Consider the following 112259-nt stretch of genomic DNA (forward strand, 5'->3'; position numbering starts at 1 on the left):
AGTACACCCTGCGGCATTTGATAATGGCATGGTTGACGCTGTTGTGCAGCCGTTGAGTTTGGGTTTTCTGGTTTGACATAAAAAATCCCTCCGCCTTATAATCCCAAAGTGGATTATAAGGCGGAGGGACGCTTTGTCAGGAGTTAAGTTTACGCACCTGTTTTCTCGTAAATGCAGTGGGTGCCCTGGTGCTGCTGCAGACCGCCCAGGCACTTTTTATTGCAGCGCACACAGCGGTGGATAGCCTGCACCTGCCCGGCAGCAGCCTTGCTGGGCCAAGCAGGGTCGGCCAGCAGTTGGCGGCTCATGGCGGCGCAGGTGATGCGGCCGCTGGCCAGCTGGGCTTCCACAAAATCAGGGTTGGTCAGGCCGCCCACGCCGGTGATAGGTTTGTCGGTATATTGGCGCACCTCATCGCAGAACTTCAGGAAGCAACCCTCCCCCTTAAAATAGGGATGATTGGCGGGCGGGATAGTATCCTCCAAGCTGGAATGGTTGGCCAGGGTAACGTGGAAGCTGGTCACACCGGCCTCCACCAGCAGCGGTACAAAGATACCCAGTTCGCTTTCCAGTACACCGGCATTGCCGTAGTGGGGGTCCTCCTGCCGGACAGCCAGTTTGTAGTCGATGGGCAGCTCCGGCAAACGGCTGCGCACGGCGCGCACAGCTTCAACGGCAAAGCGGGCGCGGTTTTCGGCGCTGCCGCCGTAGGCATCGGTGCGGTGGTTGAACACGCTGGAGCTGAAACTGCCGCACATGCGGTCGCCGTGGATCTGCACCATGTCGAACCCGGCTTTTACCGCCAGCTCGGCGGCCTCGCCGAAGCCGTGGATGATCTTATCGATCTTGCGCTGCGGCAGATTGGTGATATAAGGGGCCACTTCCTCGTTGAGCAGGGTGCGCAGCTGCTGCATCGTGATTTTCTTCGTCAGAACGCCCGGCACATATTTGAGCATGGCTGCCATGTTGGAGTCTGACTGGTGCAGCTGGGCGCAGAGCTTGCAGCCGCAGCTATGGACGATCTCCGCCAGGCTCTGGTACCAGGCAAAGCCCTTTTTGTCAAACAGAGACTTTTCAAACCGGCTTTTGCCCACCGGCACATCCCCCACAATGATCATGGCGCAGCCGCCTGCTGCAATGGCGCGGATCTTGGCAAAGTATTCTTCGTCCGACAGGCCGAAGGTGGTGGGGGCAAAGATAATGCGGTTTTTCAGTTCCAGGCCACCGTAGTTCACGGGGCTAAAAATAGTTTCATACATGTTCGGGCATCCCTTCTGCTGCTTTTTGTAAAAGGGCCAGCAGCTGGTCTTTTTCGGTATCGTTCAGGTTGGCCAGGCGGGTATCATTCCAGGTGAAAAATACTTGGTGGCTGATAACGAAAGCCTGCTGTCCCCTATCGGTCAGGGTCAGGGCATAGCTGCGGCCATGTTTTTCCCTGGAGAGAAAGCCATCCTCGGCCAGTTTGTTCAGGCTGCGCTGGCTGTAGCCCCAGTCCAGGTGCAGGGCCTTAGTAAGCTCTGACGGTGAACAGCCCGGGTGCTTGCCTACGTAAATAACGAAGAACAGCAGCCCAAAGTTGAGCCCTACGGCTTGCAGCTGCTCGCCGGTAAACGCGGCAAAACTGCGGTAAAAAATGGTGGAGTAATAGGATAAAGTTTTGTGATACATGGGAACAACCTCCGCGCTTGACTTTATCAAGTATATACCGGTAACTTGATAAAGTCAAGTGGATGGCGCAAATTTTAACAATTCTTGCCAAACTGTGCCGTACCTTTGTATAATAGAAACAATAGAAAAACCACAACAAAGGAGCAACGTAAATGAAAATTGCAGTCATTGGTCCCGGCGCGATGGGGCTGCTGTTCGGCAGCTACCTGTCCCAACACCATGATGTTACTCTGGTGGGCACCAACCCAGCCAAAATGCAGTCCATTACCGAAAATGGCGTTACAATCCGCGAGATGGACGGCAGCGAGCGCATCTACCGCCCCCATGCTACCGCCGACACCACCGGCCTCTCCCCTGTCGACCTGGTCATCGTGCAGGTCAAGGCCAGCGCCTCTGAGGCCGCGCTGACCAAAAACAAGACCCTCATCGGTCCCGACACCATCCTGATGACCCTGCAAAACGGTATGGGCCACGAAACCTTGCTGAGCCGTTTCGCTGCCTGTGAGCAGATTGTCATCGGCACCACCCAGCAGGGCAGTTATAAGTTGGGCGAGACCACCGTCTGTCACAGCGGCCTGGGCAAAACGTTTTTGGGCACCGTCACCGGCGACAGCAGCCGCTTTGCCCCGCTGGCCGAGATGTTCGCGGGCTGCGGCTTCCCCTGCGAAGTCTGCAGCCAGGTGCAGGGCATGATCTGGGATAAGCTGATGATCAACGCATCCTCCAGCGTGCTGTCCGGCATTTTGCAGGTGGCCCAGGGCTACGTCGAGCAGGACTCCCACGCCTGGACGCTGGCCGAGAAGCTCATCCGTGAGCTGTGCGCCGCCGCCACCGCCGACGGTTACCCTTTCGACGCCGAGGAGCAGATCGCCCGCATCCGGCTGCACCTGCAAAAGGCGCCTGACGGCTTCACCAGCATCTACGCCGACCTGAAGGCGGGCCGCCGCACCGAGGTGGACGTCATCAACGGCGCGGTCGTGGAGGCCGGGCACCGCCACAATATCCCCGTGCCCACCCATGAGTTTGTGGTGGAACTGGTCCACGCCATGGAAGGCAGAGCATAAAATCGAGAGCAAATAAACAGAGCAACGCAAATAAGCAGGAGTCAAACCTTATGAAACCCCGCAGATTGGGCAAGACAAAGAGAAGGACTATGCTTCGGTGCTGGCCAACGCCCCGGCTCACGCCTACCGCGGCCAGTGTACCTATTGCGGCCACTGCAAGCCCTGCGTGGCCAACCTGGACATTGCGATGATCAACAAGTTCTACGACTTGGCCACCATGCAGCCCGAAGTGCCCGCTACTGTGCAGAGCCACTACGAACTGCTGGAAAAGACCGCCTCGGCCTGCATCGACTGTCATGCCTGCGAGAGCCGCTGCCCCTTTGGCGTAAAAATTGCCGAGAGGATGAAGAAGACGGCGGAGCTGTTTGGGTGCTAAGCGCGCTGCAAACCCTGTAGGGGCCGATGCTTGCATCGGCCCGCCAAAAGAGAGGTACTTACTATGAAACTGCAAAACGGCCGCCCGGCGGATACGACCGGACGTTTGGAGAAAGAATTGCGCTGTTACGACCTGCTGGACCGCCTGGGTGTGCCCTATGAGCGGGTCGACCACGCCCCTGCCATGACGATGGAAGTCTGCCAGGAGATCGACCGTGTGCTGAACGCGGTGATCTGCAAGAACCTGTTTCTCTGCAACCGGCAGGAGACCGCGTTTTACCTGCTGATGATCCCCGACACCAAGGTGTTCCACACCAAGGATCTGTCGGCGCAGATCGGCTCGGCGCGGCTGTCCTTTGCTAAGGCTGAGTATATGCAGCAGCTCCTGGACATCACGCCGGGGTCTGTCAGCGTGTTGGGGCTGATGAACGATACGGCCCACAAGGTGCAGCTGCTCATCGATGAGGATGTGCTGGCCAGCGAGTATGTGGGCTGCCACCCCTGCATCAACACCAGCAGCCTGCGCCTGCGCACCCGTGACCTGGTGGAGAAGATCTTGCCTGCGATAGAACATGAGTTTATTAAGGTGAAGTTGTAAGGTCCCCTGCCCCGGTGGGCGTGGTCACAAATTCTTCAAAAACTATTTTAAAATCGTTCAAAGCTCTTTTATATCCTGCACATAAGTTACCTGTATACTATGTATCGTAGTCGAAAGACAAACGCGGAAAGCATCCCGCAATCATACACACTGTGCCTTGGGCCATGCCAGAGCAATCGCTCGGTCCAGGCCAGACAACCAATAAGGCTACGATGCCATTACATATATACATGATTCTTCTCCTATCCTCTGAAATACCCCTTGGAGCGCCCCGCCTTACCCCTGCGGGGCGCTCCTTCTTTTTAAAAATTGCACGATGCAGCGTGCAAAGAAAACTTTTTTGAAAAAAACGCAAAAAAATTGAAAAAAAGGCTTGCATTTCCGGTTCTGCTTTGCTATAATAATCAAGCACTGAGCGACACGGAGTGCCGCGACGGAACAAAAAAGAATATGGGAGCTTTCCCGAGTGGCCAATGGGGACAGACTGTAAATCTGCTGCTTAATGCTTCGGTGGTTCGAATCCACCAGCTCCCACCAAGAAATATGACGCTAGAACGTAAGTTTTAGCGTCTTTTTCTTTTGCCTGACCGCACTTTTGACCGCACTTGTAATTCAAGCGTTCAGCACCTTGTCAAAGGCTGCTGTCATTGCTGTGGCGGTTTCGTGGGCCTGTCCCTCGATGCGGTGCGCGTATGTTCCCCGCGTGTCCATGTTCTTGCTGTGGCCTACAAGCGCCTTTAGCTTGCCGTCTGGCAAGTCCTGCGCGATAGATACAAACGTGTGGCGCAGCTCGTACAGAGAAATATGCGGTATTCCGTTTGTTTCCTGGTAATGCCTCCAATGGTTATAGAGGGATTGCTGATTCACCAACGGGAAAAGCGGCGTGTCGGGCGTTCTAGGTACACGCCACGCTTGCAAGAGGTAAAGCTGCCCCATGTAGGCCTCGTAGGCTTTGTCGTTCATCTCGATATATCGCACGGCGTTCTCGTTCTTCCCTTTTGTGGTTTCGTTGTAGCGGTTGATGGAGCGGGAAATATCCACCCGTCGGCCCGTAAAGTCGCCCAGGCGCAGGCCCACAGCTTCACCGGGGCGCAGGCCGCTGGCAACAATGAAGCGGTAGCAATAAATGTTATCATCAAAGATGGGCTTGCCGCGAAACAGACAAGTTTCAGTGGAGAACAAAACGCGCAGGGATTCGGGCTGGAGGATGTGCTTTTCTTTGGTGCGGGCACCTTTGGGCACTTCCAGGTCAAGCATTTTCTCGTGCAGCGTGGTGTAGCCCTGCTTGCGGGCCCATTTGATGAAGCCTGTTTCTGTGGAGCGGATGCCTTGCATGGTCTTTTTACTCAACGGTTCGGTGCTGCGCCGTTCGCCGTCTGGGTTGAGGTTGCCGTTTTTATAGGACAGGTTCAGCACGTCTTGCAGCTTGCCCTCGGTCAGCTTGCACATTTTCAAGTGCCCTACCACGGGGAGGATATAGTTCTTGCCATTCTTGTAGGTGCGGTCGTAGTTGCTTGTGCCTGTAGTGGCGCGGACGTCTTTCAGGTAGAGCTCCCACACAGCATCCACCCGCATAGAGGTAGGCGCGACGCCTGTTTCTAGCCACTTGTCGGCCTTGGCGTTGGCCTCGCGCTGGCCGGTGCGGCCAGGCTTGGAGCTGTAGAAGCTCTTGCGGGTGCCGTCCTTTTGCACGTCGATGCGCCAGCGGGTGCCCGTCCACTTGGCGCTGTTCGTTCTGGTCGTCATTGTGGTATACCTCCCTTGCGGCGGGCGCGGTCTTTGCGCTTCCCGCTGATCTCTCCCGCCAGAAATGCGGCGGTCATCATCTCCACCAATGCAAAACGGCTGGCAGGGTCAAACGGCTGTGCGTGGTAGGTGGCCGTCAGCTGGTCGATGAAGTCGTAAGTCTTGGGATCCAGGGGCACGGTGTTTAGGGCTTGCAAGGCCTCCGGCAGCGTTGCCCATGGTGCGTGATAGTTCATTGTTGTATAACCTCCGTTCTGTGTCCTGCCATCGTCAGCACCGGGGAGGACGCCCCCGGTGTACCCTCCACAGGCGGGGAGGGTTTCGGCTGGTTGGTATCGTTCCACAAGATGCCTGTAGTTTGGGCGTTGCCGCGCCCTGGGTGTTGCAGCACCCGTTGGCCTGCCATCATCAGCGCCAGGCGGCCAGCCCTGGCGGACGCCCTCGCGGGCGTTTCGACTCATTGCATCAGCTTGTGGTAAATTTCGCGGCTTTCGTCGTAGGTTTCGCGCTGTAGCTTTGCAATTGCCGGGGTGGTTTCTATCTGCATGTCGGTTTCCAGTCGTTGCGCCTCACCTAGCAGCAAGGACAAGAGGTGTATGCGCTCATTTATGGTTAGCTCCATGGTTTTGCACCTCCTATGTGGGTTGGTTGTTTCGATGGTTTTATTATACGCCTGTATGCGCAATCATGCAATGCACAGGATCTACAACTTTGTATGCGCATACATGCCGCCGATTTGTACAGTTTGCATAATTGCGCATACACGCGAATTGCGGTATTATAGTCTTGTATAGCTATGCCATGCAAGGAGGTGAACTTATGGGAGGGAAAACCAGCGCGGCCAGTCATAACAAATACATTGCAAAAGCCTATGACCGTGTGAATCTGATTCTGCGCAAAGACGGCCCACAGAATAAAGCGGCGGTGCAGTCTGCGGCAGATTCCGCCGGGGAAAGTCTGAACGCCTATATTGTGGGCGCAGTGGCCCAGCGCATGGAGCGGGACGCCAACAGCGCCCCAAAAAGCCCCGCCGGGGTCTTGCCGCCAGAGGTTGAGGACAGGCTGGAGTAAGGCAGCAGACACGCCACAAAGGCGCAGGGAGGCGTACAGTGTGATTGAATTTTGGTATTGTCCTATCTTTGATAAAGAGATAGACGAGGGGCTTTGTTGGGATATTTCCAACATTGGCAACGATTCTCTATGTTTGTCTGCCGATGAACGCCCGCCTTGTGGTTGGGAAGAAGCCTATAAAATCTGTAAGGCCTGCCAACACTATGCAGAATGTGCAAATTTGATATGACAAACGCCCCACAGTAGCCCGCCGGGCTGTGTGGGGCGTTACTGTGTCTATGCGGGTGTTTGCAGCTCACGGCATACGGTGCGCAGCTAGTCGCCGCCGAGCCGTTGCAGCGCAGCTATGCGGGCCCTATGCCCTGTGGTTCAGCTCTTTGTCCAGCAGCGCATCAAGATCATCTGCCACGATGTGGAAGTATCGGCAGCCCTGGCGGGCACAGTCCTCCACGGTGGTGGTGATGAGCTCCCCCGACGGGGTGCGGCAGCACACTTGCAGAGGTGCCCGGCGGGCTTTCTCGACCTGGGTCAGCAGTTTGTCCAGCTCCATCTTGCAGCCCTCACAGCGTGGCCCAGGGGGCTACCTCGCGCGCGATCATGTTCCAGTAGGCAGCCCCCCGGGCGGGGCTGGTAGGTTCTGCTTCCAGCACGCCAGAGCACTGCCGGATGAACTTGTTAAACAGCGCCGTGCGATCACTGGCAGAGCGGTAATATTTCTTTGCATAGGGAGCCATGCCGCCGTGCTTGTCGCCGTACTCCATGGCCTTGCGCAGCAATGTAGGGTTGTTCTTGTTGCGCTCGCATAGGGCGCTGAACTCTTCCACACTCATGGGGAAGTTTTCGGCCAGCAGCCGATAGTCGCCGCCCTGGAGCGCGTTGCCGTCCGGGGTGTCCGCTGCTGTGGCAGAGCTGGCAAAGCGTCTTGCCAGTGCGTCAAGCTGGCCCTGTGCGTTCTGGCGCAGTTTGATGGCCTCGCTATTGGCGGATAGGGTCAGCTCGCGGGCATAGCCCTCTGTGATGTGGCCCTGGCGCAGCTCCTGTGCAGTCTCGCGGCGCAGCTGTTCGGACGGGGCCAGTGCTGCAAAATAGCCGGTGACGATGCGGCGGGCTTCCTGGATGTAGTCGTTCATGGGGTTAACCTCCTGTTATGCTCTAGTGGATTGTCTTGCCCCGCTATGTGGCCGCTTTAGGCCTTTGCGGGGTTGTGGTTTGACTTTGGCGGGTGCAGGCCTCTTGACCTGTCCCGGCGGGCCTGGGCGGCTCATGGCTCACCGTACTGCTTTACGTGCGGGTTGATGTTCCAGCGGCGGCGGATATACTCACGGGCTTCCTGTTCCGTCTTGAATTTCAGCGGAAACGACATGCCCGGCCCCTCTACATACCAGCCCACAATAGTGCCCCCTGGGCGGGCCTGGTAGGTCAGCCGGATGGTGTCATTTCTAAGGCTTTCGGCCACAGTGACCTGGTAGCCGTTGGCTGTGTGGCGGTGCAGCTGCTCCAGCATGTATTTACTGCTCATTTTTTCTTGCGTCCTTTCTTTGGCGGTTGTGGTAGGTCGTCAATTAGCAGGATACCTTGACCGTGCACGCGCATATAGCTATACACATCGTGCAGTGTCAGCAGGTCACCCCCCTGTGGCAGACGGTAGCGCGGCCCGGCGTCGGTCGGCGCCTCGGTCACGATTAGCAGCCTATCCGCCGGGGCTCCCCGCTCCAAAGCTTCCAGCCGGGCCAGCGCGTTTTTCACAGCATCCCCTCCAGTCGGTCAAGCCGTTTGTTGATGTCGGTCAGCTCTGCAAATTTCAGGCCATAGTCCAGCAGGGCGCGGGCAGCGGCCACGCGGGCGGGGTCGGCTGCCGCATCGTCCCGCACGATGGCCTGCAAGGCGTCCACAGTGTCAGCGTACCCGGCGGATATCCTGTGGGCAGCATCGGCCAGGGCTTCCCGTCGGCCGCGCTCTAGGGCGTCCGCGAACTCGGGCAGCTTTTCATACCCCTGTAGGGTCTTGGTGGATAGCCCACAGACGCGGGCGGCGTCGGTGCGGCTCTTGCATGTCAGCAGGGCCGCTAGTGCTTTGGTTTGGTTCGGGGTCAATCTGGTTCTTCACCTCCTAAAATTTCCATATTTTGCCACATTCTGGCCCGTTTCCGTGCAGCTACCAGGGCGGCAGGCTGGCGCGTCGCCGCCAGGGCGCAGGCATCCTCCAGGTGTTTGGTGATGAAGCTGCCGCGCCAGCGCTTGCAGAGATACGCCAGGGCGTCCGCGCGTTCGTCGAAGTAGTGACCGCTGCCCGCGAACTGTACGCAAAAGCTGCCCCGCCGGGCAGGCTCCACGGTGCCAGCGTCGAGCATTCGGCGCAGGTCGTTCAAGTCGGCGGGCAGCTGCGCGGGGTTGATCTCACGTTGCAGCTCGACGTCCCCGCGCGGTGTGTGCCACACGGCCACGGGTATAAAAATTCGATTATTTGATGGTGGCATACTTGCACAGTCCTCCTTTGTGACGTTTCAGTGACGTTTGCCCACACTCAAACGTCACCCACAAAATGCCCCAAAATAGGGGTATAAAGAGGGGTAACGTCACACACGTCATAATGTCACTATCCTTATAGGTATAGGCTTTGTGGGGTGTAGGTACTTGTCACTGACACGTCACTCAAACGTCACTGAATGGGTGTTTTTTGTGGTTTGCTGGTTATCGAGTGACGTTGTGACGTGTATGACGTTATACCCTTAAAAATCAGCTTTTTCGTTTGAGCGTGTGGGTTCTCTTCTTGGCTCCTCTAGCGATTCCGTGCTCGATACCCTGATATTTCAGACTAGGCCACAACTCATTGAAATATGAGCCTAGCCCCTGTGGGGTTACAGGCAGTTTTGCGTCCGGGTATCGCGTCAGTACTTCGTCCGCCAGTTCCGTGACGGTGCCCTGCCAGGGCCCTTGCGCGGTCAGCTCTTTGATGGTCTTGACCGCCGGGCATGCCTGGAAGTTCTGGCGCTCTTGGTCGTCGACCGTGCCCAGCATGACCCAGCGGCAGGCGGTCGAGTTGAAGTGCAGCAAGTAGCGCTCCATCTCTACGTCGCGGCCAGTGATGGACAGCACAGCGTCGGCGTCAAAGCGGTTTTCTTTGCTAAGTAACAGCGTGGCGTCAGCGGTGCCCGTCAGCCCCTGCGAGCCGTTCACGCCCTCGAAAATGTCGCCGGGATTGACACCCTTTTTAGTGTGGTGAACTAGCAGCACACAGATATTGTGCTGGATGGCCCAGGCCTGCAAAGGGCTACAGATGCGGTAGTCCGCGCCGTAGGCATTTTCGTTTTTCCCTTGTGGCGGTTTGACTTTCTGGAATGTATCAATACAAACCAGCTTTGCGTCTGGGTGTTCGGTCAGCCAGCCGTCCAGAAATTCCAGCAGGCCAGCGTTCAGCATGGGGGCGTTGATGGCCAACGTACACCCGGCGGGTGGCGGGGTGAAGCCGTCGCCAATGGTTTTCAAACGCTTTTGCAGGCGGTTCAAGCCATCCTCCAGGGCCAGATACAGCGTTGCGCCCTGGTTAGTCTCATAGCCTAGCCAATCATCACCAGCGGCCACAGACAGGCAGAGATCAAAGGCCAACCAGCTCTTGCCCATCTTTGGCGCAGCTACGAGAAACACCAGCCCGGCGGGCAGCAGCCCAGGCACAGCCCATTGAACGGGCGGCAGCTCCATGCGGTCAAGCTCGGCCGCGGTCACGAAACGCGGCTTTTCGGGGGCCAGGCTCTTGAAGCCATCCAGGGCGGCGGCTTCATCCTGCTTTGCTTTCTTGTAGGCTCTTAACGCGGTGTTTTTGCGGTAGTCGCCTGTGCTTCTGTGGCCTGTCCCGTGCCACTTGTCATAGTGCCACTTGGGGGCGTTGTTGTCTTTGGTTTCAGCCCATGGGGAAGCGTCCAGCCCGTGCATCAAGTCGCCCTCGGATAGCTGGAAGCATGTGGCCCTCCATGCCGCCGTGCAAATAGCTAGGTCATCTTTGCTTTCGTCGCCCAGTTTGCCGGGGTGCTCGGTGCAGCTCCAGAGCTGCGCAAAATCGCCGTCACGCTGCAAGGCGTCGGCAATAATAGCTTGTATCTCTTCCTCGGGGCGGTCTGGTTGGTCTGGCAGTGCGTCCGCCGGGCCGTCGTCCGCGAGCATCCCCATCTGCTGGAGAATAACGTCGATGCCAGCCTGGGCGCTCGGTGCGTCCTCTAGGGGCGTCTGTTCTCCCCACAGGTTGCCCGTCAGGGCCACATAGCGGTTACAGTCGTACAGCTCGACGGCCATCTCGCCGCCGTTGATGTGCTTTTTATGCTTGCAGCCGTCTGGCAGTGTCCCCCGGACGATGAAGTGCAAGCCGGTTCCGCTTCGGCTCCGTTCGCAATAGCCTGGCAGCATGGTCAGCCACTTGTCAAACGGTGACAACGGCCTGCCGTCGGCGCCAAGGCAGTGATCGCCGTCGATGAATACTAGGCCGTCGTCCTTTGCGAATACGTACCCCATGCCGTCGGCGTCGTCCAGCATCACAGCCGCCGACGCGGTAGCAAAATCTGCCCAGGTGGCGGGGTTGGTAGAATCCGCGCCCCATTGTGGGTGCTTGGCCTGGCGCGGGTGCTTTGGGTCTGCTGCCCCTGGGACGTCACACAGCACCCAGTGCTTGCGGGATTGCAGCAGCGTGGGCAGCTTTTTATAGTTGGTAATCACGCTTGGCCCTCAAAAAACGACATACTATCGGCGAGAAAATATAAATAGTAGTCATCTGGCCGTAAGCCTAGGGCCTGCCCGATCTTGAGCATTTCCCCGGCGGTAAACTCGGCTCTACCGTGTAGACGCGCCGACATACTGCTATCGCCGATGCCTGCCACGCTGGCGAGTTCGCGTTGATTCATGCCGTGCGCCAGCAGCGCTTGACGCAGTAGGATAAACTTCTTCATTGTTCAAACCTCCGTTTGATTTTCTCGGTGTAACTCAATCATAACATGGGTAACGACGAAAAATGTGACAGGATTTTTTGATTTTTGCCCTTTCCTGTATTTATTCTAACGCAGATTTTTGGGAAAAACGGGACAGGTTTTCCAGGAATGCCATTTTTCTGCAATTTGTGCTTGACAACTAGAATTGTAACGCTAAAGTGCGAAAAAATCACGCACACCTTTTTCATTTATTTTGCAGCTAAAATGCAGGCGCGGCTTGACTTTGCTGCCCGTTCGAGGCAGACTAAAATCACGCTTTGGTGGGGTGCGGTCAAGCTGCAAAATAGCTCCTGCCGGGGGTGCGGTTTGACCACACTTTTGACCGCACTTCTGATTTACGCCCCGCAAATTAAAATCCCCCATCCAGTAAAAAATGCGTGGATAGGGGATTTTTTAAACCGTATTAGTCAGGATTTTGGCAGATAGAAGCCGTGCGAAGTCGTTCGAATCCACCAGCTCCCACCAACAAAGCGATACCTGATAATGGGTATCGCTTTTGTTTTTGTCTTTATTTTCCGGGGATACGCTGGCGGATTCGAACAGCCCGGGCCCGGAGCTTTGCGTCCCCCGCCGGGCAAAAACAGCCCTGCAGGCTGTCTTTAGGGCGCGGATCGCGAATCTACCAACTCCCACCAAGAAATGCTCTGCATCGCGTGATGCAGAGCAAAAGATGACTTATTCGGCGTAGTGGATGCGCGCAGGGTCGAAGCGGTCCTGCTGGGGTTTGCTCTCGGCGGGGTAGCCCAATGCGAAGATAGCAAAGGCGTGATGCCCGGCGGGCATTTGCAGTACGGATTCGACCTCGTGCATGCGCTCCTCGATGGGGGCAATGCCCAGCCAGACGCCGCCAAGGCCTAGTGCATCGGTTCCCAGCCAAAGATTTTCGTTGGCGATGCTCAGGTCGATCTGCGCGTACATCGGGAAGATAACATCCTCGCGGTAGGCAGAGACGATCAGCACGGGAGCATTTTTGGCGCAGCCTGTATAGGGGCTGGTGGCGGCCAGCTTTTGGATCAGGTCACGGTTCATCACCACATAAAATTCCCACGGCTGCTGATTTCCGGCAGAAGGAGCCGCCATAGCGGCGCGAAGCAATTTCTCGATTTTCTCCGGTTCCACGGGCTTGTCCTGAAATTTACGGATACTTACGCGGTGAAAAATGCTGTCCATCGTAAAAACTCCCTTCTAAAATAAAAATGTGCAGGCCCAAAGGCTTGCACAATTACTTTCGTAAACGGTCGCGTCCATGTAGGTATCATAACGGAAAATGCAAAATTTTGCAAGAGGAAGCTGCAGCATAAATAAAAACATGAAATCTCGCTGCACCCGGTGATGCAGCGAGATTTTTTAATAGATGGCGTACAAGAATCCGCCGCCGCCGAGAAAGTAGCCCATGAACAGAAAGAGGAAGAGCGCCCCCTCGTAGACGGCCCAGCGCAGGATGCGGGGAGCGGTGGCAAGGCGGTCACGGAAGTGGATGCCCCGCTCGTGGGCGAGGTCGACGGCAATGACCAGCGCCAACCCGAAGAAAAGCAGCAGCTGCTCCTGGCGGCTGGTCAAGCCCAGCTCCCAATAGTTGCTGAACGCCTTGTGGCCGCCGTTGTGCATGATGCCGCCAAAATAGGCCGCGGCATTGGCCAGGCTGCTGGCGCGGAACACCGTAAAGGTGGCCAGAAGCAGTGTGAATGTGCCCGCCACACCAACAAGCCGCGCCCAGCCCCGGGTGATGGCCTTGCGCCAGGGCAGGTGATTTTCTAACGCCTGCAAAGCGCCGTGGGCAAAGCCCCACACGAGATAGGTCAGCCCGGCGCCGTGCCACAGGCCGCTGACGAGGAACGTGGCAATAATATTGCCGTCGCGCCGCGCGGCGCTGCATCGGCTGCCGCCCAGCGGGATGTAAACGTAATCTTTCAGCCAGCGGGACAGGCTGATGTGCCAGCGGTCCCACAGTTCGCGGATGGTGGCAGCCAAAAACGGCTGGCGGAAGTTTTCCGGCAGGGGCAGGCCCAGCATCTCCCCCGTCCCCAGCACGATGTCGGTGTAGCCGGAGAAATCGGCGTAAAGCTGGAACACATACAGCACTGCGCACAGAAACAGCTGGCTGCGGTCGTAGGCGGAAGGGTCAGCAAAGGCGGCGTTGACGGCCAGCGCGGCGCGGTCGGCCACGGCCAGTTTTTTAAAGTAGCCCCAAAAGCACCGCTGTGCCCCCCGCTGCCATTGGCCGGGCTGTGGGGCGGCAGCGTCCAGTTGGGGCATCAGCTCGCCATAGCGGTTGAACGGTCCCTGGGTGATGGACAGAAAAAACGACGCAAAGCAGAGCAGCCGGGCGTACTGCGATTCCGGCTCCTGCTTGCCCCGGCGGACGTCCACCAGGTAGCTGGTCAATTGCAGGCTGAAATACCCGATGCCCAGCACTTGCGGCACGCTTACGTCCCAGATGCGCAGCGAGAACGCCTGCCCCAGCAGCAGGGCGGCGGGGCGCAGTTTGAGCAGCGTCAGCGGGGCCAATGCCCCGGCCAGGCCTACATAGAACCAACGGGGGCTGCCGCGCAGGTGCAGCGCGGCCTGCCAGACCAGCAGAGTCATAAGGCAGAGCAGCAGGCAGCCCTGCCAATCCAGCGAGAGGTAGAACACGAGGCTGGCCGCCAGCATCAGTTGCCAGCGGCGTGGCTGCGGGGTGACGCGCCAAAGGCCCGCCAATAATGCTGCGAACAGGATGAAACCGAAGGAACCAACGGTGAGCATGGCGGAGCCTCCTTTGCTTTGATTTTTGTGGGTGGGTGGCTGGCGAGCGCTGCCACCCTGCGGCGGCGCTCTTTTATATTATAACAGTATGCCGCTTTTAGGATCTTCCTTTTTGTGACCAAAAAGGAAGCGAAAAAGTTCCGCTGTTGCGAGGCAGCGCGCTTGGCGGCCAAAACGATGGCCGCCATCCAGCAGAGCTGGCCCGCTCGTGCGGATCAAAGCCCCACTGGGGCTTTGATCGCTGCGCGACCCCGCAACCCCGCCTTAGGGGCTGCTCGCTCCTAAGGACCCCAAAGAGATGGTCGAGAAGCAAAAAAGCTAAAAAACGCAGGAGTGCTGCGTTTTTCTTAAGGCAACACCGCACAATTCCCGCCTTACGGCTTAAGCACCGCTCCGGCGGCTGCGGCACGGCACCTGCGTTGCCAAAATGCTCGATAATACACAAAGTATTATCTGCGCTTTTGGCTTAGCAGCTGCCGCACCTCGCTCGCCGTATCGGCACTTAGAATTATGCGGTATTGCCTTAACGCTTTTTCGCTTCTCTCCATATTGACCCCTTCGGGGGTAAAATTACAGGTGCGCCATCGCAATCGACTGATCCGGGGTCAGCTCAAGCTTCTCCTCGACCGTATCATAAAACAACGTCGAAACATCTTCCCCGGCATTTTCCCGGGCAATCGTATCGCACAAAACGGCAGTAAACTTTTCGGCGCCCTGGCCGTTGAGATGGTGGGCGTCGGAGAAATCCCCTACCAGCAGGTTCAGGGTGTCCACATCTTTGTACAGCGAAAAATCCCAGTACACTGTGTTATTCTCGGCGGCAAAATTCTGCAGGGCGTCCACGTAGGCCTGGTAGTCGGCCGTATTGTACAGGTAGGCGCTGGGCAGCGGCGCGGTGAAAAGCACCAGGTTAATGCCGTTCTCCTGGCAAAATGCAGCGGTCTTGCGAAGATATTCCCATCCAAAGTCTGACAGCGGCGCTTCTGGGTCCACATCCAGCAGCGTGTGGAACGCATTTTCCGGCGCACCGCTGGTGTAGACGAACCCACGCCCGCGGTAGCTTTCGCCCTCGTCGGCGTAGGTCAGGTAGCTGTAGTTGCTCAGGACGTAGCCGTCGGTCAGCTTGGCGCGCCAGAGCGCGGGCATTTCCTGTGGCTCGGCCACACCGTGACGGGCCGGCAGCAGCAGGTCGGCAAAGGCGGCCATGCCGCCCATTTCGGCCTGGTAGGCGTAGCGGTTGGGCGAATTCCACCGCATGTGGTCGGTCAGCAGGTAGCAGGCCAGCGGCACGTTCTTGGAGGCGCTCTGGTTATAGCCGGTGTAGAACATCTCTAAATAGACGGTCTTTAGTTGATTTTGCGCGGCGGCTTCCCGCAGCATGTAGTAGCTGCCGTCGGGCAGCTGTTGGGACGATCCTGCGTTAAAGCTGTAAGTCCCCAGCGCGGCGTCCACGGCATCGGGGTCGACACTGCGGTAACAGTGGGACGACCCCAAAAACAGCGTGTCGATCTTGCCCGCGTCGGCGTACAACTCCTGTAGCATCGCGCGGGAGTAGGAGTGCACATCGTCCACCAGCAAAAAGTTGGCAGCAGCCAGCACAGCCAGCGTCAGTGCGGCAAACAGCAGTACGGCACTCAGTTTACGTAGCATTTTCATGGCGCGTTATCGCTCAATTTTCATGTGGGGGTGTTTCGGCTGGTAGGCGGCTACGTCCAGCTGCCAGGTGGTGGAGCCGTCCGCGGTCTCCTCCACTTTCTCAAAGCCAAAACTTGCATAAAAATCGCGCACCATCGCGTTTTTGGCGGTGGGATAATAGTACCCGCGGATGGTCTTTACCCCGCGCGCGGCGGCGTTGGCCACCATGATGTCCATCATGGCATCCTCCATGCCGCGCTTGAGTACACGGCAGCTCATCAGCCACAGGCGCAGGTGCAGGGTCTCCCCTTCCTGTTCGCCTGCGGTAACGGTGACGATGCCGTTATCGCCGAACTTGTCCACCAGCTTGCCGCAGCGGCAGAGCCAGGCCGGGTTCTCGGCCATGGCGCGGATGTCATCCTCGCTGCAGCGCAGAGTGGTCAGGTTGAACTGGTTGGATTTGTTGGTCAGCTGAGCGATGCGCTGGATGTACAGCGGCTCAAAATCTTTGATGGTAGCCGTCATCTCCAGGCTGTCCAGGTACTCGCCGTAATCGCTGAAAGACGCCTGTGCCTTGGCGCGCTGGGCGTTTTGGTGGTACAGTTCGGTCTTTTTCAGGTCCTCTTTCGAGAGGGCAGTGACCTCAAAGTAGCCGCCGTGATCCAGCATCTTGATGTAGTTCTCGGCACCGTCCAGCGCAGGCACGGCCACGCCGGGCACCTGGGCGGCCACGATGGCACGTTCGGCGGGGTTGTCATCGGCAAAGACAAAGCTGTCCGCGCCCAGGTTCAGTTCGGCGGCGATGTCGGTCAGGTTGCGGTCCTTCGGCTCCCAGTTGGCCTTGATAGAGACAAAATCGTCAGGCCGCAGCACGCCGTCCGGGTGGTTCAGGCCCGCCAGCGCGTTGGCTTCGTCATTTTTGGAGTCCACGGCCAAGATCACGCCGATGGATTTCAACGCCTTGCAGTAGCTCTGGAACTCGGCGTAGACCTGGCCCTCCGGCACCTCGGGACCGATGGCCAGCCCGTCGACGCCGTCGTCGCCCACGATGCCGCCCCAGAGCGTATTGTCCAGGTCCAGCACAAGGGCTTTTTTGTTACGGCCGTACAAAGACTTGATGATATTGGCCACACTGTTGGCCAGCGACGGGATGGCATCCAGACACATGGCATATTTGTACATGTGCCAGAAGAAGGCGTCGCCCCAGGCGGTCAGGCCGTAATCGGCGGAGAGGTAGTCAATATCGTTGATGTAAAAATGCTCGTGCGCGGCGGCGTAGGCATAGAACTTCTGGTTCATCCGGCTGATGAAGTTGGAGCGGCCGTGGGGGTCCCAGATGTCGCGGTTGCCCATCAGGCGGAAGTTGGGGCGGTCAAAGTTGTTCTGGATGACCGGGCAGCCGAACTTGGCCTCCAATGCCTGCCACATCGTCTCAAAATGAGTGTACTGGTCGGCCAGCATCGCGTCGATATCGGCTTCGCTGTCGGCGGTGGTGGGCAGGGCGGTCAGGTTGCGCCAGCTGGTGTGGATGTAGATGATGTCGGGGTGGAACTCGTCCAGCTCCGGCGTGCCGAACATGGCGTCCTGCCAATACTGGGCGTACTCGCTTTGGTAGAACTCGGCCTCGATGCCGTACTGCAGCAGAAACAGCCCCAGCTGGTCGGCCACTTCGTTCGTGGTGGACCCGCCGAGGATGGCGATTTTTTTGCACAGGGGGTGCGGGTTTTGGGCCAGCAGCTCCCGCCGCAGCCGCCGCTTTTTGCGCAGCAGCGTTTCAGTATCCAGCGGATAGTGGAAACAATCCATGGGTGGCTCCTTTTTAACCTAACTCTGCCAAGGCGCCTTTCAGGGCCTGGCTGATCTGGTCGGGGCAGCTGGTGGCCTTGCGGCCGCAGCGGATGCCCTCCATGCGGGTGATGGCGTCCTCGGCCTTCATGCCGGGCAGCAGGCTGGCAATGCCTTTCAGGTTGCCATCGCAGCCGCCCAGGACCTTGACGCTTTTAATGGTGTGGTCGGGGTTCAGTTCAACTTCGGTCTGCACCGAGCAGGTGCCTTTGTTTTTGTAGATGTATGCCATGGTGATGTTGCTCCTTTTATAATGGTAGTCCGTTTGGTATTTGTCGCGCATTTGTAAGGGTCGATGCGAGCATCCGCCCTACAGAATCAGGTGGTTCTCTTAAACGTGGATTTTCTTGCCTTGGCCAAATCGTTCAACCTGGCGATCTGCTCATCGTGGGTAGCGAACGCGCCGACCGGGCGCGGGGTGACGGTGTGGATGCCGTGGTAGTCTGTGCCGCCGGTGATGAGCAGTCCATTCTCCTTGGCCAGACGCAACAGCTCGGTTTTGTCCTCGGGGGTGTTGCGGGGGTGGTCGATCTCCACGCCGTCCAGCCGCCCGGCGGCGATCAGCTCCCGGGCCAGTTCCATGCTGTGATACACGCTGGGGTGCGCCAGCACCACCACGCCGCGGCAGGCTTTAATAAGGTCCAGCACGGTGTCCACCGGCTCATACCGGGGCGTGTGCAGGATGCGCCCGCGCACAGGTTTTAGCCCGAACAGCGAGCGGTAGACCTCGTTGTACAGCCCGTCGGCCAGGCCGTACTGCCACAGCACCCGCATGATGTGGGCCTTGTACAAGGTGCCGCTGTCCTTGGCAAATTCCAGCGCCTCCTGGGTGGAGTACTGCGGACAGATCTCCTCCAGCTCCTTGCTGCTTTGCATCATGGCGGTGTAGCGGCGCTCGGCCATCATGCGGGAAAAATCCTCCAGCGCGGGGCAATCATCGGGCCAGTAGCACAAAAGGTGCACGCGGTGGGCGCGCTCGTAGTCGTAGGCGGTCAACTCCGTGGCGGGGATCAGATGCACGCCGTCCTGCACCGGGTGGGCGTAGGCGTAGCGAACGCTCTGGATCGAATCATGATCCGAGATAGCCAGATGCGTCATCCCGGCGCACCGCGCCAGAAACGGCAGCTTGGCAACCGGTGTGGAACCATCGGAATAAGTCGTATGCGTATGCAGATCGCCCGGCATGGTGGGTAGACCTCCTTTACCTTTTCCGGAATATATTATTATACAATGTTTTTTGTGGTTTGGGAAGACCCTTGATTTTTGGTTGCTTTGAGTTGCTTTGAGTTGCGGCTTGCGCCCCGGCCCTGCCTACCCTGCGGCAGGGCCTAGTATAACGGGTTGTATCCGTTAGGCCTTCCTTTTTTGTGACCAAAAAAGGAAGCGAAAAAAGTCCCGCTGTTGCGAGGCAGCGCGCTTGGTGGCGCAAAACGAAAGCCGCCCGAAAAAATCATTTTAAAGTCGTAGCATATTCCTGTGCAGAAGCTACAAACTGCTTCGCCGCAGGCGATAGCCCCCCACGGGATAGACACGCCAACCCAATGCTGCGCTTGGCGGCAGGTTCCAGCCGCAGCACCTGGCACCCGCTGTGGTCGGTGCCGCGGCGGAACATCAGCTCTGGCATGATAGCCAGCCCCTGCCCGCAGGACACCATCGCGATCATGCTCTGGTCGTCCACGATGTAGCATCGGCTGTTCACGTGCAGATCATTCTTTTTAAAATAGCTTTGGATGTCGGCGTCCACGTCGGATTGCTGGCTGACGAACGCCCTGCCCTGCAATTCCTCGGCCCGCACGCAGCCGGGGCGGTGGGGCTGGTAGTCGGCAGGGGCGATGCAGACCAGCGGATCATCGTAGAGCGGTTCAAAATCCAGGTCACGCGCGCTGGAATTGGAGAGGAATCCAAGCTCCACTGTGCCGCCCTTGAGCCAATCCACGATGTCGGCGTAGGACCCCTGGTACAGCTGCACGTCGATCCCGGGAAATTGCTTTTGAAACGGCGGCACCAATTGTGGCACCCAGGTGACGCAGGCCGAGTTGAACACCCCCAGCCGCAGCACGCCCTTGTGCATGCCGTTGACCTGGGCGATGGATTGGCTGAGCAGCTCACTGCTGTTGAGCATCTGGCGGATGGACGGCAGCAGGCTTTCGGCGGCAGCGGTCATGGTTACGCCGCTTTTGGTGCGGGTGAACAGCAGAAACCCGCACTCCGACTCCATGCCGGAGACCGCGTGGCTGATGGCCGAGGGCGTTAAGTGCATCTGCTCCGCCGCCGCGGCAAAGGTGCCCAGCTGGGACACCGTCATAAAAATCTGGCAATCTGTCAGGGTCATAAACGACTTCTCCTAACGTGAACGAATTTCACTTTATATATGAAAAAGTTAAGCTTTACTTCATGTCTATACTGTACTATTATATTAGCAGAAAGTCAATGCCCGTAACGCACATTGCGGGCTGTACAAGACTCCTCTCCCTCCTAAGCCTTGCCGTCCGCACACCGGCAGGGCCTTTTTTATTGCCTTTTTTCGGCAGAGCGTGTATGATAGAGAAAGTATATATAAATGTAAGAGGTTTCAACCATGTCCAAAACAAGAGGTGTACGTGGGGCGGCCGGGTGGTGCGCCATCGCAGCGATCCTGTATTTATTGGCCCGCAGCCTGCTGTATGCGGGCATCAGCGCGCTGGTGGGGGTGGTGCACCCCGGCGCCAGCCTGGCCAAACCCATCGGCGTAAGCGAGGTCGGTCTCGGCCTGCTGCAGATCGTCATTGCCGTTGGCGCTGCCCTGGTACCGCTGCTGTGGATGCTGCGAGGCACCCGCCTGCAAACCGACGACCTGCGCATCACCGTGCCCGCGCCATGGAGCCCGGCATTCTGCCTGCCGGTGTTTTTGGGCGTGGCCAGCACGGCTAACCTGTGCGGCGGGCTGCTGGTGCGCCTGGCCGGGGCCGAGGACGCTGCCACCCTGCTGCCCAGCGGCGGCGCAGAGCTGTTCGTGCAGTTTTTGGCGCTTTGCGCCGTGCCCGCTGTGGTGGAGGAACTGCTTTTCCGCGGCGCACTGCAAGGGCTGATGCGCCCCAGCGGCAGTGCGGCGGCGATTTTCGGCCCGGCGCTGCTGTTCGGGCTGCTGCATCTCGACCTGGCCCAGGGGCTGACGGCCTTCGCTTGCGGCGTTTTTCTGGGCTGGCTTGCCGAGCGGTCAGGCAGCATTTTGCCCGGGATGCTACTGCATTTTTGCAATAACACGCTGGCTTTTTTAAATCTGTACCTGCGTTTTTACGCACCGCAGCCGGTATCTTTTGGCGTTGAACTGTTTATTTTGTTCTTCTTTCCGGTGTTTGGCGTGTGGCTCATCTGGCACGCCCGGCAGCAGGGGTTCCGCTTCTCGGCGGGTCTGCGTCCCGGTGTGGACGTGACCAAAATTTTCACCAGCCCCGTCTATGACCTGGCCGTTGTGTTCCTGGTTTGCTACACGATTTTTGTTTGAGGTGCCCTTATGACCGACGAAGAACTGATGCGCGCCGCCTTGGACGAGGCCCGCGAGGCCGCTGCCCTGGGTGAGGTACCCGTGGGTGCCGTGGTGGCCAAGGACGGGGAAATCATTGCCCGGGCGCATAATTTGCGCGAGAGCGGCAAAAATGCTACCTACCACGCCGAGCTGATGGCCATCGATGCGGCCTGCAAGGCGCTGGGCGGCTGGCGGCTGTGGCAGTGCGAGCTGTTCGTGACGCTGGAACCCTGCCCGATGTGCAGCGGGGCCATTATCAACAGCCGCTTAAAGCGGGTGGTGTACGGCGCGCGGGACCCCAAGGCAGGTTGCTGCGGCAGCCTGACCGACCTGTTTGCGTTGCCGTTCAACCATCATCCGGTGATTGAATCTGGGTTGCTGGAAGAAGAAGCACAAGCGCTTTTGCAAGATTTCTTTGCGATGCTGCGCGAAAAGAGGAAGAAAAAATGATGCGTAACGTGTTTTTGACCGGCGGCAGCCGGGGCATTGGCGCGGCGGCTGTGCTGGCGCTGGCCCGCGCGGGCTACAACGTGGCCTTTACCTATCATGCACACCCCGAAGCCGCCGAGGCCGTAGCCGCCCAGGCCCGCGCCCTCTCCCCTGCCGGGACGTTTCTGCCCATCTGCGCTGACGCGGGCGACTCCGCCCAGGTGTGCGCCGCTGTGGCCCAGGCCGAAGAAGCCCTGGGCAGTTTGGAGGTGCTTGTCTGCAATGCGGGCATCGCCCAGCAAAAGCTGTTTACCGACACTACCGACGAGGATTGGCACCGCATGATGGCCGTGGATCTGGACGGTGCATTTTATGCCTGCCGCGCCGTGCTGCCCGGCATGATCCGGCAGAAATACGGGCGCATCGTGCTCATCAGCAGTATGTGGGGCCAGACCGGCGGCAGCTGCGAGGTAGCCTACAGCGCTGCCAAAGCAGGGCTGATCGGCCTGGGCCGCGCCCTTGCCAAAGAGGAAGGCCCCAGCGGCGTGACGGTGAATATCATCGCGCCCGGCGTCATTGACACCGACATGATGGCCAGCTTTACCGACGAGGACCGCGCGGCTTTGGCAGAGGAAACGCCTGTAGAGCGTTTGGGCACGGCTGAGGATGTTGCACGGGCTATCGTGTTTTTGTGCGACGAAAATGCCGGGTATATCACCGGGCAGGTGCTGGGCGTGAATGGCGGACTGGTGATTTGAATTTTCGCCGCGGCTCCGCGGCCGTAAGGCGGCAGCGAACGGGCGGTGCGGGCCATACTACCGAGCCCCTGCGCCAGCGCGTCCGTGCCGAATACCAGGCCATCGAGACCGCCAACCCGGCCTTTGCCAGCCGGTAAACACGCACGCCTCCCCTTTTGCATACTATGCTGCAAAGGGGGATTTTTTATGGCTCTTTTTCAAAACGGCATTGATGTGTCCCGCTATCAGGGCAGCATCAACTGGACCCAGGTGGCCGCCGCGGGTAAGCAGTTCGCCATCGTGCGGGTGGGGTCCAGCAACAGCGGCGGCTTGTACGTAGATCCGTACTTTTTGCAGAATGTCACCGGCGCCCACAGTGCCGGGCTGCGGGTGGGCGCCTACTACTACACCTATGCCCGCACCCGCGCTGCCGTTGCCAGCGAATTGACTGCCTTTTTAAATATGCTGGAGGGCATCAAGCTGGAGTACCCGGTGTTCGTGGATGTGGAGGACGCAAGCCTTACCAGCTTGGGCCGCGCTGAGCTGACCAGCCTGGTGCAGTACGCTATGGATATTTTGTATCAGCGCAAATGGTATGCCGGGTGGTACAGTTACACAAACTACATCAACAGCTATTTGAACGCGGGCGCCCTGGTTGATTACCCGCTGTGGGTGGCGGACTACCGCGCCACGCTGGGTTACACCGGTGCCTACACGATGTGGCAGTACAGCGGCAGCGGCACGGTGAGCGGCATCAGCGGCGCGTGCGATCTAAATCGCAGCTACAAGGATTTTTTGCCTGAAATACAGGCTGGCGGCTACAACAACTACGGGGCCGCCAGCCCTTCGGTGCAAAAAGTGGATGGGTATAAGCTGGTGGTTTTCAACGTCCGGTGCGAATATTTTTACACATCCAACTTAAATGACGTGGTGGGCTACCTGCCCCTGGGCAACTACTGCGTCACCGGCCAGACCACCGCCAAATATGAGGGTTACGATTGGGTGACCTTTAAATATCAAGGCGAAGAATACTGGACCGCCCTGCTGGGCGATCGCAACCGCCTGGAAAAATGCGAATGTAATTGCAACTGACCCTTGAAAACTAGAATTTGTTGTGGTAAGATACAACTACAAGGTGTATTTCCATCTGTAAGATGTAGAAACGGTCATGAATCCAATTTGACAACCCACCACCATTTATGGTTTAATAAATTTATATGCCAAAATTCAGGCAACACCGCACAATTCAGGGGGAACCGCCGCATGGCAAAAAAACAACAGGAATACGGCAACGACAGCATCCGCCAGCTGAAAGGCGCGGACCGTGTGCGTAAGCGCCCGGCCGTTATTTTTGGCTCGGACGGTGTGGAAGGCTGTGCCCATTCCATCTTTGAGATCATCTCCAACTCCATCGATGAAGCCCGTGACGGCCATGGCAACCGCATCAACGTCACCCTCTACCCCGACCACGTCGTTGAGGTTGAGGACTTCGGCCGCGGCATCCCGGTGGACTACAACAAGGCTGAGGACCGCTGGAACTGGGACCTTGTCTTCTGCGAGCTGTACGCTGGCGGCAAATACGCCGAGGGCAGCGGCAACTACGATTTCAGCCTGGGCCTCAACGGCCTGGGCCTGTGTGCCACCCAGTACGCCAGCGAGTGGATGACCGCCGACATCTACCGCGATGGCTTCCACTACCACCTCGACTTTAAAAAAGGAGAGAACGTGGGCGGCCTGCAAAAGGAGCCGTTCAAGGGCAAGCGCACCGGCTCGGTCATCCGCTGGAAGCCGGACACCGAGGTCTTTACCGACATCGCCGTCCCGGCCGACAGCTTTAAAGATATGCTGCGCCGCCAGGCTGTGGTAAACGACGGTGTGACGCTTGTTTTCGAGGATAAATCCGGCGGTGACACGGAGAAGTACGAGTACCTCTACGAGCACGGTATCACCGATTACGTCAACGAACTGGTTGGCGATAAGGGCCTGACCCCGGTGCACTTCTGCTCCGGTTCCGCCACTGGCCGCGACCGCGCCGACCAGCCCGACTATCAGGTCAAAATGAACGTGGCCTTCGCCTTCTCCAACACCGTGCAGGCGTTGGAATACTACCACAACTCCAGCTGGCTGGAGCACGGCGGCAGCCCCGACCGTGCCGTCCGCTTGGCCTTCGTCAACCAGGTCAACGCCTGGCTGAAATCCAAGGGCCTGTACAAAAAGAACGAAAGTGCGATCACTTTTGCCGATGTGCAGGATTGCTTGGTGTTGGTTTCGTCCAGCTTCTCCACCCGTACCAGCTACGAGAACCAGACCAAAAAGGCCATTACCAACAAATTTGTGGCCCAGGCCATGACCGAGTTCCTCAAGCATCAGCTGGAGGTCTACTTCATCGAGCACCCCGACGAGGCGGAGAAAGCCTGCAAGCAGGTGCTGATCAACAAGCAGAGCCGTGAACACGCAGAAAAAGCGCGTATCACCATTAAAAAGACGATGACCCAGCAGATGGACCTGGCCAACCGCGTGCAGAAGTTTGTGGACTGCCGCACCAAGGACCCAACCCGCCGTGAGCTGTATATCGTGGAGGGCGATTCCGCTATGGGCGCCGTCAAGCAGAGCCGCGACTCGGAGTTCCAGGCCATTATGCCCATCCGCGGCAAGATTTTGAACTGCCTGAAAGCCGACTACGCCCGCATTTTTAAGTCGGAAATCATCACCGACCTCATCCGCGTTATGGGCTGCGGTGTCGAGCTGGGCGGCAGCCACAACAAGGATTTAGCCAGCTTCAATCTGGATAACCTGCGGTTCAATAAAGTTGTCATCTGCACGGATGCCGACGTGGACGGCTACCAGATCCGCACCCTGGTGCTGACGATGCTCTACCGCCTGACGCCGACCCTCATCAACAAGGGCTACGTCTACATCGCCGAGTCGCCGCTGTATGAGATCAACACCAAAAACAAAACCTACTTTGCCTACACCGAGCCGGAAAAGGCTGACATCCTGCGCCGCATCGATGGTGAAAAATATACGATTCAACGTTCGAAAGGATTGGGCGAGAACGACCCGGAAATGATGTGGCTGACGACTATGAGTCCCGAAAGCCGGAGACTTATTAAGGTACTGCCCACCGATGCCGAGCGCACGGCAGAAGTTTTTGACCTGCTGCTGGGCGACAATCTGCAAGGCCGAAAAGACCATATCGCCGAACACGGCGCGGAGTATCTGGATGATTTGGATGTAAGCTGAGTAAGGGAAAACAACGATGGCAAAACGAAAAGAAAAGAAAATCATTGCTGCCCGGCCCCAGCTGGGCGATAACGTCGAGATCCTCTCGGCGGGCGAGGTGCTGGAATCTCCCATCACCGATACGCTGGAAACCAACTATATGCCCTACGCCATGAGCGTCATCGTCTCCCGTGCCCTGCCGGAGATCGACGGCTTCAAACCGGCGCACCGCAAGCTGCTGTATACCATGTACGGCATGGGCCTGCTCAAGGGCAACCGCACCAAAAGTGCCAACATCGTGGGTAGCACCATGCACCTGAACCCCCACGGCGATGCCGCCATCTACGATACGATGGTGCGTATGGGCCGCTCCAACGAGAGCCTGCTGGTGCCGTTTGTCGACTCCAAAGGTAACTTCGGCAAGGCGTACAGCCGCGATATGGCCTACGCCGCCGCCCGTTATACTGAGGCCAAGTTGGAACCCGTCTGTGACGAGCTGTTCCGCGACATCGACAAGGACACCGTCGACTTTGTGCCAAACTATGACGGTACAACGACAGAACCTACCCTGCTGCCTGTCACCTTCCCCGCCATTCTGGCTAACAATACGCTGGGCATCGCGGTCGGTATGGCCTCCAACATCTGCTCCTTCAACCTGGAGGAACTGTGCAACGCCACCATCGCCCTGATGAAAGACCCCCAGGCTGACCTGCGGGAGATCATCCCCGCCCCCGATTTTGTGGGCGGCGGCACCATCCTGTACGACACGGCCGAGATGCAGAATGTGCTGGAAAAAGGCCGCGGCAGTGTGCGTGTCCGCGCCCAGTGGAGCTACGATAAAGAAAACAATTGCATCGATGTAACGCGAATTCCGCCCACGACTACCGTCGAAGCAATCATGGATAAGATCACTGAACTGGTCAAACTGGGCAAGATCCGTGAGATCAGCGACATGCGCGATGAGACCGACCTGAATGGTCTGAAACTGACCATCGACCTCAAGCGCGGCCAGGACCCGGATAAGCTCATGGCCCGCCTGTTCAAGGCCACACCGCTGGAGGACAGCTTCGCCTGCAACTTTAACGTGTTGATCGGTGGCCAGCCCAAGGTGCTGGGTGTGCGGGACATTCTGCTGGAGTGGATCGCCTTCCGCGCCGAGTGCGTGCGCCGCCGCACCTACTACGATTTGAAAGGCAAGGAAAAGCGCCTGCACTTGCTGCAGGGCCTGAAAGCTATCCTGCTGGACATCGACAAGGCCATCGAAATTGTGCGTAACACTGCTGAGGAATCTGAGGTCGTCCCCAACCTGATGATTGGCTTCGGCATCGATGAGGTTCAGGCTGAGTACGTGGCCGAGATCAAGCTGCGTCACCTGAACCGCGAGTATATTTTGAAGCGCACCGAGGAGATCGAGGAGTTGGAGGATGCCATCGCCGACCTGCAGGACATCCTCAAACGCCCGGCTCGCATCAATCGCATCATCATGCAGGAATTGGGCGATGTGGCGAAGAAATACGGCAAGCCCCGCCGTTGCGAGATCTTGTACGAGATCCCCGCCGACACCGCCGACGAGCCGGACGAGCAGGTGCCGGACTACCCCGTACATCTGTTCTTTACACGGGATGGCTACTTTAAAAAGATCACCCCGCAAAGCCTGCGCATGAGCGGCGAGCAGAAGCTGAAAGACGGCGACGAAGTGCTGTTCACCTGCGAAAGCACCAACAGCGCAGAGTTGCTATTCTTTACAAATCACCACCAGGTGTACAAATCCCACGCCTACGACTTCGGCGACAGCAAAGCCAGCGTGCTGGGTGATTATGTCGCATCGTCCCTTGGCATGGAGGAGGGCGAAGTGCCCCTCTACATGGTGGTCACGCCGGACTACAAGGGTTGGATGCTCTTCTTCTTCCAAAACGGCAAGTGCGCCAAGGTGCCGCTGTCCAGCTACGAGACCAAGCAGAACCGCCGCAAGCTGCTGAAAGCCTACAGCGATAAGGAAGAGTTGGCCTGCATGCGCTACCTGCCCGCTGAGACCGAGCTGGCCATCTTCACCACCAACGGCCGCCTACTGCTGGCGGGCAGCGCCCTCATTCCCGAAAAGGCTACTCGCGACAGTGCTGGTGTGAACGTTGTAACGTTGAAAAAGAACGCCAAGATCGCCCGCGTCACTCTGGCCGACGGCCTGGAGCTGGGCGAGGCCCACCGTTACCGCGTGCGCACGCTGCCCGCCGCAGGTGCCATCCTGCGCGCCGACGACAGCGCCGAACAACTGACGCTGTAAGGCCGCACGCCGTAAACCGGCTGGCGCTCCCCTGCCCGTTGGGTGTCCCGCGCCGCCGCACCGCCGCAAAACCAGCATTGACAACGCCGCCCAAGTTTGGTATAATAACAGTCACTGATGCGGGATTAGCTCATCCGGTAGAGTGACTGCTTCCCAAGCAGTAGGTGGCGAGTTCGAGACTCGTATCCCGCTCCAAATTAAGAAAGAGGCTTACCCGGAAGGGAGCCTCTTTTCTTTTTTACAAAGAAGGAAATATTATGTTAGACGCTTTTCCAATTTATCACTGGTTTCACAATGGCAACCCCTACTCGGGGGCGGAGCAAGGGATGCGGTATGTCATTACGCCGGGCAAAAAGGCCGACCCGGCGGACGAGAGCGGCAAGCGAAAGATCGAGTTTTTGACCGTTACGGTCTGGCCCGGGCCGTGGAGCGTTGAGCACACCGCCGAGGAAAAGATACGATCCGCTGAGTTTGAGGGCAGCCAGGCGGGGCTGGATGCTGCCGTGGCCTGGCTGCATGAGTGCTACAAGGGTGATATGCCCCGCTGGACGAACATTCCGTCCATTTTGGACTGCGAGCCGGATCGCTGACGGTCCGGTGCAATAGAAAGAGGAAAAGCTTATGGTACAGGTCGACTTAATAACCGGCTTTTTAGGCGCAGGAAAAACAACGTTTCTGCGCAAATATGTGCACTGGCTCAACGCCCGCAGTCAGCGCGTTTGCATTTTGGAAAATGACTTCGGCGCGGTGAACGTTGACGTAATGCTGCTGCAGGATCTGCTGGGCGACAATTGCGACATCGAGACCATCAGCGGCGGCTGCGATTGCGACACCCACCAGCGCCGGATGCGCACCAAGCTGATCTCGCTGGCGATGCAGGGCTTTGACCGCGTACTGGTGGAACCCAGCGGCATTTTCGACGTGGACGAGTTCTATGACGTGCTGCGGGACGAGCCACTGGACCGCTGGTACACGCTTGGCAATGTTATTGCCATTGTGGACGCGCTGCTGGAAACGCAGCTCAGCCACCAAGGCGAGTATCTGCTGGCCAGCGAAGCCGCCAGCGCGGGCATGGTGCTGATGAGCCGCTGCCAGCTGGCCGCCCCCGGCCAAGCTGAGGCAACACTGGCGCATTTGAACCGTGCGCTGGAAGCCTGCCACTGCGCCCGCCGCTTTGCTGCGGACACCGATGCGTTGTGCAAGCCCTGGGACGCCCTGACCGACGCCGATATGCAGCGGCTGGACAGCTGCGGCCACTGTCAAGCCAGCTACGTCAAGCTGCATTTTGACGAGCACAAGGCGTTCACGTCGCTGTATTTCATGGAGCTGCACCTTACGCTGCCCCAGCTGCAGGATGCCGCTCGGGCACTGTTTGCTGATCCGGCCTGCGGGCATATTTTGCGCATCAAGGGCTTTTTGCAGACCGTTGACGGCTGGTGCGAACTGAATGCCACCCGCGACACGATGCACGTAGAGGCTATTCCCGATGGGCAGGAAGTGCTTATCATTATTGGTGAGGAACTGGACCGCTCGGCCATCGAAGCGCATATTGGACAGAGAACTGCCGACCAGGAGTGATTTTTGTTTGCACCTTATCGGCCCTGCCTACCTTACGGCAGGGCCTTTTATAATGGCAGGCCGCCGTTAGGCCTTCCTTTTGGGGCTCCAAAAGGAACACATAAAAAGCAAAATGCTGTTTGAACGAGAAACCGGCCGCCAGGTGGCCGGTGAGGGAAGCCTCAAGCTGCAAGCGTAGGAAAATCACTTATCAAACGCATTCGTCCCATAATACCATCGGTCCACAAAAATTTCCACGACCAACGGTAATATAACAGCCATCAACAACACCCATAGGGCCACCAGGGCGCTGGCAAGGTCGTCGGTAATCACGGTCAGGGCGCGGTGCAAAATTTTACCGGCAAACACCGGCATTGGGGTGCCAAACACCTGCAGCAGGTACCCCCAGAATTCCCCCAAACTAAACGCCCCCAAATAATCGCAGGGCAGCGTGGGGTTGCGGGTGTATACGCGGCGGCGCTGGTCGGCGTTGCGCCATAGCAGCTCCTTCTGCTTGATGTACCCCAAAACACCCATAATCAGCACGGCCATCCAGTAGGTGCCGCTGGCTTCGGTCCAGGTCATAGGCCGGCCCCCTTTCTGTTTAGCCCCATTCTACCCTGCATGTCGAAATTTGTCAATCTGGCGGCCGGGCTGTTGCAATTTTGCTACAATATGGTATACTGATAAAATATGCAAATTTAACTGCCAACTATGAAAAAAGGAGTTTTTATGCTGATCCCTGTACTGCTGTTTATTGTCGGGCTGCTGTTTCTCATTAAAGGCGGCGACTGGTTCGTGGACGGCGCATCGGCGCTGGCGCGGCGGTTCCATCTGCCCGAACTGCTGATTGGAGCCACAGTGGTGTCCATCGGCACTACCCTGCCCGAGGTCATGGTCTCCACGATGTCGGCGCTGTCCGGCCACGGCGAGATCGCTTACGGCAACGCCATCGGTTCGGTTATCTGCAATGCGGCGCTGATCGCGGCTATCACCATTGCGGTGCGCCCGGGCAAAGTGGACCCCAAAACGCTGAAAATGCCGGTGCTGTTCTTCTTTGCGGCGGCGGCCATCTACTGCGTGGCGGCTTACGGCTTCGGCAAGTTCACCCGTCCCATGGGCTTTATCATGCTGGCGATGTTCGTGGCCTACATGGCGGCCAACATCCACCAGATGAAGAACGCCCCCGCAGAGGAGCATGAAGAGGAAGAAGAGACCATGCCCCTGCCCCGTATGCTGATGCTGCTGGTGCTGGGCGCGGTGCTGATCGCCATGGGCGCCAACCTGCTGGTGGACAACGGCACCCTGATCGCCCAGGCTTTGGGCGTGCCCGAGAGTGTTATCGCGCTGACCTTTGTGGCGCTGGGCACGTCCCTGCCGGAGCTGGTCACGGCCATTACCTCGCTCATCAAAGGCCACAGCGACCTGTCGCTGGGCAATGTTGTCGGCGCCAACGTGTTCAACCTGGTGCTGGTCAGCGGTGTGTCGGTCGCGCTGGCACCCTTCACGGTGCCACAGAGCGCCACGATCTTCGGCATGAACTCCAGCCTGGTGCTGGAAATCCCCGTTATGATTGCGGTTATGGTACTGTTGACCGCGCCGGCCTTGGTTAGGGGAAAGCTTAGCCGTGTGCAGGGTGTGGCGCTGCTGGTAATTTACGCAGTGTTCTGCGGGATTCAGTTTACGCTTTGATTTTAATATGTTGCTTTGCGGGCGTCACCACCATGCGGTGACGTCCTTTTTTCGTGGCATCTTATCCAAGGCCTACCTTTTTTGTGACCAAAAGAGTACGCATAGCGGCTAGAAGCCGTTAAAAAAGGGGGACACCACATGGTGGTGTCCCCCGCCGGCCGCAAAAAGCCAATCAAAAATTATTTTTTCTTACTCTCCCAGTAAGCCTTCACCGTTTCGCACAGCAGCGCGTGGTCCTTCAAATGCGGCAAACCGGAAATAATCGCCGCACCGCGGAACTCGCCGTTGACGTACAGCGGGAAGCCACCGCCGCAGAAGGCGTAGTGCTCCTCGTCATGCTGCCAGGGGGCCTTGGCACCGTACAGCTCCCGCTCCACGGCGGCGCGCAGGCTGGTGGTGCCGGTCAGCTGCACAGTGCGCTGCTTCTTGTCCATCCAGTTGTTGTTGGTGGCGTCGGTGCCCGGCAGGAAGGACTGATACAAAATCATGCCATCCAGCACAATGCGCACCGCAATCGGCTTGGGAGCCTTCTCCCCCGCCGCACGCAGGGCGCTGCCCAGGGCGTAGGCATCGTTAAAATCAAAGCTGTCAAACCGCACGGTGTTTTCCAGTTCGGTCAGTTCCTTTAAAAGAGCTTCATCATACATACAAAACAACTCCTTTTGCGGCAGCGCGGGCCGCCGTACAAATTTTCTCCGCCATTACTATAGCACAAGCGCCGCCAAAATGCGAGAGCAAAAATATACAAAAAGCCGCCCCAGCCTACTAACTGGGGCGGCAAATTTTTGCTGCTTAAATCAAAGCTGCGTCAGGCCTTAAGAAAGGAACCACTCAGGGCCAAGGCCGGTGACCGTAAAGGCGGTCAGGATGTACAGCAGAATGGAGCAGATGTAAGCAAACGGGATGGACAGCTTCAGGTAGTCGCGAGACTCGACCTTGGTGTAAGCCAGGCCCCAGGCGATCCAGCTCTGGGTGATGCAGGAACCAACGTTGACGGTGGTTGCCGGGATGGTGAACACGCAGAACAGGAACGGCACGCTGAAGTGACCAACGGCGGACAGCACACCCAGGGTGGCAGCGCCGCAGCCGTACAGGGTCAGGGGACCACGGAAGAAGCCCAGGATAGACAGGGCTGCAAACAGGGCGCAGACCACATACTCATTGGTGGGCATGATGCCGCCCAGAACTTCCTTGAAGTACGGGGAAGCGTAAGAAGCGCAGGTGTTGAACATGGGCAGGGTCAGCAGGAAGCCAACCAGCGGAGCGGTGTCGACCACGCCGTCATAGTACAGCTTGTTGACCAGCTGGCAGTTCTCTTTGAAAGATTTGTTCATCTTGCCGCAGAGGAACAGGGCAGCGAAACCAGCGATGACGAAGCCGCCGATAACAGAGAAGTCGAGCCAGATCTTCAGAACGACGGGAACGATGGGCAGGATCAGAGCGATCAGCGGGGCATCGGTCTGGGTGTTCTTCGGGGCAGCCTGGGCAGCCCAGGCGTGGCTCTTCTTGCCGATCTTCAGGTAGATACCGGTCAGCACGGAGACAACCACGACGCTGATGATCAGCGCATAGATGCCCCAGTGAGAGGTGTACCAGCTGAAGGAGAACTCAGGCATCTCATCAGAAGCGCAGATGAAGGCGCGCAGCTGAGAGAACTGCAGGACGGGGTTCAGGTACATACCAGCGGAGACCGAACCCATGAAGGTGAACATGGCGATTGCCTTGGGGATGCCCAGGGACATCAGGATGGGCAGGACGATAACGCCGATGGCGATAACGGGGCCGGCGCCCATCATGGCGGTGAAGATGAAGGCAGTCACAACGTTCAGCAGAACGATGGTGATGATGGGACGGTCGCCGCCCAGCTCAACAGTCTTACGGATCAGGGTGGAGGCGATGCCGGTCTCCATCAGGACGCGGCCAAACCAGGCGCCCCAGCAGACGTTGACCAGCGTGGTGCCCCAGCCTTCAGGGGCGGACTGGTAGATCTTGTTCAGGATCGAAACCAGCGTAGTGCCGGAGTCACCGCCGAACTGCAGGATGGGGTTCTCTGCAATAAACGTGGGAGATGCGACCAGAGTGCCCAGCAGAGAAAGGGCAGTCCAGACGATGGAGATGATCAGGAAGCCGATCATCAGGTTGTGACCTTTTACGCAGTAGTAGGCCAGGCCGAAAAAGGTCAGGACGAGGATAATGCCAATCACAAATTCCATAAAAAAATTCCTCCTTCTCATGGTAGTCGCTTACAAAGGTGCGTAAGCGCAATGTGATTGAAAGATCGTGTTAAGTATAGCAGATTTTATGCAAAATGGCAATAATATATTTCAAGAAAATAGAAAAAGTTTGAAATAATTGTTAACAAACGATGTATCGCTCATTCTTTGCCCATGGTGAAAAAAGTTATGAAGTACGATAGATTACCCTGCAGTTTGTAGGGATTAACCTAACCTTTATGCAATCCGCACAACTTAGCACTGCACGGGTTTTACGCTCGAAAAAGAATTTTGTCGGAATATTTGTTTTTTGGGAAATGGTGTGTTACACTATATTTAATATAGGTAGGGTGGGTTGCTGCTCCGGCCTGCAGGTGCTGGACAGAGTGCGAAAGCAGGCCGACACCGCCATGTACGAGCAGAAAAAGCTGCACAAGCGCCTGCGCAGCGAGTGAGGTGCCGCCATGACTTACGTAGTAAAACGCATAGACGAACAGATGTACGGCTGCGAGGAACCCGCCCCGGGGGCGGAGGTTTTGGTCGATGTGACCCTGGTTGCGACCGACGGGGTGAAGCGGGTACTCCCCTACCCCGATGCAGCTTTGGCCGCCGCGGATATTAACGAAGGGGATACGGCGGTTTTAACTGCTGATGGGTTGCTGAAAAAAGTATAATAGCATGCAGTGCAAAAGAGGGACCACCTTGCGGTCCCTCTTTTCTTATAAAAAAGCCCTGCCGCAAAGTAGGCAGGGCCGAAGCACCGAAACAAAAAATCAAGCAAATCTCCTGGTCGGTCTATACCACACCCCAGTGCAATCAAAATCAACAGCGCGGTAAACGACAAACTGATCGGATACACCAGCATGATAGTTTGGAAGGTGCGGCTGCAGGGGAAGACAAGGTACACCTATGCCCACCATGGCCAGGCCGCCGCGTTGAACAGCTGCTCCAGTACAGCGGTAGCCGCCACAGGCAGTGCAAACAGCGGCAGCTTGTTCCGAATCGACCCGTTCAGCATGTCGATCTTGTTTTCTTAATGCTTTTGAAATAGCTGTGTTGTTTTTGACCCTTCCGTTCCGTTATCCGTGTAGTTCCAAAACCGAGATCTCCCCCATTGGTACCTCGGTGCCGTCAGCCATAATCAGCAGTCCCTCAAGCTCTGCCATCTTCTTTACCACGCCGGTCACGGTGCAGTAGGCACCGCCTGCCTTGCGGGTGTCGGGCACAAAATAGCAGACTTCCACGGTAGGATGCTCTTTTTTGGTCAGTGCATCCCGCACGGTTTGCAGCGTTTCGTCCAGTGCAGCCTGCTCGTACTCGTCCAGGGTGATGCGCTGGTCGGTCAGGCGGGCGGTCTCCCGCAGGGCGGCGTCCAGCCCGGTCAGCGCTGCAAAGGGCGAAAACTGCGCCGCGCGGTCGGCCCGAGCCATCGGTGCGTGCTTCTGCGAGACATGATGCGGTAGGTTGATAATGTCGTCATAGCGGTGGGTCATGCCTTGTGCCCTCCGATCTGTGCGTTGCGCTCCATGGCGGTGGCACCCTCCTGCAGGTCCATGCCCTTGATGATGGCATTTTTCCCGAACTTCTTTTTAATGGCCAGCATGGCTTGTTGGCGGCGGCGCTCCCGCTCCAGCTCCTTTTCCTCGGCGGCGGCCTGCTGCTGGGCGCTTTCGGTGATGGAGAAAAAGTCCAGCTGCTCGCAGCTGTCCTTCTCACGGGCGGCGTCTTCGTCCAGCACGCGGCAGGCCACCAGGTTCACCCGCCGTACCAGCAGGCGCTTGTCTACAATGCGGTCAAAAAGCTCTGTCACAGCGTCCAAAATCGACCGCGTGGAGGACGTGTACTGCCTTAAATTCGTTGTGCCGTGGGCATGCTTGGGGATCTGCCGCCCGTAGCGGTCGGTGGCAACAGGGCCATGGTAGGCCGCATTGCGGGTGGGGTCGGTCAGATTTTCCCGGTCGTAGCCCACGGTCAGCACCAGCTGGTTGGTCATCAGGTGTTTGTCCACCAGGTCCAGCGCCAGCTGGTCAGCCATTTCCCGCACGATGAGCCGTGCCTGGTCGGCGGGCGTAGCGCAGTGCAGTACTTGGCCGCTGCCGCAGCTGTTGGCGGCTGGCTTGTAGGCCTTGATGTCCGCAATGGTGCAGGGTTCCCAGCCCCAGGCGTGGTCGATGAGCAGCTCGGCGTTGACGCCGAATAGCCGGTAAAGCATCTCCTCGTTGTAAAAATCCTGCGGCCCGCCCAGCGAACACCGTGCTACGTCACCCATCGTGAACATATTGTGGGTCTCCAGCTTTTGGGCGATGCCCTTGCCCACCTGCCAAAAATCCGTCAGCGGGGTGTGGTCCCACAGCAGGCGGCGGTAGCGCATCTCGTCCAGCGCGGCGATGCGCACGCCGTTTTCGTCCGGCTGGATGTGTTTGGCGCGGATGTCCATGGCGACCTTGGCCAGATACAGGTTGGTGCCGATGCCCGCCGTGGCCGTGATGCCGGTGGTGGCCAAAATGTCCAAAATCATCTTGCGGGCAAATTCTTTCGACGTTAGGCCGTATAATTTCAAGTAGGCGGTGGCGTCCAGAAACACCTCGTCGATGGAGTAGCTGTGGATGTCCTCCGGCGCGACATACTTTAAATAAACGTTGTAGATACGTGTACTTTGCTGGATGTAGTGGGCCATCTGGGGCGGCGCAATGATGTAGTCCAGCGCCCAATCCGGGTGGTCGGCCAGCTCCCGCGCGTCGCAGCTTTTGCCGGTAAAGGTGCGGTTGGGGGCGTTCAGGCGGCGCATACCATTGACCTGCCCCACCTTTTGGATGACCTCAAACAGCCGGGCGCGGCCGGGGATGCCGTAGGCTTTCAGTGCCGGGGACACCGCCAGGCAGATGGTCTTTTCGGTGCGGGAGGGGTCCGCCACAACGAGGTTGGTTTGCAGCGGGTCCAGCCCGCGCTCCACACACTCCACCGAAGCGTAGAACGATTTCAAGTCGATGGCCATATAAATTCTCTGCGGCATGCGGCGTGCCCCCTCTCCCCTGGTTTGTATAGGTCTATTATATCGCACATCGCCCAAAAAGGCCAGAAACAAAATCAGGGAGAGAGCCGCCAGGCCCGCTCCCTGATTGGAAAATTGCTATTACACTCTCACCAACTCATACTCGGTGGTGCCAACGCCCAGGGCCTCGGCGGCCTCGATGGTGTGGGCGCCGTGGCGGCTGTTGACGCGCTCCATAAAGTGGTCACGGCCAGGGTCGGCGCTGTGCTCGACCAGGTCCAGGCAGGCGCGGTCCAGCGCGACGGGGTCCAGGCCGGACAGGATGCCGATGTCGCCCATGCAGGGGTTCTCGGCCACGGCGCAGCAGTCACAGTCGACGGACAGGTTCTTCATCACGGCCACATAGGCAATCTTGCCGGCAAAGTGGTCGGCCACGGTGCTGGCGGCGTCGGCCATGGCCTCCAGGAAGGTATCCTGCGGGCAGATGTTCTCCCACAGCACGGCCTGATCCTTGACCTTGCCGCCGGAGTGGATGTAGGCCTTGCCGGCGCTGGAAGCACAGCCGATGGACAGCTGCTTCAGCGCGCCGCCGTAACCGCCCATGGGGTGGCCCTTGAAGTGGATCAAAACCAGCATGCTGTCGTAGTTTTCGATGTCCTTGCCCAGCAGGTTCTCGCTCAGGACCTTGCCATTCTTCACGGGCCAGACAACGTCAGGTCCTTCGGCATCCATGATGTCAACGTCGAACAGGTCGCTCCAGCCGTGTTTTTTCATCAGCTGTACGTGCTTGGGGGTCTCGTTGCGGGCGCCGCCGTAAGCGGTGTTGCACTCGACCACGGTGCCGTGGACGGCGTCGATGACCGGCTTCATGAACTCGGGACGCAGAAAGTTCTGGTTGCCATCCTCGCCGCTGTGGACTTTAACGGCCACCTTGCCGGGCAGTTCCACGCCCAGCTGGCGGTACATCTTCAACACGGCCTCAGGGGTGATCTCCTTGGTGAAATAGACAGTAGACTTTGCCATAAAAGGTTTCCTCCTTTAAACTACATTATATCGATTGAAACCGCAGAGGCAGTTCCAAATTGCAATCGGACAGCAACGCACCATCGTGCAAAATTTCCTCGGCCGGGCCGTCGGCGGCAATGTGCCCTTCGTACAGCAGCACCACCCGGTCGCAGGTATCGTAGATAAAATCCAGATCGTGGGAGGCAATCAGCATCGCACAGGGCAGTCCTCGCAAAATTTCTATTAAGTTGTGCCGGTTTTTCGGGTCCAGCGCGGCGGACGGCTCGTCCATCAAGATCAGCTCTGGGTCCAGCGTCAGGATGCCTGCGATAGACGCAAGTTTCTTCTGCCCACCGGACAGCCGGTACACCGGCCGGTCGGCGCAATCCTCGATGTGCACCTGCTGCAAGGCGCGGTGGCTGCGGGCGGCCACTTCCTCGGTCGGGTAACCGTAGTTCTGCGCCGCAAAGGCGACGTCCGCCGCCACTGTGGGCATGAACAGCTGGCTGTCCGAATCCTGGAAAATGTACCCCACTTTCCGCCGGATAGATGCCAAATTTTCGCGCTGCATCGCAAGACCCGCCACTTCCAGCGTGCCCTGCTGCATGGGCAGAATACCCACCAGCAGCTTTAACAGTGTGGATTTGCCCACGCCGTTGCAGCCAACAAGACCCACCCGCTGGCCGGACGCAATGTTCAGGTTTATATCCTGCAAGACCGGCGCGGCGCGGTGGCCATCATAACAAAAGGTCAAGTCCTGCATCGTCAGGATAGACTCGGAATTTGCCATAATATTGTTCCCTTTTTTACAAAAGTCGTCCGGCCAGCTCAAACACCGGCACGGCGCGGAAAACGGCGCAGTAGAAAACCGTTACTGCCAAAAACAGCCAACCGCCGTGCTTTTTCTGCCCTGGCGGAAAAGATCCTGCAAAGCCCCGCAGCTGCATGCTCTCGTACACCAGCTGGGCGCGGTCGATGCTGCGCAGTAGCAGCTGCCCCAGCAGTGAGCCCCACGCCCGGAACTGGATGCCCTTTTGCCCGGGTGCGCGCAGCGCATAGGCGGTGGCAATGCGGATACCCTCCTGCAAAAGCAGCACAATGTAACGGTATATCAGTAAAATTGTGGTGGTGAGCACCCGCGGACAGTGCAATTGCTGTAAAGCCGCGCAGACGGATTCCATCCCGGTGGAGGCAATCAGCACCCACACGGCCAGAAAGCAGAACAGCCCCTTGGCCAGCAGCACGCCCAGCGAGAGTATGCCCCCAGTCACGGACAGCGGCCCCGCATGCAGCAGTACGGCGCGGTCGAACGGCAGGTTGCACAGCCCCACCACGGTTAGCAGCACAGCCACGGGTTTAAACGCCCGCAAGGCGTCGCCGGGGGTAAAGTCCGCCAACTCCAGCAAAAGCAGCGGCCAAAGTCCCATACCCAGTACGCCGGTGAGCTGATATCGCCCAAAGGACAGCGTGACGGCCAGATACACTACCGCCGCCAGCAGTTTGGGCAGCGGGGCCAGCCGGTTCAGCCAGGTATCCCGCGCGGCCAGATCGTCCAGCCGGTGAACATCCTTAATGGCCCTGTGCAGACGATCCACGTCGATGCACCGCCTTTTTTACCAGTTTTACGCCCAAAATCACCACGGCCAGCACCACGACCGCGCCGATGATGCCCGCCGCGCTGGTCCCGGCAGCCGCGTCGGAGCCTGCAAAGTTGTAGTCCGGCAGCAGGGCCGTCCATTCTTGAATACGGGCAAAAAACGCCTGCACGGGGCCGGTGGTTTCCAGTTCGGTGCTGCCGGTCAAACGCTGCAGCGACCATTCCAACCCATCGGGGAAGGCAGATGCCAGCAGCGAAAGCCCGCCTGCGACGACCACGGCCGCGCCCGCCAGCACGCCCAGCGTGCCGCGTAAGGTCAGGCGCTGCTTCTCCCCGGCGGCCACGCCGCCCAGCCACAGCAGACTGGGGCGTGCCTCGTACAAAAACGCAAGCACAGCGGCGGTAATGCAGCCTTCCACCGCGCCAATGGCGAGATGAATGGGCTGCATGGCCAGCAAAAACGCACCAAAGGGCAGCGCCGTAATGCCGGAGGCCAGCGTTTCTACGGATACCGAGAACGCCCCCAGCTGCAGCGAAAGGATGCAGCCAATCAGTGATGCGGCGATAATTTTCGCACGGTTCAGCCCCTTGCGGGTAAAGGTGCGCCAGATCAGCCCGCCCATAAAACAACCGTAGAACGCCATATTCCAGATGTTGGCCCCCAACGCCATCAGGCCGCCGTCGGCAAACAGAAGGCATTGGATGAGCAGCACGCCGATCATCGTCAAAAACGCGGCGTAGGGACCCACGATGGCGGCCAGCAGCATGCCGCCGCACAAATGACCGCTGGAACCCGTGCCGGGGATGGTAAAATTGATCATCTGGGCGGCAAAAACAAAGGCACCCATCACCCCCATCACGGGCACGTTCTTGTCATCGGGCTGCTGGTTCAGCTTGCGCACCGAGCGCCCCGCCGCCACCGCCGAACAGGCGTACATGACTCCGGCAACACCCGGCGCCAATAATGCGTCTGCCATATGCATGGTTAGTCCTCCTTATTTTCGGCCAGTTCGCGCAGGACCTGGCGTGTTACATCTTGATAGGAGCGGCCCGTGCGCTTGCAGATGGCCTTGATGCTCTCATACTCGGGATAGCAGCGCTCTTCTACATCCTCGAAAACTTCGTTCCCATTGCAATGGGGCACCAGGCACATTTTGACCTCTACATCACCCAGTGAAGTGGGAATGGTGTAAATATGGCGCTTCAAGATGCTGCGCTCCATCCGCACGCGGCGGATGCCGATGGTGGTGGTCTCCGCAAAAATGATTTCTTCCAGTGCGGGAATGTCCTCCTCCAGGCAAAGCACGGTCAAAAGGTACGCAGGACGGTTCTTTTTCATGTAGACAGGGCTGTACTGCACGTCCCGTGCACCCGCGGCCAGCAGCCGCTCCATCACGTAGCCCAGCGCTTCGCCGGTGGTGTCGTCGATGTTGGATTCCAGCTTGTAGATGACGTCCTGCGCGGCATACTCGCTGCCTGCGGGGCGGATGAGCATTGCTCGCACCAGGCCGGGCAGTTCCTGCTCCCGCTTTCCGGCGCCGAGACCAATTTTGGAAACGGTGAATTCGGCGGGCAGCTGGTCACTGGTATGCACAGCGGCAGCAATGGCCGCGCCGGTGGGGGTGACGTACTCGCCCTTGGCGCCGGTGATGTGCAGGTTCAGGTGCTCAGCGGCGGCAATGTTCACCACGGCGGGCACCGGGATGGGCAGCACGCCGTGGGCACAGCGGATGCTGCCGGTGCCCTCGTACAGCACGGGGACGATGACGTCCTCGATGCCCAGATTGTCCAAGCATACGGCCGCAGCGGTGATGTCCACGATGGAATCCACCGCGCCGACTTCGTGAAAGTGCACGGTTTCCAGCGTAGCACCATGGGCCTTTGCCTCGGCCTGGCCCAAAATGGTAAAGATGCGCACGGCCGTGGCGCGGGCGCGGTCGGTCAGATCGGCTTTGTTCAGGATGTCCAGCACCTCGGCCAGCCCGCGGTGTGCGTGGTCATGTTCATGGTCGTGGCAATGTTCAGCCGCGTGGTCGTGGCAGCAATGCCCATGGCGGTGCTCATGTCCATCCTCGTCATGATGGTGGTCGTGCTCGTCATGGTTGTGCTCATGCACATCGTGGGTGTGGCCGCACTCCTCCACCCCGCCGTACAGGTAGGCCGTATCGTGGTCGTGGTTCTCGTGCTCGGCGTCCAGCACCACGTCAAAATCGCAGGCGTCCAGCCCGGCCTTTTTCACTCGGCTGATGTTGATGCTGAACCCATCCAGCGGCAGGCTGGCCAGCGCTTTGCGCAGCACAACCTCGTCCGCGCCCAGGTCCAGCAACGCCGCCGTGACCATATCGCCGCTGATGCCGGAGTAACATTCCAGATACAGGGCGTCTTTTTTTTCATTCATACGTTAATCCTCTTTCGTGCCCAGGGCCAGGCGGTTGATTTGGGTGGCCAGATACCCGGCGCCGTAGCCATTATCGATGTTGACGGTGGCAATGCCGTTGGCGCAGGAGTTGATCATCGTCAGCAGTGCGGAAAGCCCGCCGAAGCTGGCCCCGTACCCCACCGAGGTAGGCACAGCAATGACCGGGTTCTGCACCAGCCCGCCGATGACGCTGGCCAGTGCCCCCTCCATGCCCGCCACGGCCACTACGCAGTTGGCGCGCTGGATAGGTTCCAGGTTGCCCAGCAGGCGGTGCAGCCCGCTGACGCCCACATCGTAGATGCGCTCCACTTTCGTGCCGAAAAACTCGGCCGTCTGGGCGGCTTCCTCGGCCACGGCGATGTCGGCAGTGCCGGCGGTGCAGACGGCCACGCAGCCGCGCAGTACCTTGCCGGGCTTTTCTACCTTTATAATGCGGGCAATGGAATCGTACACTGCACTAGGGCAGACGGCCTTGACCAGTTCAAACTGGTGGGGCGTGGCACGGGTGCCCAGTACCTCACCGTCTTCGACGGCCAATTTTTCAAAAATGTTCGACAGAAATTCGTCGGCCTTGCCGCTGCAAAATACCACCTCGCCAAAGCCGGACCGCAGTTTGCGGTGGGTGTCCAGCTTGGCGTAGCCCAATTCCTCGTAGGGGGCGCGGCGGAAAAACTGCTCGGCGTCCTCGACGCTTATCGCGCCGCTGCGCACCTGCTCCAACACTTGTTTTGCGTCCATAGCATCAGCCTTTCAGGTTCAGGGTCTCGTTCATGCTGCCCATGCGGTAGCCCTGCAAGTCCATAGTAACATACGTAAAACCGTATTTTTTAAACTCGGCCACGATCTGCTCACGGTTTTGCAGCAGCTTTTCAAACTCGGCGGGCAGCACCTCGATGCGGGCAATCGTACCGTGGATGCGCACCCGCAGCTGGTGAAATCCCAGGTCCAGAAGCAGCTGCTCGGCCTTGTCCACCATGCCCAGCTTTTGCGCGGTGATCTCCTCGCCGTACACAAAGCGGGAGGACAGGCAGGCGAAGGACTGCTTGTCCCAGGTGGGCAGCCCCAGCTGGTGGGAGTAGTCGCGGATCTCGTGCTTGGTCAATCCCACGTGGCGCAGCGGGCTTTTGACCTGCAGCTCGGCCACGGCCTGCAAGCCGGGGCGGTAGTCGCCGTTGTCGTCCATGTTGGAGCCTTCGGCTACGTACTGCAAATCGTTTTCTTTCGCAACTGCGATAATTTTCTCGAACAGTTCATGCTTGCACAGGTAGCAGCGGTTCTTGGGGTTATGGGAGAAGCCCTCGATGTTCAGCTCCTCGGACTCAACGATGACTTGCCTGATGCCCTCGGCCTTGCAGAAGGCAGTGGCCTCCTCCAGTTCCCGCTTGGGGAACGAGCAGGACTTAGCTGTCACGGCGATGGCCTTGTCGCCCAGCGTATCGTGGGCGACTTTCAGCAAAAAGGTGGAATCCACCCCGCTGGAAAACGCCACCGCCACACTGCCCAGCTCACGCAGATAGTCTTGCAATGCTTGTAATTTATCCATAGGTAACAGGTCCTTTCCCTGGGTTTGTTTCCACTACCAGTGTAGCATTAAACGCGGGTTTAATGTCAATAGTCTTTGCTGATTTTTTATAAAAAAAGAGAGGCCAGAACGTGGCCCCTCTTGAAAGCGAGAAACTATAAACGAACAAATTAACCAAGGCAGATCCCCATAGCCCGGGCAACATTGAGCATATCACAATCTCCCGGCACGCCGCGAGTCTTGCCGGCAATGTCAGCCAGCGGGTTCGCGGTCACATGGCGGTTCACCATGGCAACGGTCACACCGTAGTGTTCGTCGGCAACCAGCCCGGCGGCGTAGGCGCCAAACTGGGTGGCCAGCACACGGTCATAAGCGCTGGGGCTGCCGCCACGCTGCATATGGCCGGGTACGCAGATGCGCGTTTCAGCGCCGGTCAGCTCTTCGACCTGCTTGGCAATGCGGGCGGTGGCGGTGGTATAACCGGCGGCGGCACGCTGAGCGGTCCACTCTTTGCGCTTCATCTTGGCCTCTTCCTGAGAGAACGCGCCCTCGGCCACGGCCAAAATCGAGAAGTTCTTGCCTGCCTTGGCGCGGTTTTCCACTGCGGCAGCAACCTTTTTAATGTCGTAGGGCAGTTCGGGCAGTAGGATGATGTCCGCGCCGCCCGCAATGCCGGAATACAGCGTCAGCCAGCCGGCCTTGTTGCCCATGATCTCAATGCACATCACGCGGCTGTGGCTGCCGGCAGTGGTGTGGATGCGGTCGATGACCTCGGTGGCAATGTCCACGGCGGTGTGGAAGCCAAAGGTCACGTCGGTGCCGTAAATGTCGTTGTCAATGGTCTTGGGCAGGCCAATAACGTTCAGGCCCTCCTGGCTCAGCAGGTTGGCGGTTTTGTGGGTGCCGTTGCCGCCCAGGCAAAGCAGACAATCCAGTTTGGCGGCGCGGTAGTTCTTCTTCATGGCGGCTACCTTGTCCACCTTGTCTTCCTCGACCACACGCATCTTTTTAAAGGGGGTACGCTTGGTGCCCAGGATGGTGCCGCCCACGGTCAAAATGCCGGAAAACTCGTCCGGGCTCATTTCGCGGTAGTTGCCGTTGATCAGGCCGTCGTAGCCGTTCATGATACCTACGATCTCGACCTTGCTGCCCATGCGGTGGTACAACGCCTTGGCTACACCGCGGATGGTGGCGTTCAGGCCAGGGCAGTCGCCGCCGGAAGTCAGGATGCCAACACGAATCGCCATAAGAAAACCTCCCTGATAGATATTTTATTATAGTATAAATGTACGCCGTTGGGGCGGGCTTGTCAAGTTTCTTCGCGGTATTTCTCCATCATCTCTTTAAACAAAAAGGCGGCAGACGGCGGTGTGTAGGTAATGGCATTGGCCGATGGGAAGCCTACGGCGATTACGGGAACGGCAGCAGCTACGGCAGACGTGGCACGCATTACGTTCGCGGACATTATAGCCGCGACAATGGCAGCCTTGTGCACCGGCTGGAAGACATGATGCAGACTGCAGACGCCCGTGATCGTGATCTTCTTCGCGGATGCATTGACGAGTTGAAACGATAAGAAAAGGGGCGCGGCTATGTACGACAGGCGAGAAATTGACGGCGCGATTGCAGAATTGGAGAATGCCGAGCCGACAATGCAGCGCGTGCTTGATGCGTTTATGGATGCGTTGAAGTGAGCGTCACCGGAGGCATATAAGGAACTGTTGCATGACATTAAAAATATCAGAAGTGTGTACTGATAAAGCAAAAGAGCGTTAAAACTTACGTTTTAACGCTCTTTTTGCAAGTCGGAGTGACGGGATTTGAACCCACGGCCTCTTGGTCCCGAACCAAGCGCGCTACCAACTGCGCTACACCCCGGAAAGAAAAAACCGCAGCAGCTGCGCTGCTGCGGTCTGGTTGGGGATGAGAGGATCGAACTCCCACGGGCGGAGTCAGAGTCCGCTGCACTACCATTATGCGAATCCCCATCGCAATCATCGTTGTGGGCGTCTGCCCTCAACGCTCATATATTATAGCGTGTGGGAAACCGTTTGTCAACAGCTATTTCAAACTTTTTTGCAAAAATCTGTAAAAATCCGAAAATCCGCGCAGCTGCGCCTTACTTTTTTGTCCCGCCTGCGTGCACCAACTGCTCTTGCTGGCGGAAAAGATGCGCGCGTACACCTGGGGCACGGCCATCGACAGCGACCACACCGACGCGCAGAACACGAACGCGATGATGGTCACGTGCCATATCCCCTTTTTCAGCTGGTCGGCGGTGCAGTTCTTATCACCGCAGGTGACGCATGATTCCAAAATAATTATTCCAGATAAAAATCCCGCAGCGCGGCCAGGCGTGCCGTGGTCAGGCCGTATTCAGCCTCAAAATACGCCTCATAGCTGGGGTACTTTTCCAGCAGTACGTCGATGGACCCTGCCCCCATCGATTCGCTTACGCCCTCCACAGGCAGCAGCAGGTCGTACTGGTCGGCGGGTTTATCCTGCATGAATTTATCGATGATGGCTTTGCGGTAAACGTTCGTCAGCATGTAGTCGGCGATGGCATCCTCCCGGCTCACACCCAGCGCCAGCAGTACCAACATAGCGGCAATGCCGGTGCGGTCCTTGCCGCAGGTGCAGTGGAACAGCAGCGGTACGCGATGCTCCTCCAGCAGGCGGAACAGCTCATGGTAGGCCGGGTTGCCGAAAGGCATCTGCTTGTACAGGTCAGTGAACCAGTAAAAATCGTGTACGGGGTGGCCGGCTTTGGCCTCGTAGGCGGCCTTTTCGGCGGCAATGCGCTGGATGCCGGCGGGCGAAAAGTCCATCTCGCTGCCATCGGCGTACCGCATGCCGCAGATACGCTGGTAATGCGCCCCGGACACGGCCGCGTCGGGCTGGCGGGCGGCCTCTCCGGCGCTGCGCAGGTCCAGGATCTCCCGCAGGTGCAGGCTTTCCAGCTTGGTACGGTCAGCGGGGCTTTGCAGCGTATCCAGGCTGCAGCCGCGGTACAGCAGCCCGCGGCGCACATGGCGGCCATCGGCAGCGCGGTAGCCCCCCAGCTCGCGGAAATTGCAGGTGCCCTCAAAAACGATCTCGGCTCCCGGCGTTGTAACAGGCAGCATAGCAATCCTCCATTTTGTGTGTTGCTACTACTATAGCACAGCCGTGGCGGGTTTGCAAACGACCAGACCTGCATGCTGCGGCCGGGGAGACACGTACTGCAAAATCCGGCAAACACATCAACCAAGCCAAAACAGCCCCCACCGGGAGAAAATCTCCGGCGGGGGCCGTCTGTTCTATCATAGTATCAAGCGTCGGTTCGGTCCTTTTTCAGCAGGCTCAAAATTACTGCGCCCACCACGCTGCCAATGGCCAGCGCCACAAAGTACAGCAACGCGTGGTCCACGACCGGGAAGACGAAGATTCCGCCGTGGGGCGCACGCAAGGCACAGCCGAAGGTCATCGACAGCGCACCCGACAGTGCCGCGCCGATGACGCAGCTGGGCAGCACGCGCAGCGGATCGGCCGCCGCATACGGAATAGCGCCCTCGGAGACGAAACACAGACCCATTACGTAGTTGACGATGCCGTTGCGGCGCTCGTCCTCGGTCCACTTTTTGGGGCAGAAGGTGGTGGACAGCGCAATAGCGATCGGCGGGACCATGCCGCCTACCATGACGGCGGCCATGACGCCGTAGTTGCCGGAGGCCAGCGCCGCGATGCCGAAGGCGTAGGAGGCTTTGTTGACGGGGCCGCCCATGTCCACCGCCATCATACCAGCCACGATGGCACCCAGCAGCACCTTGGAGGTGCCGCCCATGGCGTTCAGCCAATCGGTCATGGCGGTGTTGATCACGCCCATGACCGGATTGATGCCGCACATTACGGCACCGATGGCCAGCATGCCGCCCAGCGGGTAGATCAGCATCGGGCGGATGCCGTTCAGGCTGGCGGGCAGCTTTTCGGTGATGCGTTTGAGACCCTCGACGATATAGCCGGAGACAAAACCGGCCAGCAACGCAGCCAAAAAGCCGCCCGAAATGCCGGTGGTGTCGCCCTGGGCCAGCCCGGCAAAGTTGGTGCCGTTCATAGCCAGCACACCACCTGCAAAGCCCACGGCCAGGCCGGGACGGTCAGCAATGGACATGGCAATGTAGGCCGACAGAATGGGCAGCATGTAGCTGAACGCTGCGTTGCCTACAGTTTTAAAGAAGGCCGCCACCGGGGTGTTCATGCCGAAGTTGGAGGGATCGATGGTGTAATCGTCCAGCAAAAACGCCAGCGCGATCATGATGCCGCCGCCTACCACGAAGGGCAGCATGTGAGAGACACCGTTCATCAGGTGCTTGTAGAGGGTGTGGCCGACGGAGTCGTTGGCACTGGCCTCGTTGGCCGCCGGTGCGCCGCCCTTGGCGTGGAAGATGGGGGCTTCGCCGTGGGCGATGGTTTTAATAAGTTCCTCTGGTTTGTGGATGCCGTCATCCACACGGGCAAAAATCACCGGCTTACCGTCAAAACGGGAGGTCTCGACGTTTTTGTCCGCTGCAATGATGATGCCGTCACAGGCGGCAATTTCCTCGGCGGTCAGTACGTTTTTCGCGCCGTCCGAGCCGTTGGTCTCCACCTTGGTGGGCAGGCCCAGACGGTCGCTGGCCTTGGTCAGCGCCTCGGCGGCCATGTAGGTGTGTGCGATGCCGTTGGGGCAGGCGGTCACAGCCAGCACGCGGTAGCCCTGCTGGGGGATCTCCTGCTGGGTGAAGCTCTCCTCGCCGAACTGGGTGTCTTCCTGGACATCGATGGCAGCCAGGAACTCGGCGGGCGTTTTGGCGGCGCGCAGCTTTTCGACAAAATCGTCGTTCATCAGCATCTGCATCATGCGGGCCAGCATGTCAATGTGCAGGCTGCCGTTTTCCGGCGCAGCGATGGCAAACAGCAGGTCGGTCTTGCCGTCGTCCTCGGCGTTGTACTGCACGGGCGCGGCCAGACGCATGGCGGCTAGGCTGGGGCGGGTCACACAGGCAGTGCGGGCGTGGGGCACCGTGATGCCGTTATCCACGTAGGTGGACGCTTCGGCTTCGCGAGCGTAGAGGGCTTTTTTGTAGGCTTCTCGGTCGGTGATGTTGCCGTGGGTTGCCTGCAATTCCACCAGCCGGTCGATGATCTGCGCCTGATCGGCTGCGGCCTCATCCAGTGCAATGGACTGCGCAGTAAACAGTTCTGTAATACGCATAGCGGGTCTCCTTCTATTTATCAAATCGTTCTCAGCAGCTTTTCAATATCCGCCTTCGTTGCCAGCCCGACGCTGAACGCCGTTGCACTGCCGCAGGCGGTGCCCAGGCGCAGCGCGTAGCGGTAATCGCCGGTGCGCAGGTAGCCCGCCATAAAACCGGCTACCATGCTGTCGCCCGCGCCAACGCTGTTGACCACCTTGCCCTTGGGGCAGCCGATGCGATGCACCGTGCCGTTTTCGTCCAGCAGCAGCGCGCCGTCCCCGGCCATGCTTACCAGCACGTTGTGGGCACCCTGAGCCTGCAGGCTGGCGGCGGCGGTGACGATCTCGTCATCATTGGTCAGCTCGCGGCCCACGATCTCGGCCAGCTCGTGGTTGTTGGGCTTGACGAGGAACGGTTCGTAGGGGAGCACCTTCAGCAGCAGGTCTTGGGTGGCGTCTACCACAGCGTGCACGCCGCGGCCCTGCAGCCGGGCCAGCAGCCGCTCGTAGGTGGTCTGCGGCAAGCAGGCCGGGATGCTGCCCGCCAAAATCAGCACGTCGTCTTTTTGCAGCGCGTCCAGCTTGGCTTCCAGCGCCTGCATGGCGGCTTCGGGAATGTTCGGCCCTGCGCCGTTCAGCTCGGTCTCCTGCCCGGCCTTGATCTTGACATTGATGCGTGTCATCCCCTCTTGCAGGTGGATGAAATCGGTGTGCAGGCCTTGGGCGGCCAGGCCGCGCTCCAGCCAGGCGCCGGTCTCGCCCGCGATAAAGCCGAGAGCCACACTTTCGACCCCCAGCTGGGCCAGCACGCCGGATACATTGATGCCCTTGCCGCCCAGCACGCAATCCTCGCCGGTGGCGCGGTTGATGGCCGCGACCTGCAGCGGATTGTCCAGCCGGACGACGTAGTCGATGGCGGGGTTAAATGTAACGGTATAGATCATGCTTCTGCCTCCTTTACCAGCGTTTGCTGGCGGTAGCGGGGATCAGGGCAGCGGTTGGTCAGGATAGAACCATCCTGCAGCCCGGCGATTACGGCCGGGTAGATGCTGCCGAACTTGGTGTCATCGGCCAAAAACCATACCTCGCGGGCGCGGCGGGCGGCACAGGCCTTGACGGCGGCTTCCTCTGGGTCCGGGGTGGTGAACCCGGCGACCAGATCAATGCCGTTGGCCCCCAACAACGCCTTGGTGAAGTTGTACTGCTGTAGCGCCGCCATGGCTGCCGCGCCGATGATGGCCTCGGTCTGGGGGCGCAGCAGGCCGCCAGGTACAAAGACGCGGCAGCCTTTTTGCGCCAGCAGCCGCGCGTGGGCGATGCCGTTGGTGACGTAGTGGGCGTCCTGCGCCGCGCCGCTGACGGCCCGAGCCACGGCCAGCGTGGTGGACCCGGCGTCCAGGTAGACGAAATCATCGGCCTGGATAAGAGCGGCGGCGGCTTTGGCGATGGTGTTTTTTTGGCTGACGGCCAGTGTTTCCTTGGCTTCCATCGTGGGCTCGTCGGCTCGGAACTGGCTGTTTGGCAGCGTGGCACCGCCGTGGACTTTATTGACCCGACCCTGACGGTCCAGCTCCAGCAGGTCGCGCCGGATGGTGGACTCGCTGACGTTCAGGGCCTCGCAAAGTTCCTGTACGGTGGCGGTGCGTTTTTCCGCCAACAACGCTAGAATCTGGGAAAATCGTTCTTCTGCAAGCATGGAGGGCCTCCTTTTTTATGTTCTTTCTGATTGGACTTGGCGGTTTGTGACTTTGCGTGATTGATTCTGATTGTATTATAGCACAACAACCACCAGAATCAACCACAAACAATCATTTTCAAGCGACAAAAATCACGGCGAAAATTTGTGCAAGACGCACAAAATAAAAAATCTCCCTTATGGAAAGGGAGATTTCCGCGCTGCTATTTTCGCCATATGCCTGGCGGCACTGGCGTAGTCGGGACGCTGGGATCCAGTATTGCCGATCGCGTAGCCAGGGCATACTGCGTTACTGGGGAACTGATGTTGTATTGCCGCCCATCGGTGCCGGTGAGGGTTTTCGTCACGGCGGTCTCGCCCTCGATAATCAAATACATTCCTGGCGCAGCCTGGCAGACGATGGGAACATAATAATCCTCGTACTTGAGAGCACAGCGCAGGGGGCTTTCGGCCAGCGTGCCGTCTGCCAGATGATACACATACAGCACTTGCCGCTCATCCTGGCGGGCCAGCAAAAACACATCCTCGTCATACACGCTGTCCAGCGTCATCTCTTGTGGAAGCTCAGCCACCGTCTGCACCTCGTCTGTGCCCAACGGCTGGCGCAGCAGGCGGGTGCCGTCCACCCACCACAGCGCATCCCCGGCTAACTTCCGCAGCGGACCAAAGGTATACACCGCCCCCTCGGCCAGCACGATCTCACTGCCGGTGGCAGGGTCCAGTGCGCAGAGTGTCTCGGTTAAATAGGGCTTCAGATCGTTAAAATTGTCGACACTGTAATAAGCATACACAGGCTCCGGGCAATCAGCGCCGGGCACCCGCCGTGTGAGCAGCAGCTTGCCATCCCAGGTACCCAGCAGCTGGCCGCCGTACTCGTCCCAGGTCGTGACGGTCTCTACCGTGTCGGCGGCCGGGTTCAGCCGAAGCAGGCGGCGCTCGTCCAGGCGGGCGGGATCATCGGAGACCATACCGCCTTTGGCATATAAGTACTGTTCGTCGGCGGCTATGGGTGCCCAACCGGCAAGGTACCATCCCTGCGGGAAGCTGACCGCCCCGGTCTGGTTTCTGTCAAAATCCGTCACCACCAGCGCCGGAGTGTCGGTCAGCATGCCGGACCAGCTCCAGACGATTTGCGCATCGTCAACCTGCAAATTGCCTACCCGGCCGTTCATGGGCAGGCTGTCTGGGGCAGAAATCTCCCGCTCCTCGGCTTCGGCAAAATCGATCACGGTGCCGTACCACACATCCGTTTCATCGTACCCGACCTGATACCAGCCGTATTTGTTCGCCGCACCCAGCATGTGCAGCGTGCTTGCGCCATCTTCCGCAACCACCACCGCGCCGCTTTCCGCTGTCTGAGCGGCATCAGATGCCGAAAAATCAACATCCATACGCGCATTATGACCTGCGCCACAACCAGATAAAATACAAACTGTGAAAACAAACAATAAAAATACAAAACGAGATTTCACGCAACATCGCCTCCTTTCCCCTACCCTAACACAGCTATGTTTCCAATTTGTGTCAGGCAAGAACAAAGCGCAGGGCAAAACGCCCCGCGCTGGATGGGTATGTGTAAAAATCAGTTGCCGTCATCGTACTTGGCCATGGGTACGTTGGCGTACTCGTCGGGCAGCTCGGGCGGCAGGGTCTGCATGTACTCGTGCATGGCCTCGGCCACCTTTTTGCTGTAGGCCACGGCCTCGACTACGGTGCGCGCGCCCTTGACGGCATCGCCGCTGGCAAACACGCCGGGCATGCTGGTGTGGCCCAGCTCGTCGGTCACAAACAAGCCGCGCTCGTTGGTTTTCAGGTCGTGTTCGCTCTCGGTGATGGTGGTGCAGGGACCCTGGCTGATGGAGACGATCACGCTGTCGGACGGATATAGTTCCTCGGTGTCCGGGATGTCGGTCAGGGTGCCGTCCTCGGCTTCGTTCAGGTCGCGGAACACCACGCCCTTGTCAGTGATCTCCACCGGTTTTTTGTTAAAGTGGAAGTTGACGCCTTCCAGCTTGGCGTAGCTGGCCTCGTACTCGCTGGCGGTGATCTTTTTGGACAGCGAGAAGCACTCCACATGGCGGGTGCCGTGGCGCAGGGCGGTACGGCAGACATCCATGGCGGCGTTGCCTGCGCCGATGACGATCAGGCGGCGGCCCAGGTGGTAGACGTCAGGGTTTTGCAGGTAGTTGATGGCATAGTGTACGTTGCCCAGGCTCTCGCCCTTGATGTGCAGCGTGTTGGGACGCCATACGCCGGTGCCGATGAAGATCGCCTTGTACCCATCGCGGAAGAGGTCCTCCAGCCGCAGGGCCTTGCCCACGTCGGTGTTGGGGCGGACTTTGATGTCCTTCAGGCGCAGGTGGCGGTACTCGAAGTCGTCCAGCACACTTTTGGGCAGACGGAACTCAGGGATGCCGTAGCGCAGCACGCCGCCGATCTTATCGTGGCTTTCAAAAATGGTCACATCGTAGCCGTAGCGGGCCAGGATGACCGCGATGGTCAAACCAGCCGGGCCGCTGCCGATGATGGCGGCCTTTTTACCGTTGGGGGTGGCGGGACCTTTGGTCATCTGGCTGGCGTAGGTAGAGGAAATGTAGTTCTCGATGACCGAGAAATGCACGGGTGCGCCCTTGATGCCCTGCACGCAGTGGCCCTCGCACTGGTTCTCGTGGTTGCACACCAGCGAGCAGACGGTGGTCAGGGGATTATTCTCAAACAGCATCTTGCCGGCGTCGTCCAGTTTGTTGTCCTTCAGCAGGCGGATGACCTCGGGGATGTTGGTGTGGATGGGGCAGCCCTGTTGGCAGCGGGGCTTTTTGCATCCAAGGCAATGGTTGGCTTCATCCATTACATGCAATGCCATGGTTTCTTCTCCTTTTACGAACCGATTTTGCCCGTTAAAAATGCAACAATCTTACAGCTCTACGAGCATTTCTCCATATGTGTTTTATATTACCACGGGTTTGGTCGTAAAGGCAAGCCCCATCGGCTGGGTTTTGACCCTGCAAAGTGCCGAAAAATCGACAGCTTTGCTGTGCAATTCGCTGATTTTTGCGGCCTCCGTCCCGCTGCGTGCCAGGTCGGCTAAACTGGTCCCGGCGGGCAGCGCGGCCTGCTTTAAACGGGACAGCGCAGTTTTGCGTGCCCCCAATACCTGGATGTAGGGCGGCGCAGGCAGCTCGGCGGGGATGTCCAGCGCAGCGTCCAGCACCAGCCGCCGCAGCCGCGCATGGGGGTAACGTTTTGTCTTTAGGCGGGTGTACAGGTCGTCCAGGCTGGTGGCCTCCCGCACGGCAGCGGCCAGGCGGTGTTCCAGCCCCTCACTCACACCGCGCACGGCGGCAAAATCGGCTTCGGGTTTCGCGCGCAGCAGCGCCAGCACGGCAACCTCGAATTTGTTTCCATCCGTCAGCAGTCCCGCCGCCGCAGCCCTGGTGTACAGCGCTGCCGCCTGCGGGGGCACGTAGGGTTCCCAATCCTCCACCGTCAGGCTGCGCAGGTAGCTGGCGCTGGCCATGGGGATGCCATTGTGCTCCCCCGGCCTACCGCCGCCATGGGCTGCACCCAGCCGGGGCAGCGCCAGCGGCGTGAGGGCGGCGCCCTGCGCCAAAATGGCTTTGCAGTACTCGATGCCCAAAATGTTGTTGGGCGTGCGCAGCAGTGTCCCCGCCCCTGGCAGCAGCGCGTCAGCGGCTTCGGCCCGTGCGGCGGCGTAGGTCATGCCGGTGGAAAGCCGTTCCTGTAATAGGGCGCCCAGCTCCGGCCTGGCCAGCAGCTCGGCCACTTGCGAGAGCTGGGCGGTGTCGGGGTCCTCGGCTCCGAACACCAGCGTATCGCACCCCAGCGCGGCCAGCAGCCGCACCCCGGCGGAGGCAAACTGCTCGGCTGTGGCACAGGCGTAGGGTGCGGGCAATGTAATGACTAAATCTGCCCCGGCATCCAGCGCCGCGCACACCCGCACACTCTCGGGCAGCACGGGCACGCCGCCCCGCTGGACGGCACCGCTGCTCATGCAGACAGCCACACAGCCCGCGCCCGCCGACTTGGCCGCAGCGATCTGTGCGGCATGGCCGTTGTGAAAAGGGTCATATTCGGTGATGATTCCGGCAAATTCCATGCAAAAAACTCCTGAGCAGGTTGTTAAAAAAAGAACGTGCAAGATTTGTGCGTTCTCGCCTTGCAAAAACACTAACCACATTATATAATAAAAATTGTAATAAGGAAAGGGCGTAATTGTGCCCTTAAAAATAAGGAGGATACCCCATGAAAGTTCTGGTTATCAACTGCGGCTCTTCCAGCCTGAAGTACCAGCTCATCGACATGGACGGAGAAAAGGTTCTTTGCAAAGGTCTGTGCGAGCGCATCGGTATGGAAAGCAGCATGATCACCCACGAGGGCAACGGCAACAAGGCCACCACGCCCGCCATCTTCCCCACCCACACCGAGGCATTTGCCGAGGTTGTGAAGAAGATGACCACCGGCGAGGGCAAAGTTATTGACAGCGTTTCCGAGATCGACGCCATCGGCCACCGTGTTGTTCACGGCGGCGAGAAGTTCAAGGAGAGCTGCCTGATCACCCCCGAGGTCGTCAAGGCTATCCATGACCTGAGCCCCCTGGCTCCCCTGCATAACCCCGCCGCCATCCTGGGTATCGAGGCTTCCTATAAGGTCTTTGGCGAGGATAAGCCCAACATCGCTGTGTTTGATACGGCTTTCCACTCCACCATGCCCCCGAAGGCCTACATGTACGCCATCCCCTACGAGTACTACGAGAAGTACGGCGTGCGCCGCTACGGTTTCCACGGCACCAGCCACAAGTATGTCAGCCACCGCGCCGCCGAGTTCCTGGAGGAGCCCATTGAGCGCCTGAAACTCATCACCTGCCACCTGGGCAACGGTTCCTCCATTGCCGCTGTCGACCAGGGCAAGGTCATCGACACCTCCATGGGCATGACCCCGCTGGCCGGCCTGATGATGGGCACCCGCTGCGGCGACCTGGACCCCAGCGTGGTCAACTACCTGAAATACAACCTGGAGATCACCGGCCACGAGCTGGACGAGATCCTGAACAAGAAGTCCGGTCTGCTGGGTGTTTCCGGCGTTTCCAGCGACAAGCGCGACGTCGAGGAAGCCGCCGAGCATGGCAACGTGCGCGCACAGCTGGCCAGCGATATGCTGAACTACCAGATCAAAAAGACCATCGGCAGCTACATTGCCGCCATGGGCGGCGTGGACGCCATCGTCTTTACGGGCGGCATCGGCGAGCATGACGCCGACTCCCGCGCCAAGATCTGCCACCACATGGATTGGCTGGGCATCCGCATCGACACCGACAAGAACCGCGATGCTCACAAGCAGAAGAAGGACGTTGTCGAAGTTACCGCCTGGGGCGCCCGTGTCCGCACCCTGATCATTGAGACCAACGAGGAGCTGATGATCGCCCGCGACACCAAGGAAGTTGTTGAGAAGCTGTAATTGCTTCTTGCATAAAGAAAAGGCCAGAGCTGTTCGGCTCTGGCCTTTCGTTGTATGTAGCTCCCCTCAAGGGGAACCTATGCTCATTCCTCATCCGGGCAATCGCACAAATGGGCCTTTACGGCCTGCATTTCGGCGGGGATATCCTTGTCGGGCAGGTTTTTTACAGCGTCGATGCTGCCCAGCTTTTGAGCGGTCTCGTAGTACCAGCACTTGTATTCCAGCACCTGCATGGTGTCCTGCAGCTGCTGCATCTGGGCACGCAGGGTGTCCTGCTGGCGGCGGAACATGGCCAGCCGGGCATCGATGGTGGAATCCCCCTGCATGGCCAGCTCGATGTAGATGCGGATGTCTTTTAACGACATACCGGCTTTTTTCATGCACTCGATGATGCGCAGCCATTCAAAGTCGCTATCTTTGAAAACGCGGATACCGCCCGGCGACCGCTCCACGAAGGGCAGCAGGCCCTGCTTGTCATAGTAGCGCAGCGTCGATGCCGGTACATGTAGCATCCGCGCCATCTCTCCGACTGTGTACATAAACGACACGCTCCTTAAACTATACTCTAACTTTAAGTATACACGCCCGGCGCTCCGCCGTCAAGCGGGGCGCCGGGGATTTTGTTCCTTCTTTGAAAAGAAGGAACCGAAGAAACTTTCAATGAAAAATTGGGGTATCCCATACGGGATACCCCAATTTTTGTTAAGAGTTCTTTCGGTTCCTTTCTTGCAAGAAAGGAACAAAGCCCCCCGGCATCACTGTTGGGCAGCGGCCTCGGCGCGCTTCTTGGCGATGGCAGCCAGGGCGTCCTTGCGGGACAGATTGATGCGACCCTGCTGGTCGATGTCCGTAACCATGACGAAGATGGGATCGCCGACAGCAACGACATCCTCCACATGCTCGACGCGATGATCGTCCAGCTTGGAGATGTGGACCAGGCCCTCTTTGCCCGGTGCGATCTCAACGAAAGCACCGAAGTTCATCAGGCGGGTCACGCGGCCCTTGTAGATGGCGCCAATCTCCGGGTCCTCCACAATGGTCTTGATGGTAGCAATGGCGCGCTTGGCGTCATCCTGGTCAATGGCAGAGATGAAGACGTGGCCGTCCTCCTCAATGTCGATCTTGCAGTTGAAGTTGGCGCACATCTCCTGGATGACCTTGCCGCCCTTGCCGATGACGTCCTTGATCTTGTCGACCGGGATCATCATGCTGAACATCTTGGGCGCATACTTGCTCAGCTCAGCGCGCGGCTCAGCAATGACCGGCTTGATGATCTGATCCAGGATGTACAGACGGCCCTTGCGGCACTTCTCGAGGGCCTCCTCGACGATTTCGTAGGTCAGGCCATCGACCTTGATGTCCATCTGGATGGCAGTGATGCCGCGGCGGGTGCCGCCGACCTTAAAGTCCATGTCGCCGTGGAAATCCTCGACGCCCTGGATGTCCAGCATGGTCATCCAGCGGCCGCCGTGCAGCGGGTCACCGTCGGTGATCAGGCCGCAGGAGATGCCGGCAACCGGTGCTTTGATGGGCACGCCGGCGTCCATCAAAGCCAAGGTGGAACCGCAGATGGATGCCTGAGAGGTGGAGCCGTTGGAGGACAGGACCTCAGACACGCAGCGGATGGTGTACGGGAACTCAGCCTGGTCAGGCAGCACGGGAATCAGGGCACGCTCTGCCAGGTTGCCGTGGCCGATCTCGCGGCGGCCGGGGCTGCGGGGAGCGCGGGCCTCGCCGACAGAATACGGCGGGAAGTTGTAGTGATGGATGTAACGCTTGTACTGGGTGTCAGACAGGTCGTCCATCAGCTGGGCGTCCTTGGTAGAGCCCAGGGTGCAGATGGTCAGGACCTGGGTCTGGCCGCGGGTGAACATGCCGGAACCATGCACGCGGGGCAGCAGACCGACTTCGGCAGCCAGCGGGCGGATCTCGTTGATGCCGCGGCCGTCAACACGCTTGCCATCTTCCAGCAGCCAGGTGCGCACGACCTTCTTCTGCAGCTTGTAGCTGATGAGATCCAGGTCAGAGGCAGTCAGGTCGGGATGCTTGGCAGCGATGGCATCCATGATGGGCAGCATAGCGGCGTCGCGGACGTTCTTGTCGTCGGTGTCCATGGCGGCCTTGACTTCGTCCAGATGTTTGGCGTACACGTCGGCCAGCAGGGCGTGATCCAGCTCCACGGGGGTAAAGCTCTTCTTCGGCTTGCCGATCTCGGCCACGATGCTGTTGATAAAGGCCAGCATCTTCTTGATCTCTTCGTGACCGGCGCGGATGGCCTTCATCATGGTCTCCTCGTCGACCTCGTTGGCGCCGGCCTCGATCATAACGATCTTCTCCTCGCTGGCAGCCAGGGTCAGGGACAGGTCGCTGTGCTCGCGCTGCTCCTTGGTGGGGTTCAGCACGATCTCGCCGTCCACCAGACCGACGGACACACCGGCGATGGGGCCGCCCCAGGGAATATCAGACATGGCGATGACCAGAGAGGCACCGTTCATGCCGGATATTTCAGCGGAGCAATCGGGGTCCAGGCTCATGACGGTCATGGTCACGCAGACATCGTTGCGCATATCCTTGGGGAACAGCGGGCGGATGGGGCGGTCGACCACGCGGGAGGACAGGATGGCATGCTCACCAGGGCGGCCCTCACGGCGCATAAAGCTGCCGGGAATACGGCCGGCGGCGTACAGCTTTTCCTCAAACTCCACGCTCAGGGGGAAGAAATCAACGCCGTCACGGGGCTTGTCGCTCATGGTGACGTTGCACAGCACGCAGGTCTCGCCGTAGCGGATCATGGCGCTGCCGTTGGACAGACCGCACATTTTGCCGGTCTCGACCACAAAGGGGCGGCCTGCAAAGGTCGTCTCAAATTTGCGGTACTTGGGGAAGGTTTCCAGCCGGGAAGCAAATTCGTAAGCCATAGGTTTTCTCCTTCGTTTGGGATGATATGTCGTGGCCGGACCGCACCCCGGTTTTGAGCAATAAAGCCAGCAGCCAAGCCAGATGCTTGGGTGCTCGATTTACTGCGCAAAACGGCAGGGGCGGGGCGGCCTTCGTCCATAATAAGGGATGCTAGAACAGGGGTTACTATAAAAAGAACGGGCAAGGTGCATATGCACCCTGCCCGTTTTTGCGGAAATTACTTGCGCAGACCCAGCTCAGCGATCAGGGCACGGTAACGGTTGATGTCCTTCTTCTGCAGGTAGGCCAGCAGATTACGACGGCGGCCGACCATCTTGAACAGGCCGCGGCGGCTGTGGTTGTCATGCTTGTTGGTCTTCAGATGCTCGGTCAAGTGGTTGATACGAGCGGTCAGCAGAGCAACCTGGACCTCCGGAGAACCGGTGTCACCCTCATGGATGGCTGCCTTGGCGATGATGGGCTGCTTATCGATAGCAGATTTCTGGCTCATGGTAAATACCTCTTTCAAAAAAATATGGATTTGCCGAAAGCGCAGTAAGGGGTAGTTGGAACCCTAGAGGCATACGCCCCAAACCGAGCCACGGTAACAGTCATAAGTATACCATACCCTCCCCCAAATTACAAGGGGCAGGATGCAGGTATTTTACAATTATTTTGCAGACTTATCCCCTGCCCAGCGCAGCACGGTGATAAAGCCGACCGCAGCCAGGGGCAGCAGGAAAACAAAGAATGGGAAGCAGTAGCGGCTCTTGGTCTCCCAGACGAGCTGGAAGAGAAAACCTCCGAAAAACGCGATGCCAAGCAGCTGCGCCCAAACAGCACCGCCGGTTTTACGGCGCAGCGCCAAAGTGCCGCAGCCAGCAAAGAGATACACAAAGGTCAGCAGTGCCCGCAACACGGCCTGTACCGGGGCAAACAGCACACCGCCGCCCAACGCGGTGGCCAGCCAGCCCACGCCCCCGGCCACCGTGATGGACGGGCCGTTCATCGTCAGGGCCTCAAACCAGGGGTCCAGCCATTGCCAGGCGGTCTTTTGCAGGAAGAACTTGACCTCCTTGGGGTTGTGCAGGTAGGTGTTCCAGTACTCGCCAATACCCTTGACCGCAGCCGCATTGGCGGCGGTGGTGTCGGCGTTGTTGTCCCAGAATAGGTTCCAACTGCTTCCATCGAAACCGCCTGGCCCATAATAGGTACCGCTGTGGATACCCATAAGCACCGTGGTGCTGGCAGGCATGCCGGTGGAGTATGGAATCGGCACACGGCTGAAAAATACCGATTGGCCGATATTTTCCACGGCTACCGGCACGGCCAGCAGCAGCGTTGCCAGCACAAGACCGCGCAGCAGCTGCTTGCCGCTGCGCCCAAAGCCGGAAAACGCAGCCACGATGCAGACAGCAATGATAAAGATCAGCGCCGACTGATAGGCCAGTACGGCCAGTGGGAACAGCACAAAGGGCAGTGCCAGCCAGCTCGGTTTTCCGCCTTTTATAAAACGCAGCAACCCGTAGCCGCCCCACAACACCATGGCCGGGGCCGGTAAAGTGCCGTACACAAAAGAGGCATACATCGGAATGGGAACAAACAGCAGGCAGAGCACTGCGCAAAGCAACTGGGTGCGAGGTTTGGCACCAAACTCCCTGACAATGCAGCAGAGCGCCAACAGGCAGGCCGGGGCGGAAATGGCACCAAACAGCGACCATGCCCGCAGCGCACCGTTGCCGAACATCCGGATAAACAGCTCCATAAACAGTGCCATAGCACCCTGATAGGGGCAGGTCTGGAAATAAGTCCAGCCGTAACTGTCTGGTGCATAAGCAGAAAAATCCCCGCTCGCCAGCGCCTCAGCCATCTTCCAGACTGTCTCCTGGTCATTCGCCGGGTAGATCTGCTGGGAGAACACCCACCACAACGCCAGCGCAAATTCCAGTACAGCTGCCCCGGCAATCAGCCGATTGGTTTTTTTCTGGTCATCCAGCCCGCGCAGCAGTCGGCACAGTCCGGCCAACAAAGCGGTCAGCACCACAAACAGCAACAGTTCAGGCAGCGAGATCCCCACCCGCAGAGCCTTGCCCTCGGCCAAGGTGGAAACATCCAGCAAGTCCATCCGCGCGATCAGCGAAGCCGCTGCCAGCCCGAACAGCACCAGCGCTGCCAGCCAGGCGGCTGCACTGCCGCAGAAGGACGCAAACTTTTCCAATGTGGACTTCCGCGTAAATACGGCGGTTTTTCCATCCGACATCGTGCTTCCCTCCCCTTTCAGTGCTGCGCCGCGAAGTAAGCCTTGCTTTCCTCGGCGGCGTGGTGGATCAGGGCAGCAAGCTCGTCCATGGAGTTAAACTTGCGTACCGGGCACAAATATTTATGGAACTCCAGCAGCGGGGTCTGGCCGTAGACGTTGCCCACGTAGTCCGGCACAAAGGTCTCACAGGTGACGGCGGCATTGGCGCTGCTGTCCACGGTGGGACGGCGGCCGATGCCGGTAGCGGCGGGCCGCCACTGGCCGTCCAGCCAGATGCGGGTCAGGTACACACCGGTACAGGGCTGCAGGGCCTCGGCCGGATAGTTCTGATTGATGGTAGGCGTGCCCAGCTTGCCGCTGCCAATGCCCTTGCCGTGGGTCACAGCCCAATCAATGGCGTAGGGCTTGCCCAGCATGGCGTTGGCGTCGTCCAGGCGGCCCTCCTCCAGCGCGGCGCGGATGCGGGTGGACGACACGGTCTGCCCGCCGTACTGGGCCATGGGCACTACGTCTACGGTGATGCCGTAGGGGGCACAGAGCTGCTCCAGCAGCGCTACATTGCCTGCGGCGTAAGCGCCAAAGGTAAAGTTGTCGCCGCAGAAGACCGCCTTTGCATGGAAGCAGTCCACCAGCACACGGCGGACAAAATCCTCCGGCGAGAGGGCGCGGAACTCCTCAAAGGATGGCTCCCAATACTGGGCGATACCCAGCTGGGCCACGCGGGTGTGCTTTTGCGCCAGTGAGAGGATACGCCCGCCCTTCAGGCTGTTGTTGCCGGGCAGCTCAAAGGTAAAAGCAGCGGCAGTCAGGCCATGTTGCGCCGCATAGGTAACGGCAGCGCCCAGCACAGCGCGGTGCCCGGAGTGTACGCCGTCAAAATACCCCAGCGCAACGGCACTGTCCTGCGGGGCGGGGGCCGGGGTCAAGGTGTGGTAAATTTGCATGGGCGTTCAGTCCCTTTCGCAAAATAGTTTTTCTACATTCAGTACGCCGCCGGTGATGGCCGCCAGCCCTAAGAACGCTCCGTCCGGGCCGTACACGCGGTAGCGGCCGTCCTCGGCGGGATAATGGCTGGTAGGGCAGCCGTTCAGCAGGTGCTTTTTCACGGCATTGTCCACATGCAGCTGGGGCAGCGGTGCAAACACGGTCTCGATCGGCAGCATCCAGCCGTTCGATTCCAGCGCACCGCTCTCGGCGGCAGCTAAAATCTCCGGCAATGTATGGCACTGTTCGATGCCAAATTCTCCGGCCTGGGTGCGGCGCAGCGCGGCCAGCGTGGCGGGCACACCCAGGGCTGTGCCGATGTCCTCGGCCAACACGCGGATATAGGTGCCCTTGGAGCAGCTCACCCGCAGGGTATAATCGCCGGGGGCGGGGCTGCCCAGATATTCAATGCTGTACACAGTGATGGGCCGGGGCGTGCGCTCGACAGTCTGGCCCTTGCGTGCGGCCTTATACAACGGCTGGCCGTTGATTTTGACCGCCGAATACATCGGCGGCAGCTGCATCAACTCACCGGTGAACTGGGGCAGCACGGCTTTCAGTTCGCTTTCCCCTACTGTGACGGGGGCTGTTTCCAGCGCCGTGCCGGTGATGTCGCCGGTATCGGTGCGCAGGCCCAAGCGGATCGTAGCTTCGTAGGTTTTATCGTGGTTCAGCTGGCGGTCGGCAGCCGCGGTGGCTTTGCCGATAAACACGGCGAGCACACCGGTCGCCATAGGGTCCAGTGTGCCCGAGTGCCCCAGCTTGCGTGTGCCCAAAGCGCCGCGCAGCTTCGCCAGCACATCAAAGCTGGTCCAGCCTGCGGGCTTATCCACGGGCAAAATGCCGTTTGGCGTTTGCATACGCAGGGTTCCTTTTCTGTTTCGATTATAAAGCAGTCTTGCCTGCCGTGATTCTGTAGGGGCGGACGCGAGCATCGACCCCTACAAACAGATGGCAAAATTTACTGCTCTAAGCTGTTCTTCTCCGCCTCAGCGCGGTCCAGTTCCTTTTTGACTTCTTCCAGGATGGCATGCTTGGCGTTGTCCAGATTGCCGCTGATCTCGCACCCGGCAGCGCGGGGGTGCCCGCCGCCGCCTAGGCGCCGTGCAATGTTGCAGGCGTTGGTGTCGTGGCCGGTGCGCACGCTGATCTTGTAGCTGCCGTCCTTTTGCTGGCGCAGGGTCAGGCCGACCTCCACGCCCTCGATGGAACGCGGAATGCTGGTCAAATCCTCCAACTCAGCCCCGGCCACACCTGCGGCCTGGATTTGATCCCAGGTCAGGCAGATGAGGGCGCAGCGGTCCTCGTAGTAGAATTCCAGACTTTCCAGCGCCATTTTTTCGGCCTGGATGCGTGCATGAGAGCGGCACTCGAACAGGCGTTCATTCAGCTTTTCCACATCGGCCCCGGCCTCGATCAGCTTGGCAGCTGCCAGGTGGGTGTTGGCCGTGGTGTTGGTAAAGCGGAAGCAGCCCGTGTCGGTGGCCACGCCGGTGTACAGGCAGGCCGCAATCTCCGGCGTAAGCTCCACGCCCATCTGGGGGATCAGCTCGGTCAGCAGCTCAGCGGCTGCAGCCGCGTGGTCGTCCACCAGCGTTTCGTAGGCGTAGCCGCTGTTGGAGCCGTGGTGATCGATGCACAGGTCGACATGCTCGGCGTAATCCTGGATGTTATTGTGGTCGCCGAACAGCTGGATACCAGCCACGTCCACCGCCACCACAAAGGCGGGGGTGAAGCTGCCGTCGTACACGGTGATCTGCATGTAATCATACATGGCAGGAATGGGATCACTGCACAGCACAGCGGCGGTCTTGCCCAGGTGCTGCAGTGCCTTGCACAGCGCAGCGCCCGAGCCGATGGTATCGCCGTCCGGGTTTTTGTGGCACAGAATCAAGATGTCATCGGTGCCCAGCAGGCGCGAAACAACGGTCTCGCGGTCTACATTCTGAGTCATAGGGTTCCTCTTTTCCAGAAGATATTACAACTGCGTAAGACGCTTACTCCGCGCCGCCGCCCTCCGCGACCGCCAGTTCGTCCAGCAGCTTGTTGATGTGGGCGGCGTAAGCAGCGCCCTCATCGGCTACAAAGACAAAGCGCGGTGCCTTGCGGATGTGCATACGGCGGCTGACCTCGGTGCGGACATGCCCGGAAGCCTTGTTCAGAGCCTTGACGACCGGCGCAGGGCCGCCCTCGCGGCCCATTACGCTGATATAAACTTTCGCCTGGTCAAGATCGGGCGTTACGTCCAGACGGGTCACCGTCAGCAGACCGCCCGTAATGCGGGGGTCCTTCATCTCGCCGATAATGGCGATCAGCTCCCGCTTCATATCCTGGGCCATACGGCCATGGTTTTTGGTAGGCATAGATTTGTTTCCCTCTTAGTCGCGGTACTCTTCCATCTTGAAGCACTCGAAGACGTCGCCTTCCTTGATGTCCTGGAACTTGGCCAGCGTGATGCCGCACTCAAAGCCCTCGGCCACTTCCTTGGCGTCGTCCTTAAAACGCTTCAGGCTGGCGATGGAATCCTCACAGATGACGATGCCGTCACGTACCAGGCGCAGCTGGGCATCGCGGGTGATCTTGCCGTCGGTAACACGGCAGCCGGCAACGGTGCCGACGCTGGAGATCTTGTAGACCTGGCGGACCTGAGCCTCGCCCAGGGCAACTTCGCGCACCTTCGGGGCCAGCATGCCCTTCATAGCGTCGGAAACATCGTTGATAGCATCGTAAATGACGCGGTACATACGCATCTCAACGCCGGTCTGCTCGGCTTCAGCCTTGGCAACGGCATCGGGACGGACATTGAAGCCAATGATGATGGCGTTGGAAGCGTCAGCCAGAGAAACGTCGGACTTGGAGATGGCACCGACGCCAGCATGGATCACGCGGACGCGGACCTCGTCGTTGGAGATCTTCTCGAGGCTCTGCTTCACGGCCTCGGCGGAGCCCTGGACGTCAGCCTTGACGACGATGGGCAGCTCCTTCATATCGTTGGCGGCCATCTGGTCGAACAGGTTATCCAGGGTGACTTTGGTGTAAGCGGCAAACTGCTTTTCCTTGGCCTCGGCGGTACGCTTGTCGGCCAGCTCACGGGCCAGGCGCTCGTCCTCAACAGCCTCGAACAGCTCGCCGGCTTCGGGCACTTCGGTCAGGCCAGTGATCTCGACGGGGGTGGAAGGACCGGCCTCGGTGATCTCGCGGCCCTTGTCGTCGCGCATGGTACGCACGCGGCCAACGGAGGTGCCGGCGATCAGGCAGTCGCCCTTATGCAGGGTGCCGTTCTGCACCAGCAGGGTGGCGATGGGGCCCTGGCCCTTGTCCAGGCGGGCTTCGACGACAGCACCCTTGCCGCGGCGGCTGGGGTTGGCCTTCAGTTCCATGACCTCGGCCTCCAGCGCGATGCGCTCCAGCAGGTCGCTGATGCCCATGCCGGTGACGGCAGAGACAGGGATGCAGGCAACATCGCCGCCCCAATCCTCGGGCACGATCTCGTACTTGGTCAGCTGCTCTTTCACGCGCTCCGGGTTGGCGGTGGGCTTATCCATCTTGTTGATGGCAACGATCAGCTTGACATTGGCAGCCTTGGCGTGGTTGATGGATTCGATAGTCTGGGGCATGATGCCGTCATCGGCTGCAACGACCAGAACCGCAATATCGGTCATGTTGGCGCCGCGGGCACGCATGGCGGTGAAAGCCTCGTGGCCGGGGGTGTCCAGGAAGGTGATGAGCTTATCGCCGCTCTTGACCTGGTAAGCACCGATGGCCTGGGTGATGCCGCCGGCCTCGCCCTTGGTGACGTTGGACTTACGGATGGCATCCAGGATGGAGGTCTTGCCGTGGTCAACGTGGCCCATGACCACGACGACCGGCGGGCGCTCGACCAGATCAGCTGCGTTGTCCTCTTCCTGCACAAACAGGCGCTCCTCGATGGAGACATGGACCTCGTGCTCGACCTTGGCGTGGAACTCCTCAGCGATCAGGGCGGCGGTGTCGAAATCGACGACATCGGAGATGGCGTGCATCTCGCCCATCTGCATGAACTTGGCAACGACCTTGGCAGCGGTCTGCTTCAGGCGGGCAGCCAGCTCGCCGACGGTGATCTCATCGGGGATGGAGATCTTCAGCTGCGCGTTGCGGGCCTTCTCCAGCTGGATGCGCTGCAGGCGCTCAGCCTCGGTCTCACGGCGGCGGCCGAACTGCTGGCCGCGGCGGTTGTTGCGGTTGTTGAACTTTTCTTTCTTGCCGGTGGGCTGGTTCTTGCGCTTGTTGGGCATGTTGCGGCTGTCGGCCAGGTCGTCGTAGCGGGCGTTGAACTTATCCACGTTCACGTCGACGGTGCGGGTGTCAACAGACACCTGGGCACGGTTGACCTGCACCTGCTCCACAGCCTTGACAGGCTCCTTGATGCCGGTGTCGGCGGCCAGCTCCTGCAGGGTAACGCGCTTTTCGCTGCGCTTCTCGGCAGGCTTGTTCTCGGCCTTGCGGTCCTTCTTGCTCTCCGGCTTTTTCTCTTCCGCATTCTTGGCTTCGGGCTTCTTTTCCTCGGCCTTCGGGGCGGGCTTCTGCTCAGGCTTCTTGGCCTCGGCAGCGGGCTTCTTGTTCTCAACGGGGGCCTTCGGGGCCGGGGCGGGCTCTTCCTTGGCGCCGCTGGCCAGGTAGGCATCCAGGCTGCCCTCGGCATTCTCGCGGGTCAGGGTCTCCAGCAGCAGATTCAGTTCCTTTTCACCAAAGGTGCTGCCGGTCTTGTAGCTCTCGCCGGTAATGGGGGCTACGGTCTCGATCACTTTCTTGGTGGGTACGCCGAACTCCTTGGCAACATCAGCGATCTTGTATTTAAAATCCATAGATTGTGGTCCTCCTTATCAGGTAAGATGTTTTGCGCACAGCTGCGCAAGGTGTTCGTCGGTAATGCCGAACACGGCGGCGGGTTTCGGGGTAAGCATAGCCAGCTGGGCGCTGGTCAGAGGGATCTGCTCACAGGCAACGATGCCCTCGCAGGCTTCCTTCATATGCTTGACGGTGCGTTCGCTGGCGTCAGCCGTCAGCAGCACCAGTGCAACCTTGCCGCGCAGGGCGTTTTCCTGTACGCGGTCATACCCGTGCAGCAGCTTGCCGGCCTTGCGGCACAGCCCCAGGGCACCCATCAGCGGGTGCTGTTCATTCGCCATGGTCTGCCGCCTCCTTTGCGCTTTGTTCCGCACACTGGATCTCCTCGGTCAGGCGGTCATAGATGCCGTCCGGGATGGGGACCTCAAAGGTGCGTTCCAGCCGTTTGGCCTTGCGCGCTTTGGCAAGGCAGGCGGCCGAGGGGCACAAGTAGGCGCCGCGGCCCGGCGCTTTGCCGCGCAGATCAATGCTGATCTCCCCTTCGGGACTGCGCACTACGCGGACCAGTTCACGCTTGGGGCGCTGGGCATTGCATCCAACGCACCGGCGTACCGGGATTTTCTTTTGCTTTTGCTGCTGCAAGTAGCCGACCTCTTTTCTAAAATATGGTAACCGCTGGGCGGCTGGCTTTTACTCCTCGTCCTCGCCGTAGTAGCCGGATTCGGGGCGGATGTCAATGTTGTAGCCGGTCAGGTGGGCACACAGGCGGACGTTCTGGCCTTTGTTGCCGATGGCCAGGCTCAGCTGGTGGTCGGGCACGGTGACGCGGCAGCTCTTGGTCTCGCCGGGCAGCAGCTCGACCTTGACGACCTTGGCCGGAGACAGGGCGGCAGAGATGAACTCGGTGATGTCCTCGCTCCAGCGGATGACATCGATCTTCTCGCCGTTCAGCTCCTGGACGATCTTCTCCACGCGGGCGCCGCGGGCACCAATGCAGGCGCCGACGGGGTCAACGTCGGGATTCTTGCTCCAGACGGCCAGCTTGGTGCGGGCACCAGCCTCGCGGGCGATGGCCTTGATCTCGACGGTGCCGTCGTAGATCTCGGGAACTTCCAGCTCAAACATGCGCTTGACCAGGCCGGGATGGGTGCGGCTGATGGTCACGCGGGGGCCGCGGTCGGTAGCCAGCACGTCCACGACATAGACCTGCACGGTGTCGCCCTCGTTGAAGCTCTCGCCGGGGACCTGCTCGTTGCGGGGCAGCACGGCAGAGCCGCCCTTGCCCAGATCTAGCACGATGTTGCCGCGCTCGTGGTCGACGGAAACAACGGTGGCGGTAATCAGCTCATGGGCGCGGGACTGCATCTCGCTGCACTGCAGGTTGCGCTCGCCCTCGCGCAGGCCCTGACGGATGACGTGCTTGGCGGTCTGGGCGGCGATGCGGCCAAATTCCTTGGTCTTCAGCGGGGTGACCAAGCGCTGGCCGACCTTGTAGCTCTTGCGGACCTTTTGGGCATCCTCCAGGCTGACCTGGGTGTGGGGGTTCTCGACGTCCTCCACGATGTCGCGCAGCAGGCTGGCGCGGAAAGCGCCGATCTCGGGGTCGATGTCGACGACAACGTTGTCGTCCTCGACCTCGTAGTCTTTCTTCACAGCGATGACGATTGCGGCCTTGATCTTTTCGACCAGATAGTCCTCAGGCAGGCCGCGCTCCTTTTCCAGCGCAGCGAGAGCCTCAAAAAATTCGTTGTTTGCAGTAGCCATTTTTTGGTTTCCTCCCAATTATATGTTGCAGTCGATAGGTTTCAGTCGATCGTCAATCGAACAGATTTTCGTCGTCACACAGCTTGACATAGCCCGCCATCTTTACGGGGAAGGTGTAGGTCTCTTCCCCGTTCACCAAAGTGGCGTTGCCGTCGGCATCCAGCCCCTGCAGGATGCCCTCGATGTCGCGGCGGCCGGCCTCGTCCGGGCGGATGAGGTGAGCAGCGCACTTCTGACCCTTAAGTGCCTCGTAATGCTCCGGGCGGGTCAGACGGCGGCCCAATCCCGGGCTGCCGACTTCGAGGTAGTAGCTCTGCTCAATGGGGTCTGCCTCGTCCAGCAGCGGATCGATCGCGCGGGAAACGGCCTCGCAGGTGTCGGTGTCCAGCGGCTCGTCGCGGTCGATCAGGATGCGCAGGAACCAGTCTGGGCCTTCCTTCTCAAAGCGGACATCCCACAGGCGAAGGCCCATGCCTTCGACAACGGGACGTGCCAGGGCTTCGACCGTTTTGACGGCGCCGCCGCTGTTTTGCTGTTTTGCCATGAAATTTGCTCCCATCATAAAAAGAAAGCGGACCTTGCGGCCCACTTTCCAATAAAATCATCATCGAACAATAAGAATATACCACACCCGCGCACAAAATGCAACCCCCACACGGCAAAAAAGCCCATCCTGCGCCCATTAGGCCGCACATATTTTGCGCAGTTTGCGTTTTGGCGGGGATGCGGTATGGTTTTGCGGGTCACTCGCCCTGCTGCAGCCAATCCACTGTGCTCAACGGTGGCAGCACAGTTTCCGGGTCGACCGGGCTGCCATCCTGCAAAATTTGGATGCGGAGGGTGGCGGATTCATTAACTGTAGTAAGTGAGAGCACACTGGTACCATAAATATAAGTGCCTATATTTTCTGAAGGATAAGCGGAAAGGTTGCCATAGCGCACGGTGGTTGTGACGCTATGCTCAATATCAATATATTTCCCAAAAGTGGAATCCTCGCCTTTGGAAGCAAGACGACCTTCACCAAGGGTATTTTGCGTGTTGGATGTGTAGGATGCATCGTTGCAAGCGTACTTTATGTCAATCCATGGTTCTGAGTAACTATAGGAATGAACCAACGCGGCAGAACAATGATAAAAAGGCTTGATATTGTCCCAACTAAGGGTGGGGTCTGTTGGGGCAAAATAAGCAATTAGCCCAGAATCATCCGTATAGGTAATAGTTCGGGATGGGGTGGTGACGTCGTCATCCCATTTGACGAACGACCAGCCAGGTTCAGCAACGGCAGTGAGCGAAAGCTGACCGTCCTCGTTCATAAGAAAGCTGATGTGTTTGAGCTTGCTTGAATCTTTTTCCCAAAAAGATTGGTCATCAATGACGGCTTTCTCAACATCGTCAATCTCAAGGTGACCGCATACGCTGTCATAATCAAAGAAGTTGTAGTAATTATAAATAGAAGCACGCAAGTTTTTCGTGATGCCTGGTACGCTGGAAATGCCATCTTTTCCATCAACGCCATCCCGGCCATCCTTGCCATCAATGCCGTCTTTGCCATCCTTGCCGTCCACACCATTGCGACCGTCTTTGCCATCGACGCCGTCCCGGCCGTCCTTGCCATCAACGCCATCTTTGCCGTTCAGGCCGTCCTTACCATCGACGCCATCTTTGCCATCGGCACCGTTCTTGCCGTCAACGCCGTTTTTACCATTGGTGCCATTCTGGCCGTTGGCACCGTCTTTACCGTTTGCACCATCGGTGCCGTTCTGGCCATTGATGCCATTCGTGCCGGGGTCTCCCTTATCGCCCTTGGCACCCTGCGGGCCGATCTCGCCGCGTTCGCCCTTTTCGCCGGGGTCGCCTTTATCCCCTTTTTCGCCTTTCAGCTCTTCGGTGGAGATCAGGTTTTCCCAATCAGTACCATTATAATATTGAATATAGCCGTCCTGTACACGCATTTCGATCTGCGCGGCTGTGCTGGTATCGGCAGCGGCGCAGCCGGTCAGAGCCAGCGCCAATGCCGCGGCAGCCAGACGGAACGTTCTCTTTTTCATACAACATATCCCCTTGCAATAAAATCGACAAATATCGACATCCTTATTATACAGAGAAACAAGACAGAGAGTCAAATAAAAAAGTGCTGCAACAGCGTGCAGCACTTACAAAGTTTACGATTAAAATTTAGTTAAAATGCCCATTCACCGTTTACAAAGATGGTGACTTCCTGGCCGTCTTTGGTGGTACCGGTGATGTGGGTGTCGGGGGCACCAATCATCACGTCCTCGTGGATGGCGGAGTCGTTCAGGCCCTTTTCCATCAGCTGGGCACGGGTCATGGCGCTTCCGCCCTTGATGTTGGTGGGGTAGCCTGCGCCAAAGGCAATGTGGCAGGCGGCGTTCTCGTCAAACAGCGTGTTGAAGAACAGCACACCGCTGCGGTTGATGGGGCTGGAGGCGGGCACGAAGGCCACCTCTCCGATGCGGTTGGAGTTCTCATCGGTGGAGAGCAGCTCGGCCAGCAGGCTGGCGTTCTTCTCGGCACCATGCTCAACGACCTTGCCGTCCTTAAAGGTGACGTGCCAGCCCTCAATCAGCTGGCCGTTGTACACGTAAGGCTTGGTGCCGTAGACCGTGCCGTTGACCCGCTCGCGGTGGGGTGCGCAGAACACTTCCTCGGTGGGCACATTGGCGATGAACTCAATACCGCCGTCTGTCTTGCTGGAAGCACCCTCCCAGGTGGCGTCGTCGGCCAGGCCGACGGTCAGGTCGGTGCCGTTGGAACTGACGATGTGCACATGGTCCAGGTTCCAGGCATTCAGCTGGTCGCGGCGGGCTTTGGTCTTGGCAACATGCTCCTGCCAGGCAGTGACGGGGTCGCCGGTGGAAACGCGGCAGACGTCAAAAATGACCTGCCACAGCTTCTCGACGGCTTCCTCCACCGGCAGCTCAGGGAAGACTTTCGCGGCCCAACTCGGGGCGGGCACGGCGGCCACGCACCACTGCACGCGGTCGTTCATCGTGTACTCCTGCCAGGGCTTGAGGAAGGTGCGGCGGGTCAGGCTGACACGATTCAGCTTGCCGGCATCCAGCCCGGCCAGGGCCTCGGGATCCTCGGCATGGATGGCCAGTGTGCAGCAGCCGTCCGGGTCCTCGGCATAGTCGAGGTAGCTGCGCAGCTCGTAGGGCTTCATGGCGGTCAGATCTTTTTCGTCGGCCATTTCCATGTTCAAGCGGGTCAGCTTGTCGTCCTCCCAGCGGACAACGACGGTCTTGGCACCCGCCTCATAACCGGCGCGGACGCAGGCATGGGCGAAGTCCGGCATCGTGACCGGGCAGCGCACGATAAAATTTTGCCGCGGGCGCACATTGACGCCCACCTTAACGATAAAGTCGGCATACAGCTGCAGAAAGTGCTGGTTCATGGGAGAGGCTCCTTTACAATAATGAATGATATAGTTGCCGTTGATCTGTAGGGGCAGATGCTTGCATCCGCCCGCGTACTCTACAAAAACAGGCCGCCCGGCTGGGCAGCCTGTGGGGGAAAACTTATTTGCCAACCATCATGTCAGCGGCTTTGTACAGGTCACCGCAGCTCATGCAGACGACCAGGTCGCCCTTGTGGGCGTTCTTTTTCACCGACTCGGCGGCGGATTCCAGCCCGTCGACCACGATGCTGCCGGGAATCTTGGCGGCCAGATCCTCGCTCTTCACGCTGCCGTCATCCTTCTCGCGGCTGCCCATGATCGGCAGCAGCACCACCTGATCGGCCACACTCAGAACCTTGGCAAAGTCATCCATCAGCATCTTGGTGCGGCTGTAGGTGAACGGCTGGTGCACGGCGATCACGCGCTCATAGCCCATCTCCTTGGCGGTGGCCAGGGTGGCGGCCAGCTCGGTAGGATGGTGGGCGTAGTCGTCCACGATGACCGCACCGTTGCACTCGCCCTTGATCTCAAAGCGGCGGCCGGTGCCGTGGAATTCAGCAGCAGCGCGCACGGCATCCTCGGGCTTCAGGTGCAGGGGGCGCACGCAGGCGCACATGGCCAGCGCATTATAAATATTATGGTAACCGGGCACGCCCAACTGCAGGTGGGCGAACGGCTCACCCAGCTCCAGCACGTCGAACTCAAAGAAACCGGGCTTGTACTCCTTGATATTGATGGCACGGATGCGGGCTTCCTCGTGGATGCCGAAACTGACCACCGGGCGGTCGATGGAGCTGACCACGTCCATCGTGTTGCGGTCGTCCATGTTAAAGACCACCGTGCGGGACAGCAGCGCAAACTTCTGGAAGGCCAGTTTCAGCTGGCCCATGGTGCCGTAATATTCCAGATGGTCGTTGTCAATGTTCAGAATCACGCCGACTGCGCTGGTCAGGTGCAGGAAGGTCTCGTGGTACTCGCAGGCTTCGATAACGACGCTTTGGCCGTTGCCGGCCTTGCCGTAACCATCGATAAGGGGCAGCTTGCCGCCGATAACGGCAGCAGGGTCCTTGCCGGCCAGTTCCAGCATGGTGGTGATCATGCCGGTGGTGGTGGTCTTGCCATGGGTGCCGGCTACGCCGACGCTCTGCGGATGGCTGCGGCTGATGTAGCCCAGCAGCACGCTGCGCTCCACCGCTTTGATGCCGCGGGCACGGGCGGCCTGCAGCTCGGGGTTGTCGTCATGGATGGCGGCACTGTAAACGACCAGCTGCGCATTGCCCACGTTAGCGGCATCGTGGCCGATAAACACCCGCACGCCCAGCGCACGTTCGGCTTCGGTGTTCTTGGTCTCCTCTACGTCCGAGCCGGTGATCGCATAGCCCTGGCTGTGCAGGATCTGGATCAGCGGATAGGTGCCGGAGCCGCCGCAGCCGATGAAATGCACGGTCTGCACGCCGTCCAGCAGTTTGGGATCAAACATTGTATAAACCATCAGTGGTCACCTCAAAAATACTCCGTGCCCGGCAGCGGGCGCGGTTCTATTCCAACTAGTTACTTAGATTATAGCTTTTTTCTTTCACAAAAGAAACCGTTTTTTGAAATTTTTGGACAGGGTGAGCGATTTTTTAGTAAAATATACAAAAATGGACATCGTCAATATGACAATCCGTCGAGGTCGCCGCCCCGGCGGGATGTTTTGCCAGCCAAAAAGGATTTTACAGTACGATAAACTGCCCGCAAAACCCGGTGCTTTTCCTTTGCGCTTTGCTGCCTTTTTTGGTATAATATCGATAAACCTGCACAAATTTTGGACGTTTACCACAAACAGGAGGGCTTACATATGGCAAAAGTGCTGTGGGGCGTGGACCCGCTGGCGGCATCGCGGCTGGGGCAGAAGCAAAACGAGCCGCCCTTTACCCAAAAGGAGCTGGCGCGTATCGGCATCCCTGCGCACAAGATCGACCGCGTGCAGGCCGAGCTGGCCCGCCTGGCCACCGACAAGACCCTGACCCGCGCCGAACTGACCCAGCTGGCCAAGAAGATTGCGGCGGTGTTGTTATAATTGTACCTCATCGGCCCCCCTGGGAGGGGGCTCCCGTGAAGCGGGTGGGGGAGAGAGCTTAAGGCAAGGCTCTCTCCCTCCCAGAGGGAGGCATAATAGCGGCTTTTTTTCCTCAAACTGCCTTGTCCCCTGCCCTCTACTATGGTATAATGGCCATATCGTGTCGGAAAACGTCCGGCGCGGTGGGAAAAAATCGCTTTGTGTGGCAGCCAGCCATGCGGAAGGAGTTTATGTATGAAGAACAGTGAAAAGACCCTTGACATGATTGTCAACCTGTGCAAAAACCGCGGTTTCATCTACCCCGGCAGCGAGATCTACGGCGGCCTGGCCAACAGCTGGGACTACGGCCCCCTGGGCGTTGAGTTCAAGAACAACGTCAAAAAGGCTTGGCTGAAGAAATTCGTGCAGGAAAGCCCGTATAACGTCGGCCTGGATGCCGCTATCCTGATGAACCCCCAGACTTGGGTGACGACCGGCCACGTGGCCAGCTTCTCCGATCCCCTGCTGGACTGCCGTGCCTGCAAGAGCCGCCACCGCGCCGATAAGCTGATCGCTGAGTGTGAGCAGGGCAAGAACGTCGACGTCGACGCCATGACCTTTGACGAGATGGACGCATTCATCGCCAGCCATGATGAGGTCGTCTGCCCCGTCTGCGGCAAGCATGACTTTACCCCCATCCGCAAGTTCAACCTGATGTTCAAGACCGCCATCGGCGTTACCGAGGATTCCTCCTCCACCTGCTATCTGCGCCCCGAGACCGCACAGGGCATCTTCGTGAACTTTGCCAACATCCAGCGCACCACCCGCCGCAAGTTGCCCTTCGGCGTCTGCCAGGTGGGCAAGGCTTTCCGTAACGAGATCACCCCGGGCAACTTCACCTTCCGTACCCGCGAGTTCGAGCAGATGGAGTGCGAGTTCTTCTGCAAGCCCGACACTGACCTGGAGTGGTTCGCCTACTGGAAAGATTTCTGCAAGAACTGGCTGCTGTCCCTGGGTATCAAGGAAGAAAACCTGCGCCTGCGTGACCACGAAGCCGCTGAGCTGGCTTTCTACAGCCGCGCCACCACCGATATTGAGTATGCCTTCCCGTTCACTGATTGGGGCGAGCTGTGGGGCATTGCCGACCGTACCAACTACGACCTGAGCCGCCACCAGGAGGCTTCCGGCAAGAGCCTGGAGTACTTCGACCCCGAGACCAACGAGCACTACATCCCCTACGTTATCGAGCCCTCCCTGGGCTGTGACCGTGTGGCCCTGGCCTTCCTGTGCGAAGCCTACGACGAACAGCACCTGACCGACAGCAAGGGCAAGGAGGATGTCCGCACCGTCCTGCATCTGCATCCGTTCCTGGCTCCCTTCAAGTGCGCCGTGCTGCCCCTGTCCAAGAAGCTGGGCGACAAGGCCATGGAGATCCGTAACGAGCTGGCCAAGGACTTTATGGTCGACTACGACGACGCCGGCTCCATCGGCAAGCGTTACCGCCGCCAGGATGAGATCGGTACCCCGCTGTGCATCACCGTGGACTTCCAGACTGTCGGCGACGACAAAGTCGAGGCCGACGGCTGTGTGACCGTCCGCGACCGCGACACCATGGAGCAGGTCCGTATGCCCATCAGTGAGCTGAAGGACTATATCGCCAAGAAAGTGGCGTTCTAATTTGAGAAAGTCTCCCCCTGCGAGACAGACTCCCCCGGTACGGGGGAGATGACGCGAAGCGCCGGAGGGAGAGTTTAGCAGCTGATAATTTGGTAATGCTCTCTCCCTCCACCGCCTGCGGGCGGAGCCCCCTCCCGGAGGGAGCTGAAGAACGAATCAACCAGGCAGACCCACCCATGAAGTGACCCCCAAAAGTTAGACAATATTTTGAAGTAAAAATTGTTCAAGCAGCTGAAAGGGCTTGCTGTCTGTGAATTGCAGGCGGCAAGCCCTTCAGTTTTGCCTTGATGCGGTGGTTGTTGTAGTAATCCAGATATGCAACAAGCTCCTGTTTGAAGTGCTCCATGGAACGGAATTCCTGCAAATACAGCAGTTCACTTTTGAGCAGCCCGAAGAAGTTTTCTATCACCGCATTGTCCAGACAGTTTCCTTTCCGGCTCATGCTCTGCCGGATGCCCTTTTCGCGGAGCATCCGCTGGTACTGCCTGTGCTGGTATTGCCAGCCCTGGTCAGAATGGAGAATCAGGTTTGTTCCGGCCGGAATCTTCGCAAACGCTTCGTCCAGCATACTGGTTACCATGCTGAGTACAGGACGCTCGGAGATGGTATAGCTGACCAGATCGCTGCTGTGCAGATCGAGAATCGGGGACAGATAGAGCTTTTCTCCGAACAGGCTGAACTCCGTCACATCGGTGACCCATTTCTGGTTCGGCTTTTCGGCGTGGAAATCCCGATTCAGCAGATTTGGTGAGATTTTGCCCACTTCACCCTTGTAAGAGCGATATTTTTTCATCCTGACACGGCAAACCAAGCCCAGCTCCTTCATAAGCCGCTGGACAGTCTTGTGGTTCAGAGAGAATTTACGCTTATGAAGTTCTGTTGTAATGCGGCGATAGCCGTACCGCCCCCTGTTTTCGTGGTAAATCGTTGTGATTTCTTCCTTAACGGATGCATATTTGTCTTCTTTCTGCATCCGTTTCAGATGGTAGTAGAAAGTGGCACGGGGTAGTTGAGCGATTGAGAGAAGAATATCCAGAGAATGTCTTTGCCTCAGCTTTTGAACTACCAGCGTTTTCTGCGCTGGCGTCGCTCGTCTTCCAAAACCAAGGCTTGCAAATTTTTTAGGTAATCGTTCTCCGCACGCAGTCGCTGGACTTCTGCCAGCAGATCTTCTTCCACCTGCTTCGGCACCTGCTTTGGCGGACGGCCCTTACTGCCGCGGCCACGCCGTTCGACGGCAAAGCCTTCCGGCCCTTCCTCCAGATAGATTCGCTCCCATGATTTGATTCGATCTCTGCTGTTTACCTCAAATCTACGACAGGTTTCGCTGTAACTTAATTTCTCTTCCTGCATGGTTTCAATCACCAGTTTTTTGAATTCCGGCGTATATCGTTTGTTTGGTACTCCTTTTGGCATAGAAAAACACCCCATTTCCTAAACAGTATACCATACTGTCCAACAAATGGGGTGCAGTTCACCACCGGGCCTGTCTGGTTTTTATTTTTGTTTGCCTATTGACAACTGTGTATACTGCGTATATACTGTATATATCGAATGTGTACAGTTCGATCACAAGGAGTACTCACAAATGGAAATTTACCTATCCAACAGCGGACAGGAGCCGATCTACGCGCAGATCACACGGCAGATCAAGCAGCAGATCTTGTCCGGCCAACTACATGAGGGGGACGCTCTGCCCAGTATCCGCCTACTGGCAAAAGAACTGCGTATCAGCGTTATTACCACCAAGCGCGCCTATGAGGACCTCGAGGCCGAGGGCTTCCTCGTGACCCAGCCGGGCCGCGGCAGCTTTGTGGCACCCCAGAATCCCGCCCTGCTGCATGAACAACACCTGAAAAAAGTCGAAGACTGCCTGCAGGGCGCGGTGGACGCTGCGCGGCTGGGCGGCATCGGCTATGAGGAGGTCGCCGAGACCTTGCGCCTTTTATGGGAGGGCTGAACTATGCTTACCACAGCCGCCGCTTTGCGCGGTGCTACGAAACATTATAAAACATTTGCCCTGGGTCCCGTCGACCTTGCGGTCCCGGCGGGCAGTATCCTGGGCCTGATCGGTGAGAACGGTGCAGGCAAGACCACTGCGCTGAAACTGCTGTGCGGGGCCATCCGGCCGGCCGGCGGCAGCGTGGAACTGCTGGGCGGCTCCCCTGCCGACCCCGCCATCCGCGCCCGCATCGGCGTGGTGTTTGAGGATGCCTATTTCCCTGATTGCTTCAACGCTGCCTGCGTGGGCAAAAGCATGGCGGGCATCTTTGGCAAGCGCTGGGACACTGTGAAATTTGACGCGCTGGTGCGTCGTTTTGAGCTGGACGGCAGCAAAAAAATTAAAGAGTACAGCCGCGGCATGCGGATGAAACTGAGCTTTGCCACCGCCCTGGCCCACGACCCGGAGCTGCTGATCCTGGACGAAGCCACCGCAGGGCTGGACCCTGTGGTGCGCGGCGAACTGCTGGACCTGCTGCTGGACTTCATCCAGGACGAGCAGCACAGCGTGCTGATGAGCAGCCACATTACCAGCGATTTGGAACAGGTCGCCGATGCCATCGCCTACCTGCATCACGGCCAGTTGTTGTTCTGCGAAAATAAGGACGATCTGCTGCAGGAATACGGCCTGCTGCGCTGCGCCGAGACCGACCTTGCCCGCCTGCCCGAGGGCTGTGCCGTCTACACCCGACGCGGGGCGTTCGGCTGCGAAACGCTGGTCAAGGACCGCACCGCCGCCCATACCGCCCTGCCCGATGCCGTCTGCGACAGTGCCAGCATCGATGACATCATGCGCTTTTATAGCGGGAGGGATGCACAATGAAAGGACTTTTGTATAAAGACATCAGCATTATGACCCGCAGCTTCAAGGGCAACATTCTGCTGCTGGTGGCGCTGTACGGAGTGCTCATTTTGGTCACGAGAGAGGCTTACCTGGCCTATGCCATGACGGTGGTATGGGGCATCTACGTGGCCTCGACCATCAACTACGACGAGCAGGCCCATTGGGACGCCTACGCCGCTACCCTGCCGGTGACGCCGGGGCAGGTCATCGCCAGCAAATATCTTCTATGCGCGGCCAGCACGGCCATCGGCGCGGCGCTTTCGCTGGCGCTGGTTTTGCTGGCAGGCGTTGGTGGGGCCGAGTACGCCCTCGGCATTCTGGCCTGCGCCGAAGTCTCGGTGCTGACGAACGCTCTGCTCATGCCCATCACCTACCGCTTCGGGGCAGCCAAATCCCGCGCATATTTAATGGTCATTGTGTTTGCTATCGTTTTCGGGGCGTGTTTTGCCGCACAGGAGATTCTACAAAACCAGACGCAGGTGGGCATTGCCGGCATGAATACCGCATTGCAAGCCAAAACCGCCCTTATAGCGGGCATAATTGCCCTGTCGCTCTTGTTGACTACTGTGCTTTATGCCATCAGTTACACCATTTGTGTGCGCGTCTACGCGAAAAAGGAGAAATGAAAAACCTGCGCTCTGCTTTCACACAGGGCGCAGGTTTCGTTTATCGCAGCATTGTAGGGGAGGATGCTTGCATCCGCCCGCGGGTCGATGCGAGCATCCTCCCCTACAAAATGAGAGGCACCGTATTATAAGTATCCCCCGCTCCTTAGCAGAAAGATCCACCCCGTTAGCGTCAGCGCCGAGAGCAGTGTCGTGGTGGCAATGCAGCTTGACGTCAGCACACCCTCATGGCCCATATTCTTCGCCATGACGTAAGAGCTGGGCGTCGTGGGGCTGCCCAGCATAATGAGCAGCGCGATCAATTCCTCATTCCGGAACCCCAGCACCACAGCCACCGGCACAAACACCGCCGCCAGCCCCACGGTCTTCAGCAGGGCCGCTACCAGCGTGGGCACCAGCTTTTTGATGGCCTTGGCCCCCTCAAAACTTGCACCGATGGACAGCAGCGCCAGAGGGGTGGTGACGGAGGCCAGATTGTTCAACGTTTTAGTGGCAACAGCAGGCAGGCTGACCGGCAGCAGCGCAAACACCGTGCCGGTGATAATGCCCAGCAAGATCGGGTTGGTGGCCACGCCTTTCAGCAATTGCTTCAGCGAGGGGGCACCTTTCTGTTCGGGCGATTCCAGCATCAGAATCAGCACAGCAAAAATGTTGAACAGCGGTACGCTGCCCAGCATCATCAGCGGGGCCATGCCCGCCGTGCCGTAGATGTTCTGGATGAACGCCACGCCCAGTACAGCCGCACTGCTGCGGTAGCTGGCCTGCACGAACTCGCCTACGATGGACTTATCACGGATCAGGACATGCGCTGCGCCCCAGACCACTAAAATGCCGGCCAGCGTGGCCGCAAAGCAGAACAGCACAAACTTAGGCCGGAAATCATGCAGGATATCCACCGCCGACATGTCCAAAAACAGCATGATGGGCAGTGTGATTTTAAAGGTCAGCCTGTCCGCCGTCTTACAGAACTCCTTGGGCAGAAAGCCCCACTGCCGCAGCAGCCAGCCCGCCACCATGGTCAAAAACACCGGCAGGGTGGCGTTTAAGCTGAAGATTAAATTTTGCACAGGTATCCCCCTTTTGTTCCCCTATAGACAAAATTCTACCACCCGCGCCCGCGTTTGACAAGCGCAAAAAAATCTGCGCGACAGGGCCAAAAACGCAGGATTTGTGCCTTGACAAAGTGCATGGAAATTGATATAATAAATTGCTGTGCTGAGAACAGCACAGTTATCCTTGCCTTTCGCATAAGTCGAAAGGCCAAAAGTCCAAAAGGAGGTGCTACAGAATATGGCAAAGTACGAAACCATGATGGTTACCACCGCGAACCTCGACGAAGAGGCTTCCAACGCTCTGATCAACAAGTTCAAGAACCTGATCGCAGCGAATGGTACGATCGATTCTGTTGATGATTGGGGCAAGAAGCGTCTTGCTTACCCCATCAACGATGAGACCGAGGGTGTGTACACTGTGATCAACTTCACCAGCGAGCCCGATTTCCCGGCCGAGCTGGATCGCGTTTTCAAGATCACTGAGGGCGTTCTTCGCAGCATGACTCTTGCTGTTGAGGAGTAAGGAGAAACCGAAATGCTGAATGTTGTTGCAATTATGGGCCGCCTTGCGCGTGACCCGGAACTGCGCCAGACCACGACCGGCAAAAACGTCGCTTCTTTCCGCATCGCTTGCGATCGAGGACGCCGTGACGCCAACGGCCAGAGCCAGGCAGACTGGATCGATGTGGTCGCGTGGGATCGCCAGGCAGAATTTGTCTGCAAGTATTTCCAGAAGGGTTCCCTGATCGTAGTGGACGGCCGTTTGCAGAGCCGCTCCTACCAGGATAAGACCGGCGCAAATCGCACGGCTGTTGAGGTCGTGGCAAACAACATCAATTTCGCGGGCCCCAAATCCTCGAACCCCGCACCGATGGGTGATAACGGCTATGCCGCACCCATGGCAGCCCCCGCCCGCCCGGCAGCGCAGCAGGCACCGGCGCCCAGCTATTCCGCTGGCAGCAACGATGACTTTGCCCTGATCGAGGACGAAGGCGACCTGCCCTTCTAAGAATCGAAAGTATCAATCTATAAGGAGGTTACCACAATGGCTATGGATCGTTCTTCCCGCCCGATGCATCGCGGCCGTAAAAAGGTCTGCAGCTTCTGCGTCGATCGCGTTGAGCACATTGATTACAAGGATCTGCCCCGCCTGCGCAAGTACGTAAGCGAGCGCGCTAAGATCATTCCCCGCCGTGTGACCGGTACCTGCGCTTTCCATCAGCGTGAGCTGACGGTTGCCATCAAGCGTGCCCGTTATATGGCTCTGATGCCCTACGTGAGCGACTAATTCGCGCGTCTGGTATTCACAAGCACAAAAAATCCGAGCAGCCCGTTTCGGCGGGCTGCTCGATTTTTGTTTATAAATGATTTGGCTGCATGTAGGGGTCGATGCCCGCATCCACCCTTACAGAACGTATACACAAAATTAAAAAGGGAGCCGCACGAATGTGCGGCTCCCCTGCTACTTATTGACTAATTATTCTTTCGCTTCCGCTTCTGCCTTTTTGGCGGCTTTCTTGGCCTTGCGGGCTTTGCGCTTTTTGTGGATCAGCGCCAATACCAGGATCAACGCCGCGGCACCGCCTGTGCAGACAGCAATCAGCGGCACCTTGCTTTCCGGCAGGCGGAAAGCGGCCAGGCCGGTGGTACCAGCGGGAGCGGTGAACTTCAGGTAGCTGCCGTCCACGGGGGTGTCCACCTTCTGCCAGCCGTCCGCGGTCTGCAGGTACACTTCCACATTGTCCGGGCCGTCCGGGGCCAGGTAGCGCATCGTATGGCTGGTATCGCCGTCAATGTCGAAGAAGCTCCAGCTCTCCAGATGGCTGCCCACCGCTGCCGGTGCGTCGCTGCTCTCGGTCAGGTCCAGGGCCTCAGTGGTGGCAAAGGTGCCTTCCACCAGCAGGATGGCTCGGCCGTCGCGCTCGGCGCTGCTCTCGCGGGTGGTGTTCAGCTGCGAATACTCGGCGTTGATGGTCATATCAAAGGTGATGCTGCTGAAATCGGTGGTGTCCCACTCGCCGTAGCTGCCCTCTTTGGCGGGCACAACGGGGACATCCTCGTCGGCCAGGCTGCCGCCGTAGGGTACGTCACACTGGGCCACCAGCGTGTCGCCGTCCATAAAGCGCAGCGTCAGGTTCGAGAAGGCCAGCGGCACATCGCCCTGTGCCAGGAAGTCATCATAGCTCATCGGCTCGGCGATGCCAGCGTAACTCACGCCGTCGATGCCGGCGGAGCCCTCGTCCACGAAGGTGTTGCCGGTTACATCGCCGCCCAGCGGGTCCTCCACATAGCCGGCGATGGCACCCATCTGCTCGGTGGCAGTGTCGATGACGACCATTGCGCGGCAGTTTTCCACGGTCTTGCCGCTGCCTACGATGCCGCCGACCTGTTTCGAGCCGGAAAGGCGGCACTTGGCGCCGCTTTCGCGCACGATCGACTTGCTGGAACCAGCCACGCCGCCCACACACTTGGCGTCCTCGGCGTCCACGGCGCCAAAGCCGTAGCAGCCGATGGCAGAGCCCATCTCCATGCTGCCCACGATACCGCCTGCGTTTTCCTTCTTCGCGGTCACGGTGCCGTAGTTGGTGCAGTCACGCACGACCACACGGGATTTAAAGGTAAAGTTCAGCGATTGGCTGCCATCGATGGTAAAGTCATCCTCGGGGTCCAGGTCGTTCTCGCGGGCCATGGCACCGGTGATGCCGCCGGCGTTGATGTCGGCGTTGACATTACCCTCGTTGATGCAGTTGGTGACCTTTCCCTCCACGTCCTCCTCGGTGTCCTCGTCCGAGACATCGTTGATGAGGTCGTCCGTGTCGGTGGTGACGTTCTGGCTGGCGCCGGAAAGCGTCTGGCCGATCTTGTTCATCTGGGCCGTGATGGCGCGGATGTCGTTGATGAGGGCCTGCAGGTTGTTGTTGGTGTCGCTGCTCAGGCCGCTGACCGTATCGGTGATGCTGGTCAGGCTGCCGCTCAAGTCATTCTTGGCGGCGGTGATGCGGTCGGAATCCACCGCAATACTGGGGATGGTCAACGAGAGCGAACCATCCGCGCCAGCCACGGCGCTGGCATCCAGACTGCCGGAACCGTTGTGATTGATGTCGATGGAGAGATCAGGCTGGCCGTGCACGACGCGCCCGGTCTCGTCCATGGCCTGGGTGTCAGTAGAATAGTCGGCCTCGGCGCTGGTGTCGGGTTGTGTTTCAGCGGGCACTTCCGGCTCCGGGACGACCGGATCGGGTTCGGGTGCGGGTGCCGGCGTGGCGGGGGTATCCGGCTGGGACGGTTCCTCGGGGGTGGGGGTCTCGACCGGCGTGTTGTCATCCGGCAGTGGGGTCGGTGTCGGTGTGGGGATCGTGACATCCAGGTCCCAATGCTGATTGCCCTGATTGTTTTCAGAGCCGGAAAGGCTGCCGTTGATCAGGGCGCTCAGGTCGGTCTTGATGGTCTGGGTGCTTAGCGAAACGCCGTTTTTGGTCTGGTCTAGCAGGGTGTCCACGGCGTTGCGGGCACCGGTGATGCGGCTTTGCAGGTCGTTGAGCTGGTTGCTCAGGCTGCTGCCTGCCGCGCTGGCGTCATCGCAGGCGCGATTGACCAGCGTTTGCAGGGTCTCCAGCTCACCGCCCAACTCCTGCAGGGTGTCCTGGGAGTAAAGCAGTGTGCTGCTGGGCTCCATCTGGCCCACGATGCCGCCGCCCTCTTTGCGGGCGTAGACGGGGCCGTAGTTGACGCAGCCCTCGACATAGCCGGTCTGGCTGCCCACGATGCCGCCGATGTTATAACCGATGTGCAGGTAGCCCACGGTGCCGTGGTTGAGGCAGGCGCGGACCACGCCGGAGGAAGTACCGGCAATACCGCCAATGTCGGTGATGTCAGCGGCATTCTCGGTGCCAATCAGATCGTTCAGCGTCAGCTCCGAGAGGTCGACTTCGTTCTGGTCGACGGTGGTGTTGACGTTGGCGTCGTTGCCGCAGTTGATGACCACGCCGTGGTTTTCACCCACGATGCCGCCGATGAAGTGGGCACCGTAGACGCTGCCGGTGGTGGTGCAGTTGTTGATGGTGCCGCTGCTCAGGTTGGTACCGGCGATGCCGCCCACAATGGATGCGCCGGAGGCAACGCCCTCGAACCGGCAGTTGATGAGCGTACCGGCGTTGCTGCCTACGATGCCGCCTACGGTGGTGCGGCTGCCGGAGGGCATCGAGCGGCCTCGGATGGTCAGATCATGTACCACGCCGTCGGCCTGGATGTAGCGGAAGAAGCCCGTCACCGAGCCGTCGTCCACCAGGCTTAGGCCGCTGATGGTGTGGCTGTTGCCGTCAAAGGTGCCGCTGAAGGTGGGGATACCGGCAAAGTCAACGCCGGTCAGGTCCAGGTCGGTGTTCAGGTCCACTGTGCGGTCCTCACTCCAGGAGTCGAGACGGCAATCGGCGACCAGCTGCAAAAGGTCTTCCACACTGTTGATGGAGACCGGCAGCTTCTCAGTCTCCTCTCCTTCTGCCCAGACGGGCAGGGCCAGCATCAGCAGCAGCGCCAGGGCAGTCAACCCGACCAGCAGGCGGCGCGGGAAGTTCAGCTCGGTGTTCATTCAGCGTCGCCCCCTTTCGTAGTGTCGGCAGGTTCATTCGGGGATTCGTCGGTGGCGGTCACGTCGCCTTCCGGCAGGTACATATCGGGTTCATCCACCGTGACTTCGGTGCCGGTGGAGATGCTGGCGTTGAACTGGCCATGCAGCACGCCTTTGATCTCGGCATCTACCACGCCGTTGATGTAACCGCGGACGCGGCCGTTGACGTGCATCGTGCCGCTGGCGGTACGGGTGGTCACGCCGATGCCCTTCATCTCAAAGCTGGTGCGCTCGATGATGGAGTCGCCCAGTACCAGGATCTGCGGCAGAACAAACAGTACCAGGATGATGGAAATGATGGTGCCGCGGCCCAGACACTCGCCGATAGCGGCGATAACGGGGTTGGTGGTCAGCACGCTGATCAGCACACCCGCGGATGCCAGGATGGAGCCGGAGGTGAAGATGGTCGGGAAGGATTCGTTCAAAGCCGCTACAATGGCCTCTTTGTGGTGCATGACTTTCTTCAGGTCGGTGTAGTGGCTGGAGATAACGATGGCGTAGTCAATGTTCGCGCCCATCTGGATAGAGTTGACGATGAGGTAACCCAGGAAGTACAGCTGCGAGTGCTGCAGATACGGGAACGCAAAGTTAATCCAGATACTGCCCTGAATGACGATGATGAGCAGCACCGGCAGACCGGCAGACTTGAAGGTGAACAGCAAAACCAGAATAACGAACAACGCAGACAGCACGCTGATGAGTAGGTTGTCCTGGCCGAAGGAGCTGGACAGGTCCATGGCGCTGGTGGTATTGCCTACCACGTAGTAGTCACTGTCATAATACTTGCCCACGATGTCATGGATCTTGTCCACAAAGGCGAAAGTCTCGTCGCTTTCCTCGGGCACGTTCAGGTAGGCGACCAGGCGGCTGTACTTGTCACTCTGCAGCTGGACCTGAGCCTTGTCCAACTGGGCGAACAGGTCGTCCAGCGTGTTCTGCACATCGCCGCCCAGGGTGATGTTGCCGTCCTCCATCTCCTGTTTGAGGAACATAAACATATCGTACAGCGGAACTTTGTAGTCGCTCAGGCCGTTGATGATTTCGCCATACTCGTCGTGCTCGACGGCGTAGGCACCATACAGAGCCTTGGCAATCTCGTAGTCCAGGTTGGCCAGCTCGGAGAGCTGGCGCGGGGTCAGGGCGTCAGTCAGCATGTAGCCGTCCATGGCTTCGATGTTGGCCAGACCTTGGGTAGAGTCGACCTCGGGACAGCTGTCCAGCTCGGCCAAAATCTTGCCCTCGGACTCGTAATCGCCCGCCGGTACGATGATGGCCACCATGTTGCTGGTGCCAAACTCACCCTTGATCTTCTGGTAGGCGGCCTGACGCTCACTCTGCTTGGCGGTGACCAGGTCGGTGTAGGTGTAGCAGTAAGGGCACAGGTTCGCAAAAACAGCTGCCGCGATGATGACCACCGCAAAGATGGGCGGCACGATGTAGCGGGTCTTGACGTCGAACTTGCCTACGGCAGTGATCCTGGGCACCAGGTTCTTGTGGCGGGTCTTGTCGATCAGCTTGCTGAACAGCACCAGCAGGCCGGGCATCAACGTAAAGACCGACAGCATACTGAACAGGATGGCCTTGATCAGCACAGTAGCCAGGTCGCGGCCAATGCCAAAGTGCATGAACGCCAGGGCGGCCAGGCCGCTGATGGTGGTCAGCGAGGAGGAAGAGATCTCCGGGATGGCCTTGGAAAGCGCGGCAATGCAGGCTTCCCGCACGCCCAGCGTCTCGTGCTCGTCGCTGAAGCGGTGGCACAGAATGATGGCGTAGTCGATGGCCAGCGCCAGCTGCAAAATGACCGTGACCGAGTTGGAGATGAAGCTGATGGTGCCGCACAGGAAGTTGGTGCCCATGTTCAGCAAGGCGGCGGCACCAAAGGTCATGATGAGCACAGGCACCTCGGCGTAAGAACGGGAGGTCAGCGTCAGCACCAGTACAATGATGACGGCGGCGATGACGATGATAACGCTCATCTCGGATTGCAGGTCCGCCGAGGAATCGTAGCCGACCTCAGTGTAGATCGAGGTGTCGTAGTCGGCCAGCTCGGCGCGGATCTCGTCCATGGCGGCCTCGGCGCGGGGATCGTCGACCTCGCCGTCAAAACTGACCGAGAACAGTGCGGAGGAATCCTTGTAGTGGTCTGAGGTCTCGTCGAAGTCGATGGAGTCCACACCGTCGATGTCCTCCAGCTGTTCTTCCAGCTGAACGGCCTTATCGTAGGTGATGTTGGACACCATGACGCGGGCCGTGCCGTAGGTGGTGAAGTTGTCGTTCATCACAGTCAGGCCCTGACGGGTCTCGGTGGAGTCCGGCAGGTAGGTGGTGATGTCGTTTTCCACATTGACCCAGCCCGTAGCAATGACACAGAAAATCAACGCAAAGATGTATAAAAGGAAAATCAGGTTACGCTTATCGACGATAAGCGTCGCCAGCTTTTCCATCGCATTACCTTTTGGCTTTTCGTTTTCCAAAGAAATGCAGCCTCCCTTAAAGTGGATGTCCCCCTATTTTGTATGCTACCATTATAAGAAAAAAATCCGTTTTGTGAAAGAGACAAAACGGGTTTAATGTACAAAAATATGAACGCCTTTTTGTGTAAAAATACTAATAAATTGTGAACACTTTATTGAGGCAAAACTGCCGCCAAAGCGGCAGGGACGGTTTGGTAATAGTTGAATGAAAAAGAGTCATCGATGATACCCTCGCTGCCGGTGTAGTGGGCGTTTGTCTTGATGACCGCCCAGCAGTTTTGCGGCAGCGGCACCCAGATCTCGGCGCACGGCGCACCCCAGTTGTCTTGAGAGGCGCAGCTGCGCAGGGCCTCCGGCGTGACCGCGACGGGCAGCGGCACAGCGGCATCCCAGGCAGAAATCAGGGCGTCGTTGCAGGGCGTTGTGTAAAATTCGTCTGTATAGCTGCCGTCGGCCAGCACGGTAAAAAACTGATTGAGGGCTTCGCATACGACTTCCAGCTTGGTATCGGTCAGTACATTGCCGTCAGGCGGGACCGCATAGCTAGTAATGCCGTAGGGCGGCGCTTCCACGGAGCCGAGGTCCTGCACGCTGCGGTTCTCGTAGTGGTGGCCATCATCGTCCTCATTGAGCACCCAGTAGGTGTCATAGCATTGCAGGGACGCAGGACCCCAGGTCAGCCCCAGCGGATTGGTAAGCTCGGCAGAAGTGATTCCCCAGAAAGAAACGTCCTCACTGGAGGATTCGTAATAGCTGGCCAGGGTCACGCTTTGCGTGTCCTCATAAAAAGGCGAACGGCCCAGCCAATCTACTTTTCCGTCCGCATCGAACGAGAGGTAATACTCATGCCGTCCGCACAGAAACGGCGTGTTGCCGGGGTCAGTGACGGTCAGGGAAAGGAACGGGCTGTCATATTCCCCGCCATACAGGGCGGCTTCCGTGACATTCAGCCCATCAAGGTCATCTAAAGGGAAAGTGTCGGTCAGCACACGTTCCGAGCAGGCAGCCCGCACTTCCTCCACATCGTTGCTGTATAGGCCCATAGCCAGACGGTGGGCATTTTCCTTGGCGGTATCATCGCGCAGAGACATGGAATACCACCAGAAATTGGCGGGTGTTTCTTTGGTGCTGTCCAGCGGCAGCATGGTATATTCCAGCAGGCTGGCCGGGTTAGGCGTAGGCGCGGGAGTTGGTTCTGGTGTAGGTTCTGCCGTTGGCTCCGGCGTAATTGCTGGTTCCGCCGCCGTGGAGACAGACGGTTCAGCCGAACTAGAAACAGCAGTCCCCTCCCCTGCTGCGCAGCCCGCCAGCAGCAGGGGGCAGGCCAGCGCAGCACAAGTAATACGCAATTTCATAAAAATACACCACCTTTTTATTACACGAGAAACTCAGAGGCTCCCTTGTGTAAAGGGAGCTGTCAGCAAAGCTGACTGAGGGATTGTCCTATCTGCGTTGTGATGCGGTTATAATCGTCACGCTTCAATCCCTCCGTCTGCGCTACGCGCAGCAGCCTCCCTTTACACAAGGGAGGCTTTTACCATCTACTCTAATTATACCGTCCTATGTTTCCAATATGTTACAAAAATGCCCACAAAAACAAAAACACCGTGCGGTGTTGAACCACACGGTGTTAAAAGCTATTGTTAAGCTAAAATTACTTCAGCTCGACCTTAGCGCCGACCTCAGCCAGCTTCTTCTGGATGTCCTCAGCGTCAGCCTTGGAAGCCTGCTCCTTCAGCTTGGCGTTCGGGGTCTCAACCAGCTTCTTGGCCTCCATCAGGGAAGCGCCGGTCAGCTCCTTAACGGTCTTGATGACCTGCATCTTGTTGGCGCCAACGTCAGCCAGGATGACGTCGAACTCGGTCTTCTCTTCCTCAGCGGGAGCGGCAGCGCCGGCAGCAGCGGGAGCAGCAGCAGCAACAGCAGAAACGCCGAACTCCTCGCAGATGGTATCAACGAGCTCTTTCAGCTCCAGGACAGTCATAGTCTTGACAGACTCGACAATGGCAGTGATCTTCTCAGAAGCCATGGTAGTTACCTCCATAAATTGTAATGTTTTAAGCGGCGCGGTTTGTATTAGAGCGCTGCGCCTGGGCGCTCAAGCAGCTGTGCCTAAAATCAGGCAGCAGTCTCGTCCTGCTTGTCGACGATACCCTGCAGGGCAACGGCCAGGCCGCCAACGATACCGTTGAGGGAGCCAGCCAGCATGGAGAGCAGACCTTCGCGGTTGGGCATGGTAGACAGGCTCTTGATACCTGCAGCGTCCATGACCTGACCATCGCAGAAGCCGCCCTTGACGACGAAGCGCTTGGACTTGTCGGCGTCAGCAAACTTGCACAGGATGCGAGCAGCAGCAGCCGGATCCTCCGGAGACAGAGCGATAGCCGTGTCACCCTTGAAGTAGTCGGTCAAACCCTCGTACTGGGTGCCCTTAACGGCCAGGCGCAGCATGGTGTTCTTGACGACCATGTAATGGACGCCAGCCTCACGCAGCTCCTTACGCAGCTTGGTGTCGTCAGCAACGCTGATGCCGTTGTAAGCAACGACAACACCGGCCAGAGAACCAGCGATCTTCTCGTTCAGGTCCTTGACAAGAGCCTTCTTGGATTCCAGAATCTTTGCACTGGGCATTTGAATTTCACCTCATTCCACTTACAGATTGGTTTCGGTAAGTGGCTTTCTTGTGATTATACAGAAAAAAGCCATCTTCCCGTCGCCGGGAAAATGGCTTGATAGCTTTGCAATCAAACGCACGTTTCTCGGCAGGTGAGCTTGCGCTCATTATGCCTTGCGGCACCTGCTGTCTTAAAAACAGCTTAATTAGTATAGCACGGGAACGTGCGTTTGTCAATAGCTTTTCTCAGTAAAACCTGAAAAATTAGACACCGTACTTGTTGGTGGCAACGCGGACGCCGGGGCCCATGGTGGTGGCGATGGTTGCGCTCTTGAAGTACTGGCCCTTGGCGGCGGCGGGCTTAGCCTTGGCGATGGCATCCAGGACGGTGTCCAGGTTGGTCATCAGCTTCTCGGCGCCGAAAGAGGCCTTGCCGATGGGCACATGGATGATGTTCTGCTTGTCCAGACGGTACTCGATCTTACCAGCCTTGGCATCGGTAACAGCCTTGCCAACATCGGGGGTAACAGTACCGGCCTTCGGGTTCGGCATCAGACCACGGGGACCCAGGACCTTACCGAGACGGCCAACGCGGCCCATCATGTCGGGGGTGGTGACCAGGACGTCGAAGTCCAGGTAACCGCCGGCGATCTTGGCGATCAGCTCATCATCGCCGACCTCCTGTGCGCCTGCAGCCTCAGCGGCCTTGGCAGCATCGCCCTTGGCGATAGCGATAACGCGAACGTTCTTGCCGGTGCCGTTGGGCAGGACAACAGCGCCGCGGACCTGCTGGTCAGCGTGGCGGCTGTCAACGCCCAGGCGGACGTGCAGCTCAACGGTCTCGTCGAACTTAGCGGTAGCGGTCTTGCAGCACAGCTCCAGGGCCTCGCTAGGATCATAAGTCTTGCTGCTCTCGATCAGCTTAGCAGCGTCGGTATACTTCTTGCCGTGTTTCATTGCTTATTCCCCTCCTGTTCAACCCTCAACGGTAACGCCCATGCTGCGGGCGGTGCCCTTGATCATGCTGACAGCAGCTTCCAGAGAAGCAGCGTTCAGGTCGGGCATCTTGGTCTTGGCGATCTCCTCGGCCTGAGCCAGCGTGATGGAGCCAACCTTGTTCTTGTTGGGCACGCCGGAAGCAGTGTCGATGCCGGCAGCCTTCTTGATCAGAACGGGAGCCGGAGGAGTCTTGGTGATGAAGCTGAAGGAACGGTCAGCATAAACGGTGATGACAACGGGGATGATCATGCCCATCTGGTTCTTGGTACGCTCGTTGAACTCTTTGGTGAAGGCCATGATGTTAACACCCTTCTGGCCCAGGGCAGGACCAACAGGGGGAGCCGGAGTTGCCTTGCCGGCGGGGATTTGCAGCTTGATGTAGCCAGTGATTTTCTGTGCCATAATACTTGCACCTCCAAATTTTGTGGTGAGTTGCGGCCTGCGGTGCAGACCTCCCACGGGCGTGCGACCTCCGCACGCCCTATAAAAACCGTACCCCAGGCCAAAGCCTGTTCGCGGTCTCTACCGGAAATTGCGATGTTCTGATTTATATCAGAACAGTTTGACCTGATGCAGCTCCAGTTCTGCGGGCAGCTCGCGGCCAAACATGGTGATTTTTACGCGCACCTTGCGCGCGGGAATGTCGATCTCCTCGACAGTACCGACGGAACCTTCCATCGGGCCGGCGGTGATCTCCACCGTATCGCCGACCTTGTAGTCGACCGTAAGCTCGGCTGTGGTCTCAACGCCCATCTTGGCAACCTCAGCCTCGCTCAGGGGCTCAGGCTTGGATTCAGGGCCGACAAAACCGGTGCAGCCGCGGGTATTGCGCACGATGTACCAGGTGCTGTCGTTCATGACCATTTTGACGAAAACGTAACCGGGATACAGCTTGCGCTGCACCTCTTTTTCGCCGGTCTTGTTGCCGCGCTTGTCCAGGACTTCTTCCAAGACGGTCTCGGTGGGGACCTTGACATCGCAGATCAGGTCCTGGATGCGGCGGTTTTCTACCATCGTCATCAGGTCCTGGGCTACTTTGTTTTCGTAACCGGAATAGGTATGGACTACATACCAGGATGCTTGTTCAGCCATGGTCTTTGCCTCCGCTTAAAGCGCTCAGGCGCCGATCATCAGATGGATGGCGCCGCCGAAGATGAGATCCAGCAGGATCAGCACGACAGCTGCGACCAGCACAACCACGAGCACCGTGATGGTGTTGGTCTTTACATCGGCTTTGCTGGGCCATACGACCTTTTTCAACTCACCTCTAGTATCCTTAAAATACTTGCCGATGCCTTTGAAAAAGTTCTTGACCTTGCCAAAAAACGAAGTTTTCTTGGTCTTGTCGCTTTGAGCCTGGGCTGCGGTGTTAACCGCTTTTTTGTCTGCCATCTCTAAGCTCCTATCCTCACTTGGTTTCGCGGTGAAGGGTATGCTTCTTGCAGAAACGGCAATACTTCTTCATCTCAAGACGATCGGGAGAATTCTTCTTGTTCTTCTCCTTGTTGTAGTTGCGCTGCTTGCACTCGGTGCAAGCCAGGGTGATCTTGACAGTCATTGTTCGGCACCTCCATTATCGGTTAATAAGCCTCCCTCGCGCTTGCAGGCTGCCCGCGAAAATGGGCATAAAAAATAAACCCGCAAAAGAGGTGCTACTATAGTACCACAACTGCGGGTTTACGTCAAGAGAATTTACAAATTTTTTTGCGTTGCTTGGAGAGGAATGTCGATCTCCTCCCCCAAAGTAAAGCTGTAGATGGTCAATTTGGTTACCGGCACAGCCAAACGCTGGGCAAAAGCGCGGCGGTACAGCTGCAATTGCGCGGCGTATTCCTTTATATAAAAGGCAGCATCGCGGCTGCGGTCGGTCTTGTAGTCCAAAATTTCGGCGTGGTCGTCGTAGACCAGCACCAGGTCGGCAATGCCCTGCACCAGCACCTCAGCCTCGCACTCCCCTGCTTCGGGGGTGATCTGCGCAGCGGGCAGGGCGGTGATGAACGGTTCCTCCCGCAGTACGGCCCTGGCGTGGCGGATGCGCCGCCAGACGGCACTTTCAAAAAACGGGCGCACGCGATCCAGGTCCAGTTTGTCGGCCAAGCCTGCATCCAGCAGGCGGGCATCGATCTGGCGCTGCACCTCAACGTCCAGGTCGGGCGCGGTGCCGTCGAAGGCGACGCTCTGCATAAAGGCGTGGATGGCGGTGCCGCGCTCGGCCCCGGTCATGCCGGTCTTTTGCAAAAAGGCAGGGCGCTCCAGTGCCACGGGCCGCGCAGCGTGGGCCACGGCGCTGACACTGACCTTGGCCGGGATCTTTTGCAGCGGGGCGCGGGGGCTGCACCAGGCAAAGCTTTGGCGCAGGGTGTCCAGCAGGGCTTCGTCCGGCGCGGGCGCGGGGGCCGGTTCCGGCACGGGGGCCGTTTCGGGCGCAGGCAATACCTTTATAGTAAGTGGTATGCGGGTGGGCAGGTAGTGGGGCAGCAGGCCGGTGTAGGCCCACAGCGCGTCACTGCTGGGGTGCAGCAGCACGGCGGTCAGCAGCCAGCCCGCCCAGCTGGACATGCCCTGCATGGCTTCGGGGCCGGTGGCCTCGGCGTGGGCGCAGAGGGCGGGTGTTTTCAGCGAGCTGGCTGCCTTTTTCAGCGGTATCGTGATAATCAGCGCATCCTGGGCACGGGTCAGCGCCACGTACAAAACGCGCATCTCCTCGCTCAGCGTTTCGGTGCGGATGGCCTGGGCCAGCGCGGCGTAGGGCAGCGTTTTGTACCGCTTGGCGGTGCTGCCCGCCCGCAGCATGACGCCCACGCCCAGCCTGCTGTGGGTCAGCACTGGGCGGATGGCGTCGCTCTGGTTGAACTGGTGGGAGGTGTTGGCCACAAAGACCACCGGGAACTCCAACCCTTTGGAGCGGTGCACCGTCATGATGCTGACGCAGCCCGGCCGGGTTTGACCGCCGGTGTTTTGGGTCAGGCCGCCGTTTTGCCGGGCGGCATCCATGGCGCGGATAACCCCCGGCAGGCCGGTGCGCCCGGCAGAAGCCGCCCAGGCGCAGAAGGATTGCAGGTCCTCCCGGCAGCGGGCACCCTCAGGCAGGGCCCCCACGGCGGCTAAGTACCCGGTGCGCGCCAAAAGTTCCTCCAACAGCGCGTCCACCGGCAGGGTGCGGGCCAGGCGGCGGAACTCGGCCAGCGTTTCCAAAAACGGCGCAAACCGGGGCTGGCCGCCGTACAGCACCGCGCCGTACAAACTGCCCTCGGGGCAGGCACCGCGCAGGGTGACCAGATCGTCGGCGGTGTACGGGAACATGGGGCTGAGCAGCACCGCCGCCAGAGGAATGTCCTGGGCAGGGTTGTCGATGACCCGCAGCAGCGCCGCAAAGGGGCGGATGTGGGGCTCGTCCAGCAGGTCCGCCGCCGTATCGGCAAACACGGGGATACCCGCAGTGCGCAGGGCGGCTTCGTACACGGCAAAATCGCCACGCCCGCGCAGCAAAATGCAGAAATCATCGTAGCGGCAGGGGCGCTGGCCGGTCTTGTCGCGCACGACAAAACCCTCGGCCATCATCTCCCGGATGCGGGCGGCAATGGCGGCGGCGTCCCCCTCGGCCCCAGCACCGTCGATGACATCGACCTCGCAGAAGCCGCGGTAATCGGTAGTTTTGCTGCCCACCACAAGGCGCTGGCCGTCGCCGTAGGAAACGCCGCCCAAGCCTTGAGAGAAGAACACCTCAAACAGATAGTTGATGCCCGCAATGACCCCCGGCGCACTGCGGAAGTTGGCATCCAGCGCCAGCGAGGCAGGCTGCGGTGCGGGCTGGGGGTAAGCCTGCCAGCGCTGCTGTTTGTCCACAAACACCTGCGGGTCGGCCTGGCGGAAGCGGTAGATGCTCTGCTTGATGTCGCCGACGAAGAAGAGGTTGTCCCCTTCCGACCGGGCCAGCGCAAAGTAGATGGCATCCTGCAAGGCGTTGGTGTCCTGATACTCGTCCACCAGCACGGCCGAGTAGTGGCTGCTGACGGTGCGGCACAGCGGCGTGCGCTGGTTGTCGGGCGTCAGCAGCAGGTCCAGCGTCAGGTGCTCGAAATCGGCGTAGTCCAGCAGCTTTTCTTCGCACTTGGCGGCAAAGCAGGCATCGGCGAACTGCTGGGTCACCCGCACCAGCGCGTCCACCAGGGGCGCGGCGCGGCGGCGGTCAGCAGCGTATTCCTCGCCGGTACACAGCAAAAAGTCGGTGCGCAGGCTTTCGATCTGCTTTTTGGCGCGGGCGCGCAGCTCACTGGCCGCAAAGGCGCAGGGGTTGCCGTCCTTGCCGCCTTTGATACGCCCGGCCCGCCGCCAGGCGGTGTCGAACTCGCCCAGCGCGGCCACGGATCTATCCCAATCGCCTTTCTCAAGTACCTGGCACAGCCAGGTCACGCGGTCGGCATCCTCCTGCAAAACAGCGGTGTAGGCAAAGTCGGCGGCTTCGTCTTTGGCGGCGGTGCGGGCTGCAGCCTGCAGCAAGGCGCGGGCGCCCTGAGCGCGCTGCAAAGAGATAGCCAGCAGATTCTGCCCCCAGGGGGTGTCCTGGGGCGGGGCGTCCTGCTGCCACATGGCGGCAAACTGCTGCAGCACCTCGGCCGGGTGGGGCAGAGCACGGCTGAAATGGTACAGCTCCAGCACGGCGTTGCCGGCGGTATTGTCGGTGCGGCCCCGGTCGTAGAGGTCCGCAAAGGCGCGGAAATCTGCATCGGTGTAGGCCGATTCCAAAACGGCGGAAAGTGTCTCCTGCTCAATGCGGGCCAGCTCAGCTTCCTCGGCGGTGGTAAAGTCCGGCGGCACATCCAGCGCGGCAAAGTGCTGCTGCACAAAATGCAGGCAGAAGGCATCCACCGTGCCGATGGCTGCCCGCTGCAACAGCAATTGCTGGCGGCGCAGGCGCATGTCTCCGGGGTGGGCACGCACTTCCTCGGCCAGGCGGGTGGTGATGTCCGCCCGCAGTTTGGCGGCGGCTGCGTTGGTAAAAGTCATGATGAGCAGGCTGTCGGCCTCCACGGGGTGGATCGGGTCGGTGATGAGGCCCACCACCCGCTCGACCAACACGCGGGTCTTGCCGGAACCGGCGGCCGCCGACACCAGCAAACTGCCGCCCCGGGCCGTAATGGCGGCCGATTGGGCGGGGGTGAATTGTATCTTGGCAGATTCAGGCATAGGCCAGCTTCCTCGTTCTCGTCATTCTTCAAAAGGTTCGTCCGGCACGGCGGGAGTGCGCTCGTGCTCGCCGTCCCGGTGGCGGCAGGCCATGCGGAACTCGCAGTAGGTGCAGGGGCTGCGGGCACCGGAACACAGCGGTTTGGCGTCGATCTCGCCGCTGTACAAATCCTGCGCCATTTGGGTCAGCAGGCCGTCCAGGTGGTCGCGGATGCGCCGCAGCTTGGCTTCGTCGGCCAGCCTCCCCTTGCTGTTGGTGATGCGTCCGGTCTTGGCGCTGAAATTCAGCGGCACAAACTCCCCTGTCCCCCTGGTGTCCATGGCGCGGTAGATACTCTCATTATCCAAAAGCAGGCCGTTCAGCGGGTAGGTGGGCTGCAGGTCGGCCTCTTCGCCGGACACTTCCTGCCGGGGCACGCTCTCGGGTGCGGGGTCAGCCAGCAGGTATTCTACGCCGGCGGCGGCAGGGGCCGGGAACAACGAATCGCCGTTGCGTTCCAGCGTAAACAGATACAAAAACATCTGGCAGTCCAGCCCGCAGTAGACTTCTTTGAGCTGGAAGTCCTTGCCGCCGGTCTTGTAGTCCACCACCCGCAGGTAAGTGCGGCCGTCGCCGGGCAGCGGCATGGCGTCCACGCGGTCGACGGTGCCCACCACGCGGATGGTGTGCCCTGCCCCGTCATCCAGGCGCACCGGCTCGATGCGCGGGGCGTCGGGGTCGTCGCCGGGATGGTCATCGATGCGCAGCTCAAAGGCCACCGGCTGAAAGCCCGACTGGCGCAGGTCCCGCTGGATGAACCCCAGTAGGTTAACGAGGTTACGGCGGATGCGCTCCACTAAATACTGCATGCGCACGGTGGCGCCGGGCAGATTGGCGGTGACGTACTCGTCCACCAGACTGTCCACAAGGGCCTGCAATTCCTCGGGCGTCAGGTCCTTAAAGGCGGCGCCCTGGCGGCGCAGGGCGTTTTCCAGCACCCAGTGGGTCAGCGTGCCGCTGATGTTGGGGGCCAGCTCGGCCTTTTGGCGCGGTGCGGCCCGCAGAATGTACTGCAAAAAGTAGCCGAAGGGGCAGGTCTGGTATTTTTCAAACCGGGTGGGACTGATGCGCAGCTCCCGTCCCAGCAGCTTTTCCAGCGCGGCGGTGTTCTGCACTTTGGTGGGCGCATCGGGGTCGTCCTGGGCAACGCGTACCACGGCGGCATACCCGGTGGAAAGCTCGCCGGTCTTTTCGGCTTCGTCCAGCGCGGTGCGAACAGCGGCACCGGCGGCGCTCTGGGCCGGGTCCTGGGTCAGCACGCCCAGCACATCCAGCGCGGCGGCGGGGGCGGCGGCCAGCTCGGCGGCGGTGGGCTGCACAAAGGGTGCCTGCAGCAGGTTCAGCACCGGGGCCAGTGCGGCGCTGGCGGGGTCAGTATCCTCGGCATGGGCGGCACCGGGCCAGCTGAGCCAAAGGAACCGCTGCGACACCGTGAGGGCCTTGTAAAAGCAGATGCCCTCGCGCAGGACTTTATTTTCAAAACAGTCGGGCAGTTCGGCCCCCTGATGGATCATCAAGTCGCGGTCGGCATGGGTCAAAAGGCCCTGGTCGCCGGGCGTCTGGGGAAACTCGCCCTCCAGTAGACCCACCACAAACACAGCGTTGGTCTCCGGCAGGCGCATACGGCCCGCGGTGGTCAAGATCACGCTGTCCAGACTTTGGGGGATATGCCCCATGTCGGTGGTGCGCAGCAGCAGCGTGAACAGTTCGGCGTAGTCGGCGGGGGCGAGCACTTCGTCCCCCAGCAGCAGGGCCAACTGGTTCAGCAGGCCCATGACCACGTTCCACTCCCGCAGCACTTCGTCCGCTTCGGGCAGGCGGCCCTGGGCACGCAACGTTTCGGCCAGGGCGTTGAGGGTGTCCTCGGCCCCCAGGGCTTGTAAAAATAGGTAGAGCTGTTTGGTCAGCGCGGCGGCCCCGATGTTTTTGGTGCGGGGCAGAAAGTCTGCGACCCGCTCCATCACAAAGGCGCGGGCGGCTTCGGCGTCCGCCAAGGTCTGGCGGTCCTGCTCTTTATCGGTGCCCGCGTACCCGGCAGCGCTGCGGGTGAAGGGCTCACGCCAATCGGCGGCGCGCAACGGCCAGGTGTAAGCATAGTTTTCCAGTGCGCACTGCTGCTGTTCCGGCAGGTCGACGAGGCCGGTCTTGAGCAGACGCAGCAAACTGCGGCTGGAGACACCGCCGCGGGCCAGGTCCAGCGCGGCATGCACGGCGCGGGCGGGGGCGGTGTTCTCCGGCGTGGTGGCTTCGTCGCAAAACAGCGGGATGCCCTGCAGGCGGAATTCGTACCGCAGTGCGCCAAGATACCCGGCGGTGTCGCGGCAGATGACCGCCATGCGGCTGTAGGGCACTCCGGCGCGGGCACGGACGGCGATGGCGGCGGCCACGGCCTTGGCCTCGGCCTGGCGGCTGGCGGCGGCATAGCAGACGATGGCCGGGTCGGCTGGGTCCACCGTGCAGTCCGGCGTATAGGTCGGGTCGGCCAGCAGCAGGTTCAGTTCGGCCAGCGCGGGGACGCCGGCGTGGCGCTTGTCCTCGGTCAGAACTACCGTGCGGGTGGGCACGTTGGCATCGGCGGCCATCCGCTTTAAGCCGGCAATCACCCGCTGCACGCCGCTGAACAGCCCCATGCCCCCGGCGGTGTCCTGTTCGCCATCGCAGCACAGGCAGACGGTCACATCCGCTACCGGCAGCATGGCAGCCAGCAGGGCGCGTTTGGGCGCGTTGAAGGTATCAAACTCATCCATGTACACGGTGCGGCCCGCAAAAAAGCTGGCATCCAGCATCTGCGCCGCCAGCTGTTGGCGGTCGCCGGGATCCATGGCCGTCTGGGCCAGCTGGGCCTCGTAGGAGCCGTAGATCAGCGAAAGTTCTTCCAGCTTTTCCCGGTCAGCCCCCGGCAGGCGGGCATAGGCGGCCAGCTGGTCGGGGGTGATGCCGGCACTTTTCAGTTCCTCGATGGTCTGGGCGGCTTTCTCGCAAAAAGCGGCGCTGCGGCGCTGGCGGTTGTAGTAGACGACTTTGTCCAGCAGGCTGTCCGCCGCACGGCGCACCAGCAGGGCACGGCCGGCTTCGCTCAGGGTCTCCACGGCCGCACCGCCGTAACGGCGCAGCAGTGCTTCCGCCAGCGAGGTGAAGGAGTAGCTTTCCACGTAGGCGGACAGGCTGTCGCCCAAAATATGGTAGAGCGTCCCCTCGGTGGAGGAGGTGAACTGTTCCGGCACGATGAGCAGGCTGCGCTGGCCGTTTTCGGCGCGGGTGCGCAGCTCGGCCAGCATCCGCCGGGATTTCCCGCTGCCGGAGGGGCCTAAAATGAATGTGAGCATGGAGTGTTCCTTTTTTACTGTTGAATCCAATTTTTCACCGCGTCCACCACCGCAAACCGGACCTCATATCGCCCAAACACCAGGGCGTTTTCGGCCTGGGAGGGGTACTTGGCCTGGGCACCGGAGACACAGAGTGCGGGGTACAGCACACAAAACCAGTTGTGGCCTTTCCCTTCCCCCAGCTCCACCCGCAGCGCGGTGTAGCGCCCGCCCGGCAGGGCGAAGCTGCCGTAATCCCGCGGGGCAAAATCCAGCCGTTCCAGTTTCAGCCGGGCAGTCTGGGGGCTGTGGGCTTTGTACAAGGCCTGCTGTGCGGCCTGGTGCAGCACGGGCAGCGCCTGCCGCAGGGCGGCTTCGGCTCCGGTGGTGGTGCCGGCCTGCAAAACGCTGTCGGGCAGGGCGGCCAAAATGGCATCCCGCACCTGCAGCTTGACCAGCTGATCCTCCAGCGTGTCGCTGTTGGCCAAAATGTGCAGCCGCACCGTGTCGGCGCAGACGCGGTCGGCTACCTGGCGGCGGTGGGCGGCGAAAGCTGTAAGTAAAACCGTAAGTGCGAACCCCAGCGCAAAGCCAAGCTCCAGCACGCGGCGCTTTTTTTCCAGTTTTTTCAGCATACAAGTTCTCCCCTTTCGCAGACAGTATGGGCGAAAAGGGAGCATTTGAATCAACTATTTTTTCTCAAACATCTGGCGGCGCACCGTGACACGCGGCCCACCGTGGGTGGGGCGGCAGAGGTAGCACTGCTTGTAGCTGGGGCGCAGGGCGGCCAGGGCATTGCGGGCGGCGGTCTCGTCGTCGAACACGCCAAATACGGCCGCACCGCTGCCGGTCATCTGGGCGGTCAGGGCACCATGCTCCCGCAGGGTGGCACAGATGGAAGGGGTCTCCACCGCGCCGGAGCAGTGCTCCAGCGCATTGCCCGCTGCAGCGCAGACGGCGCGCAGGTCCTCGGCGCGGATGGCCTGCTCCTGGGCTTCGCAGTCCGGGTGGACCGGGCTGCCCATCGTGTCATACCGGGCAAAGGCCTCGGGGGTGGAAACGCCCACGCTGGGCATTGCCACCACGAACCAGCAATCCGGGCAGGGCGGCAGGGCCTTCATCAGGTCGCCCACGCCGCGCACGCGGCAGGTGCCGCCCAGCAGTGCAAAGGGCACGTCAGCCCCAATGCCCGCGCCGATGGCGCACAGCTCGCTCATCGAAAGATGGGCGTCGTACAGCTCGCTCAGGCCCACCAGCACACCGGCAGCGTCGGCACTGCCGCCCGCCATACCGGCGCGCACCGGCACCCGCTTGTAGATGGTCATGTCCACACCGGCCAAAAGCCCCGTGTAGCGGAAAAAGGCCACGGCGGCCTTGATGGCGGTGTTTTTATCGTTGACCGGCACAAAGCTGCCCGGCAGCGTCAGCGAAAGCGTATTGCTGCGGCGCAGTGTGATTTTTTCGTATAAATCGATGGTCTGCATGACCATGTCCAGGTCATGGTAGCCGTTGGGCAGCGTGCCCACCACGTCCAGCGAAAGGTTCAGCTTGGCCGGGGCCAGCACGGTTACGGAACGTTTTAACATGGCGCTCACTTCTCCCATCCGTGTTCGTGCAAAAATTCGCGGATACGCTTCATCGCGGTCTGCAGGTGATCCACGCTGTAGGCGTAGCTGATGCGGGCGTAGCCTTCGCCCGATGCACCGAACGCGCTGCCGGGGATGATGGCAACTTCCTTTTCCCGCAGCAGCTGCTCGCAGAATTCGCTGCTGGTCAGGCCGCTGATCTGAATGGACGGAAAGACGTAAAACGCGCCCCGCGGCTCAAAGCAGGTCAGGCCCATATCGTTGAGTGATTTCACTACATAACGGCGGCGGCGGTTGTATTCGTCACGCATCATCTCGATCTGGTCGTCGCACTGGTGCAGCGCCGTGATGGCGGCGTACTGGCTGGTGGTGGGGGCCGACATGATGCAGCTCTGGTGAATTTTCGTCATCACCTTGATGAGCGGCGCAGGACCCGCAGCGTAGCCCAGCCGCCAGCCGGTCATGGCGTAGGATTTGGAGAAGCCGTTGACTACGATGGTGCGCTCGGCCATGCCGGGCAGCGAGGCAATGGACACATGGCGGTCGAGGCCGTAGGTCAATTCGGAGTAGATTTCGTCCGACAATACGACAACGTTTGTCTCCCGCAGGACGGCGGCGATCTCCTCCATCTCGGCGGCGCTCATCACAGCGCCGGTGGGGTTGTTGGGGTACGGGAAGATCAGCAACTTGGTCTTGGGCGTGATGGCGGCCCGCAGCTGGTCGGCAGTCAGGCGGAACTGATCCTCGGCGCGGGTGGCAATGTGCACCGGAACGCCGCCGGTCAGCTGGGTGATCGGCTCGTAGCAGACGAAGCAGGGCTCCGGGATGACGACCTCATCCCCCGGCTGCACCAGGGCGCGGATGGTCAGGTCGATGGCCTCGCTGCCGCCGACGGTGACCAGGACATTTTCCTCTTTATAGTGCAGTTCAAACCGGCGGGCCAGGTAGTTGCAGATCTCGCTGCGCAGTTCTTTTAAGCCCGCGTTGGCGGTGTACTTGGTACGGCCCAGTTCCAGGCTGCGGATGCCGGCATCGCGCACGCTCCAGGGCGTTTTGAAGTCCGGCTCGCCCACACCCAGAGAGATGCAGTGGGGCATATCGGCTGCCAGGTCAAAGAACTTGCGGATGCCCGAGGGCCGCATGGATTTCGCGGCAGGCGCAAGCAGTTCATCGTAGTTGATCACAGGACGGTACACTCTCTTTCATCGGGTTCTTCGGGCAGATACAGGCGGCCGCCGCGCTTGTAGGGGCGCAGCACAAAGCTGGTGGCGGTAGAGAGCACGTCGTCCAGCGGGGACAGGCGCTTGGCCACGAAGATGGCGATCTCCTGGAAGCTGCGGCCCTTGATGATGACCTGCAGGTCGTAGCTGCCGCTCATCAGCAGCACGGTGTCCACCTCGTCAAACTGGGCGATGGTCATGCCGATATCGTCAAAGCCGCGGGCTTTGTGGGGGGTCACGCGCAGCTCGATCACGGCCTCGACCAGGTTGACCCCGGCCTGCTCCCAGTCGATGAGGGTCTCGTAGCCGCGGATGTAGCCTTTTTCGGCGGCCTCATCCATCATGGCGGCGACCTCCGTGGGGGTCTTATCCAGCATGGCGGCAATATCCTCAATGGGCATACGGGCGTTTTTTTCCAAAATGCGAAGCAGTTCTTCCATAATGATACACCTCTACAATCGTGCTATATACAGATGATTATAGCATAGATGGAGTGGAAATGCCAAGAATTTTTCATCGCCCCCAAAACAAAAGAGCATGTACCCCAAAAGGCACATGCTCTTGAAATTATTCGGCGGCCGATTCGCTGTCAGCGCTGTCTTCCCCGCCGTCCTCGGCCGGGGCATCCTCGCTGTCGGCGGAGGTGTACTCCTCCGCGCTCGTGTCCGAAGCGGCATCGTCGTTCAGCACGGTGCTGGTGTCGGCCATGGCGTTGCCCAGCTGGTCTTCCACCATGCTCTGGGCATCCTGCGGTACATTGGCCGTGGGGGCCGGGGTGGCAGTGGCTTCGGGTTTCATCTCACTCTCCTGCAGGGCGCTCAGGTACCATTCGTGGTTGCTGCCCTGGGTGAAGACGTAATCCATATACTTGGTGGGGGTGGTGGGCGCGGTCAGTGAAAGCTCCCCGTTGGAGGAACTGTTCGTGGCGGTGGGAATGTAACCCACGGTCACATACTGCTTGCCGTCCGCTTTCCAGATCTTCTCTACTTCCGGCGTGTACTGCGCCACCGAGCTGGTGACGGGCACCAGGTAGCCCTGCTTTTCCTCGTCATACTGATAAGAAAATACGTCGGTGCTGAAACTGCCGTCGCCCACGGTGTAATCCGGCCCCAGCAGGTTGGCAATGTAGGTGTCGATCTCCAGCTTGGGGATGATGGCCGAGCCGGTGTCGGGGTCACGCTCGTACTGATCCAGGCTGCCGCCGCTGTTCTGCACCTGATAGACGGTGCCCCAGATGGCGGCCTGCTTGAAAACGCCGGGGTCTACGCTGGATACATCGCTGAAAGCCAGCGGGTCCAGCATGACCATACCGAACAGGCGGTCCTCGTAGGCTTTGCGGCGGTCGGAATCATCCAGCACGCTGCGCAGCAGGCTGACCACCCAGCCAAACACGGTGAAAAGACCAATGACAGCTAGCAGCAGCGCTACGCCGCCTACGATCTGCCGTGCCAGACGGCGGTTATTGCGGATATGTTCTTCTTTGTAATTTGCCATTTCGGATTAGGTGCTCCTTTGGGAGAATGAGAAATGCACAGCGCAATTACTTGTTTTTGTACATCTGCTCGTAGTATTTCTGGTAGTCGCCGCTGGTGACGTGGGCCATCCAGTCGGGGTGTGCCAGGTACCAGTCAATGGTCAGCACGATGCCCTTCTCAAACGGGGTCTCGGGGTACCAACCCAGATCTTCCTTGATTTTGGTGGGGTCGATGCCGTAACGGCGGTCGTGGCCCAGACGGTCGGCCACGTGGGTGATGAGCTCCTCGCTGATGCCCTTGTCCTTCAGACGGTCATGCAGCTGGGCGATGACCGTCTTGACGATGAAGATGTTGGGGCGCTCGTTGTGGCCGCCCACATTGTAGACCTCGCCGTCCTTGCCGCCGTTGGCGACCATGTCGATGGCCTTGCAGTGATCCATAACGTACAGCCAGTCGCGGATCTGCATGCCGTCGCCGTAAACGGGCAGCTGCTTGTGCTGCTTGGCGTTGTTGATGAGCAGCGGGATCAGCTTCTCGGGGAACTGATAGGGACCGTAGTTGTTGGAGCAGCGGGTGATGTTCATCGGCATGCCATAGGTATCGTGGAATGCCTTGACGAACATGTCGGCGCTGGCCTTGGAGGCAGAGTACGGGCTGTGGGGGCACAGCGGGGTGGTTTCCATGAAGTAACCTTCGGCACCCAGGGCGCCGTAGACTTCGTCGGTAGAGACCTGCAGATACTTCTTGCCCTCTTTCCAGGTCTTGGCGGCGGCGTCATACCAGGCGTCCTTGCAGCACTGCAGCAGGTTCACGGTGCCCAGCACGTTGCTCTCGACGAAGATCTCGGGGTTCTTGATGCTGCGGTCAACGTGGCTCTCGGCGGCAAAGTTGATGACATAATCGGGGTCATACTTGGCGATCAGGTCGGTGACCAGGGCTTTGTCGCAGATGTCGCCCTGCACGAAGATGTGGCGGGCGTCGCCCTCGATGTCCTGCAGGTTCTCCAGGTTGCCGGCGTAGGTCAGTTTGTCCAGATTGATGAGGCGGATGTCCTCGTACTTCTCCAGCATGTAATGCACAAAGTTGGAGCCGATGAAACCGGCACAGCCGGTAACAAGATAGGTTTTCATAATTTATAATTCTCCGTTCCAGTTTGCAAAGAAATCGTGTAAGGCATCCTGCCAGTCGCGCATCTCGTCGCCGACGGTGCAGCGCAGCATGCGGTTCTCCAGGGCGCTCCAGGCGGGGCGGCTGGCGCTGGCGGGGTTGGCAGCGGCGTACTCGGCGCTGGTGCAGGGGTTCACCTTGCAGGGCAGGCCGGCTTCCTTCATGATGGCGGAAGCAAAATCATACCAGCTGCAGATGCCGTTGCCAGTGCAGTGGTAGATGCCGTAATCGTGGCTGACGGCCAGCTTGAGGATGTGGTAGGCCAGGTCCACCGCGTTGGTGGGGTTGCCCAGCTGGTCATTGACAACGGTGATCTCGTCGTGGGTTTTGCCCAGGCGGACCATGGTCTTGACAAAGTTTTTTCCATAGTAGCTGTACAGCCAGGCGGTGCGCACGATGAAATGGCGGCGGCAGAACCGCTCGACATACTGCTCGCCCAGCAGCTTGGTCTGGCCGTAGGCCGAGATAGGCGCGGGCACGGCGCACTCGTCCAGGGCGATGCCGCCGTTGGCGACACCGGGGAACACATAGTCCGTAGAAATATGGATCAGGCGGGCGTTGACCTTCTCACAGGCCAAGGCCAGGTTGCGGGGTCCCAGAGCGTTGACCTTGTAGGCCGCATCGCGGGAGATCTCGCAGCCGTCCACATTGGTGAAAGCCGCGCAGTTAATGACAGTCTCAGGCTGGTGGCGGCGGATATAGTTGATGGTCGCTTCACGGTCGGTGATGTCCAGTTCATCCACATCCACGGGGATGATGGTGGCCTTGCGCAGCCGCTCCGGCAGCGGGCCGAGGACGCAGCTCTCGGCAGCCAGCTGCTTTTGCAGCTCGGTACCCAGCTGGCCGCGGCAGCCGGTAATTAAAATCTTCATGATAACTCCCCTGTTCTGCGCTTAGTACTGCAGCTTGTCGTCGGCCACGTTCTTCAGGTGCTGGCCGTAGGGGCTCTTGCCGTAACGGGCGGCGCTTTCCAGCAGTTTCTCCTTGGTGATCCAGCCGTACTTGTAGGCGATCTCCTCGGGAGCCGAGATTTTAATGCCCTGGCGCTGCTCGACGGTCTGCACAAAGGTGGCAGCTTCCACCAGAGAGTCCATCGTGCCGGTGTCCAGCCAGGCGTAGCCACGGCCCAGCAGCTGCACATCCAGCTTGCCCTCGTCCAGGTACATCTGGTTCAGGGTGGTGATCTCCAGTTCGCCGCGGGCGCTGGGCTTGACCTGCTTGGCCATCTTGACGACGTCCTTGTTGTAGAAATACAGGCCGGTGACGGCGTAGTTGCTCTTGGGTTCGGCGGGCTTTTCCTCGATAGAGGTGGCATGGCCGTCCTTGTCAAAGGCGACAACGCCGAAACGCTCGGGGTCGTTGACAAAGTAGCCGAACACGGTGCTGCGGCCGGCGGCGGCGTTGGCTGCAGCGCCCTTGAGCCGCTTGGAGAAACCGGCACCGTAGAAGATGTTGTCGCCCAAAACCATGGCGCAGCAGTCGTCGCCGATGAACTCCTCGCCCAAAATGAACGCCTGTGCCAGGCCGTCCGGGCTGGGCTGCACCTTGTACTGCAGGTGTAGGCCGTACTGGCTGCCGTCCCCCAGCAGGGCCTCAAAACGCGGGGTGTCGGTGGGGGTGGAGATGATCAGGATGTCCTGGATGCCGGCCAGCATCAGGGTGGACAACGGGTAGTAGATCATCGGTTTGTCGTAAACGGGCAGCAGCTGCTTGGAGGTGACCATCGTCAGCGGGTAAAGTCGGGTGCCGGCGCCGCCGGCAAGGATAATACCTTTCATCGTTACAACTCCTTATTTTATATTCCGTGCGCGCCGCCCATCCCACGGGGGCAGATCCCCCTGGGGCATAATCTCGCACAATAGTAGAGTTATTATAACGCATTTACGCCCCGGGCGCAAGGGGCAAATCTTGCCGGAAACTGCGCCCGGCGGCTGGATTTTGTTGCCAATTTGTTACCTTTTTGTGACGATTGCTTGACGTAAAGGGCGCTGTGTGGTACAATGTACAAAGCGTAAATGTTAATGGCGCGTATCTCTGCGCATTTTTATAGCCGATCCTCGGCCTTTGTACTTTGAATTTAAGGAGGCGTTTTCGCGTTGAAACGCTTTTTATGCGCTGCATTTTTTATGGCGCTTGTCGTTTTATTTGCTGCCTGCGGCGCGCTGAACAGCAGCACCGCGGCCAGTGCCGCCACGGCGACCCCCACCAGTTCTACCTCCCGCACCCAGAAAAGTGAGCCGGTGCAGGTGAAGGAAAACCCCGCCAAGGTGGATGTGGTCGGTGAGCAGGCCGCGACAGCCCCCACGGCTACCGCAGCCCCCGCCCAGACCCCCGCGACCGGGGATTTCCCGGTGATGTATCTGACAGGTGTGATCGGGCTGATCCTGATCTGTTCGGCCGGACTTTTAATGCTTCGTAAAATATAAGCGGACAACGCCCTGCGGGGCGTTTTTTTGTTATGGCAACACCGCACAATTCCCGCCTTACGGCTTAAGCACCGCTTCGGCGGCTGCGGCACGGCATCTGCGTTGCCAAAATGCTCGATAATACACAAAGTATTATCTGCGCTTTTGGCTTAGCAGCTGCCGCACCTCGCTCGCCGTATCGGCACTTAGAATTGTGCGGTATTGCCTTATACTTAAGCGTAGGTATCGTCGGCGTATGTCCGCCGAGGACGATGGATTTTAAACGGAGAGGAGGCAAAGCTATGCCGCGGCATTACCGCAAACTGCGGGGCAACTCGGCCTATTATCCCTTTGCGGCGCGCACCGGCATGCGGGCCCGCCAGCGGCGGGAGGTCCGCGCCCTGCGCATCGCCGGTACGGTGCTGCTGGGGGCGGCTGCTGCTTTGCTTCTGCGCCAGACTGTAGGCCGCGGCGGCCAGCCGGAAGCTCCGGTGCAGCCTGTTCCCTCCCCTGCGCTGGTGGAAACGGCAGAAAACGCCCGCGGCAGCAGCATCACGGTGCAGCCGGTGGCTGCCACCCGCGACGCCCTGGCCGCCACACTGGATGCCGACGATGCCGCTCACGCCACCCCGGCTCCGGCAGCCCCGGCTGCCCACATCCAGGAGGTACTGCCTGCCTACCGCGACCTCTACGAGCAGAACCCCGACCTCATCGGATGGCTGACCATCGACGGCACTGACATCGACCTGCCCGTGGTGCAGACCCCCGGCAACAATGAGTACTACCTGCGCCGCGGCTTTGACCGGCTTTACGCCACCGGCGGCACGCTGTTCATGGACGAGCACTGCTCCATCGATCCCGACGCCCCCACCGCCAACTGGCTGATCTACGGCCATAACATGGTGGACGGTTCGATGTTCGGCCAACTGACCCGTTACCGCAGCGAGGATTTTTACAAAGCACACACCACCTTTACCTTTAACACGATCTACGAGACGGCAGCCTGGCAGGTAGTGGCCGCGCTGGATACGACCCTGGGCGCGGATGAACTGCCCTACTACACCTTTTTTGATGCGGATACCAAGCTGGAGTGGCAGCAGCGCGTGGACGCCATCACAGCGCTGTCCCTCTATGATACCGGCGTGACGCCGGCATATGGCCAGCAATTGCTGGTGCTTTCCACCTGCGGTACCTCCTCGCCCGCCGCTAAGACCCGCTTTGCCCTGCTGGCAGTGCGGTGCTGCGAAAACTGATTTTGCACTTGCATTTTATAAAAGAATCGTCTATGATGGTGCATGAACTATTTTAGTCAAAAAAGGAGCCTGTACAAACTATGGCAGAATTTACCTATGAAGTTACCGAGCGCATCGCTGTGCTTTCTACCAACGCCCGCGGCTGGGAGCGCCAGCTGAATATGGTCAGCTGGAACGGCAACCCGCCGAAGTATGACATCCGCGATTGGTCTCCGGACGGCAGCCGCATGGCCAAGGGCATCAGCCTGACTGAGGAAGAGCTCAAGACCCTGAAAGACATCCTGAACGATATGGAACTGTGAGGTTCGCATGGAAGACTACCGCGCCCGGTTTGTGGAGATCTACAATAAAAACATCACGCGCCCCGGCGCGGACCGCCTGCTGAGCTGGCTGGAGACCACGGACTTTTTCACGGCCCCTGCCTCCACCCGCTACCACGGTGCCTGCGAGTGCGGCCTGGTCATGCACAGCCTGAACGTCTACGACGCGATGATGCAGCATTTTTACACCGAGGGCGAAAACGCCGAAAGCTATGCCATCTGTGCCCTGCTGCACGACCTGTGCAAGGCTAATTTTTACAAAGTCAGCACCCGCAACGTGAAAAACGACGCCACCGGCCAATGGGAGAAAGTGCCGTTTTACCAGGTGGCTGACCAGCTGCCCTACGGCCACGGCGAAAAGAGCGTGTATCTCATCGAGCATTTCATGCGCTTGAAAACCGCCGAGGCTATTGCTATCCGCTGGCATATGGGCGGGTTTGATGATGCCGTCCGCGGCGGCAGCTTTGCCGTGAGCGATGCCTACAACAGCTATCCCCTCGCTGTAAAGCTCCACATCGCCGACCTGACGGCAACTTACCTGATGGAGCAGGGCACCAGCGCTGTGGAAAACGGGCATCCCAAAAACAAATGATTTCATATCGCACCTAGCGGGCGTTGCCACCATGTGGCAACGCCCTTTTTTAGTGGGCTTCTTCCGCCGGGTGGGAAAACGGCTGCATAGGGTGCGTTTCGGGAAAATCGCTGTGTATATGCGCACGCAGTAAAACGGCCAGGTTCTTCCATATAGAGGTGTTCTTCCATTAGCGAATATGGTATACTCAGTTTAGTGCGGTAAATCGAAATTTGTGAAAGCAAAAAAATTCAAACAGCCTCATTGCATGGCTTATAAAAACAGGCTATGCTTAAAGCAGGAGGTGGCTATTATGGCAAATGAAGATAAAAAAGATTTCAACGCTATGTTGCATGACAGTAAGGACATGCCTAAGTTTCAGACGATTACGGATGAAAAGAGCATAGAAAAATATGGTGGGGATAGAATGTACTTTGCACCGCCAATCGACTATGACAGAATTATGAAGTGTGTTCCCTATGGAAAAGTAATTACTGTTGGGGAAATTCGTGATTACTTCGCAGAACAAAACGGCGCAGATTTTACAGAGCCTATTACGGCGGGAATTTTTGTATCCATTGCAGCTTGGGCAAGCTATCAGCGCTCTGAGGATGAAACGCCTTATTGGAGAACGCTGAAAGCAAATGGAGAGTTAAACGCAAAATATCCTGGAGGTATAGAAGCGCAGAAAGAAAAATTAGAAGCAGAAGGGCATACAATTATTCAGCGGGGGCGCAAAAATATCAGTTATTATGTAAAAGATTATGAAAAGGCGATGTTTGAATTGAATTAGACAACTTCCAGTTTACCGTACTCGTTCCCGGCAGGGGTTGGGGCAGGTACGCCCCAACAAGAAACTGTCCGCGGGGCAAAAATTGAAAATTTGTGGCCACGGAACGATTCGTGCTCTCATAAACAATAGAAAACCCAGAACTGCACAGCTGATTCAGCCAACAGTTCTGGGTTTCTTGTTATCAGGTCAAAATACTGTTTTACGGGGGCCCTGCCATATGACGGGACCTGCTTTTTCTACAAAAACAATCAATTACTTCAACATCTTATAAATAGCTTCCATATCGCTCTGGTGCAGCACCTTGGCGGAGCCCTTGGCACCGCCGCAGGCGCGGGCGCAGCTGGCGGCCATCTCGGCCATCTGCTCGTCGGTGGGGTCGATGCCCAGCTCCTTGAAGTTGACGGGCATGCCGATGCGATGATAGAACTCCTCCATCGCGGCGATACCGGCCAGCGCGGTCTCCTCATCGGTGGCACCGGGGGTCACGCCCATGACGTTGACGGCGTACTTCACAAAGCGGGGCAGGCAGTCCTTGTAGACATAGCGCGCCCAGCTGGGCCAGACTGCGGCCAGGCCTGCGCCGTGGGTGACGTTGAACATGCCGCCCATCTCATGCTCCAGCAGGTGGGGCATCCAGTCGCCGCCGTCGCTGCCGCAGCCGGTCAGGCCGTTGTGTGCCAGAGAGGACGCCCACATCACCTCGGCGCGGGCATCGTAGTTGCGCGGGTCGGTGTGCAGCACTTCAGCGTTGTGCATGACGGTGCGCAGCAGGCCTTCGGCCAGCGCGTCGGTCAGTTCCATCGTGCCGCTGTTGACAAAATAACGCTCCATCGTGTGCATCATGATGTCGGCACAGCCGGCCTCGGTCTGGTAGTCCGGCAGGGTCATGGTCAGTTCGGGGTCCATGATGGCAAACTTCGGGCGGGCCAGGTCGTCGTCGTAGGCGCGCTTTTCCTCGGTGTCGGTGTTGGTGATGACGCAGCTGTTGCTCATCTCAGAGCCAGCGGCGGCGATGGTCAGCACGGATGCAACCGGGAAGCAGGCTTTGGCCTTGCGCTGGCCCGCGTACAGCTCCCAGACATCATGCTCCGGCTCAGCCAGGCCGTAAGCGATGGCCTTGCAGGAGTCGATGACCGAACCGCCGCCGACAGCCAGCAGGAAGTCTACGCCGTTGGCCTTGGACAGCTCAATGCCCTCGCGCACCTTGGCCAGATGCGGGTTAGGCACAACGCCGCCCAGTTCCACGTGGAAGATGCCCGCCTCATCCAGCGACTTCTTGACGCGGTCCAGCACGCCGGAACGCACAGCGCTTTGGCCGCCGTAGTGGATCAGCACGCGGGTGCCGCCAAACTGCTTCATCAGCTCGCCGACTTTTTCGACCGAACCTTTGCCGAACGCGACTTTGGTCGGGGTATAATAGGTAAATCCAAGCATTGTAAAAACCTCCTGCTAACTTTGGATGCTGCCAAAATCGTGTATCTTGCACAAAATTCAAGCGCATACATCCGTTTTTTCTAATCATAGCACAGAGCGCAGGCGGGTGCAAGAGGAAATTTTGTGGGCCTCATGGCAGGGCTTATTCCGTCGGCAGGCTGACGTCCCACTGGGCCAGCTCGACCAGCGGATCGGTGTTTTTATCCACCAGTTTTACGGTCAGACCGGCGGCCTCGGCGGGGGCAGCGTCAAAGTCGTAGCTGACGGTGCTGTTGTCTGCACTGGGGCGGCTGCTGGCGCATTGCAGCTTTTGGCCATCCGCGGAGAACAGCTGCAGCGTGGCGCCTTCGGGGGCATCTGCCGATAGCTGTACCGTTACACGGGTCTCGCCGGGGGCAGCGATCACGCTGGACAGCGTATAGCCGTTGACTTCCGGTTCGGAAACCGTACCGATACGGTTGGCCATATCGTCGGACGAGACGGTAAAGTTCAGCTTCCAGCGGCCATCCAGCCTGGTGCGCAGATAGCTGCCGTCGGCATCATAGGCATTCTGCACGCCGGTCAAGCCCGCCACGGTCAGCTGGCAGTCGATGGCAGCGGTGTCGCCGTTGTAGTCCGCCAGGTCATAGTCCATGGCGGCGGCGTAGGTGTGGTCGTCCACTTTTTCAAACACAAAACCGTTCTGGGGGTAAAGGGCCTGCCCGTTCGCTAGCAGGATGCCGTCGGCCTGCGCCTGGCAGATCTCGATCCAGCCTTCGCCGCCCGGATTCTGGGCCAGCCAGTCGTAACCCGCCAGACTGTCATTCCCGTCCGGGGCGGTCAGCGTCAGGCCGATGCGCAGGTAGAGGCCGTCGCAGTAGACCTGGTTCAGCGTCAGGGTGTAGGGGCTGGCGGTGCTGCTCTCCCCTGTCTCGCTCTGGCTTTCCGGTACGGCAGGCACTGCGGCCTGCTGGGCATAGCCGGAAAGCTGGTCGCTTTTCAGTTGTTTTTTGCTGTCATGCTGGTTGAGGAAACTGAACACATCCCCCACAAAGGGCAGACCCTCGGCCAGCGCAGGATTCACTGTATTGACCCCGCACAGTACGGCCATGCAGGCGGCGACTCCGGCCAGTGCCCTGCCC

Annotated in this window: 112 protein-coding genes, 4 tRNA genes, 2 other RNA genes, 1 pseudogene and 1 other annotated feature (1 of these 120 only partly in view); of the genes and pseudogenes, 32 read left to right on the forward strand and 87 right to left on the reverse strand. The window is 59.1% G+C overall.

The window, feature by feature from the left end:
- Positions 1 to 149: 149 nt before the first annotated feature.
- Together OGM81_00335 and OGM81_00340 are read right to left on the reverse strand one after the other, a co-directional pair.
- Positions 150 to 1259: an NADH:flavin oxidoreductase gene (locus OGM81_00335; protein UYJ43636.1), complete on the reverse strand. Its 1110-nt coding sequence runs from the start codon at positions 1257 to 1259 to the stop codon at positions 150 to 152.
- Positions 1252 to 1668 carry a MarR family transcriptional regulator gene (locus OGM81_00340; protein UYJ43637.1) on the reverse strand — a complete coding sequence of 139 codons (417 nt, stop codon included), beginning with the start codon at positions 1666 to 1668 and terminating at the stop codon, positions 1252 to 1254. The genes OGM81_00335 and OGM81_00340 overlap by 8 nt, the downstream gene beginning before the upstream one ends.
- Positions 1669 to 1820: 152 nt before the next feature.
- Here OGM81_00340 and OGM81_00345 point away from each other — a divergent pair, with 152 nt between their 5' ends.
- From OGM81_00345 to OGM81_00360, 4 genes and pseudogenes are all read left to right on the forward strand, one after another.
- Positions 1821 to 2732 (forward strand): 2-dehydropantoate 2-reductase, encoded by a 912-nt coding sequence (locus OGM81_00345; GenBank protein UYJ43638.1) that lies wholly within the window; start codon positions 1821 to 1823, stop codon positions 2730 to 2732.
- A gap of 73 nt (positions 2733 to 2805) precedes the next feature.
- Positions 2806 to 3108, forward strand: a pseudogene (locus tag OGM81_00350) (4Fe-4S dicluster domain-containing protein).
- 63 nt (positions 3109 to 3171) lie between these two features.
- Positions 3172 to 3705: a prolyl-tRNA synthetase associated domain-containing protein gene (locus OGM81_00355; GenBank protein ID UYJ43639.1), complete on the forward strand. Its 534-nt coding sequence runs from the start codon at positions 3172 to 3174 to the stop codon at positions 3703 to 3705.
- A gap of 452 nt (positions 3706 to 4157) precedes the next feature.
- Positions 4158 to 4242 (forward strand) — tRNA-Tyr (locus tag OGM81_00360).
- Between the two features lie 75 nt (positions 4243 to 4317).
- Here OGM81_00360 and OGM81_00365 read toward each other — a convergent pair.
- The 5 genes from OGM81_00365 to OGM81_00385 all read right to left on the reverse strand — a co-directional run bounded on the left by OGM81_00365 (position 4318) and on the right by OGM81_00385 (position 6073).
- On the reverse strand, positions 4318 to 5451 hold the full coding sequence (locus OGM81_00365; GenBank protein ID UYJ43640.1) for a site-specific integrase: 1134 nt from the start codon (positions 5449 to 5451) through the stop codon (positions 4318 to 4320).
- Entirely contained in the window at positions 5448 to 5687 is a 240-nt protein-coding gene (locus OGM81_00370; GenBank protein UYJ43641.1) for a hypothetical protein, read from the reverse strand. The genes OGM81_00365 and OGM81_00370 overlap by 4 nt, the downstream gene beginning before the upstream one ends.
- Before the next feature lie 19 nt (positions 5688 to 5706).
- Positions 5707 to 5778, reverse strand: an RNA gene (locus tag OGM81_00375) — hammerhead ribozyme type II.
- A 66-nt stretch (positions 5779 to 5844) separates the two neighbouring features.
- Positions 5845 to 5909, reverse strand: an RNA gene (locus OGM81_00380) — hammerhead ribozyme type II.
- Positions 5909 to 6073: a hypothetical protein gene (locus OGM81_00385; protein ID UYJ43642.1), complete on the reverse strand. Its 165-nt coding sequence runs from the start codon at positions 6071 to 6073 to the stop codon at positions 5909 to 5911. The genes OGM81_00380 and OGM81_00385 overlap by 1 nt, the downstream gene beginning before the upstream one ends.
- A 197-nt stretch (positions 6074 to 6270) precedes the next feature.
- Between OGM81_00385 and OGM81_00390 the strand changes: the two genes are divergently transcribed.
- Entirely contained in the window at positions 6271 to 6522 is a 252-nt protein-coding gene (locus OGM81_00390; GenBank protein UYJ43643.1) for a hypothetical protein, read from the forward strand.
- A 40-nt stretch (positions 6523 to 6562) separates the two neighbouring features.
- Positions 6563 to 6751 carry a hypothetical protein gene (locus OGM81_00395; protein UYJ43644.1) on the forward strand — a complete coding sequence of 63 codons (189 nt, stop codon included), beginning with the start codon at positions 6563 to 6565 and terminating at the stop codon, positions 6749 to 6751.
- A gap of 126 nt (positions 6752 to 6877) precedes the next feature.
- Here the strand turns inward: OGM81_00395 and OGM81_00400 are convergent, their stop codons facing one another.
- The 15 genes from OGM81_00400 to OGM81_00470 form a co-directional block, all read right to left on the reverse strand.
- Positions 6878 to 7072: a hypothetical protein gene (locus OGM81_00400; GenBank protein ID UYJ43645.1), complete on the reverse strand. Its 195-nt coding sequence runs from the start codon at positions 7070 to 7072 to the stop codon at positions 6878 to 6880.
- 10 nt (positions 7073 to 7082) lie between these two features.
- Positions 7083 to 7652 carry a hypothetical protein gene (locus tag OGM81_00405; protein UYJ43646.1) on the reverse strand — a complete coding sequence of 190 codons (570 nt, stop codon included), beginning with the start codon at positions 7650 to 7652 and terminating at the stop codon, positions 7083 to 7085.
- A gap of 131 nt (positions 7653 to 7783) precedes the next feature.
- Complete coding sequence (locus OGM81_00410) at positions 7784 to 8041, reverse strand: hypothetical protein (protein UYJ43647.1); 258 nt, start codon at positions 8039 to 8041, stop codon at positions 7784 to 7786.
- Positions 8038 to 8268, reverse strand: coding sequence for a hypothetical protein (locus OGM81_00415; protein UYJ43648.1), 231 nt, complete (start codon positions 8266 to 8268; stop codon positions 8038 to 8040). Before OGM81_00415 ends, OGM81_00410 begins: the two co-directional genes overlap by 4 nt.
- Positions 8265 to 8615: a hypothetical protein gene (locus OGM81_00420; GenBank protein ID UYJ43649.1), complete on the reverse strand. Its 351-nt coding sequence runs from the start codon at positions 8613 to 8615 to the stop codon at positions 8265 to 8267. The genes OGM81_00415 and OGM81_00420 overlap by 4 nt, the downstream gene beginning before the upstream one ends.
- Entirely contained in the window at positions 8612 to 8998 is a 387-nt protein-coding gene (locus tag OGM81_00425; GenBank protein ID UYJ43650.1) for a hypothetical protein, read from the reverse strand. Before OGM81_00425 ends, OGM81_00420 begins: the two co-directional genes overlap by 4 nt.
- A gap of 259 nt (positions 8999 to 9257) precedes the next feature.
- Positions 9258 to 11225, reverse strand: coding sequence for an AAA family ATPase (locus tag OGM81_00430; GenBank protein ID UYJ43651.1), 1968 nt, complete (start codon positions 11223 to 11225; stop codon positions 9258 to 9260).
- The gene (locus tag OGM81_00435; protein UYJ43652.1) at positions 11222 to 11455 is read right to left on the reverse strand and encodes a helix-turn-helix domain-containing protein; all 234 of its coding nucleotides are present in this window, start codon (positions 11453 to 11455) and stop codon (positions 11222 to 11224) included. Before OGM81_00435 ends, OGM81_00430 begins: the two co-directional genes overlap by 4 nt.
- Positions 11456 to 12169: 714 nt before the next feature.
- Positions 12170 to 12664: a nitroreductase family protein gene (locus OGM81_00440; protein ID UYJ43653.1), complete on the reverse strand. Its 495-nt coding sequence runs from the start codon at positions 12662 to 12664 to the stop codon at positions 12170 to 12172.
- Between the two features lie 177 nt (positions 12665 to 12841).
- Positions 12842 to 14239, reverse strand: coding sequence for an MBOAT family protein (locus OGM81_00445; protein UYJ43654.1), 1398 nt, complete (start codon positions 14237 to 14239; stop codon positions 12842 to 12844).
- Positions 14240 to 14809: 570 nt separating this feature from the next.
- Complete coding sequence (locus OGM81_00450) at positions 14810 to 15889, reverse strand: hypothetical protein (protein ID UYJ43655.1); 1080 nt, start codon at positions 15887 to 15889, stop codon at positions 14810 to 14812.
- 12 nt (positions 15890 to 15901) lie between these two features.
- Positions 15902 to 17680, reverse strand: a complete 1779-nt coding sequence (locus OGM81_00455; GenBank protein ID UYJ43656.1) for an HAD-IIIC family phosphatase — start codon at positions 17678 to 17680, stop codon at positions 15902 to 15904.
- 13 nt (positions 17681 to 17693) lie between these two features.
- Complete coding sequence (locus tag OGM81_00460; GenBank protein UYJ43657.1) at positions 17694 to 17951, reverse strand: TIGR03905 family TSCPD domain-containing protein; 258 nt, start codon at positions 17949 to 17951, stop codon at positions 17694 to 17696.
- 86 nt (positions 17952 to 18037) lie between these two features.
- The gene (locus OGM81_00465) at positions 18038 to 18904 is read right to left on the reverse strand and encodes a PHP domain-containing protein (GenBank protein UYJ43658.1); all 867 of its coding nucleotides are present in this window, start codon (positions 18902 to 18904) and stop codon (positions 18038 to 18040) included.
- A gap of 265 nt (positions 18905 to 19169) precedes the next feature.
- Positions 19170 to 20051, reverse strand: a complete 882-nt coding sequence (locus OGM81_00470) for a LysR family transcriptional regulator (protein ID UYJ43659.1) — start codon at positions 20049 to 20051, stop codon at positions 19170 to 19172.
- 246 nt (positions 20052 to 20297) lie between these two features.
- Here OGM81_00470 and OGM81_00475 point away from each other — a divergent pair, with 246 nt between their 5' ends.
- From OGM81_00475 to OGM81_00520, 10 genes are all read left to right on the forward strand, one after another.
- The gene (locus tag OGM81_00475; GenBank protein UYJ43660.1) at positions 20298 to 21203 is read left to right on the forward strand and encodes a CPBP family intramembrane metalloprotease; all 906 of its coding nucleotides are present in this window, start codon (positions 20298 to 20300) and stop codon (positions 21201 to 21203) included.
- 9 nt (positions 21204 to 21212) lie between these two features.
- Positions 21213 to 21674, forward strand: coding sequence for a nucleoside deaminase (locus OGM81_00480; GenBank protein ID UYJ43661.1), 462 nt, complete (start codon positions 21213 to 21215; stop codon positions 21672 to 21674).
- The gene (locus OGM81_00485; protein ID UYJ43662.1) at positions 21671 to 22411 is read left to right on the forward strand and encodes an SDR family oxidoreductase; all 741 of its coding nucleotides are present in this window, start codon (positions 21671 to 21673) and stop codon (positions 22409 to 22411) included. The genes OGM81_00480 and OGM81_00485 overlap by 4 nt, the downstream gene beginning before the upstream one ends.
- Entirely contained in the window at positions 22408 to 22548 is a 141-nt protein-coding gene (locus OGM81_00490; protein ID UYJ43663.1) for a hypothetical protein, read from the forward strand. Before OGM81_00485 ends, OGM81_00490 begins: the two co-directional genes overlap by 4 nt.
- 49 nt (positions 22549 to 22597) lie before the next feature.
- Positions 22598 to 23482 (forward strand): GH25 family lysozyme, encoded by an 885-nt coding sequence (locus OGM81_00495; protein ID UYJ43664.1) that lies wholly within the window; start codon positions 22598 to 22600, stop codon positions 23480 to 23482.
- A gap of 171 nt (positions 23483 to 23653) precedes the next feature.
- Positions 23654 to 25633: a toprim domain-containing protein gene (locus OGM81_00500; protein UYJ43665.1), complete on the forward strand. Its 1980-nt coding sequence runs from the start codon at positions 23654 to 23656 to the stop codon at positions 25631 to 25633.
- Between the two features lie 16 nt (positions 25634 to 25649).
- Positions 25650 to 27893, forward strand: a complete 2244-nt coding sequence (locus OGM81_00505; GenBank protein UYJ43666.1) for a DNA topoisomerase (ATP-hydrolyzing) subunit A — start codon at positions 25650 to 25652, stop codon at positions 27891 to 27893.
- Positions 27894 to 28012: 119 nt separating this feature from the next.
- A tRNA-Gly gene (locus OGM81_00510) sits at positions 28013 to 28088 on the forward strand.
- A gap of 131 nt (positions 28089 to 28219) precedes the next feature.
- On the forward strand, positions 28220 to 28483 hold the full coding sequence (locus OGM81_00515; protein ID UYJ43667.1) for a hypothetical protein: 264 nt from the start codon (positions 28220 to 28222) through the stop codon (positions 28481 to 28483).
- A gap of 31 nt (positions 28484 to 28514) precedes the next feature.
- The gene (locus OGM81_00520) at positions 28515 to 29471 is read left to right on the forward strand and encodes a GTP-binding protein (protein ID UYJ43668.1); all 957 of its coding nucleotides are present in this window, start codon (positions 28515 to 28517) and stop codon (positions 29469 to 29471) included.
- 183 nt (positions 29472 to 29654) lie between these two features.
- Here the strand turns inward: OGM81_00520 and OGM81_00525 are convergent, their stop codons facing one another.
- The gene (locus tag OGM81_00525) at positions 29655 to 30035 is read right to left on the reverse strand and encodes a hypothetical protein (GenBank protein ID UYJ43669.1); all 381 of its coding nucleotides are present in this window, start codon (positions 30033 to 30035) and stop codon (positions 29655 to 29657) included.
- A gap of 147 nt (positions 30036 to 30182) precedes the next feature.
- Here OGM81_00525 and OGM81_00530 point away from each other — a divergent pair, with 147 nt between their 5' ends.
- The gene (locus OGM81_00530) at positions 30183 to 31142 is read left to right on the forward strand and encodes a calcium/sodium antiporter (GenBank protein ID UYJ43670.1); all 960 of its coding nucleotides are present in this window, start codon (positions 30183 to 30185) and stop codon (positions 31140 to 31142) included.
- 179 nt (positions 31143 to 31321) lie between these two features.
- Here the strand turns inward: OGM81_00530 and OGM81_00535 are convergent, their stop codons facing one another.
- Both OGM81_00535 and OGM81_00540 read right to left on the reverse strand, forming a co-directional pair.
- Entirely contained in the window at positions 31322 to 31789 is a 468-nt protein-coding gene (locus OGM81_00535) for a heme-binding protein (GenBank protein UYJ43671.1), read from the reverse strand.
- A gap of 168 nt (positions 31790 to 31957) precedes the next feature.
- Positions 31958 to 33355 (reverse strand): citrate transporter, encoded by a 1398-nt coding sequence (locus tag OGM81_00540; protein ID UYJ43672.1) that lies wholly within the window; start codon positions 33353 to 33355, stop codon positions 31958 to 31960.
- Positions 33356 to 33819: 464 nt separating this feature from the next.
- Here OGM81_00540 and OGM81_00545 point away from each other — a divergent pair, with 464 nt between their 5' ends.
- Positions 33820 to 34029 carry a hypothetical protein gene (locus OGM81_00545; protein ID UYJ43673.1) on the forward strand — a complete coding sequence of 70 codons (210 nt, stop codon included), beginning with the start codon at positions 33820 to 33822 and terminating at the stop codon, positions 34027 to 34029.
- A 405-nt stretch (positions 34030 to 34434) separates the two neighbouring features.
- Here OGM81_00545 and OGM81_00550 read toward each other — a convergent pair whose 3' ends face one another.
- From OGM81_00550 to OGM81_00650, 21 genes are all read right to left on the reverse strand, one after another.
- Entirely contained in the window at positions 34435 to 34848 is a 414-nt protein-coding gene (locus OGM81_00550) for a hypothetical protein (protein ID UYJ43674.1), read from the reverse strand.
- Entirely contained in the window at positions 34845 to 36368 is a 1524-nt protein-coding gene (locus tag OGM81_00555; GenBank protein UYJ43675.1) for a DNA methylase, read from the reverse strand. The genes OGM81_00550 and OGM81_00555 overlap by 4 nt, the downstream gene beginning before the upstream one ends.
- 120 nt (positions 36369 to 36488) lie before the next feature.
- Positions 36489 to 37370, reverse strand: coding sequence for a DUF362 domain-containing protein (locus tag OGM81_00560; GenBank protein ID UYJ43676.1), 882 nt, complete (start codon positions 37368 to 37370; stop codon positions 36489 to 36491).
- Positions 37371 to 37395: 25 nt separating this feature from the next.
- A complete protein-coding gene (locus OGM81_00565) occupies positions 37396 to 38142 on the reverse strand; it encodes an energy-coupling factor ABC transporter ATP-binding protein (GenBank protein UYJ43677.1) in 747 nt (248 codons plus the stop codon).
- Positions 38143 to 38158: 16 nt separating this feature from the next.
- Positions 38159 to 38947 (reverse strand): energy-coupling factor transporter transmembrane protein EcfT, encoded by a 789-nt coding sequence (locus OGM81_00570; protein ID UYJ43678.1) that lies wholly within the window; start codon positions 38945 to 38947, stop codon positions 38159 to 38161.
- The gene (locus OGM81_00575; GenBank protein UYJ43679.1) at positions 38922 to 39932 is read right to left on the reverse strand and encodes an energy-coupling factor ABC transporter permease; all 1011 of its coding nucleotides are present in this window, start codon (positions 39930 to 39932) and stop codon (positions 38922 to 38924) included. The genes OGM81_00570 and OGM81_00575 overlap by 26 nt, the downstream gene beginning before the upstream one ends.
- Positions 39933 to 39934: 2 nt before the next feature.
- The gene (larC, locus tag OGM81_00580; protein ID UYJ43680.1) at positions 39935 to 41347 is read right to left on the reverse strand and encodes a nickel pincer cofactor biosynthesis protein LarC; all 1413 of its coding nucleotides are present in this window, start codon (positions 41345 to 41347) and stop codon (positions 39935 to 39937) included.
- 3 nt (positions 41348 to 41350) lie between these two features.
- The gene (larB, locus tag OGM81_00585) at positions 41351 to 42106 is read right to left on the reverse strand and encodes a nickel pincer cofactor biosynthesis protein LarB (protein ID UYJ43681.1); all 756 of its coding nucleotides are present in this window, start codon (positions 42104 to 42106) and stop codon (positions 41351 to 41353) included.
- A gap of 4 nt (positions 42107 to 42110) precedes the next feature.
- Positions 42111 to 42911 (reverse strand): ATP-dependent sacrificial sulfur transferase LarE, encoded by an 801-nt coding sequence (larE, locus tag OGM81_00590; GenBank protein UYJ43682.1) that lies wholly within the window; start codon positions 42909 to 42911, stop codon positions 42111 to 42113.
- A gap of 149 nt (positions 42912 to 43060) precedes the next feature.
- Complete coding sequence (locus tag OGM81_00595) at positions 43061 to 44137, reverse strand: 6-phosphofructokinase (GenBank protein UYJ43683.1); 1077 nt, start codon at positions 44135 to 44137, stop codon at positions 43061 to 43063.
- Positions 44138 to 44199: 62 nt separating this feature from the next.
- Positions 44200 to 44355 (reverse strand): hypothetical protein, encoded by a 156-nt coding sequence (locus tag OGM81_00600; GenBank protein ID UYJ43684.1) that lies wholly within the window; start codon positions 44353 to 44355, stop codon positions 44200 to 44202.
- 340 nt (positions 44356 to 44695) lie between these two features.
- Positions 44696 to 44768, reverse strand: a tRNA-Pro gene (locus OGM81_00605).
- A gap of 36 nt (positions 44769 to 44804) precedes the next feature.
- Positions 44805 to 44878, reverse strand: a tRNA-Gln gene (locus OGM81_00610).
- 73 nt (positions 44879 to 44951) lie between these two features.
- Positions 44952 to 45137: a hypothetical protein gene (locus tag OGM81_00615; GenBank protein UYJ43685.1), complete on the reverse strand. Its 186-nt coding sequence runs from the start codon at positions 45135 to 45137 to the stop codon at positions 44952 to 44954.
- A gap of 74 nt (positions 45138 to 45211) precedes the next feature.
- Positions 45212 to 46015, reverse strand: coding sequence for a tyrosine-protein phosphatase (locus OGM81_00620; GenBank protein UYJ43686.1), 804 nt, complete (start codon positions 46013 to 46015; stop codon positions 45212 to 45214).
- Between the two features lie 185 nt (positions 46016 to 46200).
- On the reverse strand, positions 46201 to 48123 hold the full coding sequence (locus OGM81_00625) for a fructose-specific PTS transporter subunit EIIC (GenBank protein ID UYJ43687.1): 1923 nt from the start codon (positions 48121 to 48123) through the stop codon (positions 46201 to 46203).
- A gap of 20 nt (positions 48124 to 48143) precedes the next feature.
- The gene (pfkB, locus tag OGM81_00630) at positions 48144 to 49049 is read right to left on the reverse strand and encodes a 1-phosphofructokinase (GenBank protein ID UYJ43688.1); all 906 of its coding nucleotides are present in this window, start codon (positions 49047 to 49049) and stop codon (positions 48144 to 48146) included.
- Complete coding sequence (locus OGM81_00635) at positions 49046 to 49801, reverse strand: DeoR/GlpR family DNA-binding transcription regulator (protein ID UYJ43689.1); 756 nt, start codon at positions 49799 to 49801, stop codon at positions 49046 to 49048. The genes pfkB and OGM81_00635 overlap by 4 nt, the downstream gene beginning before the upstream one ends.
- Before the next feature lie 203 nt (positions 49802 to 50004).
- Entirely contained in the window at positions 50005 to 51192 is a 1188-nt protein-coding gene (locus OGM81_00640; GenBank protein ID UYJ43690.1) for a hypothetical protein, read from the reverse strand.
- Between the two features lie 191 nt (positions 51193 to 51383).
- Positions 51384 to 52664, reverse strand: coding sequence for an NAD(P)-dependent oxidoreductase (locus OGM81_00645; protein ID UYJ43691.1), 1281 nt, complete (start codon positions 52662 to 52664; stop codon positions 51384 to 51386).
- Positions 52665 to 52748: 84 nt separating this feature from the next.
- A complete protein-coding gene (locus OGM81_00650) occupies positions 52749 to 53918 on the reverse strand; it encodes a nucleotidyltransferase family protein (GenBank protein UYJ43692.1) in 1170 nt (389 codons plus the stop codon).
- Positions 53919 to 54064: 146 nt separating this feature from the next.
- On the opposite strand from OGM81_00650, the gene OGM81_00655 reads away from it, so the two are divergent.
- A complete protein-coding gene (locus tag OGM81_00655; protein ID UYJ43693.1) occupies positions 54065 to 55276 on the forward strand; it encodes an acetate kinase in 1212 nt (403 codons plus the stop codon).
- A gap of 83 nt (positions 55277 to 55359) precedes the next feature.
- Here the strand turns inward: OGM81_00655 and OGM81_00660 are convergent, their stop codons facing one another.
- The 16 genes from OGM81_00660 to murC form a co-directional block, all read right to left on the reverse strand.
- Positions 55360 to 55815 (reverse strand): MerR family transcriptional regulator, encoded by a 456-nt coding sequence (locus OGM81_00660; protein UYJ43694.1) that lies wholly within the window; start codon positions 55813 to 55815, stop codon positions 55360 to 55362.
- Positions 55816 to 56031: 216 nt separating this feature from the next.
- On the reverse strand, positions 56032 to 58194 hold the full coding sequence (locus OGM81_00665) for a polyribonucleotide nucleotidyltransferase (protein ID UYJ43695.1): 2163 nt from the start codon (positions 58192 to 58194) through the stop codon (positions 56032 to 56034).
- A gap of 218 nt (positions 58195 to 58412) precedes the next feature.
- The gene (gene rpsO / locus OGM81_00670) at positions 58413 to 58685 is read right to left on the reverse strand and encodes a 30S ribosomal protein S15 (GenBank protein UYJ43696.1); all 273 of its coding nucleotides are present in this window, start codon (positions 58683 to 58685) and stop codon (positions 58413 to 58415) included.
- 159 nt (positions 58686 to 58844) lie between these two features.
- Positions 58845 to 60434, reverse strand: coding sequence for a glycosyltransferase family 39 protein (locus OGM81_00675; protein UYJ43697.1), 1590 nt, complete (start codon positions 60432 to 60434; stop codon positions 58845 to 58847).
- Between the two features lie 17 nt (positions 60435 to 60451).
- The gene (locus tag OGM81_00680; protein ID UYJ43698.1) at positions 60452 to 61378 is read right to left on the reverse strand and encodes a bifunctional riboflavin kinase/FMN adenylyltransferase; all 927 of its coding nucleotides are present in this window, start codon (positions 61376 to 61378) and stop codon (positions 60452 to 60454) included.
- A 6-nt stretch (positions 61379 to 61384) separates the two neighbouring features.
- On the reverse strand, positions 61385 to 62278 hold the full coding sequence (gene truB, locus OGM81_00685) for a tRNA pseudouridine(55) synthase TruB (protein UYJ43699.1): 894 nt from the start codon (positions 62276 to 62278) through the stop codon (positions 61385 to 61387).
- 101 nt (positions 62279 to 62379) lie between these two features.
- Positions 62380 to 63372, reverse strand: coding sequence for a bifunctional oligoribonuclease/PAP phosphatase NrnA (locus tag OGM81_00690; protein UYJ43700.1), 993 nt, complete (start codon positions 63370 to 63372; stop codon positions 62380 to 62382).
- 43 nt (positions 63373 to 63415) lie between these two features.
- Complete coding sequence (gene rbfA, locus OGM81_00695) at positions 63416 to 63781, reverse strand: 30S ribosome-binding factor RbfA (GenBank protein ID UYJ43701.1); 366 nt, start codon at positions 63779 to 63781, stop codon at positions 63416 to 63418.
- A gap of 15 nt (positions 63782 to 63796) precedes the next feature.
- On the reverse strand, positions 63797 to 66262 hold the full coding sequence (gene infB, locus OGM81_00700) for a translation initiation factor IF-2 (protein ID UYJ43702.1): 2466 nt from the start codon (positions 66260 to 66262) through the stop codon (positions 63797 to 63799).
- An 18-nt stretch (positions 66263 to 66280) separates the two neighbouring features.
- On the reverse strand, positions 66281 to 66586 hold the full coding sequence (locus tag OGM81_00705) for a 50S ribosomal protein L7ae (GenBank protein UYJ43703.1): 306 nt from the start codon (positions 66584 to 66586) through the stop codon (positions 66281 to 66283).
- Positions 66576 to 66887 (reverse strand): YlxR family protein, encoded by a 312-nt coding sequence (locus OGM81_00710; protein UYJ43704.1) that lies wholly within the window; start codon positions 66885 to 66887, stop codon positions 66576 to 66578. Before OGM81_00710 ends, OGM81_00705 begins: the two co-directional genes overlap by 11 nt.
- Before the next feature lie 48 nt (positions 66888 to 66935).
- The gene (gene nusA, locus OGM81_00715; GenBank protein UYJ43705.1) at positions 66936 to 68009 is read right to left on the reverse strand and encodes a transcription termination factor NusA; all 1074 of its coding nucleotides are present in this window, start codon (positions 68007 to 68009) and stop codon (positions 66936 to 66938) included.
- 52 nt (positions 68010 to 68061) lie between these two features.
- The gene (locus tag OGM81_00720) at positions 68062 to 68553 is read right to left on the reverse strand and encodes a ribosome maturation factor RimP (GenBank protein UYJ43706.1); all 492 of its coding nucleotides are present in this window, start codon (positions 68551 to 68553) and stop codon (positions 68062 to 68064) included.
- Positions 68554 to 68752: 199 nt separating this feature from the next.
- Positions 68753 to 70057, reverse strand: coding sequence for a hypothetical protein (locus OGM81_00725; protein ID UYJ43707.1), 1305 nt, complete (start codon positions 70055 to 70057; stop codon positions 68753 to 68755).
- A 131-nt stretch (positions 70058 to 70188) separates the two neighbouring features.
- Positions 70189 to 71424 (reverse strand): aminopeptidase, encoded by a 1236-nt coding sequence (locus tag OGM81_00730; protein ID UYJ43708.1) that lies wholly within the window; start codon positions 71422 to 71424, stop codon positions 70189 to 70191.
- 124 nt (positions 71425 to 71548) lie between these two features.
- Positions 71549 to 72919, reverse strand: a complete 1371-nt coding sequence (murC, locus tag OGM81_00735) for a UDP-N-acetylmuramate--L-alanine ligase (GenBank protein UYJ43709.1) — start codon at positions 72917 to 72919, stop codon at positions 71549 to 71551.
- Positions 72920 to 73267: 348 nt separating this feature from the next.
- Here murC and OGM81_00740 point away from each other — a divergent pair, with 348 nt between their 5' ends.
- Together OGM81_00740 and OGM81_00745 are read left to right on the forward strand one after the other, a co-directional pair.
- Positions 73268 to 73489: a hypothetical protein gene (locus tag OGM81_00740; GenBank protein UYJ43710.1), complete on the forward strand. Its 222-nt coding sequence runs from the start codon at positions 73268 to 73270 to the stop codon at positions 73487 to 73489.
- A 234-nt stretch (positions 73490 to 73723) separates the two neighbouring features.
- Entirely contained in the window at positions 73724 to 75145 is a 1422-nt protein-coding gene (locus OGM81_00745) for a glycine--tRNA ligase (GenBank protein UYJ43711.1), read from the forward strand.
- Between the two features lie 223 nt (positions 75146 to 75368).
- On the opposite strand, the gene OGM81_00750 is transcribed toward OGM81_00745, so the two are convergent.
- Both OGM81_00750 and OGM81_00755 read right to left on the reverse strand, forming a co-directional pair.
- The gene (locus OGM81_00750) at positions 75369 to 76181 is read right to left on the reverse strand and encodes an IS3 family transposase (protein ID UYJ44943.1); all 813 of its coding nucleotides are present in this window, start codon (positions 76179 to 76181) and stop codon (positions 75369 to 75371) included.
- A 26-nt stretch (positions 76182 to 76207) separates the two neighbouring features.
- Positions 76208 to 76561, reverse strand: coding sequence for a helix-turn-helix domain-containing protein (locus OGM81_00755; GenBank protein UYJ43712.1), 354 nt, complete (start codon positions 76559 to 76561; stop codon positions 76208 to 76210).
- A 172-nt stretch (positions 76562 to 76733) separates the two neighbouring features.
- Here OGM81_00755 and OGM81_00760 point away from each other — a divergent pair, with 172 nt between their 5' ends.
- The 3 genes from OGM81_00760 to OGM81_00770 are packed head-to-tail and all read left to right on the forward strand — an operon-like array spanning position 76734 to position 78616.
- Positions 76734 to 77105 carry a GntR family transcriptional regulator gene (locus OGM81_00760; GenBank protein ID UYJ43713.1) on the forward strand — a complete coding sequence of 124 codons (372 nt, stop codon included), beginning with the start codon at positions 76734 to 76736 and terminating at the stop codon, positions 77103 to 77105.
- A 3-nt stretch (positions 77106 to 77108) separates the two neighbouring features.
- Positions 77109 to 77969, forward strand: coding sequence for an ABC transporter ATP-binding protein (locus tag OGM81_00765; GenBank protein ID UYJ43714.1), 861 nt, complete (start codon positions 77109 to 77111; stop codon positions 77967 to 77969).
- Entirely contained in the window at positions 77966 to 78616 is a 651-nt protein-coding gene (locus tag OGM81_00770) for an ABC-2 transporter permease (GenBank protein ID UYJ43715.1), read from the forward strand. The genes OGM81_00765 and OGM81_00770 overlap by 4 nt, the downstream gene beginning before the upstream one ends.
- Positions 78617 to 78741: 125 nt before the next feature.
- Here the strand turns inward: OGM81_00770 and OGM81_00775 are convergent, their stop codons facing one another.
- Positions 78742 to 79683: an AEC family transporter gene (locus tag OGM81_00775; GenBank protein UYJ43716.1), complete on the reverse strand. Its 942-nt coding sequence runs from the start codon at positions 79681 to 79683 to the stop codon at positions 78742 to 78744.
- A 223-nt stretch (positions 79684 to 79906) separates the two neighbouring features.
- Here OGM81_00775 and rpsF point away from each other — a divergent pair, with 223 nt between their 5' ends.
- Genes rpsF through rpsR form a run of 3 tightly spaced genes read left to right on the forward strand, consistent with a single transcriptional unit; the run spans position 79907 to position 80956 of the window.
- Positions 79907 to 80191, forward strand: coding sequence for a 30S ribosomal protein S6 (gene rpsF / locus OGM81_00780; protein UYJ43717.1), 285 nt, complete (start codon positions 79907 to 79909; stop codon positions 80189 to 80191).
- 12 nt (positions 80192 to 80203) lie between these two features.
- Positions 80204 to 80677 carry a single-stranded DNA-binding protein gene (locus tag OGM81_00785; protein UYJ43718.1) on the forward strand — a complete coding sequence of 158 codons (474 nt, stop codon included), beginning with the start codon at positions 80204 to 80206 and terminating at the stop codon, positions 80675 to 80677.
- A gap of 36 nt (positions 80678 to 80713) precedes the next feature.
- Positions 80714 to 80956, forward strand: a complete 243-nt coding sequence (gene rpsR / locus OGM81_00790) for a 30S ribosomal protein S18 (protein ID UYJ43719.1) — start codon at positions 80714 to 80716, stop codon at positions 80954 to 80956.
- A gap of 189 nt (positions 80957 to 81145) precedes the next feature.
- On the opposite strand, the gene OGM81_00795 is transcribed toward rpsR, so the two are convergent.
- The 20 genes from OGM81_00795 to rfbA all read right to left on the reverse strand — a co-directional run bounded on the left by OGM81_00795 (position 81146) and on the right by rfbA (position 106140).
- Positions 81146 to 84256: a hypothetical protein gene (locus tag OGM81_00795; GenBank protein UYJ43720.1), complete on the reverse strand. Its 3111-nt coding sequence runs from the start codon at positions 84254 to 84256 to the stop codon at positions 81146 to 81148.
- A complete protein-coding gene (locus tag OGM81_00800; GenBank protein UYJ43721.1) occupies positions 84253 to 86769 on the reverse strand; it encodes an MMPL family transporter in 2517 nt (838 codons plus the stop codon). Before OGM81_00800 ends, OGM81_00795 begins: the two co-directional genes overlap by 4 nt.
- A 152-nt stretch (positions 86770 to 86921) precedes the next feature.
- On the reverse strand, positions 86922 to 88124 hold the full coding sequence (locus OGM81_00805; GenBank protein ID UYJ43722.1) for a hypothetical protein: 1203 nt from the start codon (positions 88122 to 88124) through the stop codon (positions 86922 to 86924).
- 299 nt (positions 88125 to 88423) lie between these two features.
- Positions 88424 to 88798 carry a 50S ribosomal protein L7/L12 gene (rplL, locus tag OGM81_00810; GenBank protein ID UYJ43723.1) on the reverse strand — a complete coding sequence of 125 codons (375 nt, stop codon included), beginning with the start codon at positions 88796 to 88798 and terminating at the stop codon, positions 88424 to 88426.
- Between the two features lie 89 nt (positions 88799 to 88887).
- Positions 88888 to 89400, reverse strand: a complete 513-nt coding sequence (gene rplJ, locus OGM81_00815) for a 50S ribosomal protein L10 (protein UYJ43724.1) — start codon at positions 89398 to 89400, stop codon at positions 88888 to 88890.
- 56 nt (positions 89401 to 89456) lie between these two features.
- Positions 89457 to 89597: a sequence feature (ribosomal protein L10 leader region), on the reverse strand.
- Positions 89598 to 89647: 50 nt separating this feature from the next.
- Positions 89648 to 90340 (reverse strand): 50S ribosomal protein L1, encoded by a 693-nt coding sequence (rplA, locus tag OGM81_00820; GenBank protein UYJ43725.1) that lies wholly within the window; start codon positions 90338 to 90340, stop codon positions 89648 to 89650.
- 18 nt (positions 90341 to 90358) lie between these two features.
- Positions 90359 to 90784 (reverse strand): 50S ribosomal protein L11, encoded by a 426-nt coding sequence (gene rplK / locus OGM81_00825; protein UYJ43726.1) that lies wholly within the window; start codon positions 90782 to 90784, stop codon positions 90359 to 90361.
- Between the two features lie 150 nt (positions 90785 to 90934).
- The gene (nusG, locus tag OGM81_00830) at positions 90935 to 91474 is read right to left on the reverse strand and encodes a transcription termination/antitermination protein NusG (protein UYJ43727.1); all 540 of its coding nucleotides are present in this window, start codon (positions 91472 to 91474) and stop codon (positions 90935 to 90937) included.
- A 24-nt stretch (positions 91475 to 91498) separates the two neighbouring features.
- On the reverse strand, positions 91499 to 91774 hold the full coding sequence (gene secE, locus OGM81_00835) for a preprotein translocase subunit SecE (GenBank protein ID UYJ43728.1): 276 nt from the start codon (positions 91772 to 91774) through the stop codon (positions 91499 to 91501).
- Between the two features lie 16 nt (positions 91775 to 91790).
- A complete protein-coding gene (gene rpmG, locus OGM81_00840) occupies positions 91791 to 91940 on the reverse strand; it encodes a 50S ribosomal protein L33 (GenBank protein UYJ43729.1) in 150 nt (49 codons plus the stop codon).
- A gap of 134 nt (positions 91941 to 92074) precedes the next feature.
- Positions 92075 to 95569 carry a UvrD-helicase domain-containing protein gene (locus OGM81_00845; GenBank protein ID UYJ43730.1) on the reverse strand — a complete coding sequence of 1165 codons (3495 nt, stop codon included), beginning with the start codon at positions 95567 to 95569 and terminating at the stop codon, positions 92075 to 92077.
- 21 nt (positions 95570 to 95590) lie between these two features.
- Positions 95591 to 98935, reverse strand: coding sequence for a PD-(D/E)XK nuclease family protein (locus OGM81_00850; protein UYJ43731.1), 3345 nt, complete (start codon positions 98933 to 98935; stop codon positions 95591 to 95593).
- A 14-nt stretch (positions 98936 to 98949) separates the two neighbouring features.
- A complete protein-coding gene (locus OGM81_00855; GenBank protein ID UYJ43732.1) occupies positions 98950 to 99549 on the reverse strand; it encodes a stage II sporulation protein R in 600 nt (199 codons plus the stop codon).
- Positions 99550 to 99603: 54 nt separating this feature from the next.
- On the reverse strand, positions 99604 to 100500 hold the full coding sequence (gene ispE, locus OGM81_00860) for a 4-(cytidine 5'-diphospho)-2-C-methyl-D-erythritol kinase (protein UYJ43733.1): 897 nt from the start codon (positions 100498 to 100500) through the stop codon (positions 99604 to 99606).
- Positions 100501 to 100505: 5 nt separating this feature from the next.
- The gene (locus tag OGM81_00865; GenBank protein UYJ44944.1) at positions 100506 to 101642 is read right to left on the reverse strand and encodes an aminotransferase class I/II-fold pyridoxal phosphate-dependent enzyme; all 1137 of its coding nucleotides are present in this window, start codon (positions 101640 to 101642) and stop codon (positions 100506 to 100508) included.
- 38 nt (positions 101643 to 101680) lie between these two features.
- On the reverse strand, positions 101681 to 102160 hold the full coding sequence (locus OGM81_00870) for an Lrp/AsnC family transcriptional regulator (GenBank protein UYJ43734.1): 480 nt from the start codon (positions 102158 to 102160) through the stop codon (positions 101681 to 101683).
- Positions 102161 to 102287: 127 nt separating this feature from the next.
- The gene (locus OGM81_00875) at positions 102288 to 103214 is read right to left on the reverse strand and encodes a hypothetical protein (GenBank protein ID UYJ43735.1); all 927 of its coding nucleotides are present in this window, start codon (positions 103212 to 103214) and stop codon (positions 102288 to 102290) included.
- 46 nt (positions 103215 to 103260) lie between these two features.
- Positions 103261 to 104325 carry a dTDP-glucose 4,6-dehydratase gene (gene rfbB / locus OGM81_00880; GenBank protein UYJ43736.1) on the reverse strand — a complete coding sequence of 355 codons (1065 nt, stop codon included), beginning with the start codon at positions 104323 to 104325 and terminating at the stop codon, positions 103261 to 103263.
- 3 nt (positions 104326 to 104328) lie between these two features.
- Positions 104329 to 105234: a dTDP-4-dehydrorhamnose reductase gene (rfbD, locus tag OGM81_00885; GenBank protein UYJ43737.1), complete on the reverse strand. Its 906-nt coding sequence runs from the start codon at positions 105232 to 105234 to the stop codon at positions 104329 to 104331.
- A gap of 21 nt (positions 105235 to 105255) precedes the next feature.
- A complete protein-coding gene (rfbA, locus tag OGM81_00890) occupies positions 105256 to 106140 on the reverse strand; it encodes a glucose-1-phosphate thymidylyltransferase RfbA (GenBank protein ID UYJ43738.1) in 885 nt (294 codons plus the stop codon).
- A 318-nt stretch (positions 106141 to 106458) separates the two neighbouring features.
- On the opposite strand from rfbA, the gene OGM81_00895 reads away from it, so the two are divergent.
- From OGM81_00895 to OGM81_00915, 5 genes are all read left to right on the forward strand, one after another.
- Positions 106459 to 106788 carry a hypothetical protein gene (locus OGM81_00895; GenBank protein ID UYJ43739.1) on the forward strand — a complete coding sequence of 110 codons (330 nt, stop codon included), beginning with the start codon at positions 106459 to 106461 and terminating at the stop codon, positions 106786 to 106788.
- A gap of 281 nt (positions 106789 to 107069) precedes the next feature.
- Positions 107070 to 108020: a class B sortase gene (locus OGM81_00900; protein UYJ43740.1), complete on the forward strand. Its 951-nt coding sequence runs from the start codon at positions 107070 to 107072 to the stop codon at positions 108018 to 108020.
- Positions 108021 to 108100: 80 nt separating this feature from the next.
- A complete protein-coding gene (locus tag OGM81_00905) occupies positions 108101 to 108322 on the forward strand; it encodes a YdbC family protein (protein UYJ43741.1) in 222 nt (73 codons plus the stop codon).
- Between the two features lie 7 nt (positions 108323 to 108329).
- Positions 108330 to 108932 (forward strand): hydrolase, encoded by a 603-nt coding sequence (locus OGM81_00910; GenBank protein UYJ43742.1) that lies wholly within the window; start codon positions 108330 to 108332, stop codon positions 108930 to 108932.
- 292 nt (positions 108933 to 109224) lie between these two features.
- On the forward strand, positions 109225 to 109704 hold the full coding sequence (locus OGM81_00915; GenBank protein UYJ43743.1) for an MGMT family protein: 480 nt from the start codon (positions 109225 to 109227) through the stop codon (positions 109702 to 109704).
- Between the two features lie 252 nt (positions 109705 to 109956).
- Here OGM81_00915 and OGM81_00920 read toward each other — a convergent pair whose 3' ends face one another.
- Positions 109957 to 111138: an iron-containing alcohol dehydrogenase gene (locus OGM81_00920; GenBank protein UYJ43744.1), complete on the reverse strand. Its 1182-nt coding sequence runs from the start codon at positions 111136 to 111138 to the stop codon at positions 109957 to 109959.
- Positions 111139 to 111280: 142 nt separating this feature from the next.
- On the reverse strand, positions 111281 to 112259 hold the 3' portion of the coding sequence (locus OGM81_00925) for a DUF4179 domain-containing protein (GenBank protein UYJ43745.1). The gene runs 191 nt beyond the window's last position; only the last 979 of its 1170 coding nucleotides appear in the window; its start codon lies beyond the right edge, outside the window — the gene reads right to left on this strand; the stop codon is at positions 111281 to 111283.

This window comes from Oscillospiraceae bacterium, assembly GCA_025758045.1.
Lineage (GTDB): Bacteria > Bacillota > Clostridia > Oscillospirales > Ruminococcaceae > Gemmiger.

Excerpts from the sequence above, each read along its gene's own strand:
- OGM81_00785 (UYJ43718.1), top strand. The coding sequence starts at position 80,204 with ATGCTGAATGTTGTTGCAATTATGGGCCGCCTTGCGCGTGACCCGGAA.
- OGM81_00575 (UYJ43679.1), bottom strand. The coding sequence starts at position 39,932 with ATGCATATGGCAGACGCATTATTGGCGCCGGGTGTTGCCGGAGTCATG.
- OGM81_00470 (UYJ43659.1), bottom strand. The coding sequence starts at position 20,051 with ATGACCCTGACAGATTGCCAGATTTTTATGACGGTGTCCCAGCTGGGC.
- larB (UYJ43681.1), bottom strand. The coding sequence starts at position 42,106 with ATGGACGCAAAACAAGTGTTGGAGCAGGTGCGCAGCGGCGCGATAAGC.
- rplL (UYJ43723.1), bottom strand. The coding sequence starts at position 88,798 with ATGGCTTCTGAGAAGATCACTGCCATTGTCGAGTCTGTCAAGACTATG.
- OGM81_00755 (UYJ43712.1), bottom strand. The coding sequence starts at position 76,561 with ATGCCAAAAGGAGTACCAAACAAACGATATACGCCGGAATTCAAAAAA.
- OGM81_00460 (UYJ43657.1), bottom strand. The coding sequence starts at position 17,951 with ATGGCATACATCTACAAAAACAAAGGCACCTGCTCGGTGCAGACCGAA.
- OGM81_00485 (UYJ43662.1), top strand. The coding sequence starts at position 21,671 with ATGATGCGTAACGTGTTTTTGACCGGCGGCAGCCGGGGCATTGGCGCG.
- OGM81_00435 (UYJ43652.1), bottom strand. The coding sequence starts at position 11,455 with ATGAAGAAGTTTATCCTACTGCGTCAAGCGCTGCTGGCGCACGGCATG.
- pfkB (UYJ43688.1), bottom strand. The coding sequence starts at position 49,049 with ATGATCTATACCGTTACATTTAACCCCGCCATCGACTACGTCGTCCGG.
- OGM81_00875 (UYJ43735.1), bottom strand. The coding sequence starts at position 103,214 with ATGGCAAATTACAAAGAAGAACATATCCGCAATAACCGCCGTCTGGCA.
- OGM81_00680 (UYJ43698.1), bottom strand. The coding sequence starts at position 61,378 with ATGCAAATTTACCACACCTTGACCCCGGCCCCCGCCCCGCAGGACAGT.
- OGM81_00450 (UYJ43655.1), bottom strand. The coding sequence starts at position 15,889 with ATGCTACGTAAACTGAGTGCCGTACTGCTGTTTGCCGCACTGACGCTG.
- OGM81_00530 (UYJ43670.1), top strand. The coding sequence starts at position 30,183 with ATGCTGATCCCTGTACTGCTGTTTATTGTCGGGCTGCTGTTTCTCATT.
- rbfA (UYJ43701.1), bottom strand. The coding sequence starts at position 63,781 with ATGCCTACCAAAAACCATGGCCGTATGGCCCAGGATATGAAGCGGGAG.
- OGM81_00730 (UYJ43708.1), bottom strand. The coding sequence starts at position 71,424 with ATGAACCAGCACTTTCTGCAGCTGTATGCCGACTTTATCGTTAAGGTG.
- OGM81_00705 (UYJ43703.1), bottom strand. The coding sequence starts at position 66,586 with ATGGCGAATGAACAGCACCCGCTGATGGGTGCCCTGGGGCTGTGCCGC.
- OGM81_00805 (UYJ43722.1), bottom strand. The coding sequence starts at position 88,124 with ATGAAATTGCGTATTACTTGTGCTGCGCTGGCCTGCCCCCTGCTGCTG.
- OGM81_00365 (UYJ43640.1), bottom strand. The coding sequence starts at position 5,451 with ATGACGACCAGAACGAACAGCGCCAAGTGGACGGGCACCCGCTGGCGC.
- OGM81_00455 (UYJ43656.1), bottom strand. The coding sequence starts at position 17,680 with ATGGATTGTTTCCACTATCCGCTGGATACTGAAACGCTGCTGCGCAAA.
- nusG (UYJ43727.1), bottom strand. The coding sequence starts at position 91,474 with ATGGCTGAACAAGCATCCTGGTATGTAGTCCATACCTATTCCGGTTAC.
- rplK (UYJ43726.1), bottom strand. The coding sequence starts at position 90,784 with ATGGCACAGAAAATCACTGGCTACATCAAGCTGCAAATCCCCGCCGGC.
- OGM81_00690 (UYJ43700.1), bottom strand. The coding sequence starts at position 63,372 with ATGACTCAGAATGTAGACCGCGAGACCGTTGTTTCGCGCCTGCTGGGC.
- OGM81_00335 (UYJ43636.1), bottom strand. The coding sequence starts at position 1,259 with ATGTATGAAACTATTTTTAGCCCCGTGAACTACGGTGGCCTGGAACTG.
- OGM81_00405 (UYJ43646.1), bottom strand. The coding sequence starts at position 7,652 with ATGAACGACTACATCCAGGAAGCCCGCCGCATCGTCACCGGCTATTTT.
- OGM81_00445 (UYJ43654.1), bottom strand. The coding sequence starts at position 14,239 with ATGCTCACCGTTGGTTCCTTCGGTTTCATCCTGTTCGCAGCATTATTG.
- OGM81_00660 (UYJ43694.1), bottom strand. The coding sequence starts at position 55,815 with ATGTACACAGTCGGAGAGATGGCGCGGATGCTACATGTACCGGCATCG.
- OGM81_00555 (UYJ43675.1), bottom strand. The coding sequence starts at position 36,368 with ATGCCGCAGAGAATTTATATGGCCATCGACTTGAAATCGTTCTACGCT.
- nusA (UYJ43705.1), bottom strand. The coding sequence starts at position 68,009 with ATGGCTACTGCAAACAACGAATTTTTTGAGGCTCTCGCTGCGCTGGAA.
- OGM81_00770 (UYJ43715.1), top strand. The coding sequence starts at position 77,966 with ATGAAAGGACTTTTGTATAAAGACATCAGCATTATGACCCGCAGCTTC.
- OGM81_00520 (UYJ43668.1), top strand. The coding sequence starts at position 28,515 with ATGGTACAGGTCGACTTAATAACCGGCTTTTTAGGCGCAGGAAAAACA.
- OGM81_00345 (UYJ43638.1), top strand. The coding sequence starts at position 1,821 with ATGAAAATTGCAGTCATTGGTCCCGGCGCGATGGGGCTGCTGTTCGGC.
- OGM81_00760 (UYJ43713.1), top strand. The coding sequence starts at position 76,734 with ATGGAAATTTACCTATCCAACAGCGGACAGGAGCCGATCTACGCGCAG.
- OGM81_00650 (UYJ43692.1), bottom strand. The coding sequence starts at position 53,918 with ATGGAATTTGCCGGAATCATCACCGAATATGACCCTTTTCACAACGGC.
- OGM81_00915 (UYJ43743.1), top strand. The coding sequence starts at position 109,225 with ATGGCAAATGAAGATAAAAAAGATTTCAACGCTATGTTGCATGACAGT.
- OGM81_00475 (UYJ43660.1), top strand. The coding sequence starts at position 20,298 with ATGTCCAAAACAAGAGGTGTACGTGGGGCGGCCGGGTGGTGCGCCATC.
- OGM81_00480 (UYJ43661.1), top strand. The coding sequence starts at position 21,213 with ATGACCGACGAAGAACTGATGCGCGCCGCCTTGGACGAGGCCCGCGAG.
- rplJ (UYJ43724.1), bottom strand. The coding sequence starts at position 89,400 with ATGCCCAGTGCAAAGATTCTGGAATCCAAGAAGGCTCTTGTCAAGGAC.
- OGM81_00560 (UYJ43676.1), bottom strand. The coding sequence starts at position 37,370 with ATGGCAAAGTCTACTGTCTATTTCACCAAGGAGATCACCCCTGAGGCC.
- OGM81_00620 (UYJ43686.1), bottom strand. The coding sequence starts at position 46,015 with ATGCTGCCTGTTACAACGCCGGGAGCCGAGATCGTTTTTGAGGGCACC.
- infB (UYJ43702.1), bottom strand. The coding sequence starts at position 66,262 with ATGGATTTTAAATACAAGATCGCTGATGTTGCCAAGGAGTTCGGCGTA.
- OGM81_00595 (UYJ43683.1), bottom strand. The coding sequence starts at position 44,137 with ATGGCGATTCGTGTTGGCATCCTGACTTCCGGCGGCGACTGCCCTGGC.
- rpsF (UYJ43717.1), top strand. The coding sequence starts at position 79,907 with ATGGCAAAGTACGAAACCATGATGGTTACCACCGCGAACCTCGACGAA.
- OGM81_00625 (UYJ43687.1), bottom strand. The coding sequence starts at position 48,123 with ATGCGTATTACAGAACTGTTTACTGCGCAGTCCATTGCACTGGATGAG.
- OGM81_00410 (UYJ43647.1), bottom strand. The coding sequence starts at position 8,041 with ATGAGCAGTAAATACATGCTGGAGCAGCTGCACCGCCACACAGCCAAC.
- larC (UYJ43680.1), bottom strand. The coding sequence starts at position 41,347 with ATGAATGAAAAAAAAGACGCCCTGTATCTGGAATGTTACTCCGGCATC.
- rfbB (UYJ43736.1), bottom strand. The coding sequence starts at position 104,325 with ATGAAAACCTATCTTGTTACCGGCTGTGCCGGTTTCATCGGCTCCAAC.
- OGM81_00500 (UYJ43665.1), top strand. The coding sequence starts at position 23,654 with ATGGCAAAAAAACAACAGGAATACGGCAACGACAGCATCCGCCAGCTG.
- rpsR (UYJ43719.1), top strand. The coding sequence starts at position 80,714 with ATGGCTATGGATCGTTCTTCCCGCCCGATGCATCGCGGCCGTAAAAAG.
- OGM81_00900 (UYJ43740.1), top strand. The coding sequence starts at position 107,070 with ATGCCGCGGCATTACCGCAAACTGCGGGGCAACTCGGCCTATTATCCC.
- OGM81_00400 (UYJ43645.1), bottom strand. The coding sequence starts at position 7,072 with ATGGAGCTGGACAAACTGCTGACCCAGGTCGAGAAAGCCCGCCGGGCA.
- murC (UYJ43709.1), bottom strand. The coding sequence starts at position 72,919 with ATGGTTTATACAATGTTTGATCCCAAACTGCTGGACGGCGTGCAGACC.
- OGM81_00870 (UYJ43734.1), bottom strand. The coding sequence starts at position 102,160 with ATGGAAGAACTGCTTCGCATTTTGGAAAAAAACGCCCGTATGCCCATT.
- OGM81_00545 (UYJ43673.1), top strand. The coding sequence starts at position 33,820 with ATGACTTACGTAGTAAAACGCATAGACGAACAGATGTACGGCTGCGAG.
- OGM81_00370 (UYJ43641.1), bottom strand. The coding sequence starts at position 5,687 with ATGAACTATCACGCACCATGGGCAACGCTGCCGGAGGCCTTGCAAGCC.
- OGM81_00905 (UYJ43741.1), top strand. The coding sequence starts at position 108,101 with ATGGCAGAATTTACCTATGAAGTTACCGAGCGCATCGCTGTGCTTTCT.
- OGM81_00340 (UYJ43637.1), bottom strand. The coding sequence starts at position 1,668 with ATGTATCACAAAACTTTATCCTATTACTCCACCATTTTTTACCGCAGT.
- larE (UYJ43682.1), bottom strand. The coding sequence starts at position 42,911 with ATGGATAAATTACAAGCATTGCAAGACTATCTGCGTGAGCTGGGCAGT.
- OGM81_00425 (UYJ43650.1), bottom strand. The coding sequence starts at position 8,998 with ATGCCACCATCAAATAATCGAATTTTTATACCCGTGGCCGTGTGGCAC.
- OGM81_00525 (UYJ43669.1), bottom strand. The coding sequence starts at position 30,035 with ATGACCTGGACCGAAGCCAGCGGCACCTACTGGATGGCCGTGCTGATT.
- secE (UYJ43728.1), bottom strand. The coding sequence starts at position 91,774 with ATGGCAGACAAAAAAGCGGTTAACACCGCAGCCCAGGCTCAAAGCGAC.
- OGM81_00655 (UYJ43693.1), top strand. The coding sequence starts at position 54,065 with ATGAAAGTTCTGGTTATCAACTGCGGCTCTTCCAGCCTGAAGTACCAG.
- OGM81_00385 (UYJ43642.1), bottom strand. The coding sequence starts at position 6,073 with ATGGAGCTAACCATAAATGAGCGCATACACCTCTTGTCCTTGCTGCTA.
- OGM81_00515 (UYJ43667.1), top strand. The coding sequence starts at position 28,220 with ATGCGGTATGTCATTACGCCGGGCAAAAAGGCCGACCCGGCGGACGAG.
- OGM81_00635 (UYJ43689.1), bottom strand. The coding sequence starts at position 49,801 with ATGCTTGCAGAAGAACGATTTTCCCAGATTCTAGCGTTGTTGGCGGAA.
- OGM81_00550 (UYJ43674.1), bottom strand. The coding sequence starts at position 34,848 with ATGACCCACCGCTATGACGACATTATCAACCTACCGCATCATGTCTCG.
- OGM81_00540 (UYJ43672.1), bottom strand. The coding sequence starts at position 33,355 with ATGGAATTTGTGATTGGCATTATCCTCGTCCTGACCTTTTTCGGCCTG.
- rpsO (UYJ43696.1), bottom strand. The coding sequence starts at position 58,685 with ATGAGCCAGAAATCTGCTATCGATAAGCAGCCCATCATCGCCAAGGCA.
- rplA (UYJ43725.1), bottom strand. The coding sequence starts at position 90,340 with ATGAAACACGGCAAGAAGTATACCGACGCTGCTAAGCTGATCGAGAGC.
- OGM81_00465 (UYJ43658.1), bottom strand. The coding sequence starts at position 18,904 with ATGCCGGGCGATCTGCATACGCATACGACTTATTCCGATGGTTCCACA.
- OGM81_00600 (UYJ43684.1), bottom strand. The coding sequence starts at position 44,355 with ATGTCCGCGAACGTAATGCGTGCCACGTCTGCCGTAGCTGCTGCCGTT.
- OGM81_00355 (UYJ43639.1), top strand. The coding sequence starts at position 3,172 with ATGAAACTGCAAAACGGCCGCCCGGCGGATACGACCGGACGTTTGGAG.
- OGM81_00390 (UYJ43643.1), top strand. The coding sequence starts at position 6,271 with ATGGGAGGGAAAACCAGCGCGGCCAGTCATAACAAATACATTGCAAAA.
- OGM81_00645 (UYJ43691.1), bottom strand. The coding sequence starts at position 52,664 with ATGGCATTGCATGTAATGGATGAAGCCAACCATTGCCTTGGATGCAAA.
- OGM81_00720 (UYJ43706.1), bottom strand. The coding sequence starts at position 68,553 with ATGGCAAAACAGCAAAACAGCGGCGGCGCCGTCAAAACGGTCGAAGCC.
- OGM81_00535 (UYJ43671.1), bottom strand. The coding sequence starts at position 31,789 with ATGTATGATGAAGCTCTTTTAAAGGAACTGACCGAACTGGAAAACACC.
- OGM81_00865 (UYJ44944.1), bottom strand. The coding sequence starts at position 101,642 with ATGCGGCCCTCGGGCATCCGCAAGTTCTTTGACCTGGCAGCCGATATG.
- rfbD (UYJ43737.1), bottom strand. The coding sequence starts at position 105,234 with ATGAAGATTTTAATTACCGGCTGCCGCGGCCAGCTGGGTACCGAGCTG.
- OGM81_00640 (UYJ43690.1), bottom strand. The coding sequence starts at position 51,192 with ATGGATGTTGATTTTTCGGCATCTGATGCCGCTCAGACAGCGGAAAGC.
- OGM81_00910 (UYJ43742.1), top strand. The coding sequence starts at position 108,330 with ATGGAAGACTACCGCGCCCGGTTTGTGGAGATCTACAATAAAAACATC.
- OGM81_00440 (UYJ43653.1), bottom strand. The coding sequence starts at position 12,664 with ATGGACAGCATTTTTCACCGCGTAAGTATCCGTAAATTTCAGGACAAG.
- OGM81_00665 (UYJ43695.1), bottom strand. The coding sequence starts at position 58,194 with ATGGCTTACGAATTTGCTTCCCGGCTGGAAACCTTCCCCAAGTACCGC.
- OGM81_00505 (UYJ43666.1), top strand. The coding sequence starts at position 25,650 with ATGGCAAAACGAAAAGAAAAGAAAATCATTGCTGCCCGGCCCCAGCTG.
- rfbA (UYJ43738.1), bottom strand. The coding sequence starts at position 106,140 with ATGAAAGGTATTATCCTTGCCGGCGGCGCCGGCACCCGACTTTACCCG.
- OGM81_00845 (UYJ43730.1), bottom strand. The coding sequence starts at position 95,569 with ATGCCTGAATCTGCCAAGATACAATTCACCCCCGCCCAATCGGCCGCC.
- rpmG (UYJ43729.1), bottom strand. The coding sequence starts at position 91,940 with ATGACTGTCAAGATCACCCTGGCTTGCACCGAGTGCAAGCAGCGCAAC.
- OGM81_00855 (UYJ43732.1), bottom strand. The coding sequence starts at position 99,549 with ATGCTGAAAAAACTGGAAAAAAAGCGCCGCGTGCTGGAGCTTGGCTTT.
- OGM81_00565 (UYJ43677.1), bottom strand. The coding sequence starts at position 38,142 with ATGGCAAATTCCGAGTCTATCCTGACGATGCAGGACTTGACCTTTTGT.
- OGM81_00740 (UYJ43710.1), top strand. The coding sequence starts at position 73,268 with ATGGCAAAAGTGCTGTGGGGCGTGGACCCGCTGGCGGCATCGCGGCTG.
- OGM81_00765 (UYJ43714.1), top strand. The coding sequence starts at position 77,109 with ATGCTTACCACAGCCGCCGCTTTGCGCGGTGCTACGAAACATTATAAA.
- OGM81_00850 (UYJ43731.1), bottom strand. The coding sequence starts at position 98,935 with ATGCTCACATTCATTTTAGGCCCCTCCGGCAGCGGGAAATCCCGGCGG.
- truB (UYJ43699.1), bottom strand. The coding sequence starts at position 62,278 with ATGCAAACGCCAAACGGCATTTTGCCCGTGGATAAGCCCGCAGGCTGG.
- OGM81_00795 (UYJ43720.1), bottom strand. The coding sequence starts at position 84,256 with ATGAACACCGAGCTGAACTTCCCGCGCCGCCTGCTGGTCGGGTTGACT.
- OGM81_00495 (UYJ43664.1), top strand. The coding sequence starts at position 22,598 with ATGGCTCTTTTTCAAAACGGCATTGATGTGTCCCGCTATCAGGGCAGC.
- OGM81_00920 (UYJ43744.1), bottom strand. The coding sequence starts at position 111,138 with ATGCTTGGATTTACCTATTATACCCCGACCAAAGTCGCGTTCGGCAAA.
- OGM81_00675 (UYJ43697.1), bottom strand. The coding sequence starts at position 60,434 with ATGTCGGATGGAAAAACCGCCGTATTTACGCGGAAGTCCACATTGGAA.
- OGM81_00725 (UYJ43707.1), bottom strand. The coding sequence starts at position 70,057 with ATGAAAAAGAGAACGTTCCGTCTGGCTGCCGCGGCATTGGCGCTGGCT.
- ispE (UYJ43733.1), bottom strand. The coding sequence starts at position 100,500 with ATGTTAAAACGTTCCGTAACCGTGCTGGCCCCGGCCAAGCTGAACCTT.
- OGM81_00745 (UYJ43711.1), top strand. The coding sequence starts at position 73,724 with ATGAAGAACAGTGAAAAGACCCTTGACATGATTGTCAACCTGTGCAAA.